Below are 108,042 nucleotides of genomic sequence, written 5' to 3'. Positions count from 1 at the left end.
CCTTAGCCGATCCTTCATAGAGCGTATTTGTGACTAAGAGACAGCCCTTAAAGGGGAGAGGGACGAGGGGCTTGTAACAAATAGCCACAATCTACAAAAGAACAAAAAACACTCAAAAGACTTGTTGATAGGTCTCTTAGCTCTATAATAAAGACCAGTTAAACAGTCTTAAGAGGTGACTCATGCCTAGCATCATTCTGAGCGACACTAGCGCCAGCGTTAGCGAACTGAAAAAAAATCCTATGGCGACGGTTAATGCCGGAGACGGCTTCCCGGTTGCAATACTGAACCGCAACCAGCCGGCGTTTTACTGCGTACCAGCCGCGCTGTATGAAAAAATGCTTGATGCGCTGGATGACCAGGAGTTGGTAAAGCTGGTCAATGAACGCAGCAACCAGCCACTGATTGAGATGGATTTGGACAGCTATTTATGAGCTATAAGGTGAAGTTCAGGGAAGATGCGCTGAAAGAATGGCACAAGCTCGATAAATCCATTCAACAGCAGTTCGCCAAAAAGCTTAAGAAATGCTGCGAGGAACCTCACATTCCATCAACGAAACTGCGTGGCATGAAGGATTGCTACAAAATCAAACTACGCTCCAGCGGATTCCGGCTGGTGTACCAAGTGATAGATGAGGTGTTAGTGATCGCCGTCGTTGCCGTGGGAAAACGCGAGAGAAGCCAGGTTTATAACCTGGCCAGTGAACGGATGAAGCCCGTCCGTTAATACTTAGCGCAGCCGCTCCGGGTGCGTATAAACCGTGGCACGGCCTGGCCGGTTAAAGCCCACCAGCGTCAGATTCGTACGCTGTGCAACTTCCACCGCCAGCGAAGTCGCGGCAGACACCGCAAACAGGATTTCAATGCCGCACATCGCGGCCTTCTGCACCATTTCGTAGCTCGCACGGCTGGAAACCAGCGCGGCGCCGCTGTGCCACGGGTTACGGCTGCGAACGCCGAGCATTTTATCCAGTGCCACATGACGGCCTATATCTTCCCGTCCGTCGAGGATCTGCCCGTCAGGATCAAGCCATAACGCCGCATGAGTGCAGCCGGTTAGCTCGCCGACGGGCTGGTAGCCGCGCATTTTTTTCAGCGGCTCGTCCAGATTTTCCAGGGCAAACGTCTGGGTAAACGGCAGCGGCGGCACGGGGCGGCCAATATCGTTTAACTGCTCGACGCCGCAAACGCCACAGCCGGTTCGTCCGGCCAGCGCCCGGCGACGCTCTTTCAGGCCCGCGAAGCGGCGGCTGGACAGCTCGACCTGCACTTCAATCCCGTTACAAGTTGGCAACACATCCATCCCGAAAATATCCGCCGGACTTTCAATAATGCCTTCAGACAGGGAAAACCCCAGCGCAAACGCTTCAAGGTCTTTGGGCGAAGCCATCATCACAACATGAGAAATGCCGTTGTAGACCAGCGCGACAGGGACTTCTTCCGCCAGCCAGTCGGTTTCAGCCACGGTGAGATTGCCCCGATGCCAAAGCTCGATCGTGCGTGCGCCGGTAACCTGTTCCATTATATTTTTTTCAGAGTGGTGAAGTTTGTTCACTTTGTTTTAACCATTCGAGAACACCCTCAGTACCATTGTGGTATTCTACTAAATACCCCTTCCGGATGAAGGGAAGTAAGCCATCAAAATCTATACTGGTTCTAATTGTGAACCTTTGCGGGTAACCCCGCAAAATAAATCCTAAGCAATGTGAAATGTCGAAATGTAAGGAGCGATCCATGCAGGTCAGCAGAAGGCAGTTCTTTAAGATCTGCGCTGGCGGTATGGCAGGCACCACGGCAGCAGCACTGGGTTTTGCCCCCGGCGTTGCGCTCGCGGAAACCCGGCAGTACAAGCTGCTACGCACCCGTGAAACCCGTAACACCTGCACATACTGCTCCGTCGGCTGTGGGCTATTGATGTATAGCCTCGGCGACGGCGCAAAAAACGCAAAAGCCTCAATTTTCCATATCGAAGGTGACCCGGACCACCCGGTAAACCGCGGCGCGCTGTGCCCGAAAGGGGCCGGTCTGGTGGACTTTATCCATTCCGAAAGCCGCTTGAAAACGCCTTCTTACCGCGCGCCAGGCTCCGATAAATGGCAGCAAATCAGCTGGGACGATGCCTTTGACCGCATCGCGAAGCTGATGAAAGAAGACCGCGACGCCAACTTTATCGAAAAGAACGAACAGGGCACCACGGTCAACCGCTGGCTCTCCACGGGGATGCTGTGCGCTTCCGCGTCGAGCAACGAAACCGGCTATTTAACCCAGAAATTTTCCCGCGCCCTCGGCATGCTTGCCGTGGATAACCAGGCGCGTGTCTGACACGGACCAACGGTAGCAAGTCTTGCTCCAACATTTGGTCGCGGTGCGATGACCAACCACTGGGTTGATATCAAAAACGCCAACCTCATCGTGGTGATGGGTGGGAACGCGGCAGAAGCGCATCCGGTGGGATTCCGCTGGGCGATGGAAGCCAAAATTCACAACGGCGCGAAGCTGATTGTGATCGATCCTCGCTTTACACGTACTGCTTCGGTGGCGGATTTCTACACGCCTATCCGATCCGGGACCGACATTGCATTCCTGTCGGGCGTCCTGCTGTACCTGATAAACAACAACAAATTCAACCGCGAGTACGTCGAGTCTTACACCAACGCCAACCTGATTGTGCGTGAGGACTTCGGCTTCGACGACGGCCTGTTCACCGGCTACGACGCGGCAAACCGCAAGTACGACAAAACCACCTGGAACTACGAGCTGGATGAAGAAGGCTTCGCCAAACGCGACCTGACGCTCCAGCACCCGCGCTGCGTGTGGAACCTGCTGAAAGAGCATATTTCCCGCTACACGCCGGACGTGGTGACCAGTATCTGCGGCACGCCGAAGGAAGACTTCCTGAAGGTGTGCGAGTACATCGCCGAAACCAGCGTGGCGGACAAAACCGCGTCGTTCCTGTACGCCCTGGGCTGGACACAGCACTCCATCGGCGCGCAGAACATTCGCACCATGGCGATGATCCAGCTGCTCCTCGGCAATATGGGGATGGCAGGCGGCGGCGTCAACGCCCTGCGAGGCCACTCCAACATTCAGGGCCTGACCGACCTCGGCCTGCTTTCCACCAGCCTGCCGGGTTACATGAACCTGCCGAGCGAAAAACAGGTGGATATCGACAGCTATCTGGCGGCCAACACGCCTAAACCACTGCTGAAAGGCCAGGTGAACTACTGGGGCAACTACCCAAAATTCTTCGTCTCGATGATGAAAGCCTTCTTTGGCGACAAAGCGACGAAGGAAAACAGCTGGGGCTATGACTGGCTGCCGAAGTGGGACAAAGGCTACGACGTGCTGCAGTACTTCGAGATGATGAGCCAGGGCAAGGTCAACGGCTATCTGTGCCAAGGCTTTAACCCGGTGGCCTCGTTCCCTAACAAGAACAAGGTCGTGGCCTCGCTCTCGAAGCTGAAGTTCCTGGTCACTATCGACCCGCTGAACACCGAAACGTCCAACTTCTGGCAAAACCACGGCGAGATGAACGACGTTGATCCGTCGAAAATCCAGACCGAGGTGTTCCGCCTGCCGTCCACCTGCTTCGCGGAAGAGAACGGATCCATCGTGAACTCCGGGCGCTGGCTGCAGTGGCACTGGAAAGGGGCGGATGCGCCAGGGGAAGCGCTGAACGACGGCGAAATCCTCTCCGGCATCTTCACCCGCCTGCGCCACATGTACGAGCGCGACGGCGGCAAAGTGCCTGAGCAGGTGCTGAACATGACCTGGAAGTACCTGACGCCGGACAACCCGGCGCCGGAAGAAGTGGCTATGGAAAGCAACGGCAAGGCGCTGGCAGACCTGATCGACCCGGCCACCGGCGCGGTGCTGGTGAAAAAAGGGCAGCAGCTTAGCTCCTTTGCTCAGCTGCGCGACGACGGTACAACGTCCAGCGGCTGCTGGATATTCGCCGGGAGCTGGACGCCGGATGGCAACCAGATGGCTCGCCGCGACAACGCCGACCCGTCAGGCCTGGGCAACACGCTCGGCTGGGCATGGGCGTGGCCGCTTAACCGCCGCATTCTGTATAACCGTGCCTCCGCCGATCCGTCGGGTAAACCGTGGGATGAAAAACGCCGCCTGATCTCCTGGGATGGCGCGAAATGGGGTGGTATCGACGTGCCGGACTACAGCACCGCCGCGCCGGACAGCGGCGTCGGGCCGTTTATCATGCAGCCGGAAGGCCTGGGTCGCCTGTTTGCCCTCGACAAGATGGCAGAGGGGCCGTTCCCGGAACACTACGAGCCGTTTGAAACGCCGCTGGGCACCAACCCGCTGCACCCGAACGTGGTTTCCAACCCGGCGGCACGCGTGTTTAAAGATGACCTGGAAGCAATGGGCACGCACGACAAGTTCCCGTATGTCGGCACCACCTATCGTCTGACGGAGCACTTCCACTACTGGACCAAACACGCGCTGCTGAACGCCATCGCGCAGCCGGAGCAGTTTGTCGAGATTGGCGAGAAGCTGGCCAACAAGCTCGGCATCGCCCACGGCGATACGGTGAAGGTCTCCTCCAACCGAGGCTACATCAAGGCCAAAGCGGTGGTGACCAAGCGTATCCGCACGCTGGACGTTCACGGCCAGAAGGTGGACACCATCGGGATCCCGATTCACTGGGGTTACGAAGGCGTGGCGAAAAAAGGCTTTATTGCCAACACCCTGACGCCGTTTGTCGGGGATGCCAACACGCAAACGCCGGAGTTCAAGGCGTTCCTGGTCAACGTGGAAAAGGTGTAACGGAGACGAATTATGGCTTATCAATCTCAGGACATTATCCGTCGTTCCGCTACTAACGGCTTCACGCCCGCGCCTCAGGCGCGGGATCATCAGCAAGAGGTCGCCAAGCTTATCGACGTCACCACATGCATCGGCTGTAAGGCCTGCCAGGTGGCGTGCTCGGAATGGAACGACATCCGCGATGAAGTGGGGCATAACGTCGGGGTGTACGACAACCCGGCGGACCTGACCGCCAAATCCTGGACGGTGATGCGCTTCTCGGAAGTGGAGCAGAACGACAAACTGGAATGGCTGATCCGCAAAGACGGCTGTATGCACTGTGCGGATCCGGGCTGCCTGAAGGCGTGCCCGTCGGAAGGGGCTATTATTCAGTATGCCAACGGCATCGTCGACTTCCAGTCTGAGCAGTGCATCGGCTGCGGCTACTGCATCGCCGGCTGCCCGTTCGACGTGCCGCGCCTGAACCCGGAAGACAACCGCGTCTACAAATGCACCCTGTGCGTAGACCGCGTCACCGTGGGCCAGGAGCCAGCATGCGTGAAGACCTGCCCGACCGGGGCGATTCATTTCGGCTCGAAAGAGGATATGAAGACCCTCGCCGGTGAGCGCGTGACGGAGCTGAAAACCCGTGGTTACGACAACGCAGGTTTGTACGATCCGGCCGGCGTTGGCGGGACGCACGTCATGTACGTGCTGCATCATGCGGACAAGCCGACGCTGTATCACGGCCTGCCGGAGAACCCGTCCATCAGCCCAACCGTGAAGTTCTGGAAAGGCGTCTGGAAACCGCTGGCCGCCATCGGCTTTGCGGCCACCTTCGCCGCCAGCGTCTTCCACTACGTTGGGGTCGGCCCGAACCGTGCCGATGAAGAGGACGATAATCTGCACCATGACGACGACGAGGTGCGTAAATGAAAAAGCAACCGACCATTCAGCGCTACAGCGCGCCTGAGCGCATCAACCACTGGATCACCGCCTTCTGCTTCGTGCTGGCGGCGGTGAGCGGACTGGGCTTTTTCTTCCCGTCCTTCAACTGGCTGATGGGCATTCTCGGCACGCCGCAGCTGGCGCGCATCCTCCACCCGTTCGTTGGGGTGGTGATGTTCGCCTCGTTTATCATCATGTTTTTCCGTTACTGGCACCACAACCTAATCAATCGGGATGATATCTTTTGGGCGAAGAATATTCGTAAGATCGTCGTCAACGAGGAAGTGGGAGACACCGGGCGTTATAACTTCGGCCAGAAATGCGTGTTCTGGGCGGCGATTATTTTCCTGGTGCTGTTGCTGGCGAGCGGCGTGATTATCTGGCGTCCTTACTTTGCGCCAGTCTTCCCTATCCCGGTTATTCGATTTGCGTTAATGCTGCATTCATTTGCTGCGGTAGCGTTAATTGTGGTTATCATGGTGCATATTTACGCCGCCCTTTGGGTAAAAGGCACCATCACCGCGATGGTGGAGGGCTGGGTTACCACGACGTGGGCAAAGAAACATCACCCGAAATGGTACCGCGAAGTCCGCCAGAAACAGGAAAAGTCATCTGAATGAGTATTCGCATAATCCCGCAAGATCAGCTGGAGAAGAGCGAGAAACGCACGGCGGAAGTGATTCCGCCGTTATTATTCCCCAGGCTCAAAAATCTCTACAACCGCCGCGCTGAACGCCTGCGCGAGCTGGCTGCCAGCAACCCGCTGGGCGACTATCTGCGCTTTGCCGCGCTGATTGCCCACGCCCAGGAAGTGGTGCTGTACGACCACCCGCTGGAGATGGATTTAACCGCCCTGATTGCCGAAGCCGCCAAAACCGGCAAGCCGCCGCTGGACATTCACGTTCTGCCGCGCGACCCGCACTGGCAGCGCCTGCTGCAGTCGCTGATTGCCGAGCTGAAGCCAGAAATGGACGGCCCGGCGTTAGCGGTGATTGAAAATCTTGAGAAAGCTTCTTCACAGGAGCTGGAAGAGATGGCCACCGCGCTGTTCAACGCCGACTTCGCGTTGGTCAGCAGCGACAAAGCGCCGTTTATCTGGGCCGCGCTGTCGCTCTACTGGGCGCAAATGGCGACGCTGATTCCCGGCAAAGCCAAAGCAGAGTACGGCGAGCAGCGCCAGTTCTGCCCGGTTTGCGGCTCGATCCCGGTCGCCAGCATGGTACACATCGGCACCACCAACGGCCTGCGTTATCTGCACTGCAACCTGTGCGAAACCGAGTGGCATGTGGTGCGCGTGAAGTGCAGCAACTGCGAACAGACTCGCGACTTAAACTACTGGTCGCTGGACAGCGAACAGGCGGCGATTAAAGCCGAAAGCTGCGGCGACTGCGGCACCTACCTGAAGATTCTCTATCAGGAGAAGGACCCGAAAGTTGAAGCCGTCGCCGACGACCTGGCCTCGCTGGTGCTTGACGCCCGCATGGAGCAGGAAGGCTTCGCCCGCAGCAGTATCAACCCGTTCTTATTCCCTGGCGAAGGCGAATAAAACGACCAACGGCATTCAAAATTGAATGCCGTTTTCTTTTAGTACCCCTTCGTATCAGGCAGCCGTCTGATCAAACTCCAGCCTTTCGCCATCTGGCCCGCGAATCAGTAAAAAACTCACCTTATTCATTGGCGACGATTCCGTTACCGGCCCTTCATCCAGCCTATAACCCAGCGTTTCCAGGCGCGCGGCCACGGCCTGAAGGTCACTCACCTCAAGCGCAATATGGTCAATACCGCAGCGTGGCACATCGAAGCCCTCGCTCTGTGGCAGCTGGTACAGCTCAAGTAACACGCCGCCAAGTTCAATAAAGGCCACTTCAATTTCGCCCATCGACGCGGTTTTGCTGTAGCGACTTTTCACCTCAAAACCCAGCGGCAGATAGAAGGCCAGCGAACGCTCAAGATTGCTTACCTGATAGCCGATATGGGCCAAATGTTTCACCAGTTCGCGCATGTTATACCCCCTTCCTTACGCACCAGAAGCCGTAGAAACCCACATACACAAAGCACAGCAGCGGCACCAGGAAGGCAATCTGCATGTTACCGTGGTTAATGTCCGAGATGACGCCCATCACCAGCGGGATCACCGCCCCACCGATAATCGACATCACCACAATTGAGCCCGCGGTCTGGGTGTCTTTCCCCATGCCTTTGATCACCAGGCCAAAGTTAGTTGGCCAGCACGGCGCCATACAGAAGCTCACCAGAATCAGCGCATAAACAGCCAACATGCTGTGGCTGGCCACGGCAATCAGCAGCAACAGCGTGGCGACAGAGGCAAACACGCCGAGCAGCAGCGCAGGGTTCAAACGATTCATCAGCCAGGTCGCAACGCCTTTACCCACCGCGTAAATTACCAGCGAGGCCAGTAACCAGTAAGTTGCCGAGTGTTCGCTGGTGCCATGCTGAACCAGCTGCACGAAACGAATGGTGAAGCTCCACACCCCAACCTGAGCACCCACATAAAGGAACTGTGACAACACGCCGAGGCGGAAACGAGGGATCGCGAATAAACGTCGCAGCGTGCTGCCCATCCCCTCGGAAGAAACCTGCTGCTTTGGCGCGTCGCCTTTGCAGGAAGGGAACTTCACGAAGACAAAGATCAGCGCCAGCACCACCAGCACAGAACCGATAATCAGGTATGGCCCGACGACCTGACCCACCATCTGGTGACGTGCCGCATCTGCCGCAGCGGCAGGCATTTTTAGCAGTTCTTCATGGCTCGGGTCATCTTTGCCAAACACCATGATCTGGCCGATTAACACCCCGGAAATGACCCCCAGCGAGTTAAAAATCTGCGAGAAGTTAATGCGCTGGGTGGACGTTTTAATCGGCCCCAGCAGGCTCGAGTAAGTATTAGCCGACGTTTCCAGGAAAGAGAGGCCGCAGGCGATGACGCCCAGGCAGGCAAGGAACGCACCGTAGGTCATGACCTCTGCGGCAGGGATAAACAGGAAGCAGCCCAGCGCGTAAAGGCAAAGCCCGGTAATAATCGCGGCTTTGTAGGAGTAGCGTTTTATCAGCGCGGCGGCCGGGAGCGCCACGAAGAAGTAGCCAAGGAAGAAGATAGATTGCACCAGCGCAGTTTGGGTATCCGACAGATCGAACCCCTTTTTAAACTGGGCAATCAGGATATCGTTCAGGTTTCCGGCCATCCCCCACAGCGCAAACAAGCAGCAAACCAGCAAAAACTGCAGCCAGGGCGTATGGGCGAGATAGGCGCTGGTGTCCAGTTTTTCAGTGTGAACGTTGTCGCTCACTTTATCGTTAATCAGAGTACTCATGTGAAGTCCCCGTAATCGGTTATTTTATCGGTAAGGTTTTTACGCTACCTCATGGTGCGGGGTAGCCAGGGCAAGACGTTCCAGCGCTTCCTGATACTCTGGTAAAGCAGAAGCGCCGTGTTTCTCAACGCTGACCGCGGCATAGGCAGCCGCGAATCTGGCGGCCTGAGGGAGAGACTCTCCGCAGGCCAGACGTGCGCAAAGCGCGCCGTTGAAGGCATCCCCGGCGCCGGTGGTATCGCGGGGGTGGGATGGGAAGCAAGGGATCACGTTTTGTTGTCCCCCCTCACTTAGCAGGGCGCCGACGGCACCCAGAGTGATAATGACTCTTGCCACGCCTTTGGCATGGAGTGCATCGGCGGCAAGCTTCGCGCTGTCTGCATCGGTGACCCGGCAGCCCGTTAACAGCCAGGCTTCGGTGGCGTTTGGCGTGAGCAGATCCACACTCGCCAGCAGCGCATCTTCTACGGGCTGATAAGGCGCGGGGTTCAGCACCACAAATGCGCCATGCTCGCGACCTGCGTTAATCACCTGCTGAATCGCTGAAAGGTTATTCTCCAACTGCACCAGCACCACATCGGCGCAGCTAATCGCCGGAATGCACTGGGTAATTTCTTCGTCTGTCACGGTCATGTTCGCGCCGGGATCGACGGCAATCATGTTTTCCGCTTCGTTGCCGGCGACATAGATCAAGGCGTTGCCGGTGGGCACTTCATCAGTGGTCAGCAGCGTGATGGCGTTAAAGCCGACGGTTTTCAGGTGACGGCGGGCGAACTGGCCGAAAGTGTCCTCCCCAATTTTGCCGATGTAATGCACGTTAGCCCCCGCCTTCAGCGCCGCCGTGGCCTGGTTGGCTCCCTTCCCGCCGGCGCTGGTCATGCTGCCGGTAGCAACCAGCGATTCTCCAGGTACAGGAAAACGATCCACCCTGGCGACCATGTCGAAATTGAACGAGCCAAATACACAAACTTTTCCTGTCATGACGTTTCTCCTCAGGCATGTGCCGGGCTGAGTGCAGCTTCAATATCGCGGGTCATGTTCTGCCAGGCCTGCTCCAGCGCCACATCCGGGCGGAACAGGCCGCTGCTGCCCAGGATCAGCACCTGAGCCCCGGCGGTCAGCAGTTGGCGGTAGGTATTGCGGTTGCAGGAGCCGTCCACCTCAATAAGAAAATCAAGCTGGCGCTGCTGTTTAAGGCGATGCAGCTGAGCAATTTTCTCCACCATCTCGGGGATAAACGGCTGCCCTGCGTAGCCAGGATCGACGGTCATCACGGTGACTTTGTCGAGCAAGTGGAGGTAATGGTTTAGCGCCTCAACGGGCGTGGCCGGGTTGAGCACGACCCCCACCTTTTTCCCGGCATCGCGGAGGGTATGAATGATTCGAAACGCTTCACGGCTGATGACTTCGGCATGCACGGAGAACGAGTCCGCCCCGGCTTCGATCAGCGGCCCAATAAAATCGGCCGGGTTTTCTACCATCAAATGGACGTCGACAGGCAACGTCGTGTAGGGGCGAATTTGGGCGACGAAGGCGGCGGAAAGCGCCAGGTTTTTAACATAGTGCCCGTCCATCACGTCCACATGCAGCATGTCAGCCTTTTGGTTCAGAACCTGCAGCTGCTCGGCCGTTTTCATAATGTCCATGCACATCAGTGACGGGGAAATGTAATACTTCATAGCGCTTCTCCTGGAAAAGAGTCGGATTTCAGGCAAAGTCAGGCCCCACCGAACGGGCGGTGTGAATGACAGTGCGGTTTTTATCCGTCACGACATGACGGGCACTCAGGCGATCTGCACCCCGACGTTATGCCAGGTCATCTCCTTTTCGAGCAGCGGATCGTTAAAGGGCTCGGTAATCAGCCAGTCCAGATCCCCCAGTCCTCCGACACGGGCCACGCCTAAACGTCCGAGCTTGCTGCCGTCCATCAGCGCGACCACCTTGCGAGCATGAATAATCATCTGCTTGAGCAGCGCTGCGTGCGCCTCGCTGCCGGCATACAGCCCACTGTCGCGCTCCAGCCCCTGGCACGAGAAAAACAGCGTCTCGATGGGATGCTCGAGCAGCATTCTGGCCGTTGTTTCGCCGAAAAAAGCCTCTTCGCTCGCCGACAGCTCCCCACCCAGCCCCACCACGCGCAGAGAGCGGCGGCTCATTAACGTCTGCACAATGCTCACTGACGGGGTAATGACGGTCAGCGCCATCTCCGGCAGCTGACGCGCAAGGAACCAACTGCTGCTGCTACCGTCGAGCAAAACGGTGTCTCCCGGTTGCAGTAGTCTCAGCGCCTTACGGGCAATGCGCATCTTGGCTTCGCTGTTCAGCAGCGTTCGCTGACGGAAGCTGCCCTGCGCATCCTGAACCGGCACGCCCTGCGGGGCCAGAATGCTTATCGGTAGGGCATTCTCGGCTACCAGTGCGCCGCCATGACTGCGGCTGAGCATCCCTCTGCGCTGCAGTTCGCTGAGGTCACGGCGCACCGTTTCACGGGAAACGCCGGATGCGGCAGCGATATCATTCACCCGCATCACGCCTTGCTGCCCGAGCAGTTGCAGGATTAAACGGTGACGTTCCAGCGGTAACATAGGTGCCTCCTGAAGTGCAAAATCAGATTACTGGTTTCCGGCATCGCCGATTGCGAGCCAGGCTCTGTCGGCTAATAGCGGCCTATTGCCTCGATGAAAATGTGCTCTGGCTCGCATTTTTAATGCCAGCCGACCCGGCTCTCCCTTCGCTCAATCACGCATTCGGTCAAAAACAAAAATAAACGGAAATGAATGCAACCAACCGTTTTTGCCCGTTTATGACCGTTTACGCCCGACGCACTTTATTCCGCGCTAACTGCCCGCCAATAATTAAAAACAAATGAAAATAAAATAATGTTCAATTGATCACATTATTTTCACTTAATAGCCTTTTTAATCTATTGAGCGCAATAAATCGTGAAATATGAAACCAATTGAAAGCAAAAACAGGATTAAGAGATGAATGAGACAACCCGCCGTTTTGCCCGCCTGATCGACCTGAGCGCCGTGCAGGCAACCAACACAGAAGCAGACGTTCGCGCCTGTGCGGAGCTGGCCAGCCGCTACAACATTATTTCGGTGCATGTTTTGCCGTGCTGGACGCGTTTTCTTAGCACCCTGCTGCCAGAGCAAGGACGCGGCGAAGTGATGATTGGCGGCCCCGTTGGCTTCCCCGGTGGCGGCCACGCGACCGACATCAAAGTGCAGGAAGTTCGCCAGCTGATTACCGACGGCGCGAGGGAAGTCGACATGGTGGTGAACATCGGCAAAGTGCTGTCCGGGGACTTCGATTATGTTCGCGAAGACCTGCGCCGCGTGGTGGAAGCCGCCGCCCCGATCCCGGCGAAAGTGATCCTTGAGACCCATTACCTGAACGAAGAGCAAATCCGCAAAGTGTGTGACATCGCGGTGGAAGTCGGCATGAAGTGGGTGAAAACCTCCACCGGCTGGGCCCCCACCGGCGCTACGCCTGAAAAAGTCAGCATCATTGCGGACCAGCTCAAAGGCCGCATTGAGATAAAAGGCGCAGGCGGCATACGCGACCTGGACACCGTCCGCGCGCTTTATCGCCTGGGCGTACGCCGCTTCGGCATGAGCCAGAGCGCGGTCAGCAAAGTCCTGGCCCAGCTTGAACAGGATCCAGGCCTGTTCCCGGAATTAAACGATAACTAAAAAATCGCGGGCGGGAAGCCCGCCTTCTCCCGTTCACGGAGCCCAACATGAAAGACAGAATACTGACGATTGACGTCGGCACAGGCAGCGCCAGGGCCGCCCTGCTGGCTCAGACCGGCGAGCTGATTGGCTTTGCTCAGCGTGAATATGACCAGACCACCCCGCAGGCTGGCTGGTCGGAACAGGCCCCGTCGCTGTGGTGGCGTTCAGCATGTGAATGCCTCCACGAAGTCCTGCACCGCTTCGCGGATCAGCGTTCACGCATCGCCGCCATCGGTGTCTGCGGCCAGATGCACGGCACGGTCTTACTGGATGCCGACGGCGAACTGGTCGCGGATAAAGCCCTGCTCTGGAACGACAAGCGCAGCCAGCCACAGGTTGACGCTTTTATCGCCCGTGATGGGGAAGAGAAATGGCTCACCCGGCTAAACAACCCGCCCACCGCGGCCTGGCCCGCTTTCAAACTAGCCTGGTGGCGGGAAAACTGCCCGGAAAGCTGGGCGCGGGTAGCCATGGTGCTGATGCCGAAAGATTACATCAACTTCATGCTGACCGGCGTTTATGCCACCGACTACAGCGAAGCCTCCTGCTACTACCTGATGGACAGCGCCACCCTCAGTTGGTCCTCGCAAGCGCTGGAACGCTTCGGGCTGAAGGCTGGCCAGCTGCCACCGCTTTACCTGTCCAGCGACGTGATTGGCGAGGTTAGCCCTCAGGCGGCGGCGCTTACCGGCTTACCTGCTGGCATACCTGTCGTTGCCGGTACCTCGGACATGGCCGCCACGCTGCTGGGCTCCGGTGTTTACCAGCCGGGAACAGCCTCGGATTCCACCGGCACCTCAACATTGTTAACGGTCGTTGCCAGACAGCCGCTGCTTCACACCCGCATCAATAATCTGCACCTGGCCAATCCGGCCTGGGGCGGTTTTACCATTCTGGATGCGGGCGGGGATGCCGTGCGGTGGGCCAGACAGGCGATCGCGCAGAACCAGCTTTCACACGCCGATCTGCTGGCCGAGGCGGCAACGGTTAAGCCCGGTGCCGAAGGCCTGTTGTTCCTGCCTTACCTGACGGGAGAACGCCTGGCCGACCACACCAACTCAAGGGCGCAATTCTTTGGCCTGCAGCGCAAGCACCACCGCGGCCACCTCTTCCGTGCGGTGCTGGAAGGGGTCGCCTTTGCCTCTACGCGTAATCTCAACCAGTTGCGCCAGTGCGGTCAGCACCCGGAACGGATGATTGCCTCCGGTGGCGGCGCGCGCAGCGAATTGTGGCTAAAAATTAAAGCCTCGGCCTATAACCTGCCTATTTTAAGTACACGTAACCAGGAGAATGGCATAACAGGATGCGGTATTATCGCGGGCACCGGCGTGGGTCTGTATACCGATTTTGCCGCCGGCGTGCGTCAGGCCGTTCATTTTGAAAAGGAAATTATCCCTGACTCACGGCTTCGGGACTACTATGCGGCGTGCTTTGAGGTGTTTGATACACTTTACCAACAGGCTGCGCCGCTGTATGACCGGCTGGATGGGCTCAGCGAAGGGCCAGCGCCCGATAGCGGGTCGCCGCAGCTTTAGGCCAGGGGAAAATAAGGCGTGATGCTCCGCAGAGAGCGGGAACAAGAGAGGTCGAATGTTTGCAGAAGAGCGTCAGGAAAAATTACTGAGTATCCTCAGGGAAAAACGGAAAGTTGCGGTGTCCGAGATGTGCGAGGTTTTCAACGTCTCCGGGGCAACGATCAGGGCCGACCTCCGCCAGCTGGAAGAAACGGGCATGTTGACCCGCACCCACGGCGGCGCCATGTTGCGCACCCGCGCCAGCTTTGAGCAGGCATCGGACGACCGTGAAGTCGTGAACCAGAGCGCAAAAGAGCGCATCGGCCAGCGCGCGGCGCAGCTGGTAGAAGATGGCGACATCATCGTGCTGGATACCGGTACCACCACGCTGCACATCGCCCGCCACATCCGCGACCGCAAGAACGTGACCGTGGTGACCAACGACTACCAGATTGCCCGCGAACTCGAAGCCAGCCCGTCTATCCAGACCATCCTGCTGGGCGGTATCGTGAAGAAAGGCTATCACTGCGTGGTGGCGATTAACGGCCGCTCGCTGCTGGATACCCTGAACGTGGATAAAGCGTTTATGGGGGTGAATTCGCTGTCGCTAAAACAGGGTGCCTGCGTGGCCGACGTGATGCTGGCCGAGACAAAGCGCGGCATGATAGAGCATGCCAGTCAGGTGATTGTCGTCTGTGACCACAGCAAGCTGGATAACACCTCGCTCGCGCAATTTACCCCTGCGGCACGCATTGATACGCTGGTGATTGACCGTCTGCCGGACAACGCCGAAGCCTGGTGTAACGCCGGGATCCACCTGATTGCGCTGGAAGAATAGCGACCCGGCTAAAAGTTAAAGCGCCGGTCGATCGGCGCTTTTCTATCTCGATCAGCCGCGCTTAATCATCTGCACCACCTGATCGTTTTGGATCTGATGCTCCACGCCCTGGGCGTCGTAATAGCGCGTCAGCCCCGTCTGCTTATCCAGCTCCGGCTTGCCTTTGGTTACGATCATTTCGCCCGTCTTAGTCGACATCACGTAGCTGCTGGAGCAAGCCACCGCCGACAGAGCAACAACGCCCACCCACATCATCCCGAACAGTTTTTTCACTTTTGCCAACCCTTTATTGTTTTAGACGCCGGATTGTAGCTGGATGAAATGCAACCGGGTGTTAATGTGTATTGCGAAGGGAGACTGGAGCTAAGTTTGGGCAAGCAGGGGATGAAGTGTTTCAGCCGCAGGCCGGGCCACCGCACAATCTGCCCCATCCTTTCATTAGACATTTTCCATCCGGCAAGAGATTCTGTCCTCGCACACAACAACCACACTTTGACAGCCCACCAGTTTCTCTTATCAGGATACTTTTATGTCAGTCACAGACCCCGTCATCCGCCAGTTCGAGGCTTACAACGCCCACGATCTAGAGGCTTTCGCCGCCTGCTTTAGCGAAGACTTCATCGCTTACCGCCCGCCAGCCGTAACGCCTTCCCTGGAAGGACGCGATGCCCTTTATACCTTCTATAAAGAGCACCGCTTCAACAACCCGGCCCTGCGAGCAGAAATCATTTCCCGCACCGCAATGGGTAACAAGGTTTTCGACCACGAGAAGATCCACGGCCTGAGCGATGAACCGATTGAAAGCATGGCGGTTTTCGAAGTAGAAAACGGGCTGATAAAAACCGCGTGGTTCTTTTTTGGCTGAATTGCCGTAGCCCGATCACGTACTTACCGGCGGATTTCTGATGCAGGTTGTGCAGAATGAAGCCCGGAAACCCTGCCGGGACGAGCAGCTTATGGGCCGTTAGATTGATTTGGTGAATAATTTCACTTTAGGCGCAGCATATATTCTTACTGACCCATTGGGTAGCAGCAGGAAACCCGGTATACTGCGCCCCGCCTCCATGTAGCAATGCAGGCGCGGAAGGTCGTCGTCTCCGGTGAGGCGGCTGGACTTCAACTCCAGTTGGTGCCGCCAGCGGCGCCGGGCAGGTTCGACTCCTGTGACTTTCCGCCAAGTTTTAAATTATTCCAATTCCCGGCTATACCCGCTTTTCTTTCACCTCCCTGTAGATCTGAGTCTGTTCGCGCCCAAGATTATTTTTCCTTTATCACGCATAGCATAATTAATTTTTTTTAATTGAATTATTCTAAAAACACATTTCATTTATGTATTACCCGAATAATTATCGAATTAAATTAAAAAACTTACTACATATCTAGCTGAGCATAAATAATTCATAGGTTATTTTTCACTTACTGTTGAATGAGATAACCCAGCTAAATTTATTTTAAATAAAATTAAAAGATTAAGTTCTGCTATATTGAATGCTAAGGAAGGCAAAGCTGTCGTGGGAAGCACACCTCTTACGGTTAATATTAAAAATATATTATCTCAGGCCAGAAGCTGTAATGCACACCATAAAAACGGACGCCGTAAACGTTGCGATGAGCATTAATTAAAAATGAACAAATAGCTACATCAGGTACAGTAACCACATTCAATCCTCACTCATATATTGTCTTAATAGCCTAATACGTGGCCCTTACCCTCTTAATTTCGTTTAATTAAAACACTTTGTATTGAATCATACTAGTGGGGATTCTACATTTCATCTCGTTCTGAGAAGAACTGTTTTACCATTAAATCCAATTTAATTAAAGGGAACTGAAGATGTTTAAATCCACAGCATTAGATGCAAAAGAAAGTTTAGCGGTTATTGGTGGCGCACTCTGGGATGATACTCACAAACAAGGTCCATACGGTTTGTGCCATCGTAAGGTCAGCGGCACTATCACCAATGGCAATTACGGCGATAATGTGACTTTTGGACCATGGAAACGCTATGATAAGAGAAAAGATGGTTCCTATAAGGACTGCAACGAGAAGTAATCCGTAGCATTATTTTTTAAACATTTAGATAAAGGCCAGACCCTGGCCTTTTATAACGGTTACTATTTTGAACGCAAAAACTCTTTTTTTGATATGTCTGATCGCTCTATCTGCTGTCTATACGGTAAATAGCCTATTTTTTTCAGCAGATAACGCGATTGAAACTGCGAAGAAAGAGCCCTATCGCGTTGCATATGCAGATATCGATCAGCTACTCACCACCACCGGCGTATTAAAACCCAAAGAGCAAGTCAGCGTTGGGGCGCAGGTTAATGGGCAGCTCAACAAGCTTCATGTCAAAGAAGGTGATTCGGTTAAAAAGGGACAGCTGCTGGCAGAAATAGACCCTACGCTGGCACAAAATGATGTCGATAACGCTAAAGCTGAACTGAATACTGCGCTGGTGCAAAAAAAGATAACGTCGTTATCACTTAAGCAGTCGCTGAGCGATTATAACCGCCAAAAGAAAATGTCGGCAGAGGATGCGACGACCTTAAGCGATCTTGAAACGGCCAGAACTAAATACGAAAGTGATAAACAGCAGCTTGAGGTCAACGACATTCAAATTGCACAGGCAAAAGTCAAATTAAACACCGCCGAGACCAACTTAGAGTACACAAGAATCTCCTCACCCATAGATGGTGTTGTCCTGGGCATACTGATCCGGGAAGGGCAGACCATTGTTTCATCTCAGAGCGCCCCCACGATTCTCGTTGTCGCCAATCTTGATACGATGAACGTTAATATCAAGATATCTGAAATGGATATTTTAAAAGCTCGCGTTGATATGCCTCTGTGGTTCACGGTCACCGCTGCACCTGGCACTCGCTATAAAGGGGTGCTCAAAAGCATACAGCAAATACCTGAAGAAATGCTTCAAACTATGCAGAGCAATTCTGTTGATCCCTCTGTAGGGAAAAACAGTGCGGTTTACTATAACGCCAGTTTTGATGTGAAAAATGAAAATCATTTTCTAAAATCAGCCATGTCAGTTCAGGTCTATTTGATCGTCAGTGAAAAGAAAAACGTCAAAGTTATCCCGACAGATTATCTCGGAGAAAAGATTAATAAGGATCACTATCTTATAAAGGTGCTTCACGATAATAAAGTCGAACAAAGAAAGGTGAAAGCCGGAATTAAAACCGCCACAACCACTGAAATTATAGAAGGCATCGAAGTCGGCGATGTCATTATCAGAGGTAATGGATAAATGCATAACGTTGATGAATATATCATCTTAACCGATGTGTATAAAAAGTATCAAAGTGGTGGAGAAGTCGTTTCTGCACTACAGGGGATCTCGCTAACGATAAAAAAAGGTGAGTTTGTCGCCATCGTTGGGCCTTCGGGATCCGGAAAAACTACGTTGATGAATACGATTGGCTGCCTGGATGATATCAGTTTAGGGCAGATGTTATTCTATGGTGTCGATGTTTCAACGTTAAATGAAGATGGCGTCGCTGAACTACGAAATAAACACATTGGCTTTGTTTTTCAGAAATACAACCTATTACCTTATTTAACCGCCAAAGAGAATGTCGCTTTACCCGCGCAGTACACCCAAAAAAACTATAAAGGGAGAAATGAGCGTGCAGAAAAGATACTGAGCGCCATAGGCTTGAGCGATCGCGTTAACTTCACCCCTAATCAACTCTCTGGCGGGCAACAACAGCGCGTCAGTATCGCCAGAGCGCTGATGAATGACGCCGACATAATTCTGGCCGATGAACCAACTGGCGCCCTGGATAGCGCGACGGGTCATCAGGTCATGGGCATATTCAAAGAGCTTAATAAACAGGGTAAAACCATTATTCTCGTGACGCATGATAAAGACATCGCCTCACAAGCCGACCGTATCATATCCATGAATGATGGCCGGATAGTTAAAGACAAAAAAAGTATCTCAATCAATGAATTCTCTGAGGTCAGCGCCAGGGCGTTTGAAACAGATCCATTGAGCATCGTGTTTGGTATCGTCGAAGCATTCAGAACAGCCTTCAGAGCATTAAATGGTCATAGAATACGCTCTTTCCTCTCCATGCTGGGCATTATTATTGGCGTATTCGCTGTTCTTATGTCAATTGCCATAAGCGAAGGTACCCACCATCGCATTATGAAGGAAATGAACTTATTAGATACAAACACCATTGAAATCAGGCCAGGAACCGGCTGGAAGTCAATGCCAGAGCCTGGGAGCAAAAATCTAAATAAAGATGATGTTGATACTCTCACTGAACTATTACCTACAAGCAATATTTCGCCGATCATGACATCAACATCGACAGTCAATGCTGTTGATAGTGATATTGATATTACCCTGTCAGGTATAAGCAGAGAGTATCTGGATAAAAAAATTATAATAGAGGGCCACCTGTTTGATAGCGATAACCTGATAAACAGTGATGCCGTTGTTGTGATCGAATCAAAGCTTGCAGAAACGATTTTCGGCTCATCAGTTGATGCCATCGGGAAATATTTGAACATTTCTGGTCGCCCATTTGAAATTCTGGGCGTGATTAAAGATACCGCCAGGGTGTCTGATATGGTGGCGCTAAAAGTCTGGATGCCCTGGACTTCATACATAAACAGAATCACGGGTCTGATGCCGTATGAAGCCATTCAGGTCCGGGCTAAAGATCAAGCTGAAGTCGAGGCAATAAAGGACAAAGTCGAAAAAGCTCTTGAATCCACGCGCGGTAAAAAGGACTTCTTTACCGTGACAAATGAATCCGTTGCCGAAATGATCGCCAACGTTTCTACTTCGATGAAACTGTTAACGACGGGGATTTCGGCAATCTCACTACTGGTCGGTGGCGTAGGTGTTATGAATATTATGTTCGTCTCCGTCACGGAACGCATTCATGAGATTGGCATTCGTCTTTCAGTCGGCGCAAGCCCTGCTGATATAAGAAGACAATTTCTGATTGAGTCCGTATTTATTTGTTTCTTGGGCGGCACTCTGGGTATTGTTTTGACTGGTTTAGTCAGCGTCATATTTCCTTATATGACTACCCAATTTGAAATGATTTTGACTACCACACCGATTGTCATTGCATGTGCATTTTCGTGTTTCATTGGCATCGTATTTGGTTACGTACCAGCGAAAAAAGCATCGTCCTATACGCCAGCTAAAGCATTAGGTTACAAATGAACTTTAAAAAACCTGCATTCTTATTGCTTTGTTTATTATGCGCTGGCTGCGGTAGCATGCTGAGAACAGAATATCATACACCAGTGATAAATTTTTCATCGTCAGAGGTTGGCAAAAAAACGGATACTGAAAGTGTTCCCGTTGAAGAAAAGTGGTGGGGAATATTTAATGACAAATTACTGTCCTCTATTATCTATACCACATTGCAAAATAATAATGATTTGCATGCGGCCGCCCTGAGGCTACAGCAAAGCAAACTGGATTCAGGGGAGATAAATACGAATCTTGTCCCCGACTTTAATATGTCTCTGGGTGCGAATAGTAGTCGCATGATATCTCAGAGTGCGCAGACCTCAGAAAGCTATAGCTCATCTTTGTCGATGAGTTATGAACTCGATCTGTGGGGAAAGCTTGCCAGGACGCGGGAGCGAGGTCAATGGAACGTTGAAGCCAGTGCAGAAGATTTACATAATACAGAACTGGTTATTATTGAATCTATTTCCAAAAGCTACTGGAGCATTGCTAAACTCAATGAGCAGATTGAATTTAACAAACAGCGGCTCGATATCGCGAAATCAACCTATGAAATAGTCAAAGCTAAATATAACAGTGGTGCAGGCACAAAGTCTGACGTTATATTAGCTGAAAAATCAATTTATTCCAGCGAGCTACAGCTCAGAAATATTCTCAGCCAAAGAGAAACTGAGCGAAACACAATGTTAACAATCTATAACAAGGACGGTGTTGATCTCCCTAAAGAAAAAACGAGGCTGGATGAGTTCCAGGATATTAAACTACCGCTTTATCAGTCGGTTGACATTATATCTTTGCGCCCTGATATCAGATCAGCAGAACTCAAAATAAAAATGGCTGTTGCAGGCTATGACTTGGCTAAAATCAATTTCTTTCCGTCAGTATCGCTGGGGGCAACAATCAGTGCAGGAAGCAGTATTTTCACACAATGGTTTAGCGATCAAACATTACTGCAATCAATATCAGCCACTTTCCCCCCGCTACAGTGGAGAAAGTTAAATTTTCAATTACAGAAAGAAAAAATCTCGGTTGATTTAGCGGTAAACGATTTCAGAAAGGCCGTTCTTAATGCTTTGACTGAGGTAAAAAATGCATTGGAGACAAGAAATAACTCTCAATATGCATTTGACGTACAAAAAAAGACACTCTCTATTTCTCAAGACTTAATGAGAATGAACACCGTTAAGTATAAATCAGGTTATATTTCTTTTCAGACTCTATTAGATTCTCAGGATGATGTTCTTAATCAAAAAAGTTCATATCTTGATTGTCAATATGATTACCTTGTATCTACGATGAAGTTTTTACTGTCCGTTGGCGGTGGCGAATTTAATAAAAAGGTAAATGATGAACATGGAACATAAACGCGTTGTTATTACAGGTTATGGGGCAATTACACCCTTAGGAAATTCTGCTGAAGAAAGCTGGCAATCTATTATGGATTATCAGACAGGCTATCGATATGTTGATAAAACAGATGCCGGTGTTAACGCAAAATTTTATGGTCTGATTGACAATGAGCCTAAGCTAAAAGGCGTTCCTGCATCTATTAGAAGGAAATTACCGCGTTTTGCTCGTCTTGGCCTCGCTGCGGCGCAGGAGGCCGTCACGATGGCGTTTAATCACTCGCAACCTAATGATCTATATGATCCACTGAGATGCGGAGTGATTTTGGGCACAGGGTGGGGAGGCCTGGATGATGCCAATCAAAACTATGATGATTACAAACAGGCCGGCGTTGGGTCTCCATTCAGCTGTTTTCATTGCATGCCGAGTATAGCCACCGCCGCTTGCAGCCTTCTGTGGGGATTAAGAGGTTATCAAAATACGCCAATAGCGGCCTGCGCCACTGGCAGTATTGCTATCGGTGATGCTTATGAATTAATTAAGAATGGGAAAATGTCCATGATGCTTGCCGGCGGGAGCGAATCGCTTCTCTCGGATGAGTCCGTCTGGATGATTGATGTCCTGCAGGCGTTATCGCATGAACAGCAGGATATTCATAAAGCCTCATGCCCTTTCAGCCTCGATCGCTCTGGTTTTGTTCTCTCCGAAGGTGCCGCAATTTTATGTCTGGAGGAACGAGAGTCCGCCCTTTCAAGGGGCGCAACCATCCTCGGTGAAATCAAGGGGTATGGCAGTTTCTCAGATGCTTTCGATTTCACGGCTCCAGCCCAGGATAAGCTTTCCCGCATTTCTACAATAAAAAAAGCAATCTCTGACTCAGGTTTAACGTTGTCTGAGATTGGCTATATAAATGCGCATGGCACGTCAACAATGCTCAACGACCTCAATGAAACTGAGTCTATTAAGAATGCTTTTGGACACCATGCCTATAAAGTTCCCATTTCGAGTACAAAATCATACAGTGGGCATTTGATCGCCGCTGCGGGTAGCTTTGAAAGTATTATCTGCCTTAAAGCCTTGGAAAATAATATTCTTCCGGCCACGCTCAATCTAAATAATCCAGATCCAGACTGCGACCTTGATTTTATCCCAAACCAACATCTCCATACTGTTGTGGATAATGTACTGAATCTAAGCTTTGGCTTCGGTGGCACTAACGCTGCGCTGATAATCGGTCGTTCTTTATGAAAAAAATGATATACGATTGCGGGCATGGGCAGCGTTGGGCTAATTTCTCTGGAGATTACAACCCAATACACTTTGACCTGACTGCTGCCGCGGAGTTGAACCAGGCAGCTTTAATTGCACACGGCATGCGTGTTATCGCGGATGTAAAAAACCATCTTTTCTTCCAGGAAGAAAAACCAAATCATCAATATGATGGAACGATACGGTTTTCAGCAAAATTTGAAAAGCCGGTATTATGTGGCACACAATACAAGCTGATAAATAATGCAGACAACACAAAAACAACGTTCAAATTAGTTGATTGTTCAACCGACATATCTCGTATTCGCGGGTCGGTTTCTCAGGCAACTCTTCCTGAGATAAGTGATTTAATTGCTGAAGAGATCGTAACCAGTGACTGCCAAAATGATGCTGCAGAGCGTTGGCCAGCAGAAATTGAACGGCGCTTTACTACATTTTTATCTTCTGTCATGTTCAGAGCTTTATTCAACACTCCGGATCTATTCCATGAACACATGCCTGTTCATTCATTATCGGAATTATTGTCAAAAGAAAAAGTCCTTCAGACACATTATGAACTGTATTGTAATGCTTTGCTGCTTCACAGAAAAGAACAAAGCATTGAAGGTTTAAGCATCTGTATTGGTAAACCATTCATTACCGGTGATGCCAATTATGGATGGGTAATTCAGGTTCAGGTTGCAGCAAAAGAAGACGAAACTACACTAATGCACATTTCGGTGACGCTTAAAGTTACCACTAACTAATAGGTGAAATAATTATGTACGCAAAACTTTATACTGCTATTGCAAATACTATTGCTGATGCAAAAGATCTTTCTTTAGAAGATGTTACTGAAGAAACCACGCTTTCCGAACTGGAATTAGACAGTCTTGACTATGTAGAGATTACTGTTTTGGTTAAGAGAGAATTTGGCATCACCATTAATTTTGCCAAATCAGTAAAATCAACAGATATAACTCTAAAAGAGTTTTGTTCATCTATCTTATCGGTTTAATCGTAGGAGGTAATAAATAATGAATGATTCATGGATTCTTGTTACCGGTGGGAATCGTGGTATTGGCTCTGCCATCGTAAAGGAGTTACGCATTGACCATAACGTAGTGTTCACCTCACGTACACCAAAAAGTAGCCATGACGAAAACCCTCAGTCTGGTGAAACTTTCGTAGAGCATATTGTTTGCGACAACTGTCAGGTAGAACAAGTGGAAACAGTCGCTAAAGATTTATTAGACCGCTATGGTCCGCCCAAAGCCGTTATACATAATGCCGGTGTGACGCTTGACGATCTTCATATTCGTCAATCCGTTGAGCAATGGCGGAATGTCATCGACACCAACCTGAATGCCATTTTCTACTGGAATAAATATTTACTCCCCGAAATGATGGCTAACGGTGAAGGAACTATTTTGCTTATCAGTTCAGTCACAGGTCTTAAAGGTAATATTGGTCAAACGGCTTATGGAGCGAGTAAAGCCGCACTTTTCGGGCTGGCCCGTTCGCTGGCTCTGGAGGTAGCCAGATTCGGCATCCGCATTAACTGCTTAGCCCCAGGCGTAATAGACAGCGATATGACTCAAAGCTTGTCGCCTGAGGCCCTAAAAAAACTGCGTTTACAAATCCCGCTGCGCCGGATTGGCACAGCAGAAGAGGTAGCAAAGGTTGCACGGTTTATGATTAGTGAGTCTTGTGAATATATGACAGGACAAACAATTGTGCTTGATGGTGGCATGACGGCCTAGTATTTAAACCGTTTTCACACAACCAACCAGTAGAGATTGTTATGTCAGGCTTAGAATTTTATATTTTATTATTATCAGGTCATTTTCGTAAGTTTTACAAAAAAAGAAGACTTATTAGGTCAGTAAAAGACAAAGCTCATTCTTTGCTCTTTAAATATATAGATTACAGATTATTAATTTACTTTGCTAAAAAGTACTCTTGGCTATTCAATAGAAGCTATGGCATGAATGATAGCTTCAGGCAGACGCATTATAATATCCTTGGATATGATAGCGACATAACACATCACGTTTGTGTTATTCAGCAACGGATTTTAAAAAATGCCTTAATTTACGAAAATAAACAACTGCTCAATCAGTTGGAAAACTGCGCAAAAGAAATAAGAAATTATATTTATGAGAATAAAATCTCTTCGCAAATAATATTTGCACCTTTGCATACTGTGTCTGACATTATACAAACTACCATTGCCGCTCTTGTCACAAAGAAACCTACCATTGTTGTTTCTGTATATGACTCAATGGCAGCTCTTGATGCAAAACAGAACAATAACTCTCAGGGTATATCTATTGAACAATTCAATCCAGAATCCATGACGGGAAATTCAGGCAGTGAATTTCATAATATAGTCAGCTCTCTCTTAGAGAATCAAAAAAATCTGGTTATATTCCCCGATGCAATACCGGAATGCACGACAAGATTTACAAATAAAAAGATGAAAACCTATTCCGTCAAGATGTTTGGGAATAGCTGTGAACTGCACACTGGCCTGCCAGTATTTAGTCGTTTGCTGAAACAAAAGGCTCTATTTTTTAGCATCAATTTTGATCAAAAAAACAATCTAAAAATGAATGTTATAGATTGTATGGGTCATAAAGAAATGGAGCAGAGAATGCCCCAACTGGTTGAAGATTGCATTCGAAAATACAACAACGAGTGGACCTTATGGCATTACACTTCGTTCTTTAGCTACAACTATTAGGTTCTATTTTACATGATAAATAAAAAATCTTTTTCTACACCAGAAATGGTTTATCAAGGAGAAGTTGCAGAATGCGGTCTGGCCTGCGCTTCTATGATGCTAAACACATTAGGCCAAAATGTCACATTGAGTGAACTGCGGGATAAATGGGGTGGCGGCTATGGCTCTTCTCTTAATCTCCTGGTTAGCTTGTTAAAATCCTACGGGCATGAAGCCCTACCTGTTAAATTCGATATCGCCAGTATTCAGTACTTACCGACGCCATGCATTTTGCATTATGGTGGCAATCATTATGTCTATGTTTATAGCCAGCATGGAGATTTCTTTCAGGTCTTAAACCCGGCTTCCGGCAGGCTAATGATATCTGCTGAAGAACTTGCGCAGTCGGCAACGGGGTACGCACTGATTCTCGATGAATCATTATATAAAGAGAAAAAAAACTCTGGGAAGGTCAAAAGCGACAGCGGCTGGTTGGATAAACTCACCTTCCCAGGATTAATGAAAAGATGCTTGCTGGCCATTTTTCTTTCGCTCTTCGCTTTAATTACACCGATGCTTTTCACATCCATATCCAGCGATCAGAACTTTTTCAAAAACGAACAAATTGACATTATGTTCGTAGGCATGTTATTGCTTTTTTCCTTCATTTCATTTTTGCAATATATTAGCAGTAAATATAGCCTGATGGCATCGATCAATGCTGTAACAAAATATAAGCCATCGCTCTTTAAAAAGCTATTAAAGAAAGATATCTCATATTTTGAAAGACGCACCACAGGTGATATTAACCAAAGGCTTAACTCCATTGAAGCGGCTATCCTTAACCGAGAATCAATACTCAATGGAAAATATATATCTCTGATTAGTACTGTGGTGACCCTGGGCATCATGTTCTGGTTGAACATTACTTTATCAATCCTTTCAGTCACAACAATGGCCATTTTTGGTTTCATTAGCTACTACTATGCTGGTATTAAAAAAACGTATTCAAAACGCGTAGAAGAAAGCGTATCAGACATGGAGACATTCAACCTTGAAACTATTAATGGTATTCAGACAGTAAGATCGGGTGAACTCACCACGAGCATCCTCGGGCAGTATAATAGACTGCTTGACAACTTCTTCACTCAATACAAAAAACTCGGCTTTACGGACATTAGACAAAGTACAATTTTTTCATTTTTAAGCAATATAGATTTAGTCCTATTTTTATGGATATCATTCTATAGCATAAGCGAATTAAAAATCTCTTACAGTACTATCATAGCGTTTTGGTTCTTTAGAAAAATAGCCCTTGATAGCATAAATCAGTATTACCAATGTTGTGTTACCATTAAACTTCAAAAGGTTTCAGAGGAGCGATTGAAGGATATGTTATCCTATAAAGAGGTTGACATCACCAGTGAACACTCCGAAATTAAAAATTCAGTCTGCCTCCAGAATATTGAGTTCGGATACGGGCCGGAAAGTACTATTTTTGATAATTTTTCAATTGATATACCATTGCGCACAAAGACGGCAATCATTGGCACATCGGGTGCAGGAAAAAGCACGTTATTAAAAATATTATCTGGGTTATACACACCAAGAAAATCAAATTTTATTCTAGACAATCAGAACGTAGAAAAAGAAAGCCTGCACTTATTGTTCTCTAATATGTACTATCTTCCGCAAGGTTCTATCGTCTTTAATGCAACGCTGTATGATAACATCGTCTTATATAGCGGTGGTGAAGCTAACGAGCACGACTGTCGTGAAATGTTGAAAAAATTTGACCTGCTTGATGTGATCAATTCTTTGCCCGCGGGATTAAATACAAAAATATCGCCGAGCAACCCCGTTCTCTCTTCCGGTCAGCTCCAGAGATTAATGCTTTGCAGGGCATTACTCTCATCGAAAGAGATTATTTTGCTTGATGAGCCCACCGCTAACCTTGATGATAAAAATGCCAGCCTGACGTTAAACGCTTTACTTGCCAGCGATAAGACGATTGTTTTATCCACACACGATGTTACCGCACTAGAGCAGTTTGATCAGGTTATTGATCTGGATAAAAACTAACTGCTGCGCATATTTGTCAAAAAGAAGCTGGTTAATAACCAGCTTCTTTTTGATAGCCTTAACCCCATTACATCGGCGGCGTCAGCCCGTTAACCCCGACGGAAATCCCGCGCGCGACGGCCTGGCCTTTGTCGTCTTTGGTGGCGAACAGCACCACTTTCGCGCCCGGCTTCAGCACGGATTTGTCGGCGGGGCTGATCAGCACCACCGGCACGTCGTCCGGCACCTGCACGGTTTTCTGTTGGCCGTGGAATTTCACCGTCATCGTTCGCCCGTGGCTGTTCACCAGGGTGCCGACGGTGCCGTTGGTCATGGTGTTCACCTGGCCGTTGGCGGATTCAAACGGATTAAACCCTTCCCCGGAACCGCGCAGGCTCGGGGCAAAAACGTGCACTTCCAGCGCCTTCAGCGTGCCGTCCGCCTGCGGCACGGCGGCGGTGCCGATGAAGCTGTCGGGCTTGATGTCGCTCATCTTCGCTTCGCTCACGCCGTTGATTCGGGTCTTGTCCGTCAGGCCAACGGAGAGCTTTTCGCCCTGCCGGGTGGTGATTTGCAGCGAGGAATCATTGACCGCGTCAATGGTGCCGCGCACCGGGGTAATGACATTGTCCGCCGCCGCGGCGCCAACGCTCAGCAGCAGCAGGCTTAAGGCCGGGATAAACAAACGAGGCTTGATCATGCTTTCTCCAGAATCAGGTCAGGGTAAGGACTGCTCTGGATCTAGCGTAACCGCCAAATGAATCCCGGGGGTGAAAGAGTGTGTTCAAACGTTTCCTGAACTACCCGAAACGTGCTCTTTTGCGAAGCGGATAAGGCGTTTAATCAGCGGTGTGCGCTCCCGCTTGCGGTACAACATCCATATTGCTGAGGGGATTTCTGCCCCGGCAATCGGGCGATAGACCACTTCCGGCACGCCGATGGTTTTCGCCATGATCTCCGGGATAACCGCGATGCCGTTGCCCAAGGCGATATGCGCCAACACTTCGGTCAGAGTGCTGGAGCGGATGGCATCGTTGAGCACAAACCCGCCGCGCCGCGCGACTTCGTGCGAGCCGGAAGTTTGCTCCGGCAAAATAAAGGCCTCCCCGGCCAGAACGGCAGGATCGATAGCTTCCTGGCTGGCGGCCAGGCGGTGGGAGGCAGGCAGCGCCAGGCAAAAACAGTCGCTCTGCACCAGCAGGTGTCCAACCTCTGACGACAGCGCCACCGGCGCCCGGACAAAACCAACGTCGATTTTGCCTTCCACCAGCGCCGCCGCCATGCTGTCCATCAGCACTTCTCGCGCGCCAAGCGAAACATCAGGATATCGCCCCCGAAACGCCCCCATCACCGAGCTAAGCGTGCCCGACCAAAGCGAAGACGCTACATAGCCGACGCGAATGTAGCCCTGTTCGCCGCGGGCGGCGCTCAGCACCCGCTCGCGCGTCAGTTCTGCCTGGCGTAGCGTGGCCTCCGCTTCTTCGCGGAAAATCTCCCCGGCCTGGGTCAGCTGCACGCGCCTTTTGGTACGCAAAAATAGCGGCGTGCCGAACTCACGCTCAAGCTGGCTTATCTGCACCGAGAGCGTCGGCGTGGAGATATTCAGCGTTTCCGCCGCCGCGCCAAAATGAAGCGTTCTGGCGACTTCAAGGAAATAACGCAGGTGGCGAAGCTCCATTTTTACTCCTGACTATTAGCTATTAACTAATAATAATGCCGAACGTGGAAATTGAATACCGCACCCCGGATCGCGAAGCTTAAGACGTGTTATTCCCGCGTTTTCGGAGCTTTTATGTCTACTGTGCTGGCCGCGCCCGTGGCCAAAAACGACACCACCGTGCTGCTGGTTGCCTCCATGGGCTGCGCGATGACGGTCATCGACACGAATATTGTTGGCGTCGTGCTGCCCACCATCGCCCGCGTGCTGGACGCCAGCTTCGCCGATATGGAGTGGGTGATTGGCGCGTACGTGCTTTGTTTTTCTTCCCTGCTGCTGCCTGCTGGTTCGCTGGCGGACCGCTTCGGCAGACGGCGCATCTTTTTATTCGGCATCGCCCTGTTTGCGCTGGCCTCTCTCGCCTGCGGGGCGGCAACCACCATTCTGATGCTGAACGTTGCCCGCGCGCTGCAGGGCGTCGGTTCGGCATTTTTGCTAGCTCCGGCGCTGGCGATCATCGGCCACACCTTCCGGGAACCGCAGGCCAGAGGCCGCGCCTGGGCCATCTGGGGCGGCATGATGGGCATTACCATGGTGCTCGCACCTTTAGCGGGCGGCATCATCAGCGCGTATCTCGGCTGGCGCTGGGCGTTCTACATCAACATCCCCATCTGCCTGCTGCTGGCGATGGCGGTGCTGCGCACCATTGAAGAATCCAGCAATCCTGCCGCCGGTAAGCCGGACGTGCACGGCATCTCGCTGTTTATCGCCGCTATGTTCTCCCTGACATGGGCGCTGATCCTCGCCCCGGAACACGGCTGGAGCAGCTTCGAAGTGATGAGCCGCTTTATTGCCGCCGCCTGGTTCTTTCTGTTTTTTGCGCTGGTCGAGCGTTACAAAACCCAGCCGATGCTCGATCTGCGTCTGTTCCGTTCGCTGCCGTTTATTGGCGCAGTGCTGGCGATGTTTACCTACGCGGCCACGGCGCAGGTAATGACTTCCCTGCTGCCGCTGATGCTGCAAAACGTCGAGGGGAAAACCGCGCTGGCGTCCGGGGTCGGCATGCTGCCGTTCGCGCTCGCCATGCTGCTGTTCCCGATGGTGGCACGCTGGATGGCTCACCGCATGGCTGCCCGCTGGATCCTCGCGGCAGGGTTGATGCTGGTTGGCGTCGGCAACCTGATTATCGCCTGCAGCGTGCTTGAACAGTGGCCAGGGCTGGTTATCGCCGGCATGGCCGTGCTGGGCAGCGGCGGCGGCATTCTTAACGGCGAAACGCAGAAGGCGATCATGGGCACAGTGTCTCATGAGCGGGCGGGCATGGCTTCAGGCATCAGCACCACGGCGCGCTTCTCCGGCATTCTGCAAGGTTTTGCGCTGCTGGGGGCCATTCTGGCCGGGCACACGCGCCATACGCTGACCTCCGCCATGCAGGCAAACAACCTGCCGGTACACGACGATTTTACTACTCAGGTTGTGGCCGGAGACGTGCAGCGCGCGCTTGCCCTGTGGCCGGAGCATCAGGCTCAAACGTTAAGCACGCTGATCCGCCACAGCTACGCCAGCGGCTTCTCGCTGATGCTGGTTTGCGCCGCGCTGTTCGCTTTCTTCGTTGCGTTGATCGTCGTTTTCACCCTGCGTGAACGCACCGGGAGTCAGCCCAAATGAACACTGCCCACATCGATTTCCGCTTTGCAATTTTCAGCGACGTTCACGCCAACTTACCGGCACTTGAGGCCGTTTTACGGGATATTGTTCGCCATAACATCAGCCAAATCTGGTGCCTGGGCGATCTGGTGGATTTTGCGCCGTGGCCGAATGAAGTGATAGACCTGATTCGCAGCCGCAATATCCCGGTGGTGATGGGCAACCACGATCGCCGCGTGGCAATGGACGAGCCGGTCACGCCGCTGGCTAAGCACTCCGCTCAGGAGCAGCACGCCCGTGCACAGGCCATTGCCTTAAGCAAACGTACGCTGACGGAGGAGAACCGCCGCTGGCTCGGCGCCCTGCCCAGGTCGATAGCGTTCAACGCCGGGCCGCTCAGAGTTTTGCTGGTTCACGCCAGCCCGGACTCGCTTTCCGAATATGTGCATTGCCAGTTTTCCTGCAGCCAGCTAATGAAGTGGCAAACCGAACATCAGTTCGACGTGATGGTTTCCGGGCATACGCACTACGCGGATATCCGCGAATTAGTGCGCAGCGATGGCCGCAGGTTGACCGTCGCCAATACCGGCGCGGTTGGGCGAATCAAAGCCGGTGAGCCGCAGGCCACCTGGCTGATGGGCCATTACCATCACGGGAAGCTAAAACTGGCCGTACAGACGGTAAATTACGATGTCGCCGCCGTGGCCCAGGCGATTAAAGACAGCCAGATTCCTGACTTTTACGCAGACGAGCTTTATCAGCATGGCATGTCCTGCTCGCAGGCGTTATCGGCATTCTGAGCGGCTCACTATTTCGTGATAAGCTGCGCAATATTGGCGACAGATAAAGCACATCACCAGGTTGATGCGCGATACTGCCTCACTTTTATTACTTGCCGCTTCAGGAAGAAAAATGGCCTATAAATATGCGCTTGTACTGCTGGCCCCGCTGCTGCTTGCGGCCTGCTCATCATCGGACAATTCAGGGATGGATCGCCAGGACAGGCAGCGGCTGGACGACAGTTTTATGCGCTCGCCGTGGCCCGACCCTTACTACAACAGCCGCTACCTCACCCCGGAACAGCGCCAGGACATCCGCGACAGGATCCGCGCCGACCAGTTGGAAGCCAGAGGCCGCCGGGATAACAGCACCGACAGCGGCGACGGCTTTGGTCAGCCGGTGCATTTCTAAACGGTTGGCACCGTCCCGCCGTCAATAATGTACTCCGTGCCGGTGATCGCGGCGGCACGCTCTGAGGCCAGGAAGGCTATCAGATTAGCCACTTCTTCAGGCTTTGCCGGGCGGCCAAGCGGAATTCCGCCCAGCGAATCCATAATGATCTGCTTCCCACCTTCATAATCCGTGCCCGCCTGCAGCGCCAGCCGCTCCGCCAGGCGAACAGAAGCCTCGGTTTCAATCCAGCCCGGTGCCACGCGCAGCACCCGCACGCCCTGCGGGGACACCTCTTTCGACAGGCTTTTGCTGTAGGCGGAAAGCGCCGCTTTGGCCGCCGCATAGGCCGTGGTAGCCTCCGGCAGCGGTAAAATCCGCTGAATGGAAGATACGTGGATAATCACGCCTGATCCCTGCGCCGTCATGCCCGGCAGCAGCGCCCTGTCCAGCCGCACCGCCGGGAAAAGGTTAAGCGCCAGCTCGCGCTGCCACTGTTCTTCGTCCAGCGCCGCGTAACCTCCGGCCGGGGAGGATGAGCCGCCGAGCATATGCACGATGATATCCACGCCGCCGAGCCGCGCCTGCACGGCTTTTACCAGCTGCTCGCAGCCCTCACGCGTGGCGAGATCCGCCGCCACAAACTCTTCATCACGAACATTTTCAGGCGCATGGCGAGCCACGGTCATCACCTGTGCGCCCAGCTCGCGGAACAGCGCTACGGTCGCCGCGCCAGCGCCCTTCGTGCCGGACGTCACCAGCGCTCTCTTGCCCTTCAGCGTCAAAAAGTCAGTCATTTTACGTTCTCCAGAAAGTCGATTTACCTGCCGTATCACTACTCTAAGAACGCGGTATAATTTAAACAATTGGGACAAACCGGGATGAAATGATGAAGGAATCGGGACAATGTCGCGCATAGCCCTCGGCGATATCGAAGCCGTGCAGGCCATCGCTCGCCGGGGATCTTTCCGTGCGGCAGCTATCGATCTGGGCGTTTCAACCACGGCGCTCAGCCATACGCTGGCAAAATTTGAGGCCGAGCTTGGCGTGCGCCTGTTCAACCGCACCACCCGCAGCGTGTCGCTGACGGAGGCCGGCAGGCTCTTTATCGAGAGAGTCAGCCCGTCTCTTCAGGGGCTGAACGACGCCCTGGAGAGCGTGCGGGCGCACCGAGATACTCCGTCCGGCGTGCTGCGCATCAACGCGCCGCCGTTTGCCGCTCGCCAGGTGCTTTCGTCGCTGGTTTTTGAGTTTTTACGCCGCTATCCGGAGATGCAGGTCGACCTTGTGACCGAAGGAAAACTGGTTGATATCGTTGCGGAAGGGTTCGATCTTGGCGTGCGCGTCGCCGGGCTGGTGCCTGCCGATATGATTGCACTTTCGCTTGGACAGCCGCAGCGCTTCGCCGTCGTTGCCTCCCCGGCTTATCTGGCGGAGCACGGCGCACCACTAACGCCGGGCGACCTGCTGAATCACGCCTGTATTCGCGTCCGGCTGCCGGACGGTTCCCTCTACCGCTGGCATCTGGAAAAACAGGGTGAAGTCGCGCCCATTGATGTGCGCGGCCCGCTGACGCTGGACGAAGCCTCGCTGGCGCGGGAGGCGGTGCTGGAAGGCATCGGGATTGGCTTTTTCATGGAGCAAAACGTCGCCGACGAAATCCGCGCCGGCAAGCTGGTTCGCCTGCTGGAAGCCTGGACGCCGCCCTTCCCGGGGCTTTGCCTTTACTATTCCGGCAGGCGGCATCCTTCCGCCGGGCTGGCCGCCTTCCTGGCGCTGGCGCGGGAAAGAAGTCAGGGAGGTCATTGACCTCCCCGTAACGCTTAGAAGCTGTAGTTTGCCGTCAGCGAGAAGCTGCGCGGCGCGCCGTAAACCACATAATCGGACAGCCAGGATTCATATTCTTTGTCGAACAGGTTGTTGATGTTGCCCTGTACGGCGAAGTTTTTCGTCACCTGGTAGCGGGTGAAGAGATCCACCAGCGCGTAGCTGCCCTGCTTAATACGCGTATTGCCGTTCGGGCCGTAGGCATCCTGCCAGGTTTTACCCTGCCAGTTCACGCCGCCGCCCACGGTCACTTCCGGCAGCATCGGCAGCTGGTAGCGGGTAAACAGCTTCATAGTAGTGCGCGGCTGGTCCGGGTTCACCGCCTCGCCATTATTGTCATCCGCCACGTAGCGAGAAGCCCCGAAGGTGAGCTGCCAGTTATCGGTCAGCGCGCCGTTCAGCTCGAACTCCACGCCGCGGCTCACGGTGCCGTCCACGGATTTATACGCCGTTTCGCCAGGGTTGCCGTTAACCGGCGTGCCGAGCGACTGGGCCACTTTATCCTGTTCGATGCGGAATACCGCCAATGAGGTGGTAAGGCGGGTGTTAAACCAGTCCGCCTTCACGCCCGCTTCATAGCTCTTCCCGGTGGTCGGGTCGAGATAATCGCCGTTAACGTCGCGCTTGTCGGTCGGCTGGAAGATGGAGGTGTAGCTGGTGTAGGCCGACCAGGTATCGTTGATGTCGTAAACCAGGCCCGCGTAAGGCGTCACGTCATGCTTTTTGCTGCTCAGACTGGTTTGCGGCGCGGTGGACGGATTGTAGTCCGCGTCCCATTCGGTATAGCGGGCCCCCACAATCAGGTGCAGCGGGTCAGCCAGCGAGAAACGTGCCGCGGTATAGGCGGATTGCTGGCGCACCACGTCTTTGCTGTAGAGCGAGAAGGCAGACCAGCTCGGGTCCGCGACGTTGCTGTAGAAGCTGTCCATCGCGATGCCGCCGTAAGGCAAGCCGGTGTTCGGCATGGCGTTGTCGTAGTGGTTACGCTGGCGGCTATAGCTGCCGCCGAACATCAGCTCGTGCTGGCGGCCAAACAGCTCAAAACCGCCGCGCACAAACGCATCCACCGAATCCTGTTTACGCTCGCCCCGGTTCCAGCCGCCATAGGCGCTGGTGCCCGCCCCGGTCACTTTATCCGGGAAGCCGGTGACGTACATCAACTTAGAGTCGAAGTTGGTTTCGGCGTGCAGCGTGTTAATGCGCGCTTCCCAGCCGTTATCAAAGCGCTGGACCAGGTTAGCGAACACTTTGGTGGCGTCTTTGTTGGAGTAAGCCCAGTCAGGCGCGGTGGTGGCGCTGCGGCTAAAGTGCGTCCGGCTGCCGTCGGCATACCAGGTGGGCAGGCCGCCCCAGGTCGGGCTGTCGTCATTGCTTTCCTGGTAGTCGTAGCCGACAGAAAGCGTGGTGGAGTCGGTCAAATCGGCGTCCACTACGCCATAGATGAATTTCTTGCGGTAGTGGCTTTTGTCCAGCCAGGTGTCGTTGTCCTGGTAGCCGGTGACCACGCGGCCCCGCACGTTGCCGGACTCGCTCAGCGGCGCGGAGAGATCGGCCACATAGCGCTGCTTGTCCCAACTGCCGTAGCTGGCGGAAACGTTGCCTTTAAACTCACGGCTGTCGGCATGCTTGCGAACCATATTGATGTACGCCGATGGGTTGCCGCTGCCGCTCATCAATCCTGCCGCGCCGCGTACCACTTCGATATTTTCGTACACGGCGGTATCCGAGCCGGTATCGCCGAAGTCCCAGACGTCGCTAACCTGCGTGGGCATGTCGTCGTAGGCATAGTTGCTGATGAAGAAGCCACGCGCGAAGTAGGTGGCGCGGCTGCTGTCTACCAGCTTGGTGCTGATGCCGGTGGTGTTATCCAGCACGTCGCCGATGGTTTGCAGGTTTTGATCCTGCATGCGCTGCTGGCTGATGACGCTGACGGACTGGGGAATATCGCGCGGGACCAGCAGCAGTTTGGTGCCGGTGGTGGTGGTTTTGACGCTGTAATCCTGCGCCTGCCCAGCCAGCGGATCCTCCGCCTGAGTATTCACCGTGATGGTGTCTTCTGCCCGCGCAGAAGGGAGCAGCGCCAGCGCAACGGCCGCCGCCAGCAATGATGGGCCGCCTGCCCGTAACGTGAACCGTTCCCTGGAGAAGTTAACCAATGCCATGTTAAACCCTCATTTTGAATTTTTATGGTGCGGCGGCGTTTTCCGTGGCCGGCACTTTTTTGATTTTTATAAAAACGCGCACGATTAAATGCGGATGAGAAATATACGCATTTGTATTTAACCTGTAAACAAATGTAATTCCCTGAGGGTTAACGAAGATTGCACCGTTGCGGGGCAAAAAAGGGCGTTTGGTGGCAATAAAAATTGCCGCTTTCGCTTTACAAACCAACACGTAAATCTGTTGTTAAAACAGCCTCATCATCTGGCTTATTGCCTAGGTTGTGATAGATTCCTCTCGCTTTCAAAACATACACAGCAAAATACGCTGCGAAGCATTTCTCTCTTTACAGGTAAACGATCGGACGCCATGAGAAAGTTAGCCAATATCCACCTGCTGATGATGTTGATTCTGCTGGTTGCTGTCGGGCAGATGACCCAGACGATTTATATTCCTTCGATTCCCGATATGGCTCATGAAATGGGCGTGCGCAGCGGCGCAATCCAGCGCGTGATGGCGGCCTATTTGTTTACCTACGGCGTGTCGCAGCTGTTTTATGGCCCACTTTCCGACCGCATTGGCCGCCGCCCGGTGATCCTCGCCGGCATGGTGATTTTCATGCTGGCCACGCTCGGCGCGTTGTTTACCACTAATTTGTATATTCTGGTGCTGGCGAGCGCCCTGCAGGGCATGGGCACCGGCGTGGTCGGGGTGATGGCGAGAACCATGCCGCGCGACCTCTACGAAGGCGGCGATTTACGCCAGGCCAACAGCCTGCTGAACATGGGTATTCTGGTCAGCCCGCTGCTGGCGCCGGTTATCGGCGGGATGCTGGACAGCGTCTGGGGCTGGCGCGCCTGCTACGGCTTCCTGCTGCTGCTGTGCGCCATTGTGGCGTTTTCTATGTGGCGCTGGCTGCCGGAAACCCGCCCGGCGGACGCCGCGCCGCCGCGCCTGATGCGCAGCTACAAAATGCTGCTCGGCAATATCTCCTTCAACTGCTATCTGCTGATGCTGGTCGGTGGGCTGGCGGGCGTGGCGGTGTTTGAAGCCTGCTCCGGCGTGCTGATGGGCGGTGTACTGGGCCTGAACGGCGTGGTGGTCAGCATTCTGTTTATTCTGCCTATTCCGGCGGCGTTTTTTGGCTCCTGGTATGCGGGCCGCCAGAACGTGCGCTTCTCCAGCCTGATGTGGCAGGCCGTATTGAGCTGCCTGTTCGCCGGTATTTTGATGTGGATCCCCGGCTGGTTCGGCATCATGAATATCTGGACGCTGCTGGTACCTGCGGCGCTGTTCTTCTTCGGCGCAGGCATGCTGTTCCCGCTGGCGACCAGCGGCGCGATGGAGCCGTTCCCGTTCCTCGCCGGTACCGCAGGCGCGCTGGTTGGCGGCCTGCAAAACATCGGCTCCGGCGTGATGGCCTGGTTCTCCGCGCTGATGCCGCAAACCGGGCAATACAGCATCGGGATGCTAATGACGGCAATGGGCGTGCTGATCCTGTGCTGCTGGCTGCCGCTGGCGCAGCGATTCCAGCATCACGGCGAGGCGGTGTAAGTTATTTTGCCTCTTCGGCCAGGGCTTTAAGCCAGCTGATAAAAGCGTCAATCTTCGGCCATTGTCGGTCAGCAAGGGTCGAAATGTAGTAATGCTGATGGCATTTCAACGTGTTATCCCCAAAAGGGGCGATGAGTTCGCCCCGCTCCAGCCGCTTCTGTACCAGCCTTTTTCGTCCCATCGCCACGCCAACGTGGTTCATCGCGGCAATCACCGCCAGGTCAGAGCGATCGAAGCCTATGCCCGTCGAAGCGGGCAGCTCAATGCCAAACTGCTGCGCCCAGCTGTACCACTCGTCGGTGCCGGAATCATTGCTCCACGCCTGCCGATCGTGCAGCAAAGTGCAGTGGCGCAGCTGAGAAGGCCGCGAATGAAGCTCAAAGCGGCGGGCATATTCCGGGCTGCAAACCGGCAAAATCGCCTCATCCATCAGGAAATGGTGGCTCAGCTGTGAGGAAGGCGCATCGTCAAAATAGAGCGCCAGATCGATGCCTGCACGCTGTAAATTCAGGTTGTCGTTCCCGGTCAGAATGGTTAACGAAATAGAAGGGTAGCGCTGGGTAAAATCCTCCAGCGCAGGCACCAGCCAGCACTGGGCAATTGACGGCCTTGAGTACACGGTCAGCGTGCCAGAGAGTTCCTGATTTTTGATATCCAGAATCTCCTGGTTCAGCGTATCCAGAGACGATTTCAGCGCCCAGAACACCCGCTTGCCTTCATGCGTCAGCTCCACTTTACGGTGCGAGCGAACAAAAAGCTGGATCCCCAGCTCCTCTTCCAGCTGGTTTATCCGGTGGCTAACGGCGCTGGGACTCAGCGACAGTTCATCCGCCGCCAGCGCAAAAGATTGATGGCGCGCCGCCACCTCAAAGGTGTACAGCTTCGACAGCTGCCAGCCGTTTAATAACCGATTGCGCCCTTCGCGTGACGTTTCCATCGTGACCTCCTTCTCAATTCCAGCAGCCAAGTTTAAAAAATCCACGGCTAACCAGCAGCATTTAGTTGAAGAAAACCGAACCTGAAACACACTTCATCGCCTTATCTCGACGTAAATCACTCTGTTGGTTCAATTTAGCTCATGCGAAAGGCCAGTTTTATCGTTTGTCAGCCCAGGCGCATTTTTATCCAATACCCCGCAATGATGCACAGGAGGATAACTAATGGGATCGCAAATCTGGGTGGTGGGTACGCTGCTTGCCAGCATAATTTTAATCGTGCTGACCATCGTAAAACTGAAGCTTCATCCTTTCCTCGCGCTGCTGCTGGCGAGCTTTTTCGTCGGCGTGATGATGGGCATGGGCCCGCTGGAGATGGTTAACGCGGTGGAAAGCGGCATCGGCGGCACGCTGGGCTTTTTAGCCGCGGTCATCGGACTGGGCACCATTCTGGGAAAAATGATGGAAGTCTCCGGTGCCGCCGAGCGTATTGGCCTGGCGCTGCAGCGCTGCCGCTGGCTCTCCGCCGACGTGATTATGGTACTGGTCGGGCTGATTTGCGGCATTACGCTGTTCGTTGAGGTTGGCGTGGTACTGCTGATCCCGCTGGCCTTTTCCATCGCCAAAAAGACCCACATTTCTTTGCTGAAACTGGCGATCCCGCTGTGTACCGCGCTGATGGCGGTTCACTGCGTGGTGCCCCCCCACCCGGCGGCGCTGTTCGTGACCAACAAACTCGGCGCTGACGTAGGCACCGTGATTGTGTATGGCCTGGCGGTTGGCCTGCTGGCGTCTCTGGTAGGTGGCCCGCTCTTCCTGAAGTGCCTGGGCAATCGCCTGCCGTTTAAATCCGTTCCCGCTGAATTTTCGGATCTGCAAACGCGAGACGCGGCTTCTCTGCCGTCCCTGAGCGCCACGCTGTTTACCGTGCTGCTGCCTATTTTCCTGATGCTGGCGAAAACGCTCGCGGAACTAAACATGACGCCGGGCAGCACGACGTATACCGCGCTGGAGTTTATCGGCAACCCGATTACCGCCATGTTTATCGCCGTTTTCGTGGCCTATTATCTGCTGGGCCTGCGCCAGCACATGAGTATCGCGACGCTGCTGAGCCACACCGAAAATGGCTTTGGCTCCATTGCGAATATCCTGATGATTATCGGCGCCGGCGGCGCGTTTAACGCCATTCTCAAGGCCAGCGGCATGGCCGACAGCCTCGCGCTGAGCCTTTCCAGCCTGCATCTACACCCGATCCTGCTCGCCTGGCTGGTTGCGCTTATTCTTCACGCCGCCGTCGGCTCCGCCACCGTGGCGATGATGGGCGCCACGGCTATCGTTGCCCCGCTGCTGCCGCTCTATCCCAACGTCAGCCCCGAGATTGTGACGCTCGCCATCGGCTCCGGCGCTATCGGCTGCACCATTGTGACCGACTCGCTGTTCTGGCTGGTGAAGCAATACTGCGGCGCCACGCTCCATGAAACCTTTAAGTACTACACCACGGCGACATTCATCGCTTCTTTAGTTGCACTGGCTGGCACATTCCTGCTTTCCTTTATCATCTGAGCGCCAAGAGGCTTGTTATGAAATCGACAGAAATAAACGCATTAACCGAAAAATTCCCGCTGCTCAGCGAGCTTACCGCCCTGAACGAAACGACCTGGTTTAACCCAGGAACGACCTCTCTTGCCGAAGGTTTACCGCATGTTGGCCTGACAGAGCAGGACGTGAAAGAAGCGCACGCCCGGCTGGCTCGCTTTGCGCCTTATCTGGCGAAAGCCTTCCCGGAAACCGCAGCAACCGGCGGTATTATCGAGTCAGAGCTGGCTGCCATTCCGGCGATGCAAAAGCGGCTGGAAAAAGAAAATGGGCAGAAACTCTGCGGCAATCTGTGGCTGAAAAAAGACAGTCACCTGCCTATTTCCGGCTCGATTAAGGCTCGCGGGGGCATTTATGAAGTCCTGACTCACGCGGAAAAGCTGGCTATCGAGGCCGGGCTACTTAACCTCGAAGATGATTACAGCAAGCTGCTGTCTCCTGAATTACGTGAGTTTTTCAGCCGCTACAGTATTGCCGTTGGCTCTACCGGCAACCTGGGTCTGTCGATTGGTATCATCAGCGCCCGAATTGGCTTCCTCGTCACGGTGCATATGTCCGCCGACGCCCGCGAATGGAAAAAAGCCAAACTGCGCAGCCACGGCGTTGAGGTGGTTGAATACGCCGAAGATTACGGCGTCGCCGTTGAGCAGGGGCGAAAAGCCGCCGAGGCGGACGCCAACTGTTTCTTTATCGATGATGAAAACTCCCGCACGCTGTTCCTGGGTTACGCCGTCGCCGGTCAACGGCTGAAAGACCAATTCTCACGGCAGGCGATTACCGTTGATGAACAGCATCCTTTGTTCGTCTATCTGCCCTGCGGCGTCGGCGGCGGCCCCGGTGGTGTAGCATTTGGGCTGAAGCTGGCCTTCGGCGATCACGTTCACTGTATTTTTGCCGAGCCCACTCACTCCCCCTGCATGCTGTTAGGCGTTTACACCGGCCTGCATGATGCGCTTTCCGTGCAGGATATCGGCATCGATAACCTGACCGCCGCCGACGGCCTGGCCGTGGGACGAGCTTCCGGCTTTGTCGGCAGAGCAATGCAAAGGCTGCTGGACGGCTTCTATACCGTGGACGATCAAACGCTGTACAACATGCTCGGCTGGCTGGCGGAAGAAGAAAATATTCGCCTGGAGCCTTCGGCCCTGGCAGGCATGGCCGGGCCGCAGCGGGTTTGTGCCACGGCCTCTTACCACGAGATGCAGGGCTTTAGCGCCCAACAGATTAATAACGCGACGCATCTGGTCTGGGCCACCGGGGGCGGTATGGTGCCTGAGGCTGAGATGGCACAGTATTTAGCGAAGGCTCGCTGATATCTCCCCTCCCCCCGGCCCTCTCCCCAAAGGGGCGAGGGAGAAAACTCACGCCTTGCCCTGGCCGCCGTTCTGTCCCCTCTCCCTTCCAGGGAGAGGGTTAGGGTGAGGGTCATTCCTTTCGTCATATTTCTGTCATTTAGTTACCTTACTCTCACTTTCGGTTTAATAAGTTGATCAATCTACGCGCGTAGATACACTGCGGGAAATGATTAAAAAATGGCATCATCGCCGACAGATAACGTTCGATCTCTGTGAGAATTCTAATGACGACAAGCACTTTCTCTCCCCCTCCGGCCGACGAACAGCACGCTGCTGAGGAACGCCTGGCCACGCCGGAAGGTAAACGCGATTTTGTTCGCGCGACTTTCTCCTGCTGGCTTGGTACCACCATGGAATACGCCGACTTCGCGCTTTATGGCCTGGCGGCCGGGATCATTTTTGGTGACGTCTTCTTCCCGGATGCCACGCCGGTCATGGCGCTGCTTTCAAGCTTTGCCGCTTACTCCGTCGGGTTCGTTGCCCGGCCAATTGGCGCCCTGCTGTTTGGCAGGCTGGGCGACCGCTACGGCAGAAAGATGGTGATGATCATTACTATTGCGCTGATGGGCTGCTCCACCACGCTTATTGGCCTGATCCCGAGCTACGCGCAAATTGGCGTCTGGGCGCCAACCTGCCTGGTTATTCTGCGTTTTGCTCAAGGGCTGGGCGCAGGCGCTGAGCTGTCCGGCGGCACCGTGATGCTGGGTGAATATGCCCCGGTGAAACGTCGCGGTCTGGTCTCTTCTATCATCGGGCTCGGCTCCAACAGCGGCACGCTGCTGGCCTCTCTGACCTGGCTGCTGGTGCTGCAGATGGATAAAGAAACGCTGCTCTCCTGGGGCTGGCGTATTCCTTTCCTGTGCAGCATGCTGATTGCCGTTGTTGCCCTGATCATCCGTCAGCATCTGCGTGAAACGCCGGTCTTTGAGCGTCAGAAAGCGCTGCTGGAAGCCGAGCGCAAACAGAGCCTGGAAAAAGGGCTGGCCCAGCAGCAGAAAGACCCGCGCAGCTTCTGGCGACGCACTCGTGCTTTCTGGACGATGGTCGGACTACGCATTGGCGAAAACGGTCCGTCTTATCTCGCTCAGGGGTTTATCATCGGCTACGTCGCCAAAGTGCTGGCGGTAGATAAATCCGTCCCCACGCTGGCGGTGCTGATCGCCTCGGTGCTGGGCTTCGCGATTATTCCTTTTGCCGGTTGGCTTTCCGATCGCTTTGGCCGCCGTATCGTTTACCGCTGGTTCTGCCTGCTGCTGATCATCTACGCCTTCCCGGCCTTTATGCTGCTGGACTCCCGTGAGCCGATGATTGTTATACCGACCATCGTCGTCGGGATGGGGCTGGCTTCGCTGGGGATTTTCGGCGTGCAGGCGGCCTGGGGCGTAGAGCTGTTCGGGGTCACCAACCGCTACACCAAAATGGCGTTTGCGAAGGAGCTTGGGTCGATACTTTCCGGCGGAACCGCACCGCTGGTTGCCGCCGCGCTGTTGTCCTGGACCGGGCACTGGTGGCCGATTGCACTCTACTTCGCGGTGATGGCGGGGATTGGCCTGGTGACAACCTTCTTTGCCCCGGAAACCCGAGGTCGCGACCTCAATCTGCCGGAAGACGCTATTTGATTTGTCACAGAGTTGACGGCGATTTTTACGGAGCAAAGCTTTATGCTGTGGCTCCGTATATCGCCCGCCAAATAAAGCAGGTATTCAGTGACTAAGCCTCATGTGCACCGCGTTACCCGCGCTGAAGTCGCCAAAGAAGCAGGCACTTCCGTTGCGGTCGTCAGCTACGTGATTAACAACGGCCCGCGCCCGGTTGCGCAGGCCACACGCGAGCGCGTGCTCGCCGCTATCAAGAAAACCGGCTATCGCCCGAACGGCATTGCCAGGGCTTTAGCCAGCGGCACCACGCGCACCTACGGCTTAGTCGTGCCCAATATCGCCAACCCGTTTATCTCGTCCATGGCGCACGCGCTCCAGCAGGAGGCCTTTGCCGATGGCCGGGTGCTGCTGCTGGGCGATTCCGGTGATGACCGCGCCCGCGAGCTGGAGCTTATCAACAACCTGCTGCATCGCCAGGTTGACGGGCTGATTTATACCAGCGTCGACAGGCATCCTTATATCGATCTTATCCAGGCCAGCGGCACGCCTTGCGTCATGCTGGACAGGGTCGAACCGGAGCTGAACGTCTGCTCAATTCAGGTTAACGAGCAGTACGCCGCCCGACGAGCAACCCGCCATTTGATTGAGCATGGCTATCGCGATATCGCCATTATTTGCGGGCCGCAGGAGATGCTGAACACTCAGGATCGTATCAGCGGCTGGCGGCTGGCGCTGGAAGAAGCGGGCCTTGCCGTTCGCCCGGAATGGATTTTTTCAACGGATTACACCCGCCAGGGCGGCTACGATGCAACACAGCAAATGCTGGCGGGCGAACTGCCTCGCGCGCTGTTTGCCACCAATGAACAACAGGCCTTTGGCTGCCTGAGAGCGCTGTCGGAACACGGGCTTTCCGCGCCGAAAGATCTGGCGCTGGTGTGCTTTAACGGCACCCTGGAGTCAGCCTTTAACGTCCCGTCGTTGACCACCGTCCGCCAGCCGGTCACGCAGATGGCGAAGAAAGCCATCGAGATGCTGAAAAAGTGGGACGGGCAGCCGCATAAATATGAATTCGATTTTGAGCTGGAGATTGGCGAGTCCTGCGGCTGCCGCTCCCTCACTACAAGCAGGAAGTCACAGGTAACATGAAGCGTTTAATTATCGATTGCGATCCGGGTAACGGCGTTGCCGGGGCTAACGTAGACGATGGTCTGGCCCTCGCTCTGGCGCTGGCGGCACCGGAGATTTCTCTGGAGCTTATCACCACCGTGTCCGGCAATACGCCAAGCGAAGTGGGCTATGCCGTGGCGTCTGATTTAGTCGCCCGACTCGGCGTGCCCGTTGAGGTTGCCAGGGGCGCCTCGCGCGCGTTGATTGAGCCGTCGGCACCGTGGCGCGAACACCTGGATCATAAGGTCGATAAAGTGGGCCTGCGCCATCTCTGGAAGGACGTAATTGCCCCGAAAATGCTGGCCGAAGTGGCCCCACTGGCGGTGCATAAGATGGGCGAGCTTATCTGCGCCAACCCCGGTGAAATTTCGCTGATTGCCATTGGGCCGTTGACCAACGTGGCGCTGGCTTTGCAGCTGTATCCGCAGATGGCGAATGCGGTAAAAGAGATTGTGATCATGGGCGGCGTGTTTAACGTTGACGGCTACCTGAAGGACACCAATTTTGGCGTTGACCCGGAGGCCGCGCACGCCGTGCTGATCAGCGGCGCAAACATCGTTCTGGTGCCGATGGATGTCACCACCCAAACCATGATGACGCACGAGGATTTGGCTGCGCTGGCCACCTGCGATAACCGCCTGAGCCGTTTTCTCGTCGAAACCATTCGTCCGTGGATGGATTTTTCCATGCAGACACGCCAGCTACCGGGCTGTTGGATCCACGATGTGCTGACCGTCGCCTGGCTGCTTGAGCCGGAGCTGGTGAGCTGGACGGAGGATTATGTGGATGTGTCCCTGAGCGGGCTGAGCCGGGGCAGAACGTTGCGCTATGGCCCGGAACATTTGCGGCTGGCGGTGAACGTTGACGCTCCGCAGGGCAAGCCGGTCACGCTGCTACAAACCGTGGATAACCAGAAGCTGCTGGCGCTTATCGACCGGCATATCCGCCAGTTTGTATAAATAAAAAAGGCGCTTTCGCGCCTTTTTTCACAGTACCTTGCTGAGGAAGGCCTGAGTTCGCGGGTTTTGCGGCGCGCTAAAGAGCTGCGCTGGCACACCCTGTTCCTGAATCACGCCCTGGTCGATAAAGATAACCCGGTCCGCCACTTCGCGGGCAAAGCCCATTTCGTGGGTCACGATGATCATCGTCATCCCTTCCTGCGCGAGCTGTTTCATGACCGCCAGCACTTCGCCGACCAGTTCAGGATCCAGCGCCGAAGTCGGCTCATCGAACAGGATAATCGACGGTTCCATCGCCAGCGCACGGGCAATCGCCACGCGCTGCTGCTGGCCGCCGGACAGGCTTGAAGGCCAGGCGTCGATTTTGTCCAACAGCCCCACCTTTTGCAGCAGCTTCTCGGCCTGGTTTACCGCTTCCGCTTTTGACAGCCCTTTCAGCGACATCGGCGCCATAATCAGGTTTTCCAGCACCGTCATGTGCGGGAACAGGTTAAAGCGCTGGAACACCATGCCCACACCTTCACGCAGCGTGTTGAGGTTGGTTTTTGGGTCATGTACCGCGAAACCATTCACCACCACTTCGCCGCCGTCCGGTTTTTCCAGCGCGTTCAGGCAGCGCAGAAACGTACTTTTGCCGGAGCCCGAAGGGCCAATCACGCAAACCACTTCCTGAGGCGCGATATCGCAGGAGATGCCGCGCAGCACGTGAGTTTTGCCAAATTGTTTCTGTAAATCCTTAACGTGAATCACTTTTGCCAAGCCTCTTTTCCATATGTTGCACCAGCAGCGATAGCAGGAACGTCAGAACCCAGTACACCACGGAGATGGTCAGGTACGGTTCCCAGTAAGTCGCGTAAGCGCCGGAAACGGTACGCGCCGCGTAGGCCAGGTCGGCAAGGCCGATGGCGGAAGCCAGCGACGAGTCTTTCACAATAGCAATTGCGTTGTTGCCCAGCGGCGGCAGGATGCGGCGGAAAGCCTGCGGCAGGATAACCTTGCGCATCGTTTTGCCCCAGCCCATGCCGAGGGCACGCGAAGCTTCCATCTGCCCTTTATCGATGGACTGAATACCGGCGCGGAAAATCTCTGACACATAGGCCCCGGCGTTCAGGGTGATCGCCACCACGCAGGAGAGAAATGCGCCGTACTCGGAGCGAAGGTCACGGGCAAAGTCCACGGACATCATCCCGCTGGTGATCATGATCCCGTCGCGCGGGTTAATAAACAGCGGTACCAGCGCAAAGTGAACCACCATGATCTGCACGAACAAAGGCGTGCCGCGAAACGCACTGACGTAAACGCGCACCGGCCACTGCACGGCATAACGCAGCACGTGCTTCCACGGGCCGTCATCAGCGTGAGCCATACGGCCAAGCCCCAGCAGCAGCCCCCAGGTTGTGCCTAAAATCACGCAGATAATGGTGCACTTGATGGTCATCAGCGCGCCCTGCATAAATAACGGCGCGTATTCTGAGATTATCTCCCAGCGAAATCCGGTCATACCTGTCCTTGTTGGGGCCGGAGCGGCCCCGATTGAAAATTACTCTGCCGGGAGGGTTGGAACGTTGTTGTCGAACCAGGTGGCGTAAATTTTAGCGTAGGTGCCGTCGGCGATGATTTTCTTCAGGCCAGCGTCGATTTTACCCTTCAGCTCGGCGTTGCCTTTAGCGACCGCGATGCCGAAGTACTGGCGTTCAAACTTGCTGTCCGGCACCAGCTTCAGCGGTTTCTCCGGGTGGGATTTGATGTAGTACTTCACCACGCCGACGTCGCCAACTGCGGCGTCAATGCCGTCTTCGGTCAGCTCCTGCAGCATCAGCGGCGTGTTATCAAAACGCTTGATATCAGTGCTGTTTTTACCCAGGACGTCGGACACAACGATGTCGCCGGTGCTGGAGTTAACCACGCCCACTTTTTTGCCTTTCAGGGCGGTAACGGAGTCTACTTTAGAGTCGGTCGGGACCACGATAGACTGCTCGGCCGGGAAGTACGGCGTGGAGAAATCGACCATCGCTTTACGCTTGTCGGTAATGGTGATGCCGGAAATGATGATGTCGCGGTCGCCGGAGTTCAGCGTGGCGAAAATGCCTTCCCACGGGGTGTTAACCAGCTTGATATCAAACCCTTCCGCCTTAGCGACGGCTTTGATGATGTCGATATCGAAACCTTCCAGCTGTTTCTGGCTGTTTTCGTATTCAAACGGACGGTAGGTGCCGCCGGAACCCACCACGTAGGTTTGCGCCAGCGCCTGAGCAGAACTGAACAATGCCGCGAGCAAACACCCGCCAGCCACTACTGATTTTATCGCTTTAGTTAACATAGAAGCCCTGGATATATGATGTTTTTATGCAGTTAATGTGCATAAAAATACATAATTACCCGGAAAGCAGCAACAGATAATTCACGATGAGCGACAATTACTGGCACTGAGGCTTCAGAATGGCGTCCAGCACCGGCGCCATATCAGGCCGCCAGGCGCCCTCTTCTCCATCGTAGAATTTTTCATCCCCGTTGATTGCATACGGAATCTGCGCTTTTTGCAATTCACAGGCGACAAACGTCGCCATCGCAACCTGCTGATCGAGCGGTAATTTGCTGCCTGGCGACCAGTTACCCACCCAGGAAAGGTGGCCGGTTTTCTGCTGCCAGCGCACGGCCGTTTCTATGCGGGCATGAATCACGGCTTTTTCAGCCTCCGTGCCGGTGGTCCACTGATTTTTTCCATTCCAGGTTTTGCCATTCCAGTTTTTTGGGCCGCCCGGCATCAGATGCCAGTCAGCCATCACCAGTCCGTGGCGGGATTCTGGAATTTTAAGCGTAGCCAATGCTTCCGGAGAGGCATGATTGCGGGGTGCAACAAAGATATGGCGCTGAGGGCTGATTTTATGAATCGCCTTCACGGTTTTGTCGTAAATCTGGTTAAGCAGTTGAGGATTGGCGCTGAGTTTTTCCTCCGGCTGCCCGATAATATCGAACACCAGCGAGTCGTCATTTTTGGCGAAGAACCGCGCCACGGTCGCCCACCACTCAACGATATCTTCTGCATTTTCAGCAGTCGGCTTCGCTTTCAGCTCCGCCGCCCGGTAGCTTATCACCGGCACGATATGGTACTGCTCGCAGGCATCAACAATGCGCCGTAAATGCACCAGTTTCTGATGGGTTATCGGCCCCGCAACGCGAATACGGACATGGCCAAAGCCTCGCTGCTGGAAGTCACGTACCGTCAGAGGGTCAAATTCGCGGATCCCTCGCTCCGTTACCGCCCAGTCAACGTTCATCCCCACCCCAAGCTGGCTAGTCCAGGTAGGCGGCAGGGCTTCCTGTTGCGCAGCAAACGAACTGGCACAGAATGAGAGGGCAACCAGAATAAGAGTCGGCTTTAACATCGGCGGCACGTTACTTAGCGAAGGAAAACTAATATTTAGCATGCTTTTACCGTTTGCGGGGAGTGAGGATTGCAATAAAAAATGAATGGTGATGCAGAGTGTGAAGGATTGCCCAAGAGAACGACTCGTCGCTAAGCACAATGCCGGGCCTGTCAGCCATAAAAAAGCGCGACGTCTCCGCCGCGCTCCGTAATGTCTCAAGGAAACTTATTTCAGTTCAGGCCAGTAGTCTTTGTTCGCCTCAACCAGGTCGTCCAGGATAGCTTTGGCGACGGACGCGCTCGGCACGGTTTTCGACAGGGTGATCGCCTGCCACAGTTTCTGGTAAGAGCGGTGCTCCCAGGCATCCACCACCAGTTTTTCCACCGCAACCTGCTGACTCATCAACCCTTTCTGGAACTGAGGGATGTTTCCCACCACCAGCGGTTCCGGCCCGTCTTTGCCGACCAGGCAAGGAATTTCAACCATCGCTTCCGGGTCAAAGTTATTGATGGCCCCGTTGTTCGGCACAATCAGCAGCATCCGCGCCTGCGTGTTAAAGGCAATCGCCGTCGCCAGGTCAACGATGTAGGAGGCGTGTTCATCAATTTCCAGCTCGCCTGCAGAGGATTTCCCCGCGCTGATAATGGCGTTGCAGGAGCCAAATACGTGCTTCTCACGGTGATCCATCACCTCATTCGCCCGGGTACGCTGCGGGTTGGAGTGCTGCACCACGTAGTCAGGATAGAGATAGTATTTCAGGTAGGTGTTCGGCAGCGTATCGGGGTCAAGCGCCCAGACATCCTTCGCTTTGGCAAAGGTGTCGTTCCAGCTTGCTTCTGTGCCATGCTCGTCCGTTGGCGGCACATAACCATGTTTAGCAACATGTTCGCGAATTTTCGGCATCAAATCGTTGCCGTCTTTATCTTCAACGTGGGTCCACCAGCCAAAGTGGTTCAGGCCGTAGTAACGCACCTTCATCTCTTTGCGGTCCTTCAGGCCCACAATCTGCGCCATGCGGCTTTCAATGCCGATAGGCATATCGCAGATATTGAGGATTTTTGAATTCGGCCGCAGGCGACGCGTCGCTTCCGCCACGATAGCCGCCGGGTTGGAGTAGTTGAGCATCCAGGCGTTTGGCGAATATTTTTCCATGTAATCCACCAGCTCCAGCACGCCGCCGATTGAGCGCATGCCGTAGGCTATCCCGCCAGGGCCGCAGGTTTCCTGCCCAAGAACGCCGTGGCGCAGAGGAATTTTCTCGTCTTTTTCACGCATCGGATATTTGCCCACGCGGATGTGCGCCATCACAAAATCCACGTCACTGAACGCTTCCTGCGGGTCGGTGGTATAGCTGAAATCGATATCCGGTGCCTGCTCTTTCAGGATGATTTTGCAGGCTTCGGCGATGGTTTCCTGACGCGACCCGTCGTTATCGTAGAACTTCAGCGCACGCAGCGGGAAGCGGTTCTGGTTAGCCAACAGCATCAGCACGATGCCTGGAGTAAAAGTACTGCCGCCGCCTGCTACAACTACCGAGAATTTTTTCATGATACTGCCTCCGTCATGGATGGATGTTCGTCTGAGACTTGCTGCTTAATAAGGGTTTCAATCTGGTCGCGAATTTGCGGGACATGCAGCCCGACTATCACCTGAATGCCGTTGCCGCTGCGCACCACGCCGTGGGCGCCAAGGGCTTTAAACACTTCGTCGGCTTCGGTCAGCGCCATATCGGCGAGCGTGATACGCAGGCGAGTGGCGCAGTTGTTAAGGCTGGCGATGTTCGCCGCGCCGCCAAGCGCCTGCAGGAAGCCATAGGCCTGGCCGTGTTTTGCGTCCTGGCTCACCGCCGCACTGGTTTGCTGGCGAGCGGCCTGGTAATCAGCCTTGCTGTAGAGTTTGATTTCGCTGTCTTCCCGGCCCGGTGTTTTCAGGTTGAAGCGCAGGATTAAGGCGCGGAAAACCACGAAGTAGACGCCGGTAAAGGCGATGCCGATGCCTATCTGGGTAAAGACCATCGACGCGTGGTTATGGAACATGGGGATCCAGTTTTGCGGCAGGAACTGGTCAAGCAGGCCGCCGCCCATGTTGCCCACCACGCCCGCCATGTACATCACCGTTGCCATCGAGGCCGCCAGGAAGGCATGCACCGCGAACAGCAGCGGGGAGATAAACAGGAAGGTGAATTCCAACGGTTCGGTAATACCGACCAGCATGGCGGTTAGCGTCGCGGGGATCAGCAGCCCGGCAACCTTCACGCGGTTCTGCGGCGAGGCGGTGTAATAGAGCGCCAGCGCGATACCCACGGAACCAAAGACTTTCGAGTTACCGTGCAGGGCAAAACCACCTTCCGGGAACAGGGATTTCAGCGAAGCGGTGCTCTGGCTGAACTCCTGCAGATGCTGCGCCCAGTACACCTGAATGCCACCTTCAACCGCCGCCGGGCCGAAGATGAACGGGCCGTAGACAAAGTGGTGCAGTCCGGTTGGGATCAGGATGCGCTCAAGGAAGGTGTATACCCAGACGCCAAGCGCCCCGGCACCGCGTAAAAATGCCTGCAGCGATTCGATGCCGAGCTGCACTTTTGGCCAGCCGAGCAGCGTCAACCAGGCGCAGGGGATCATCACCAGGAAAGCCACAATCACCACGAACGAGCTGCCCTGGAAAATCCCCAGGAACACCGGAAGCTGTTTGTCGAAGTAGCGGTTGTGAATGGCGGTGACGATACCGGAGATAACAATCGCCCCGATGATGCTGGTGTCGAGCGTTTTAATCCCGGCCATCATCGTCAGGCCGCTGCCTGCCGTAGGCTCGAGGCTAAAGTCGACGCCGAAGTAATGCCCCCACGTCATCCCCATCGCGTTGATGAAATAGTTCCAGGTCAGGAAACTGACCAGCACCGCCAGGCAGGCGCGTCCCTGGGCCTGTTTCGCCAGGCCAATGGGCAAACCCACGGCGAAAATCAGCGGCATATTGCGGAACACCGTCCAGCCGCCTTCTTCGATGATATGAACAATTTGAGCAAACAGGGTGTCAGGTGCGGTGAGCGCTTCGCCGACAAATAGCGGGTTGCGCAGCATGATGGCGAGCCCGACCACGATCCCGGCAAAGGGGAACAGCAGAACCGGGGTAAACATTGCACCACCAAAGCGTTGTATTTGACTGAGCATTTTTAAATCCTCATGTAACAACTTCGTAGAGTAAGAGGCGGCCTTATTTTTTTAGTCTGGCCTGAAGCTGAGAATATGAGGGCGGGCTGTTTCTCGCCGCGTCAGGCGCAGCGATTCGTGATCGTATTCATGGTTTTTATTTGGTCAAAGTTGTCTACTTTTAATCTTAAAACTAGACAATTCATCGAAATACAACGGCGAGATAAAGCCTGGAGATGTCCAGAGATGATCTACAAATCCATTGCCGACCGACTGCGGCTGAGGCTTAACTCCGCCGACTACACCATCGGCAGCCCGCTGCCCGGTGAGAAAAAACTCGCCGAGGAGTTTGGCGTCTCAAGAATGACCATCCGCAAAGCGGTGGCGTTGCTTATCGGCTGGGGGCTGGTCACGCGTCGCCAGGGCAGCGGCACGTGGGTGACGAAAAAAGACGTTCACCACGAAACGACCAACCTGACGGGGTTTGTGGAAGTGATGCGCAGCCAGGGCAAAGAGGTGCTGAGCGAGGTGCTGGAGTTTAACGTGATGCCTGCGCCACCGGCGATTGCCAGCCTGCTGCGCATTAAAATAGACGAGAAAATTTACTACTCCCGCCGCGTGCGTGCCGTCGGCGGTAAGCCGCTGATGGTGGAAGACAGCTACATGCCGGTTAAACTCTTCCGTAACCTGTCGTTGGCCCACCTTGAAGGGTCAAAATTCAGCTATATCGAAGACGAATGCCAGATAATCATCAGCGGCAACTACGAAACGCTGACGCCGGTGCTCGCCGACGCCAAAACGGCCAGGTTGTTGAACATCGCCGAGGTGACGCCGATTCTGCGCATCACGTCGCTCTCTTACAGCGATAAAGGCGAGTTTCTTAACTATTCGGTGATGTTCAGAAATGCCAGCGAATACCAGGTGGATTACCACCTGCGCAGGGATCATTCGAGGATGCCGCCCGAACAGCCGGGCGGCGATGAGCTATAGCCCCCAGAACAGCAGCGCCAGCAGTTGGGGAGTAATAATGCGCAGGAACATCACCAGCGGGTAAACCGTGGCATAAGAAAGCGCGGCCGCACCGCTGGTCGCATGCAGCCCGTTGGCAAAGGCCAGCGCAGGCGGGTCGGTCATCGAGCCCGCCAGCATGCCGCACAGCGTCAGGTAGTTCATCTTCGCCAGCAGGCGAGCAAGCAGGCCGACGGTAATCAGCGGAATCGCCGTGATCAGAATGCCATAGCCAATCCAGCTTACGCCGTCGCCCACCAGCAGCGTGTCGATAAAATCCCCACCGGACTTGAGCCCGACCACAGCCAGGAAGAGCACGATGCCCAGCTCGCGCAGCGCCAGGTTAGCGCTCGGCGGCATAAACCAGTACAGCTTGCCGATACTGCCAATGCGACCAAGGATCAATGCCATAATGAGCGGCCCGCCCGCCAGCCCAAGGCGCAACGCGGCCGGGAAACCGGGGATAAACAGCGGAATGGAGCCCAGCAGTACGCCAAGCCCGATGCCGATAAACACCGGCAGCATTTGTACCTGCTGCAGCTTGTGCTGCGCGTTACCGACTTCTGCCGCCACCGCGTCTATCGATTGAGGGCGGCCCACGAGGTTGAGGATGTCGCCAAACTGCAGGCTGGCGTTGCTGCTGGCTACCAGCTCAACTCCAGCGCGGTTAAGCCGTGAGATCACCACGTCATATTTCTGTTTTAAGTGCAGATCGCGGATCTTCTTGCCTAAAACCTTCTCGTTGGTCACCACTACGCGCTCAACGCGCAGATCCGTGCCTCGCGTTGAAAGCGAGGTATCCACCTCGGTGCCGATCACCAGCAGCGCTTTGTGCAAATCCTTTTCCGCCCCGACCAGGTGCAGCAGGTCGCCGGTCTGAACCAGAGTGCCTGGGGAAGGCACCATCAGCAATTCATCACGCTTAAGGCGGGAGCAAATTATCTCGTCACTGTTAAGAATAGGGATGTCCTGAATCGCCAGGCCATTCAGGTTGGGGTTGGCAACGCAGATATTGATGGTCTGCAGCTGAGCGTGATTTTGGCCGCTGCTGGCCTCAAACTGCTGCGCTTCTTTGTCGACGCTGACGCGAAATGCTATGCGCAGCAGCCACATGGTCATCAGGATGCCGCAAATCCCAAACGGGTACGCCATCGCGTAGCTCATCCCCATTTGGTCAACCAATTGTGCAGGCGTACCGAGATCGGTAAGGATCTGCTGCCCCGCCCCCAGCGCGGGAGTATTGGTGACCGCACCGGAGAAGATCCCCAGCACCACCGGCAGCGGTACATCAAACAGCTTGTAGACCACGGCGGTGACCAGCGCGCCGAGCACGACGATCAGAATAGCGAACAGGTTAAGCCGCAGGCCGGACACGCGAAGCGAAGAGAAGAAGCCAGGCCCCACCTGAATACCGATGGTATAGACAAACAGGATCAGCCCAAACTCCTGGATAAAGTGCAGCATGTCGCCGTTCAGGCCAATCCCGGCCTGATTAACGAAGTGGCCGACAATAATGCCGCCAAACAGCACGCCTCCGATCCCGAATCCTACGCCACGGATCTTGATGTTGCCGATCCACAGACCTACCACGGCGACCAGCGCCAGCATGCTGACGGTTAACGCTATTCCACTCATATATCATCCCTGTGAATAACATTATTGTTATTATGGATTCTGGCAGAGCTACGGGCAGGATAATGGGGCGCGGAGCACAAAAAAGGCCCCATTTTCAGGGGCCTTAATGCTTAATAAGAGAAACTTAATTAACTGTTAAGCGCGGGGCGTTCGCTAATGGCGATCCGCTGTGGCGCAATCTCTTCTGGGATTTCACGCACCAGGTCAATGTGCAGCAGGCCGTTAGTGAACGTTGCCCCTGAAACCTGCATATGCTCGGCCAGGGTGAAGCTCAGGCTGAACGGCTGAGTCACCAGCCCCTGATGCAGCCAGTTGACCTCTTTTTCCGGTTTAACCGGCGTGCCCTTCACGCTCAGACGGGTGCCTTCCAGCTCGATATCAAGATCTTCCTGGCGGAAACCGGCCAAAGCCAGCGTGATGCGGTAATGGTTATCGTCGCTCTTCTCGATGTTGTAAGGCGGGAAGCTCTGGCTTTCACTGCTGGACTGCAGCGCGTTAGCCAGTTTATCGAAGCCGATCCATTGACGCAGAAGTGGGGATAAATCGTAGTTACGCATAGTGTTTTCTCCTTCTTTGAAGCAAGAAATAACCTGCCCGCATGCGAACGGGCATTGGCTCCCTGACGGCAAGCCAGCTTGATGACGGGCCGCGCGAGGCGCGACCCCACGAATTAGTTGATTTCGATGCGGCGAGGCTTCATCGACTCTGGAATTTCGCGCTCCAGGCTGATGTACAGCAGGCCGTTGACCAGGTTCGCACCGCGAACGTGGATGTTTTCCGCCAGCTGGAATTTGCGCTCGAAATTGCGTTCGGCAATGCCCTGGTAGAGGTAAGTACGCTCTTGCTGCTCGTCCGCGTGCGCGCCTTTAACAATCAGCAGATTGTCCTGGGCGGTGATCTCAAGTTCGCTTTCGGCGAAACCGGCGACGGCAATAGCAATGCGATAGTGGTTTTCATCCACTAATTCAACGTTGTACGGAGGGTAGCCGCCGTTGCTTTGGCTCTGGTTGTTTTCCAGCAGATTAAACAGACGGTCAAAACCGATGGCGGACCGATACAGCGGAGAAAGATCGAAGTTACGCATAATAAAAAGCTCATGAAATCAGCGAGTAAGATGTAAAAGCCTTCCCTTTGGACAGGCCATGAACCTGAGCACCCAATCGGCGTACTCGTTTTGGTTACTCTACTAAAATGTGGCTCGCTTAAAATTTTTCAAGGCGCCTGAACGCAAATTTTTTGCGTGAATGGCTTTCCTTACTTAGACTGGCAAACAGCATAAAAGGTTAAAAATATGCGATAGCCGCCACAGAGCGGAACAACGGGCATTTTTATACCACGGGCGGATGCTATAACTCCGCAGGTGCTGGTACTTCGCCAGCCATTAAAGATGACAGCAAGATGATGATGAGAAACTGGTTTCCAACTCTGGTGATTAGCAGCGGGCTGTTATTACTGACCGGCTGCTCCAGCATGATGTCACACAGCGGCGGCAAAGAAGGTTTGTACCCGGGCACACGAGCCAGCACAGCGACGCTTGGCGACGACGAAACAAGCTGGGCGATAAAACCACTGGTTGCGCTGGATCTGCCGTTTACCGCCGTGCTGGATACGGTGCTTTTACCGTGGGATATGTTCCGTAAGGACAACTCAGTGAGATCGCGCGTGGAGGCCAGCGAGAAACAGAATCTGGCCACCAACGCCGTTATCCCACCGGCAGAACTTCCTCATTAAGCGGCTTAAAGCCCGGTTTCCGCGCTCCACAGCTGGCGGAAACCGTCGATGTCCTGCATCCAGGCGACTTGCTTGCCGTCCGGTGAAAAGACGATAGCGTCACCGGAAGGCGCTTCCCCTTCCGCTGCGCCTAATGGCGTAACTTCCCCACTTTGCGCGTCACACAGCACCACACGTCCCTGCTGCACAAACCCAAGAGCTTTGCCTGAAGGATGCCAGTTGAAGGCCGACTGAATGTCATGTTCGCCGTGGGTGACCTGCCGTGGCTCACCGCCGTTCGGGGAAAGCATCCAAAGCTGCACCACGCCGCTGTCATCCCGCATCAGGAAGGCAAGCTGGCTGCCGTCCGGGCTGCTGCGGATCCAATGCCGAGGCTGATTCACCAGGCCCGGATGACGGCGTTCGTGGGTAAAGGTCAGCCTGCGCTGCATCACGCCTTTTGGCGGCGCGGGCAGCGAGGTTTCGGTGCCGCACAGCGGTTCGCCTCCGGCCTGCTGATAAGCCTGTGCTTCGTCAGGCAAATCCACGATAAACAGCTCAGGCACTTTTTCGCCGCTTGTTGAGAGCGTATCGCCGATAAACGCCAGCGCCCAGCGCTGGAGGCTGCCGTCTGGCTTGCGGTAACCTTGCTCACCTATCCAGCCTTCTTCGTAGGCGCGGTTAATCTCATCGCTGCCGGGCTGTGGCTCTGCCGTTGTCCGACTCACCAGCACACAATAATGGCTGCCGTCATATTCGCGAGGATGCTGTCTGGTTGGCGTTACGGGGCCAAAAGGCAGCGCGACGCCGACGTTGCGCAGATCTAAGCGCTCATCAAGCTCGTGCATCACATGGTCGTTGTAGGTGAAGCTCAGACGGCTGCCGTCCGGGCTCCAGACGTGAACGTGGCTGCCGCCGCGCAGCGCGCCAGGGGTATAAGGCGAGGTAATGTCCATCGCATCAAGATTGCTGGCTTCGCCCTGGTCCACAACCACGCCACGGCGGTGGTGGAAGTCATAATGCCAGTCGGCGTCCGGGTTTTCCGGGCCGTGGATGAAAACGTAACGCTCCGGCAGCTGTGGATTCACGGTCACCACGCCAACGTGGGCACCTTCAGGCGCGCGATACACCACTTCAATATCGCCGTTCAGAATATTGACTCGCTCAATGGTTGCGCCGGTAAAAGAGGCACCCGATGGCCGCACGTCGAAGGCCAGCCACTGGCTGTCCGGCGTCCAGGTGTTAACATTGGTAAGCTGATGATGACGCGGTGCGAAGGTGAGTTGTTTAATCACGGTTTTGCCCTGAAGCGCTGAGTACGCTTCAGGGTAAAAGAATTAGTCCGGCCTTTCCACTTTGCCCCGCAGCCAAGTACAAAACTGGCGGGTTAGCGGGTCATTTTCGCTTTCACGATGGATAAGCCACGCCCAGTCTGCGCCGCGCACGGTTTGCTCCGCCAGCGGGATGAGCTGCTCGCTTGCTCTTTTTCTTCCAGCCAGCAGCTGGCTAACAAGCGCGATACCCAGCCCGTCTGTGGCCGCATCCAGTAATAATCCTGGGTCAGAGAAGTTCAGGCCCTGACTTTGCTGGCCGACGTCCGCGCCTCCGGCCACGCTCCAATGCTCCCAGCTCATTTCGCGCTCGCCATGCAGCGTGATGCGCAGCTCTTTGGGCGTCGCCAGCACATTGGGGTGGCAGGCCGGATAAAGTCTATCCTTGTACAACACCTCGAAAATGCATTCCGCCTGCTGGCTGACGTCGTCCCGAATAGCCACGTCGATGGTTTCGCCGGCCATATCCGGCGGGTCAAAGCTGGTAAACAGCCACAAATCCGTTTCCGGGTGCTGGCGGTTAAAGTCCGCCAGGTTGGGCAGCAGCCAGTGCCTGGCGAAGGCTGGCGTGGTGTTCACGATAAGCTGGTTCGGCTTGCGGTACTGATCGAGGCGGCGGATGCCCACGGCCAGCTGTTGCAGCATAACCTGCGCGGTGCTGTAGAGATCCTGTCCGGCGTCCGTCAGGCTGACGCTGCGCCCGCTGCGAAAGAACAGCGGTTGCTCCAGATAAGCCTCCAGGCTGCGGATCTGCTGGCTGATGGCCGACTGGGTGAGATGCAGTTCAGACGCAGCCTGGTGAAAGCTTCCCAGGCGCGCGGCGGCTTCAAACCCGCGCAGGGCATTTAACGGTGGCCAGTGTTTTAACATTTCGATAAGTCAGGCTAATCAGACGTGCACTAAATATATCGTTGGAAGCCGAATTCAGCCAGTGGTGAAATATCCATCTGCCACACTGAGCAGAATTTCTTAAGTGAAAACAGCTATACGGGAGTCCGATATGTCAACACGTCGTGAATTTATTAAATGTGCTTCGGTGCTGGCCGGGATGGGCATGGCGGGCTCTCTGGGGCTACCGTTATCAGCCCTCGCGGCGGCGAGCGCAGACTGGTGCATGCCGGACGAAGGAGAACAGCAGCAGCGGGCGTTTATCGCGTTTGGCGCCCAGCGAGCCATCTGGAAAGATTTTACCCCTGGCGTGCAGGATGCTCTGGGCCGCATCGCGCACGCTATCGCCGGCTACCAGCCGCTGACGGTCTTTTGCCGCGAACACGAACGCGAGCTGGCGGAGGAAAAATGTGGCAGCCACAACGTGACCTACGTGGTGACCGAGCTGGACGACATCTGGATGCGGGATACCGGGGCATGCTTTGTCACTTCGCCGGAAGGAAAGCTCGGCGCGGTGGGCTTCAACTTCAACGGCTGGGGCAATAAACAGCGGCACAGCAAGGACACTTTGCTGGCGGCGTTTATGGCAGAAAAATACGGCGCGACGCCGTTTATCCGCAGCGCCCTGGTGGGCGAAGGCGGCGGGATTGAGGTGGACGGACACGGAACCGGCATCATGACCGAAAGCAGCTGGGTCAACGGCAACCGCAATCCGGGCTGGAGCCGCGACAGAGTCGAACAGGAGCTGAAAACACAGCTTGGCCTGAGAAAAATCATCTGGCTGCCGGGCATAAAAGGGAAAGATATCACCGACGCCCACGTCGATTTTTACGCCCGTTTTGTTGAGCCAGGGGTGGTGATCGCCAACCTCGATCCCGACCCGGATTCCTGGGACCACAAGGTGACCCAGGCGCATCTGGCGATCCTCAGGCAGGCAACCGACGCCGATGGCCGCAGGCTACAGGTGCATAGCGTCACGCCGCCACAGGAACCGCGCGAGAGCCGCTTTAGCGAAGAGAACCCGGATTTTGCCGCCGGGTACATCAACTACTTCGTGATCAACGGCGCGATTATCGCCCCGGAATTTGGCGATGAAGAAACGGATGAGGCGGCGTTTCGCCTGCTGTCGACGCTTTACCCAGACCGTGAGGTCGTGCAGCTGAACATCGACGCGATTGCCGCCGGAGGCGGGGGTATTCACTGCGTTACCAATCAGTTACCCGCAGTGAAATAACAAAAGGGAGCGCACCCGGCGCTCCCCTTTCTCTCATTAACCGACCCTTTCCACTTTCCCCACCAGCAGGATATAAGAAAGCGCACCCAGCAGCGCTACCACGGAGATATAAACCAGCGCCGGAGCGAAGCCGTAGCTTTGTGCGAGATAGCCAATCACCAGCGGCACGGTGATCCCGCCGAGGCCGCCGACAAAGTTAAACACGCCGCCCGTGAGACCAATCAGGCGCATTGGCGCCAGGGAAGACACCAGCGACCAGGTGATGGACGCAAAGCCGTTGCCGAAGAAGGCAATCGCCATCAGCGTCATGATCCACACCGGATCGTTGGTGTAGTTGGCGCCCATAATGCAGGTGGAAATCAGCAGCCCGCAGATGATGGGCGCTTTACGCGCGATGCCCAACGAGTAACCTTTGCGCACCAGGCGATCCGCTACCCAGCCGGAGAGCAACACCCCGAAGAACGCCGCCAGGAACGGCACCGTGGTCATAAATCCGGCCTTCAGCGCGGTAATGCCTTTTTCCTGCGTCAGGTAGTTCGGGAACCAGGTCAGGAAGAACCACAGGGTGGACGTGACGGCAAATTGCCCGAGGTAAACGCCTACTAGCTTACGGTGGAACACCAGTTTCCAGTCGGCGGCGCTGAGCGGCTTACGCGTTTTCTTTTCGGCCGGTGCGTCGCCGTCCACCAGGCCGCCGCCTTCACGAATGTAGTCCAGCTCGGCGGTGTTGATGCCTTTGCTTTTACGCGGCGGCTGATAAACCTTGAACCAAATCAGCGACCAAATAATGCCGATCCCGCCGGTCACGATAAATACCCAATGCCAGCTTAAAAGCTCCTGAATCCAGATCAGCAGCGGCGTTAAAAACGCCAGGCCCACAAACTGCCCGGAGGTGTAAAACCCTACCGCAGAAGCACGCTCATGTTCCGGGAACCAGCTCGTCACCATACGGTTATTGGTCGGGAACGCCGGTGCCTCAAAGATACCGGTGATAGCGCGCAGGCCAATCAACGACATCAACCCGGTGGCGAATCCCTGAAACAGCGTAGCGACGGACCAGCCGAAAATAGCAATAAAGTAGGTCAGACGGGAGCCCACGCGGTCGAGGAACCAGCCGCCCGGGATCTGGCACAGGGTATAAAGCCAGGCAAAGGCCGAGAAGATATAGCCCATTTCCGTTTTGGTGATGCCAAATTCTGCCTGAATATGGGCCGACGCGACCGCGAGGTTGGCGCGGTCCACGTAGCAAATCACCACCGTAATAAAGATCATCACCAGCGTTAAATAACGGCGGCGCGTAGGTTTCACCGCAGTTGCAGAAATATCCATGATATTTCGTCTCCAAAAAATGGCATGGCGAAGCTGCTCACCATGCCCTGTTATACAGAGGGTGTTTATAATGTTTTATTTTTTACTGCTGATTTCAGGCGTTATTTATTTACCATTCGGCCACGGAACCGTCGGCGTGACGCCATAAAGGGTTTCGCCAGTCGGTGACATTTTTACTGCGGGCAATCACCTGTTCTTCGTCAATTTCAACCCCAAGACCCGGCTTCATTAGCGGCAGGAAATAGCCTCCGTCCATTTTGAAGTCATCTTTATTCTTAACAAAGTCGAGCAGCTCGGCACCTTTGTTATAGTGAATGCCCATGCTTTGCTCCTGGAATACCGCATTGCGGGAAACAAAGTCGATGTGCAGGCAGGCCGCGAGCGCAATTGGCCCCAGCGGGCAGTGCGGTGCCAGAGAAACATCATAAGCTTCTGCCATTCCTGCAATTTTATAGCATTCGGTGATACCGCCTGCGTGAGAGAGATCGGGCTGCAGAATGGCAATCCCGCCCGCTTCCAGCACGCGTTTAAATTCGAAGCGAGAGAACATGCGTTCCCCGGCCGCAATAGGAATATGCGTTTGTGCCGCCAGACGCGGATAATATTCAGCCTGCTCTGCCAGAACCGGCTCTTCAATAAACAGAGGGCGATACGGCTCAAGCTCTTTAATTAATACTTTTGCCATCGGGGCGCTCACTCGCCCGTGGAAATCGAGGCCAAACTCAATTTCATTGCCGAAGGTTTCGCGAATTTGAGCCACGGTATTTACGGCGGCATCCACGGCACGGGAATTATCAATAATGCCCATTTCCTCGCAGCCGTTTAATTTAAAAGTATCAAAACCAATTTTGCGTAAAGATTTAATCCCGTCTATCACTTCCGCCGGACGGTCGCCGCCTACCCAGCTGTAGGCTTTAATTTTATCCCGCACCAGGCCGCCCATCAGCTGCCACACCGGCGCGTTGAGCACCTTACCTTTAATATCCCACAGCGCCTGATCGATCCCGGCAATCGCGCTCATCAGAATCGGGCCGCCGCGATAAAACCCACCGCGATACATCACCTGCCACAGGTCGTTAATGCGGGCCGGATCCTGGCCAATCAGGTATTCACTTAGCTCATGAACCGCCGCCTCAACGCTACGGGCGCGGCCTTCTATAACCGGCTCACCCCAGCCCACTACGCCTTCGTCAGTCTCAATTTTCAGGAACATCCAGCGCGGCGGTAAACGGTACGTTGTCAGTTTAGTAATTTTCATTGCATGGCCTCTTGATACGCTTTAACAAATGCTTTTGCCCTTTCGCTGGTGCGGCTCACCGGCTGCCCGGCGCGGTATAAATCGCTGCCCAGTCCTGCTCCGGCACAGCCTGCCTGCAGCCAGATATGCAGGTTTTCCGGCGTAACGCCGCCGACAGCAAATACCGGCACCTCCGGCGGAAGCACGGCTTTCAGCGCCTTAATGTAATCAGGCCCGAAGGCGGAGGAAGGGAAAATTTTTAGCGTCTGGGCGCCCGCATCCAGCGCGGAGAAAGCCTCGGAGGCCGTCGCGCAGCCCGCGCAAACCGTCATACCGTTTGCTACGGCGCGGCGGATCACCTCGGGCTGGGTATTCGGCGTGACCATCAGTTTGCTGCCCATTGCCGCCAGCTCGTCCACCTGCTCCGTCTTGAGCACCGTGCCCGCCCCGATTAGCGCTTTATCGCCAAACTCCGCGACCATAGAGGCGATGCTTTGCTGCCACTGCGGGGAGTTGAGGGGGATTTCCACCGCGTCAAAACCGGCGGCCAGCAACGCGATCACGTGCGCCTGAACCTCCTGCGGGGTGATGCCGCGTAAAATCGCGATCAGCGGAAGCTTAGTTTGCCACTGCATTTGCAATACTCCTTATTCCAGCCTGGAAAGCACTGTCGCCATCCACTACCTGGCTGCTAAAGCCGAGCAGGGATAAGGCCGCCTGGTAGCGGGCGCTGAGTGCAGGGTTGGCGACAATAGTGACGGGCTGCCCGGTTGAACAGGCGAAGCGGCGCGTCATCGTTGCGGCTTCGCTGCCAATCAGCAGCCCGGAAAGGAAATCGCTAACCTGCTCTCGCGGTAGCTTGCCCAGCACGTGCGCGGCGCGCACTTCAAACAGCTGCGGCAGCAGGTCGCCTCCGTGGATCCCGTGCTCAAGCCCGGCGTTGAACGCCTCGGGGCTGGCATGTTGCTCTGGCAGGCCGGTGCCAATCAGGGAGTGCTGAAGCAGCAGGTGGTGCAATTCGCCGGTCAATACGGTGCGGAAATCGAGCACCGCCTGTTCATCGGTCTGCACCCATTTGCAGTGGGTGCCGGGCATAATATAAAGCGGAGCTGGATGCAGTGAACGGGCGCCCAGCAGCTGGGTTTCTTCGCCGCGCATCACGTTTTGATTATCTTCGCGCTGCACGCACAGGCCAGGAATGATCCACGCCTGTTCGGCTACCGCCGTCATCTGTTCACTGAAAGTGGCAAAACGAGCAGGGCACGGCAGGTACGGGGCAATTTTCCAGCCCGCGTTGCTGCCCACCATCCCTGCCATCAGCACCGGCGTGGGCGTCTCTCGCCAGCCTGCAACAACCTCGCTAAACACCGCCTCCGGGGACCTGCCGCCCAGGCGCGTGACGCCTGAAGTACTTTTGCGGCTGTCGATACGCGCTCCGTCCTGGTAGAGCCAGGCGCGAAGGTTGGTCGATCCCCAGTCAATGGCGATGTAGCGAGATGTCATGTAATGTCCTTCAGTCGTTTGGTGGAGCTGGCGATCATGGTGAGCGCCGCCTGCTCCGCTGCCGCGCTGTCCTGATGACGGATAGCGTCATACAGCGCTTTATGCTCCTGGAGGGTTCTCGGCATGTTGGCCTCATCGCCCATCCAGGTGCGTTCAAAAACGGCCCGCTGCAGGGAGCTGATTGCAATGCTCAGCTGCTGCAGCACCGGGTTATGCACGGACTCCAGCACCGCTTCGTGGTAGCGGATATCCGCCTCGTTAAACGCATCACGGTGCTGGTTATTCGCCACCATGTCGTTCAGGGCGCTTTCTATCCGGGCCAGGTCATTCGACGTGGCGCGCTCCGCCGCCCAGCGGGCAATGGCGGGCTCCACCAGATTTCGTACTTCGCTCATCGCGGCTATCAGGCGCGGGTCGTAATCGTTGGCAAGCACCCACTGCAGCACCTCGGTATCGAGGTAGTTCCACTGGTTCCGGGGCTGCACGAACGCGCCACGGTAGCGCTTCATTTCAATCAGCCGCTTCGCCATCAGTGAGCGAAACACTTCCCGAATGATGTTGCGCGAAGTTTCAAACTCTTCGCACAGCTCGGCTTCTGCCGGTAATGCCGCGCCCGGCGCGTATTTACCACTAACGATTTGCTGCCCCAGCGTGACGATGATGCGGTCGGTTTTATTGAGGGTCATAACGGGTTCCTTGTGAACAAAGTCTTACCCGCTACTTTACCGCTCCCGCTGAATTTCACCGCATTTTTGAAGTACAAATGTGAGGGCAAATGCCGTTTCAATGCGCTCAATGTAGTACAATATATTGATGTTGTACTACAATATGGATCACATAATAGGCAATTGATGAGTGAAAGGATAAAAAAAGCCCCGGCAGAGCCAGGGCAGCAGGAGAGAGAAGAAGGGGTTAATTCAGCACAAACTTCTCGATAGCGTAGGCAACGCCGTCCTCCAGGTTGGATTTGGTCACGAAGTTGCTGACGGCTTTTACTTTGTCGATAGCGTTGTCCATCGCCACGCCCATGCCCGCATATTCCAGCATCGCGATGTCGTTTTCCTGATCGCCGATGGTCATCACTTCTTCAGGCTTAATGCCCAGTTTCTCCGCCAGTGACTTCACGCCGGTGCCTTTGTTGACGCGCTTGTCGAGAATTTCCAGGAAGTAAGGCGAGCTTTTCAGCAGCGTGTAGCGTTCAAAAACTTCGGCAGGAATTTTGGCGATGGCCTTGTCGAGGATGGCCGGTTCGTCAATCATCATGACCTTCAGGAACTCGCCGTTTTTATCCATGTTTTCCGCTTCGCAGAACATCAGAGGAATACTGGCGATAAAGGATTCATGCACCGTGTAATAGCTAATATCGCGGTTTGCGGTATACAGCGTGTGACGGTCAAGCGCGTGGAAGTGTGAGCCCACTTCGCGGGACAGGTTTTCCAGGTAGCGATAGTCGTCATAGTTCAGCGCCGTCTGGGCCACCGTGCTGCCATCGCTCGCCTTCTGCACCAGCGCACCGTTGTAGGTAATGCAGTAGTCGCCGGGCTTATCCATATGCAGCTCGCGCAGATAGCTTTCAACGCCAGCAAACGGACGACCAGTACAGATTACGACGTTCACGCCGCGCTCACGCGCCGCCGCAACGGCCTGTTTTACCGCCGGGGAGATGGTGTGGTCTGGCAGCAGCAGCGTGCCATCCATATCAATTGCAATCAGTTTTATGGCCATGGGATCTTCAGAGGTAATGGATTTACCTCATGCTAACGCGATTCCGCTCAAAAAACAGCAGCAAACACCGGGGAAAAGGAGGATGAAAGGCGGCGGGCAAACTCCTCTTTTAAAAGCCCCGGACATAGAGCCGGGGCCAACAAAAAGGTCAGCTGAACAACTTACCTTTCAACAGGTTAACGCCCGCGCTGAGCAGGTCATTATGGGCCTCCGGCGTGACTTCGCCATTTGGCGACAGCGCGTCGATCACCTTCGGCAGGTATTCGGCCAGCAAAGCGGAAGCCGAGCCGGTATCCACACCCAGTTTTTCCCCCAGCGCCGCAACGGACGGCGAACCAAGCGCCTGGGTTACCTGGTCGCCGCTCAGCGACTGATTTGTACTGTTACTGCTGAGCCACGAGGAGACGATTTCGCTTAAACCTCCCTGGCGCAGCTTGTCCAACAGCGCCTGAATACCGCCCTGCTGTTCTACCCAGCTTAGAATGGCCTGATATTTACCGGCGTCGCCGTTCAACAGCGAGCCCGCAACCTGATCAAAAAGCCCCATGATGTTTCCCTCTGTGATGTAGAAATTCGACAACGCAAAGTATAGCGCCCATAAAAAAAGCCGTGCTAAAAGCACGGCCTTCTTAATCGCGAGCGTTCAATATTAGATATCGATATTCGCCGCTTTCAGGGCGTTCTCTTCGATAAACGCACGGCGTGGTTCTACCGCGTCGCCCATCAGGGTGGTGAACAGCTGGTCTGCTGCAATCGCGTCTTTAACGGTAACGCGCAGCATGCGGCGGCTGTCCGGATCCATGGTGGTTTCCCACAGCTGTTCCGGGTTCATTTCGCCCAGACCTTTATAACGCTGGATAGCCAGACCACGGCGGGACTCTTTCTGCAGCCATTCCAGCGCCTGCTCGAAGCTGGTTACCGGCTGACGACGTTCGCCACGTTCGATAAACGCATCTTCTTCAATCAGGCCACGCAGCTTCTCACCGAGTGTGCAAAGACGGCCATATTCGCCCCCTTCGACAAACTCTTTTTCCAGCACGTAGTCGGTGTCCACGCCGTGAGTACGCACGCGTACAATCGGCTCAAACACGTTCAGCTCGCTGTTGTGGTGGATAGCGTATTTCCAGGTGCTGCCGTGCTGCTCTTTCTCGTTCAGCGTTACGGTCAGCGCAGAAATCCACTGCGTCACTTTCGCTTCATCAGTCAGGTCTGCAGCCTGCAGCGTCGGATGATAAACTAGGTTATTCAGCAGGTTGCGCGGGTAACGACGCTCCATGCGGCCAATCATTTTCTGCGCGGTGTTGTACTCGGCCACCAGCTTCTCAAGCGGCTCACCGGCCAGAGCAGGTGCGCTTGCGTTGGTGTGCAGGGTTGCGCCGTCAAGCGCGATGGAGATCTGATACTGGTCCATCGCCTCATCGTCTTTGATGTACTGTTCCTGCTTGCCTTTCTTCACTTTGTACAGCGGCGGCTGCGCGATGTAGACGTGACCACGCTCAACGATTTCCGGCATCTGACGGTAGAAGAAGGTCAGCAGCAGCGTACGGATGTGCGAACCATCCACGTCGGCATCGGTCATGATGATGATGTGGTGATAGCGCAGCTTGTCCGGGTTGTATTCGTCACGGCCGATACCGCAGCCCAGGGCTGTGATAAGCGTCGCCACTTCCTGAGAGGAGAGCATCTTGTCGAAGCGCGCCTTCTCAACGTTCAGGATTTTCCCTTTCAGCGGCAGGATCGCCTGGTTCTTACGGTTACGCCCCTGTTTTGCAGAGCCGCCCGCAGAGTCCCCTTCCACAAGGTACAGTTCAGACAGCGCCGGGTCGCGTTCCTGGCAGTCCGCCAGCTTGCCCGGCAGGCCTGCAAGATCAAGCGCGCCTTTACGACGGGTCATTTCACGTGCGCGACGTGCGGCTTCACGGGCACGCGCAGCATCGATAATTTTGCCGACAACGATTTTCGCGTCGCCAGGATGTTCAAGCAGGTATTCGGCCAGCAGTTCGTTCATCTGCTGCTCAACCGCAGATTTCACTTCCGAAGAAACCAGTTTGTCTTTGGTCTGGGAAGAGAATTTAGGATCCGGTACCTTCACGGAAACCACGGCAATCAGGCCTTCACGCGCATCGTCACCGGTAGCGCTGACTTTGGCTTTTTTGCTGTAGCCTTCTTTGTCCATGTAGGCATTCAGGGTACGGGTCATCGCCGCACGGAAGCCCGCAAGGTGAGTCCCGCCGTCGCGCTGAGGAATGTTGTTGGTGAAGCAGTAAATGTTTTCCTGGAAACCGTCGTTCCACTGCAGCGCCACTTCCACGCCGATACCGTCTTTTTCAGTGCTGAAATAGAACACGTTCGGGTGAATAGGCGTTTTGTTCTTGTTGAGGTACTCAACAAACGCCTTGATGCCGCCTTCGTAGTGGAAGTGATCCTGCTTGCCGTCGCGCTTGTCGTTCAGGCGAATAGACACGCCGGAGTTCAGGAACGAAAGCTCACGCAGGCGCTTAGCCAGGATGTCGTACTCAAATTCCACCACGTTGGTGAAAGTTTCATGGCTCGGCCAGAAACGCACCTGGGTGCCGGTCAGTTCGGTTTCGCCAGTGACCGCCAGCGGAGCCTGCGGCACGCCGTGCACGTAGGTTTGCTGATGGGTTTTGCCTTCGCGGCGGATCAACAGTTCCAGCTTCTGGGACAGGGCGTTAACAACAGAAACGCCTACGCCGTGCAGGCCGCCAGAAACTTTATAGGAGTTATCGTCAAATTTACCGCCGGCGTGCAGTACGGTCATGATAACTTCCGCAGCCGAGACGCCCTCTTCCGGGTGAATACCGGTTGGAATACCACGGCCGTCATCGGTTACCGAAACGGAGTTATCCGCGTGGATAGTGACCACGATGTCTTTACAGTGGCCCGCGAGCGCTTCGTCGATAGCGTTATCCACGACCTCAAATACCATGTGGTGCAGACCGGTGCCGTCATCCGTATCGCCGATATACATGCCCGGGCGTTTACGTACCGCATCCAGCCCCTTAAGGACTTTGATACTGGAGGAGTCATAAGAATTCGACATCAACGTTTCTCGCTCATTTAATCTTGGGTTAATCCGCTATTTTACCCTGATCCACGGCGAACATCTTTGAATTTTTGTCCGCCATATCCATCACATGTTCGGCGCTGATCGCGCTAACAAAAACCTGTGATTCCGTGGCCTTTAACCGGCTGGCCAACAGGCCACGCCTGGCATCATCCAGTTCAGAGGCAAAATCATCTATCAGATACAGGCAACGCCGCCCGTTCTGCCGGGTGAGAAACTCACCCTGCGCCAGTCGTAAGGCGCACATCAGTAATTTAAGCTGCCCGCGCGAGAGCGTGTCTTCTACCGGCGCCCCGTCGGCACGGATACGAAAATCCGCTTTATGCGGGCCGTGTGCGGTATAGGTCAGCATCCGGTCGCGTTCGAAATTACGCTCCAGCACTTCGCTGTAGTCGCTCTCTTTCTCCCAGCCGCGCTGGAAGGAAAAGCTCAGTGCGAATTCCGGCAGAAATTGCGCACAGGTATCGGCCATATCTTCCGCAATGGCGGCGCTATAATCGGCGCGCCAGCGGCTGATCTGCTCGGCCAGCGGAATCAGTTCCTGATCCCAAGGGCGCAGCTGTGCGTAGCGTGTCACCTGGCGCAACGCGGCGTTGCGTTGCTTCAGCAGGCGTTTGAGGTTACTCCAGGCCACAAAAAAGCCGGGTTCATTGTGAAAACAGCCCCAATCAAGGAAAGCTCTACGGTATTTGGGGCCGCCGCCCAGCAAAGTAAACCCCTCTGGGGTAATCAGCTGCATCGGCATCATCATCGCCAGTTCGGCGATTTTGTGGCCGTCGCTGCCGTCAATGCGCACTTTGCTGTCGCCGGTGCGGTCTTTGGTCAGGCCGATTGAGGTTTCCCTTTCACCGTCCTGCAGCCGCCCGTGCAAAACAAAAGCGTTCTGCTCATGGCGGATCACGCGTTCAATTTTCAGGCTGCGAAAAGCGCGGCCGTGCCCGAGGGTATAAATTGCCTCAAGCACGCTGGTTTTGCCGCTGCCGTTAGCACCGACCAGAAAATTAAAGCCAGGAGAAAGAGCGAGATCCGCGTTTTCGATGTTGCGAAAGTCTTTAATCAGCAAACGCGTAAGTGACATCTACAGTCTCATTGGCATAACAACATAGGCCGCCGCCTGGCTGGCCGCGTCTTCAATCTGCACGCTGGAAACGGAGTCGGTCAGCAGGATGCGGACGTTCTCGCACTTCAGGGCGTTCAGCACGTCCAGCACATAGCTGACGTTGAAGCCGATTTCCATCTCGGTACCGTCGTAGGAAACGTCCAGAATTTCTTCTGCTTCTTCCTGCTCCGGGTTGTTTGCCGTGATTTTCAGCTGGTTTGCGCTGACGAACAGGCGCACGCCGCGGAATTTCTCGTTCGACAAGATAGCCGCCCGGGCAAACGCCTGTTTCAGCAGGTCACAGCCTGCATCGAGGTGTTTATCCGGGTTCTTCGGCAGCACGCGGCGATAGTCCGGGAAGCGGCCGTCCACCAGTTTAGAGGTGAAGATGAAGTCACCGACGTGAGCGCGAATGTTATTGCTGCCGATCTGCACGCGCAGCGGGGTTTCGCCGCCGTCAAGCATGCGCATCAGCTCAATCACGCCTTTACGCGGCACGATGACGGAATGATTTGGCAAAGGCTGCCCAACCGGCATCGAACAGACCGCCAGGCGGTGGCCGTCCGTTGCGACGGTACGCAGGTCTTCACCTTCGGTTTCGAACAGCATGCCGTTCAGGTAATAGCGAACGTCCTGATGCGCCATCGAGAACTGTGTGGCTTCTATCAGGCGCTTCATGGTCGCCTGCGGCAGGGTAAATTCTACCTCGCTCTGCCAGTCGTCCAGGTTAGGGAAGTCCGCCGCCGGCAGCGTGGAAAGCGAAAAGCGGCTACGCCCGGAGCGCACCAGCATGCGGTCACCCTCCAGCTGTACCGCAATTTCAGCCCCTTCCGGCAGGCCACGGCAGATATCGAAGAATTTACGTGCCGGTACGGTCGTGGCCCCAGGTTCATGAGGCTGTACCAGCGCCACGCGCGCCACCATCTCCATTTCCAGATCGGTACCGGTTAAAGAGAGTGCACCTTCAGCCACCTGCAGCAGCAGGTTGCCCAGGATAGGCAGGGTCGGGCGGCCTCCGAGGGGGCCACTTACCTGCTGCAGCGGTTTTAATAAATGTTCACGTTCAACGGTAAATTTCATAGCGTCACGAAGATAATGTTCTGATTAAATTGGAGAAATCTTCTTTGATATCGTGGCTTTCTTCACGCAACTGCTCAATCTTACGGCAGGCATGCAAAACCGTGGTGTGGTCGCGTCCACCAAAAGCATCGCCAATTTCCGGCAGGCTATGGTTGGTCAGCTCTTTTGCCAGCGCCATCGCCATCTGGCGCGGGCGGGCAACGGAACGAGAGCGACGCTTGGACAGCAGGTCAGCGACCTTAATTTTATAATACTCGGCCACCGTTTTCTGAATATTATCGATGGTGACCAGCTTCTCCTGAAGCGCCAGCAGATCGCGCAGCGCTTCACGAACGAAGTCGATAGTGATCGCCCGGCCGGTAAAGTTGGCGTTGGCAATCACGCGGTTCAGCGCCCCTTCCAGCTCGCGGACGTTAGAGCGCAGTCGCTTGGCAATAAAGAAGGCCACTTCGCCCGGCAGACGGATATCGTTCTCGTCGGCCTTTTTCATCAGGATCGCCACACGCGTTTCAAGTTCAGGTGGTTCGATCGCCACCGTCAGCCCCCAGCCGAAACGGGATTTCAAACGATCCTCAACGCCGTTGATCTCTTTTGGATAGCGATCCGACGTCAGAATGATCTGTTGATTACCTTCCAGCAGGGCATTAAAGGTGTGGAAAAACTCTTCCTGAGAACGTTCTTTATTGGCAAAAAACTGAATGTCATCGATAAGCAGCGCATCCACCGAGCGGTAGTAGCGTTTGAACTCTTCGATGGCGTTGTTCTGCAACGCTTTAACCATGTCCTGAACAAAGCGCTCAGAGTGCATGTACACCACTTTGGCATTCGGCTTGCGCGCCATGATGCCGTTACCCACCGCATGTAAAAGGTGCGTTTTACCTAAACCGGTGCCGCCATAAAGGAAGAGTGGATTATACGCGCCGCCTGGGTTATCGGCCACCTGGCGTGCCGCTGCGCGGGCCAGCTGGTTCGATTTACCTTCAACGAAGTTATCAAAGGTGTGTTTCTGGTTAACGTTAGAACGGTAGGACGGCTCAGCGGGCGCAGGCATGTTATCCCAGCTTGGGCGCATCGGCGCCGCAGCGCGCGCAACCTGAGCAGGTGCCGCCGTAGTTGCCAGTTCGGCAACGGGCTGAGTCACGGGCTTACTGCCGACTTCGAAGCGCAGCAAAGGCGCGTCGGTGCCGCAGAAGTCATTGAGCAGTCCATTGATATTATTAAGGTACTTATCACGCACCCAGTCGAGCACAAAACGATTAGGCGCGTACAAAGCCAGCGTGTTATCGCTCAGTTCCGCCTGTAGGGGGCGTATCCACATACTGAATTCTGTGGCTGGTAACTCATCCTGCAATCGGGCAAGACACTGCTGCCAAAGCGAAAGTGACACGGCGGACTCCACTCGAACAAAGTCGATAAAAAGACGAAGACTGAAAGTTATACATTCATGATTGTTGACACGCGCTCTCAGGCTGTGGGAGGCGCGCGAACCGCTATTTGCGGTTTCCCCGGTGAAGGCTGGATCACGATCGGGACCGCGGATCATAGCCTAAAGCGCGGCAGAGATCTTCTGTTTCTCACAGATTCTTCACGAATTATCCACAGGGAAGTTTTGAGCGGGTTAAGTGTAATCGATCCTGGCACACGTGCAGTGTATAACCGTCTCATATTGGAAAATTTAATGACTAGCGCACAAATATCGCTAAAGGGATCTGATGAAGATCCGTGCGGATCCTTGCGCTTTCGCCGCAAGCCCGTATAATTCTCCACCCGTCGCGTAATGCCGCTGTACTTCAGCGGAGATCCGGGCCTCTTTTCGGGGTCAAAAAGGGCGCAGCAGTAAGGGAATTGAATTGACTCCGGAGTGTACAATTATTACAATCCGGCCTCTTTAATCAGCCACACTGAAGCGTAAGTCGTTCGCAGACCCTGTAGGGCATTACGCAAATCCAGTGAAATTTAATAGTTTAGGTAGAAATCGCCATGAAACGCACTTTTCAACCGTCCGTACTGAAGCGCAACCGTTCTCACGGCTTCCGTGCTCGTATGGCTACTAAAAATGGTCGTCAGGTTCTGGCACGTCGTCGTGCTAAAGGCCGCTCCCGTCTGACCGTTTCTAAGTAATAAAAGCTAACCCCTGCGTGGTTAAGCTAGCTTTTCCCAGGGAGTTACGTTTGTTAACTCCCCATCATTTCACATTCGTCTTCCAGCAGCCTCAACGGGCTGGCACGCCGCAAATCACCATCCTCGGCCGCCTGAATACGCTGGGGCATCCCCGCATCGGTCTCACCGTCGCTAAGAAAAACGTTAAACGCGCCCATGAACGCAATCGGATTAAACGTCTGACGCGTGAAAGCTTCCGTCTACGTCAACACGAACTGCCATCAATGGATTTCGTGGTAGTAGCGAAAAAAGGGGTTGCCGACCTGGATAACCGGGCTTTATCGGAAGCATTGGAAAAGTTATGGCGCCGCCATTGTCGCCAGGCTCACGGGTCCTGATAGCCCTCATCAGGGTCTATCAACGCCTGATTAGTCCGCTTCTCGGGCCGCATTGTCGTTTCACCCCAACCTGTTCTCACTACGGAATTGAGGCCTTGCGCAGGTTTGGAGTGTTAAAAGGCAGTTGGTTAACGATGAAACGCGTACTAAAATGCCACCCTTTGAACCCTGGTGGAGACGATCCCGTTCCGCCCGGACCTTTTGATACCAGAGAACACTAACGATGGATTCGCAACGCAATCTTTTTCTCATCGCTTTGTTGTTCGTGTCTTTCATGATCTGGCAAGCCTGGGAGCAGGACCACGCTCCTCAACCTCAGGTGCAGCAGACCACGCAGACCACGAACAGCCAGGGTAACGCCGCTAACCAAGGTGTGCCGGCCAGTGGCCAGGGAAAACTCATTACGGTTAAAACTGACGTTCTTGAACTGACCATCAACACCCGCGGTGGTGATGTAGAACAAGCGCTGTTGCCAACCTACCCGAAAGAGTTGAAATCCGCAGAGCCTTTCCAGCTGCTGGAAACCACGCCTGAATTTATCTACCAGGCGCAGAGCGGCCTGACCGGTCGTGATGGCCCGGATAACCCGGCGAACGGCGATCGTCCACTGTATAACGTCACTGCCGATACCTTCGCGCTGGCGGAAGGCCAGAACGAGCTGGTTGTTCCGCTGACCTTTACCGATGCGGCAGGCAACACCTTCACCAAGACCTTCACCCTGAAACGCGGTGAGTTCTCCGTGGGTGTCGACTACAACGTGAAGAACGTGGGCGAGAAACCGCTGGAGCTGGCAACCTTTGGTCAGCTGAAGCAGTCCATCAATCTGCCTTCTCATCGCGATACCGGCAGCAGCAACTTTGCACTGCACACCTTCCGTGGTGCGGCGTACTCCACTCCGGACGCGAAATACGAAAAAGTTAAGTTCGACAACATCGCTGACGGTGAAAACCTGAACGTCAACGCTAACAGCGGTTGGGTGGCGATGCTGCAGCAATACTTTGCTACCGCATGGGTGCCACATACTCAGGGCGCGAACAACTTCTATACCACCAAGCTGAACAACAACGTGGCGGCGATTGGCTACAAATCTGCTTCTCAGATCGTGCAGCCAGGCCAGACGGCTCAGATGGGCAGCACCCTGTGGGTCGGCCCAGAGATTCAGGACAAAATGGCGGCCGTTGCGCCACACCTTGACCTGACCGTGGATTACGGCTGGCTGTGGTTCATCTCTCAGCCGCTGTTTAAGCTGCTGAAATTTATCCACAGCTTCATCGGTAACTGGGGCTTCTCCATTATCGTTATCACCTTTATCGTTCGTGGCATCATGTACCCGCTGACCAAAGCGCAGTACACCTCGATGGCCAAAATGCGTATGCTGCAGCCAAAACTGGCGGCCATGCGTGAGCGTATCGGTGACGACAAGCAGCGTATGAGCCAGGAAATGATGGCGCTGTACAAAGCTGAGAAGGTTAACCCGCTGGGCGGCTGCTTCCCGCTGATCATCCAGATGCCAATCTTCCTGGCGCTGTACTACATGCTGATGGGCTCCGTTGAACTGCGCCACGCGCCGTTTGCACTGTGGATCCACGACTTGTCTGCACAGGACCCGTACTACATCCTGCCGATTCTGATGGGCGCCACGATGTTCTTCATCCAGAAGATGTCGCCGACCACCGTAACCGACCCGATGCAGCAGAAGATCATGACCTTTATGCCGGTCATCTTCACCGTGTTCTTCCTGTGGTTCCCGTCAGGTCTGGTGCTGTACTATATCGTCAGCAACCTGGTGACCATCCTTCAGCAGCAGCTGATTTATCGCGGTCTGGAAAAGCGTGGCCTGCATAGCCGCGACAAAAAAAAGACCTGATAACATCTGGCGTTAAGCTTACGAAAGGCGGTCTATTGACCGCCTTTTTCTTTTTGATTCAAGGTCTGAGATAAACGATGAGCAATCATGACACTATCATTGCCCAGGCTACTCCGCCGGGGCGTGGCGGCGTAGGTATCCTGCGTATTTCCGGCCGTCAGGCGCGCGAGGTCGCAGAAGCGGTTCTCGGTAAGCTGCCGAAACCGCGCTACGCGGATTACCTTCCCTTCCGCGATGCCGACGGCAGCGCGCTGGATCAGGGCATTGCGCTGTGGTTTCCTGGCCCGAACTCCTTCACCGGTGAAGATGTTCTCGAGCTACAGGGGCACGGCGGCCCAGTCATCCTCGACCTGCTGTTAAAACGCATCCTGACGCTGCCTGGCCTGCGTATTGCCAACCCCGGTGAGTTTTCTGAACGCGCTTTCCTGAACGATAAGCTCGACCTGGCGCAGGCAGAAGCCATTGCTGACCTGATCGACGCCAGCTCCGAACAGGCCGCTCGCTCGGCGCTCAACTCGCTTCAGGGCGCTTTCTCTTCGCGTATTAACCATCTGGTAGAAGCGCTGACTCACCTGCGTATTTACGTGGAAGCGGCTATCGACTTCCCGGACGAAGAGATCGACTTCCTCTCTGACGGTAAAATCGAAGCCCAGCTGCATCGGGTCATTGGCGACCTCGATGCGGTGCGCGCCGAAGCTCGTCAGGGCAGCCTGCTGCGCGAAGGCATGAAGGTGGTTATCGCCGGGCGTCCTAATGCCGGTAAATCCAGCCTGCTGAACGCGCTGGCCGGGCGCGAGGCCGCTATCGTCACCGACATCGCTGGCACCACGCGTGACGTCCTGCGCGAACATATCCACATCGACGGCATGCCGCTGCATATCATCGATACCGCAGGCCTGCGTGAAGCCAGCGATGAAGTCGAACGCATCGGGATTGAACGCGCCTGGCAAGAGATTGAGCAGGCCGATCGCGTGCTGTTCATGGTGGATGGCACCACCACCGATGCCGTTGACCCGGCCGCCATCTGGCCAGATTTTATCGCTCGTCTGCCGGAGCGTTTGCCGATTACCGTGGTGCGCAATAAAGCTGACGTGACCGGCGAGACGCTTGGCCTGAGCGAAGTAAATGGTCACTCACTTGTTCGCCTTTCCGCACGTACCGGGGAAGGTGTCGACGTGCTGCGCGCGCATCTGAAAGAGAGCATGGGCTTTGAAACCAACATGGAAGGTGGCTTCCTCGCCCGTCGCCGTCACCTGCAGGCGCTTGAGCAATCCGCTGAACACCTGCAACAGGGCAAAGCCCAGCTGCTGGGTGCCTGGGCCGGAGAATTGCTGGCAGAAGAGCTGCGCCTGGCGCAGCAGAACTTAAGTGAAATCACCGGCGAATTCAGCTCTGACGATCTGTTAGGGCGCATCTTCTCGAGCTTCTGTATCGGGAAATAAACCCTTACCACCGCCCCGTGTCACACTTCCGGAAACGGGGCGTTTCCTTATTTTTAAAATACTTCATCATTTCAATACGATGTCTTCAGATAGACATTTTTAAGTGCTCTACTGACGCAAACCACTAAGAATTTTCCCAGGATTGAATATATAATATATTGCTCAAAAAATAGGTCACTGTATTGAAGAGCATCAATGACAACGCATTGAGCCAGGGACTACTATTCGATCCCTGACAAGATTCAGGATCGGAAGCGGAGCGCTGTTTCAGCCACCCGAAACAGCATGACATCGACTGACCATTATCAAGGAGCGACAAATGGCGACGCATTTTGCAAGATGGGCTCTGAACCCTCCCAACCTCACCTCACCCCGACTGAACGACGAAGTCCTTAACGCCGCCAGCCTGATGCCGGAACATCGCCGCACGCGCTATCTCGCGTCCCGGACGCTGGTCGCCGAGATGATGTTTATGCTGTACGGCACCCAACGCCTGCCGCAAATCATCACCTCTACCGCCGGGCGCCCGCGCTTTGCCGACGCGGAACTGCCGGACTTCAGCCTCGCCTATGCCGGTAACATGGTGGGCGTGCTGCTGGCCACCGAAGGGCGCTGCGGTCTGGACATGGAGCTTCGCCGCAGTTTCCAGGCACCGTCCCCGGTTGTGCCGCCTTCTCAGTCCAGCAGCAGCGAAATCACCTGGATCAACAACCAAAACGATCCCAACGAAGCCCGCACCCAGCTGCATACCCTGCGCCGCAGCGTACTGAAACTAACGGACAATCCCCAGACCAGCCTGAGCACGCTACAATTGTTGCCGGGTTCTGGTCGTCTGCGCGTCATAAACGAGCCGCATATTGAAGCTATCAGCGATGCGGAAGATATCCTTATCTGGGGTTGTGCCGTTGCGCCAGGCGTGGAGCGCCTGAAGCTGTGGGAATTCGATGGCCAACAGGGCTGGAACGCCCTGCCAGATGCCGAAGCCCGCAGCCGAAGCGCTCAGGCGCGCATCATTCGCCTGACGGGTATATCATCAGAGATCGCTACGCCGCATAACACATTTTCCCGAACGTCCTGACACATAAAGGAGTACCAATGTCTGATTCGTTGAAGATAGTGACTTTACTGGGGAGCCTGCGTAAGGGTTCATTTAACGCGATGGTCGCCCGCACGCTGCCGAACATCGCCCCGGCAGGCATGCAGATAGATGCCCTGCCTTCCATCGGCGACATCCCGCTGTACGATGCCGATATCCAACAAGAAGAAGGTTTCCCGCAGAGCGTAGAAGCCATTGCCGAGCAGATTCGCCAGGCGGACGGCGTGGTGATTGTCACGCCGGAATACAACTATTCCGTGCCGGGCGGCCTGAAGAACACCATTGACTGGCTCTCCCGCCTGCCTGAGCAGCCGCTGGCCGGCAAGCCTGTGCTGATTCAAACCAGCTCCATGGGCGCCATCGGCGGCGCGCGCTGCCAGTATCATCTGCGCCAAATCCTCGTATTCCTCGACGCGATGGTCATGAACAAACCAGAGTTTATGGGCGGCGTTATCCAGAACAAAGTTGACCCGCAGAGCGGCGAAGTGGTCGATCAAAGCACCCTCGACCATCTGACCGGGCAGCTCACCGCCTTTGGCGACTATATCAAGCGCGTGAAAGCCTGATTCCGGGCCAAAAAAAACGCCAGTCGCATGACTGGCGTTTTTATTTCTGCTGTCGCTTTAGTCAACAAACACGATTTTCAGCACAAACAGCAGCGCGACGATGATCACGCACGGGCTCAGCTCGCGCCAGCGGCCGGTGCCCAACTTCATGACACAGTAGGAAATAAAGCCGAGCGCGATGCCTTCGGTTATGGAGAAGCTGAACGGCATCATCACGGCGGTAACAAACGCCGGCACCGCTTCGGTCAGATCATCCCACTTCACCCTAGCCAGGCTTGAGGTCATCAGGACGCCAACATAAATCAGCGCACCAGCGGCCGCGTATGCCGGCACCATGCCCGCCAGCGGTGACAGGAAGATAACCAGCAGGAACAGCAGGCCAACCACGATAGCAGTCAGGCCGGTGCGGCCCCCAACGGAAACGCCGGAAGAGCTTTCGATGTAGGCGGTAACGGAAGAGGTGCCGAAGAACGAGCCGGTCACGGAAGAAATGCTGTCCACGAACAGCGCCTGCTTCATACGCGGGAATTTGCCCTTTTCGTCGGTTAATCCGGCTTTATCCGTCACGCCAATCAGGGTACCAGAGGAGTCAAACAGGTTGACCAGCATAAAGGAGAAGATCACGCCCGCCAGGCCCAAATTCAGGGAGCCCGCCAGATCAACCTGCCCGACAACGCTGCTCACGCTTGGTGGCGCGGACACGATGCCGTGGTACTGCACGTCGCCCAGCAGCCAGCCCAGCAGCGTGGTCACCACGATAGAGACCAGCACGGCCGCGTGGATGTTACGGGAAGCAAGAACCGCGATGATAAAGAAGCCCAACGCGCCGAGCAGCACGCTGTGGGAAGTCAGGTTCCCGATGCTGACCAGCGTTTCTTTATTGGCCACGATGATTCCGGCGTTTTTCAGCCCCATCATGCCGATAAACAGGCCGATGCCGCTGGTGATGCCTACGCGCAGGCCAAGCGGGATATTCGCTATCATCCAGTAGCGGACGCGGAAAATGGTCAGCAGCAGCAGGCCAACGGCGCCCCAGAAGATAGCGCCCATACCGACTTGCCAGGACAGGCCCATCGCACCAACAACCACGAAGGCGAAGAAGGCGTTCAGGCCCATCGCCGGTGCCAGCGCAACCGGCAGGTTAGCGAAAATGCCCATCAGGATGCTGCCAAAGGCCGCAATCAGGCAGGTGGTGACGAATACCGCCTGAGTATCCATCCCGGCCGCGCCGAGGATCTGTGGGTTAACAAAAACGATATACACCATCGTCAGGAAGGTGGTGAACCCGGCGATCACCTCGGTGCGGGCGTTAGTACCGTGTTCGCGTAATTTGAACGCGCGTTCGAGCAGCCCCGGGGTTGTTTCCGGAGTGGACTGTGGTTGGCTCATTATCGGTTTCCGAACTAAAAGAGGAAAAAATACGCCGCTATCCTATACCAAAATTGGCGGGGGATAACGCAAATCATCCACTTTTTTCGCTGAAATTACCGCAACGGGATCGATTGCGTTGCGCAAAAAGCATAGAGTAAACGTTAAACCAGAGAGAAAGGAAATGGCATGTCCCGGATAGAAGCGGTGTTTTTTGACTGCGATGGAACGCTGGTCGACAGCGAAGTCATCTGCTCCAAAGCCTACGTGCACATGTTTGCGCAACACGGCATTCAGCTTGCGCTCGAAGATGTCTTCAAGACCTTCAAAGGCGTCAAACTCTACGAAATTATCGACACAATCAACGCCGAGTACGGCACCAGCCTGCCGAAGCCAGAGCTTGAGGCGATTTACCGAACCGAAGTTGCCCGCCTGTTCGACAGCGAGCTTCAGGCAATCGCCGGGGCGAACACCCTGCTGGCGCAAATCAAAAAGCCGATGTGCGTGGTGTCCAACGGCCCGGTCAGCAAGATGCAGCATTCTCTCGGCAAAACCGGGATGCTCGACTATTTCCCGGAGACGCTTTACAGCGGCTACGATATTCAGCGCTGGAAGCCGGACCCGGCGCTGATGTTCCACGCGGCAGAACAGATGAAGGTGGGCGTGGAGCACTGCATTCTGGTGGATGATTCTATGGCGGGTGCGCAATCGGGCATTGCGGCGGGCATGGAGGTGTTTTATTTCTGTGCCGATCCACATAACAAACCGATCGATCATCCAAAGGTAACGACGTTTACCGATTTGGCGGAACTGCCTGCGCTGTGGAAAGCACGCGGCTGGGAAATTACGGCGTAGGTTTTTTAATCCCCTCTCCCTTTTAGGGAGAGGGTTAGGGTGAGGGTCACCAGCCGAGAGCGGTCAAAAAACTAAAGGAACATCCCGCCGGACACTTCAATCCGCTGCGCATTCATCCAGCCGGTCTCATCGCTGAGGATCGCCGCAATCGCATCGCCGATATCATCCGGCCGCCCTACTCGCCCCAGCGCGGTTTGCGCGGCGATAGCTTTCGACACATGCTCGCTATCCCGCACGATACCGCCGCTGAAATCAGTAGCAATAGCACCTGGCGCAATAATATTCACCGCAATCCCGCGTGAGCCCAGCTCTTTGGCCTGATACTTGGTCAGCACTTCCATCGCCCCTTTCATCGTGGCGTAGGCGGCTTTACCCGGCAGCGAGAAACGGGTCAGTCCGGTAGACACATTCAGAATACGGCCGCCGTCTTTAATCAGCTGCAGAAGGCGCTGGGTCAGGAAAAAAGGCCCTTTCAAATGGATGTTCATTATTTCATCGAACTGCGCTTCGGTGGTCTCGGCAAACGACGCTTCAAGACCGACCCCTGCGTTGTTCAATAAATAATCAAACGTATCTCGCTGCCAGACGTTACTCAGCGTCTCTTTCACCTGCTCAACGAATCCTGCAAAGGTGGATGAATCACCGACGTTGAGCTGAATTGCTGCGGCTTTCACGCCCTTTTGCTCAATTTCGCGCACAACATCTTCCGCTTCCTGACGCTGGCTATTATAGGTCAGCAGAATACCGATTCCGCGTGCGGCCAGCTTCAGCGCTGCGTTTTTGCCTAAACCACGGCTGCCGCCGGTCACTAAAGCGATACGTTGACTCATGATAAACCCCTTATTTGGCTGTCAGGTAATTGAGATACAGCTTATTAGCTGATACAAAATCAATAAATACGGCCAGATACGTCTCACTGTTTCATTTCAAACAACAATTCGGTGATGAGATGGATAAAATACACGCAATGCAGCTTTTCGTGCGGGTCGCCGAGCTGGAGAGTTTTACCCGCGCCGCAGACACCCTTGGGCTGCCGAAGGGCAGCGTTTCGCGCCAGGTTCAGGCGCTGGAAACCTCACTCGGCACACGCCTGCTGCACCGCACCACGCGCCGAGTTCAGCTCACCCAGGATGGCATGGTTTATTACGAACGCTGCCGCGACCTGTTAACTAACCTCGATGAACTAGACGGTCTGTTCCAGACCGATCCCGCCAGCGTCAGCGGGCGCATCAGAATCGATATGCCAGTTACGCTGGCGCGCGGCTTGATCATTCCGAAGCTGCCGGGATTTCTGCAGCAGTATCCAGGCATAGAGCTAGAGCTTAGCAGCAGCGACAGAATGGTGGATGTCGTCCGGGAAGGGTTTGACTGCGTAGTGCGCGTAGGTCACCTCAAAGACTCAGGTCTGGTGGCCAGGCCGCTGGGAAAATTCACCATGATCAACTGCGCCAGTCCGGATTACCTCAGCCGCTTCGGCTACCCTGAGAACCTGGACGACCTGGCTTCACACGCGCTGGTGCATTACGCCCAAAACCTCGGCACTCGCCCGCAGGGCTTTGAAGTCTGGCTGGATAAAACAACGCAGTGGGTGAAAACCGGTGGCCTGATTACCGTTAACAGCACGGAAACCTACCAGGCCGCCTGCGTTGCCGGACTGGGTATTATCCAGGTTCCGCGCGTGGGCGTGAAAGCCCAGCTCAAAGAAGGCAGTCTCGTCGAAATTTTGCCTCAGTATCGCGCTGAGCCAATGCCAATTTCGCTGCTTTATCCGCATCGCCGCAACCTCTCCCGGCGAGTGCATTTGTTTATGGAATGGCTAACCGGCGTACTCAAAGCCTATGTAGATTAGCGTTATGGCTATAATTTCCTTAAGATCCTGCCACAGCAAAAGGAAAATTGACCCGATGACGACGCCGGATAACCGTGAAAAACGCCCAACCCACGAGCTCGAATACGAGCCTGTTGTACCTATCGAAACTCAGCAGGATGAAGCGCAAAGCGAACCTGCAGAGAATGAACCGCTGGTGAAGCTTAAAACCAGCAACGCCGCAGTGAACAGCACCATATCCGCGGTCAACAAAACGGTCAGGCAGCCGATGGTTGCCCATCTGCTCCGCGCCGCAGAACGCTTTAATGACCGGCTTGGGAACCAGTTTGGCGCCGCCATTACCTACTTCTCGTTTCTGTCGCTGATCCCCATCATGATGGTGGCCTTCGCGGCGGGCGGCTACGTGCTTGCCTCGCACCCCACGCTGCTCGAAGACATTTTTGCCAAAATCCTTGAGAACGTCAGCGACCCGACGCTTGCCGCCACGCTAAAAAACACCATCAACACTGCGGTTCAGCAGCGCACCACCGTTGGGCTGGTCGGGCTGCTCATTGCCCTCTATTCCGGCATTAACTGGATGGGCAACCTGCGTGAAGCGGTGCGCGCCCAGTCGCGGGATAAGTGGGAACGCAGCCCGCAGGATCAGGAAAAATTCTGGGTAAAATACCTGCGTGATTTTATCTCATTGATTGGCTTACTGATTGCACTGATCGTGACGCTGTCGATAACTTCGATTTCCGGGTCGGCCCAGACGCTGCTGATTGGCCTGCTGCACCTGGGCGATATCGAATGGCTAAAACCGGTCTGGCATCTGGTCGGTCTGGCGATTTCAATTTTTGCTAACTACCTGCTGTTCTTCTGGATCTTCTGGCGGCTGCCGCGCCATCGTCCGCGCCGCAAGGCACTTATTCGCGGTACGCTGATTGCGGCCATCGGCTTTGAGGTGATTAAAATCATCATGACCTACAGCCTGCCGAAGCTCGTCAGTTCTCCTTCCGGGGCCGCTTTTGGTTCGGTGCTGGGGCTGATGGCCTTCTTCTACTTCTTCGCTCGCCTGACGCTGTTTTGCGCGGCCTGGATTGCCACCGCGGAATACAAAGACGACCCGAGGATGCCCGGCAAAACACATAAATAATCCTGTCATGATTTCCGGTCAGGATAGGTGGCCTGCCGACCTTCAGGTTAGCAGGCCCACTTGTCTAAACCTCCGACCAGAGAACATGCCATGACAACTGCCTCCGTTCCCAAACTTCAGAAAACCGTTATTGACCCCAGCGTTCGCCTGCGGGAAACACACGTCGGCGACCAGTGCGAAATACTCGCCCACAGCGTGCTGGAATACAGCATCCTCGGAGACTTCTCCTACCTCGGCGAACACTGCTGCGTGGCGGATAGCGTTATCGGCAAATTCACCGCTATTGCCAACCACGTCCGGCTTGGCGCCCCCAATCACCCGATGGACCGCCCGTCACAGCACCGCTTTACCTACTGCCCGGAGTACTACGCGCCCGACGTTGGCCGCGACACTTCATTCTTTGCCCATCGCCGTGAGGATCGGGTGGTAATTGGCAACGACGTGTGGATTGGTCACGGGGTGATTGTGCTGCCCGGCGTAACGGTTGGCGACGGCGCAGTGCTTGCCGCCGGGGCGGTGGTCAGCAAAGACGTGCCGCCGTACACCATCGTCGGTGGCGTGCCGGCCAAACCCATTCGTAGCCGCTTCCCTCAGGAGATAGCGGAAAGCCTGCAGCGCATCGCCTGGTGGGACTGGCCGCTGGAGAAATTAATGGCGCACCTGCCGGAATTTCAGTCAGGGGAGACAGCAAGTTTTTGCGCTCGCTGGGACAAGTCGGCCAACTTAGCAGATAAATCTAACTGGTAACTTTTATTTAACCTGAAACCAGTTTTATTCACTGTTTTGAAATTTTTGTGAAGCATTTCATGGAAGCTTACGCGCAGGCTTAAAAATTATTCACTTAATGCCTGTTTTTTGAGCTAAACCGCCCGCCGTAGCGCGTTGAAATGCTTCTTTTGCTATGCGTAAATGGACTTTCGTTCGCCATAAATAAGAAAAAACTATGCAAGCATCCGTTGCCACAACTCTCGATACCGGGGCTGACGCCACGCCCGTAAACTCACGCGGAAAAGTCGTTGTCGCTTCGCTGGTCGGCACGGCCATCGAATTCTTCGACTTCTATATCTATGCCACCGCGGCGGTAATCGTTTTCCCACACATCTTCTTCCCGCAGGGTGACCCGACGGCTGCCACGCTACAGTCTCTCGCCACGTTCGCTATCGCTTTTGTTGCCCGCCCGATTGGTTCGGCGCTGTTCGGCCACTTCGGCGATCGCGTCGGCCGTAAAGTCACGCTGGTTGCTTCTCTGCTAACGATGGGGATTTCAACCGTCGTCATCGGCCTGCTGCCGGGTTATGCCTCCATCGGCATTTTTGCTCCGATGCTGCTGGCGCTGGCCCGTTTTGGTCAGGGCGGTGAATGGGGTGGCGCGGCGCTGCTGGCTACGGAAAACGCCCCGCCGCGCAAGCGCGCGCTGTATGGCTCGTTCCCGCAGCTGGGTGCCCCAATCGGCTTCTTCTTCGCCAACGGCACCTTCCTGCTGCTCTCCTGGCTGCTGACCGACGAACAGTTCATGTCCTGGGGCTGGCGTGTGCCGTTTATTCTTTCGGCGGTTCTGGTCATTATCGGGCTTTATGTCCGCGTTTCGCTGCATGAAACGCCGGTATTCGCGAAGATTGCTAAAGCCGGGAAGCAAGTTAAAGTGCCACTGGGTACGCTGCTGACCAAACACCTGAAGGCGACCATCCTCGGCACCTTCATCATGCTGGCAACCTATACGCTGTTCTACATCATGACGGTCTATTCCATGACCTTCAGTACCGCGCCGGTTCCGGCAGGCCTCGGCTTCTCGCGCAATGACGTGCTGTGGATGCTGATGATGGCGGTGATTGGCTTTGGCGTGATGGTGCCGATTGCGGGCTACCTGGCGGATGCCTTTGGCCGCCGTAAGAGCATGATTGTAATCACCAGCCTGATGATTCTGTTTGCGCTGTTCGTCTTCCCGCCGCTGCTGGGTTCAGGCAGCCAGGCGCTGGTGATGGCTTACCTGCTGATCGGCCTGAGCCTGATGGGGCTGACCTTTGGCCCGATGGGCGCTCTGCTGCCGGAGATGTTCCCGACGGAAGTGCGCTATACCGGCGCTTCTTTCTCCTACAACGTCGCGTCTATACTTGGCGCTTCCGTCGCACCTTATATCGCGACCTGGCTGCAGGCTAACTATGGTCTGTTCTACGTCGGCGTGTATCTGGCCGCGATGTCCGCGCTGACGCTGATTGCGCTGCTGCTGAGTAAAGAGACCCGCCACCAGTCGCTGTAAATTTTACCCTCACCCTGACCCTCTCCCTAAAAGGGAGAGGGGAAACGTTCACTCACTTCTTCATCTGCCCCAAAATCGTCCGGCACTGATTATCGCTGCCTTCAGAAGTCGAGATCAGCGCAGCCAGCGCCGCGGCCGGCGTGACCAGCGTCGCAAGCGCAGCGGCCACCGCGCCACGAACGATCAGCGGCCCCGGCTTCACGCCCGCATCCGGATTTTTGAACGTACCGCGTACGTAAAGCGGTGAACGCAGGGTAATAATACGAATCCCTTTACTCTCAGGATCGATGGTCAAATCCAGACGCTCGCTGGCAAAGTTGGTGCTGCCGGTCACGTTGATCAGGGCATTTTCGGTATCAAAGGCAAAAATCCTCGGCGTCGCGATGCCGTTACGCAAATCCAGGTTCGCCGCGGCGCAGTTTATCCGCACTTCATCGTCGCCAAAAATCTTCCCGACAATGTAGTTCCCAACGTTCAGGCCTACTATTTCCATCAGGTTGCGGCTGATAAGCCCGTCGTTCATCAGCAGCTTCAGGCTGCCGTTGCTGGTACCCAATAATGCGGCAACGGAGTTACCACGCCCGCTCAGGTTAGCGTCACCGTTCAGCTCGCCGAGCGTTTTCTGCATCGACTCCACTTTGGGCATAAGCTGCTTCAGCTGCAGTCGGCGAGCCTGAATATCCGCTGTCCCCTGCATCGGCTTTTTATCGCCTTCAAGGTGGATATTGGCATTGATAGAACCTCCCGCCATGCCGAATTTCAGCGGCTGCAGGCGCAGGTCGGCGTTATTCAGAATCACGTGGGTGGTCAGGTCGCTAAGCGGCAGCGTACCGCTATGCTCAATGCGCTGTCCTTTAAAGCGCACATCGGCGTCCATCACGTTCCATTTGTCCGTTTCAAATCGATCGTAAGGCAGCACTTTGTCGGCGGGCTGTGCCGTACTTTCGCCGCGCTGCTGTTTAGCTTTTTTCGTCTTCTCTGCGCCATTCCCTGAGTCGACGCCAATCAGCGGCCCTAAATCGGCCAGCCGCAGCTGTTTAGAGGCCAAATCACCTTCAAGCTTAGGCCATGGTTTACCCTGGCTGTAGGTCAGGGAGCCGTGAATATCGCTGTCGCCAATACGCCCGTTAAAATCCTGGTAACGGAAGACCGAGCCTTTATCCGTGTCGATTTTCGCCAACAGATGGCCGTCCGTTTCAAACGGTGGAGTATCCGGCAGCAGCACGCCGGTCAGCGCATAAAGATTGCCGAGAGAATCACCGGAGAATTTAAGCCTGAGGTCAACCCCGCCCATTTTCATTGGGTCGTTGACGGTGCCCACGAAGGCCACACGAGAGGTGCCAGAGCGCACATCGGCCTGCACCGGGAACGCGCTATCGCTTTCACTGCGCAGCGCCAGCATGCCGCCGATTTTACCGCTGCCTTCCACCGGCTGGCCGTTGTAGCGGCCACTCACTTTCAGGCCGAAAACGTAATCTGCCGCCTTCGCCGCGTCTTTGCCCTGTGGCTTTTGGCCGGACACTTCGCTGAACGGCAGCGGTTTACCCAGCGGATCGACGAGGAGAGTCAGCTCGGCCTTCGTCACCTTGTCATCCACCGCAATCCGGCCTTTATCGAACAAAATGTTGTCCAGTCGGAAAGACCAGCCGGACGGTTTTTGATTGGGATCGCTGTCGCCTGAGCTGGCAAGGTTAAAGGTCCAGTTATTACTTTTTTCCGACAGCCTGATAATTCGGGCATCGGGCTCAACCAGCTTTATCCAGGGGATGTAGACCGTTTTGGTGAGCAGCGAGAGCGGCGCAAGCGTCGCATCCACCCTTGGCAGATGAACCATGGTCACTTCGGGGATTTCAGGTGGGTTACCAAGGAGAATATCTTCGGCATGAACGTGTGGCCACGGCACCCAACTGCGCCAGCCGGACTCGTCTTTATTGCGCTCCCAAACCACCCCTAAATCACCGCGAATGGCAAAGGGGCGGTTCAGCTCTGCCGAGACTTTTTGGTTGATGGTTGGTTTTAGTCGGTTCCAGTCAAATGTGGCAATTACGACGATCGCCACCACAACCAACAACAAGAAAATCCCGGCGATTACACTGCTAATTTTACCTGTTTTTGTCATCCTTATTACCTCTCCTGATGCCGGCCTGCCTGACTAAAAGATAGTCCAGCATGACCGAAACGGCATCAGGGGAGGTGAATCAGCACATGTTCAAGGTTTTCGAAAGGAACCGGACGGGAAAGAAAATAGCCCTGCGCTGCATAGGCAGGCGAAGACTGAACGTCTCTCCATTCTTCAACCGTTTCAATACCTTCCACAATCACGCCCTTGCAGTAACGGTTCATTAATTGCAGCAGCATGGTGAACAAATTACGCCCTTCATCGCTTTTTCGCAGCATGATGAAAAGTTCACGCGCCACTTTGATGTAGTCATAACGAACTTCGCTCAGCGCGGAGAAGTTAGCCAGGCCGGTGCCAAAATCATCAAGCCAAAGCGGGCCAAACTCGTGCATACCCGCCAGAGTCGCCGCCTGCGGCAAGTTGATATGTTCCACCAGTTCAAAACGTACCCACGGCAGTTTGGCGATAAGGTCGAGAATCGGCTGATGCTGCTTCATGGCAATCAAAGTTGGGCCATCAACGTTGACCGACGCCAGGATGCCGTGGCCAATAAAGGTCTGCTCCCAGGCTTCCAGCAGGCGCAGTTGCTCTTCCACCACCGAAAGTCGCTGGCGGCTGGGGATCGAAGAAAAATAGCGGTCGGGAGGGATGCGCACATCTGCCTCCACTGGATGCGTGACCACCGTGAGCAGCTCAACTGCCATCAATTTTCCGTCTGTTCTGTAAATCGGCTGAAAGGTGTAGCGGCGCTGGCATTGCAGCCAAAATCGTCGCTCCTGCAAACTTTCAACGCTCGCCTCAAGCGTATGCAGCCGGTGAGTGATCTGCTTCAACTTCATCTGTACATCCTGTTTGCCCTGATGACTCTACATGGCTCGTCGAAAGGTTATCGGCGTCGGAATAGAGAACTTTATGCTCGCTTTCGCAGCAAAATCGGCGATGGCGATTTTTGTCACAATCACAATAACCTGGCGCACCTCAAAAGTTTTCGAAACGGCGTTTTAAAATGTTTGACTCACTTTTCACCCAGACGGAGAATGCAAAAAAACAGCATTTTTGTTCATTTCATCATCAGGTTTCTTATGCTCACTCAGAAAATTGCCGTGATCGGCGAATGCATGATCGAACTGTCTCAGAATGGCGCTCAGGTACAGCGCGGCTTTGGGGGCGATACCCTAAATACCTCGGTTTATCTCGCCCGCCAGGTCAGCGAAAGCGCGCTGGAAGTGCATTATGTCACCGCCCTGGGCGAGGACAGCTTTAGCCAGCAAATGCTGGACAGCTGGCGCCAGGAGCGCCTGCACACGGCATTGATTCAGCGCCTGGAGCATCGCCTTCCGGGGCTGTATTACATCGAGACGGATAGCCACGGCGAGCGCACCTTCTACTACTGGCGCAACGAAGCGGCGGCGCGGTTCTGGCTGGAGAGCGAGCGTTCAGAGGAAATTTGCGCCGAACTGGCACAGTTCGATTATCTCTACCTGAGCGGTATTAGCCTGGCTATTCTCAACGAAACCAGCCGCGAGAAGCTGCTGGCAATGCTAAAGCAGGCGAGAGCCAACGGCTGCAAGGTGATCTTCGACAACAATTATCGCCCACGCCTCTGGGCCAGCCCCGAAGAGACACAGCGCGTTTACCAGCAGATGCTGGCCTGCACGGATATCGCCTTCCTGACGCTGGATGATGAAGACTTGCTGTGGGGCACCGTCCCGGCAGGCGAGGTGATTCGCCGGACGCACGCTGCAGGCGTAGGAGAAGTGGTGATCAAGCGGGGCGCAGAGTCTTGCCTGGTGTCGGTCATAGGTGAAAGCACTCTCGAGGTTCCCGCCCTTCGCCTGCCAAAAGAAAAAGTCGTGGATACCACCGCGGCTGGGGATTCGTTTAGCGCAGGCTATCTGGCGGTACGTTTAACCGGAGGAACGGCGGAAGCGGCCGCGAAGCGCGGCCATCTGACGGCAGGGACAGTGATTCAGTATCGCGGGGCGATTATTCCGTTGGATGCAATGCCCAAATAAGTTGACCCTCACCCTAACCCTCTCCCTGAAAGGGAGAGGGGACGCAAAGAAAACTTTTACACTAATTCCCCCTCTCCCCTATGGGGAGAGGCTCGGGGTGAGGGGCTTTTCAGGCACTATGACGCCGGAGGAATATCCGAAACATCCTGCTTAGGATCGTCGGTCACAGGCGGCACAGCGGCCGGCACCATCACCTTATCCCACGTCTCTTTCAGCTCTTTCATGTTGTACTCAGGCTCGCCTTTAGGCTGCAACAACACCATAGACATATCCTGAGACAGCTGCTGACGCAGGTCCTGGTTGAGCATTGAGACGGTCAGGCTGTCGAGGAAGTCCTGACGCAGCTTCTGGTACTGCTCCGGCGCAATATCAACCACCTGGTTTTGCAGCGAACGCAAACGCTGGCTTATCAGCACGTCGGTGTTGGTGCGTGCGTAGGTGGCAAACAGCTTCGTCAGTTCATTCTTTTTCTGCGCAATCAGCGCATCGAATTCTTCCTGAGACAGCCCTTTATCGCGCACTCGCAGCAGTTCACGCCCGACGCTGGTGAGACTGACGTTCAGCTTATCGTTCGGGGATTCAATATTGATCCCGCACTGGGCACGCAGATAAAGCACGCGGCAGTCAAAGCTCAGATTAAGATCTTTAACGCCGTTTTTGCTCAGGCTTTGCTGCACATTCCAGAACAGCGCTTCACGGGCCAGATCGGCACGCCAGTAGCGCAGCAGCGCCGCGGATTCACGAATCGGCTGCCAGGTGTTATCCCACATCAGAGACAGCCTGTCCTGACGCACGCTGTCGGTCATCAGGCTAACCGGCTCAGGGTTAAGCGGGGAAAGCGTCGGCACCGGTGCAGGGGTATCGCGCTTACCTTTTAGCTCGCCGAAGGTTTTGTTGATTTGCTCCGCCACGCTGCGGCTGTCCACGTTGCCGACCACAATAAGGGTCATCGCATCCGGGGTGTACCACTTGTCGTAAAACGCTTTCAACTGCACGGCATCTACCGGACGCTTGAGATTATCAGCCGGATCGTGGCCAAGCAGCGTGGAACCTTTCAGACGGTAGCGCCACCAGCTGTCTTTGGTATTCATCGGCCAGGTCGCAACCATATCCGGCACATGTAAGGCCGCAGTTACGGTTGCCGGCGTCACGGCCAGCGACCCGATATTGGTCGACATAAATGCCAGCGCTTCTTTCAGCAAATCATTGCGGTTGTTAGGCAAGCTTAAGTTAAAAAGCGTGAAGTCATAGGAGACGATAGCCGGAGGAAGTGGACGCTCCGGATCGCTGCTTTGGTGCCATAACGAACGTGCCTGGCTCGTCGGCAGACCGCCAGTCTGCGTCAGCAGCATGCGCGGTAGAAAGTGGCTGTAACCGCTTTGCTGGGCGGTTTCGGTGAGCGAACCGTTATTCACCATCAGGCGAATTTCAACGCGATCGCTTGGGCGCTGGGGGGTGGCCAAAACCTGCCACTGGAAGCCGTTAGAGAGCGTTCCCTGTTGCCAGGCCGGGTCCGGCTGGAGCGCTTCTGCCTGCACGTTGCCGGCCGTTGCGGCTAATAGCAACCCGCCAGCTAAAAGTCGAATCTTGGTGCCCTGCATGTGAACCCCTAAAAACAATCCTGGTTAAAAGTAGCACATCGGCGCGGCATTCGACGTCCGCAGACCGACATAGGTGACGTTTCACCAATCCGTTTGACCGCATTTCTACGAAAACGTCACGTAAGAAAGTGAAAAATAGAGAATAAAGACCCTAAATAATTCGAGCTGCAGGCAGGCGACAATTAGCGCATCTGCAGTCTGAAGTATGACGGGTATTAGGGGGATTATGCAGAGTCGCCCACAGCGAGGGCAAGTCGCTGTGGGCAATTGGTCGGATTAGTGGGAGACTTCGGTCACTTTTTTGTCAGATTGTGGGTTATCCAACTGCTGATGAAGTTGCTTTTCATCCAGCTGTTTTACCCACTTCGCGACAACAACGGTCGCCACGCCGTTACCGACCAGGTTAGTCAGCGCACGCGCTTCGGACATAAAGCGGTCGATACCCAGAATCAGCGCCAGGCCTGCGACCGGCAGATGGCCTACCGCAGAAATGGTGGCCGCCAGCACGATAAAGCCGCTTCCCGTCACGCCTGCCGCCCCTTTAGAGGAGAGCAGTAGCACCACCAGCAGCGTGATCTGGTGGAAGATATCCATATGGCTGTTGGTCGCCTGGGCGATAAACACCGCCGCCATCGTCAGGTAAATCGAGGTGCCGTCCAGGTTGAAGGAGTAGCCGGTTGGAATGACCAGACCGACAACGGATTTACGGCAGCCCAGCTTCTCCATCTTATCTAGCATACGCGGCAGCACGGACTCGGAAGAGGACGTTCCCAGCACGATCAGCAGCTCTTCCTTGATGTAGCGAATGAACTTGAAAATGCTGAAGCCGGTGACGCGCGCAATAGAGCCCAGCACCAGAATCACAAACAGCAGGCAGGTAATGTAGAAGCAGATAATCAGCTGGCCCAGCTGAACCAGAGAGCCGACGCCGTATTTACCGATGGTGAACGCCATCGCACCAAACGCCCCGATAGGCGCCAGACGCATGATCATGTTAATGATGCCGAAAATCACCTGAGAGAAGCTTTCGATGACGTTAAAGATCATCTGACCTTTGTGGCCCAGGCGATGCAGCGCGAAGCCAAACAGGACGGCAAAGAGCAGCACCTGCAGGATGTTACCGCTGGCAAACGCACCAATCACGCTGCCTGGGATCACATCCAGCAAGAAGGCAATCACGCCCTGCTGCTGAGCTTGTTCAGCGTAAACCGCTACCGCTTTGGCATCCAGCGTCGCCGGGTCCACGTTCATCCCGGCACCAGGCTGCAGCACGTTGACCACGATAAGCCCGATAATCAGCGCGATGGTACTGACAATCTCGAAATAGAGTAACGCTACCGCGCCGGTACGGCCCACGGCTTTCATGCTTTCCATGCCGGCGATCCCGGTCACCACGGTACAGAAGATGACGGGCGCAATAATCATTTTAATCAGTTTAACGAACGCGTCGCCAAACGGTTTCATTTGGGCACCCAATTCCGGGTAAAAGTGACCCAGCAAAATGCCGATGGCAATTGCGGTCAGCACCTGAAAATACAGACTTTTGAAGAGTGAGGTTTTCATTAGAGTATCCTTGGACGGAGAGTAACCGCAGCCCCGGCTCAGGAACCGGTATGACTGCGGCACTCAACATAGCACCCTAAAAAAAACGCAGAAGTGGCGTGGATCGATTTTGTTAACGGGATTGTTAAAAACTTGAACTGAACCGATCCAGCTCGTAACATTTGTAACTATTGTTTTTCATTTATGCAGTAAGAAATTCACGTTCAAACTGCTCAAGAGTGCGTGCTTTGGCATACAGGAAGCCCTGGGCGTAGATAACGCCCTGCTGCACTAGCCACTCGCGCTGGGCTTCTTGCTCCACGCCCTCCGCCACCACTTTCAGATCCAGGGCTTTGGCCATCGCGATAATCACGCTAACCATCGCGTTGTCTTCCGGTAGCCCTTCGATAAAACTTTTGTCTATCTTCAACACGTCAATCGGCAGCGCTTTCATATGATGCAGGTGATGAAGGCTGGCGTAGCCCATGCCAAAATCATCCAGGGCAATGCGCACTCCGGCCTGACGAAGCGGCCGCAGAATATTGACCGCCGCCTGCGGATCTTCAATGCGGCGACTTTCGGTCACTTCAAGAATCAGCGTGCCGGGCTGGATTCTGTAACGCCCGAGTAGCTCTAGCAGTGAAGGCACCATTGCTTCGTGCAGCAATTGGAGCGCGGAGAGATTGACGCACAGCGGCAGCGTAATGCCCCGGCTTTGCCAGGCTGACAGGGTGCGGCAGGACTCTTCAAGGATCCAATTGCCAACGGTAATCATCAACCCGCAGGCCTCGATACGCTCAATCAACCCTTCCGGCAGACTCCAGCTACCGTCCTGCTGGCGCTGGCGCAGCAGGACTTCGGCACTGACTACGCTTCCATCTCGCATATCCACCTGAGGCTGCAGCCAGACGGCAAAATGATGCTTCTCAAGCGCGTTCAAAATATCGTGCTCTTCGGTCAGGCGGCGCTGGGCTTTTTCCATTTGATCGGGGTCGAAGAACTGAATTTGATTTTTCCCGCAGCGGCGAGCCGAAAGCGTTGCCGAAGCCGCGCGGCGATAAAGCTGTTCTGCGCTGAGCTCCCCCTTGAACATCGCAATGCCGATGCTGGCGGTCGGTTTCAGCTGCAATGCCTGAACCGGCAAACGGGCATTGAGCGTTTCCATGATTTTCTGCGCCAGCGTCATGGCATACCACGGGTCGCTGACGCCATAGAGCAGCAGCCCAAAATCATTCTGGCTAAGCTGGGCCAGCACCGCATTGGTCGGCAACACGGGCTTAACTTTCTCGACCAGCGTCAGCAGCAGCATCTCACGCTGTTCGTCATTGAGCACCCCGGCCGCATCCTGCAGCGTTTCGCTGCCGATCAGCATTAACGCACCGTGCTTATCGTTCGCCACCATCTGTTCAATCAGCGCCATCAGCAGCGCCTTGTTCGGCAGCTCCGAGACCGGGTTGTGGGTGCTCAACGAATTCATTTGCTGCTGCAGACGCTGGGTAATCTGCTGATTGCGGTTATAGCTACGCACCAGCATGCCAATCTCATCGTCATGATGCAGCGGTGGCAGCGTAAGCTGATGCTCGCCCGCTTGCTGAGGATTAAGGCCATCCAGCTCGCGGCTAATCTTACGGATCGGATGCACCACCAGCCGGTTAATACACCAGCTGATCGCCACGGTCAGAATCAACGCCAGCAGCAAATAGGTGGTCAGCAGGGTAGAAATCGTGCTGACGATAATGCGGTACATGCGCCAGGAATCAGCCTGTAACACCAGATAAGCCAGCGGCTGCGGGTTTGCCGGACGCTCCAGAGAGTAAAGCGGCAGGGAAATTTGCACCGGCAGCTCAAACACGCGGGTGATGAGCATCGGGATTTGGTGCTCCGGCATAAAGCTAATGCGAAGCGCCTGGAACTGGTTTGGCAGCACGACATCAGCGCGGCTGATGATGCCCGAGGGTTGGATCTGGTGAAGAATGGCCTCAGCCTGCGGAATGTCGGCACGCAAAATGGCCTCAGACAGCGGAAGACGCACGGAGTGGGCGATTTTCTCCATTTGTGTGGCGGTGTCGTAGCGATTTTGCTGCACAAAATGGAACAGCTGAATGACGATAAAAATAAAAATAAACACCAGGGCCACGGCTGACACCATAGCCATCTGTTTTATCGTTAGGGAACGACTGACTCGCAAACTGACTCTCCGCTTTTGCTTAACCTGCGCCACGCCCGGCATCAGGATATTCTTACGCCCGCAGAGTATACTGCATTGCCACCCTTTTTAATCCTTACCCCAGGAGAATCGGGTAATTCTGCTTATATGGGCAAATTTGCGCCGAATTCTGAGCGAAAAGACGCAAACGGCGGGCTAACCCGCCGTCTTACATCACAGCCGATCAGAAGTCAGCATAAGGCACCAGCGGCTGAGGCGGCATGTCCATATCACCCTGCCAGCCCGCCATAGAGTAGCGCACGAAAATCAGCGCATGGCTTGGGGTGTAGTCCTTGGCCTGCTGAATATCAATTCCGGCGCCGATTGACCAGTGCGAACTGATCCGGCGCTCTACCAGCGCTCTGGCCGTATAACCGAAGCCGTTACTGCTGCTGGCCGAGGTAGGATCGTTGCGGTCCGGATAACCCCCCGGATCGTCCGGGTAATCATTCAGGTTATTTGGCACGAGGTTACGCAGCGGATAGCGCTGGCCCGCATTGCTGTGGGAGTAGGACCAGGAGCCAGAAGCGCCCAATTCCCAGGACCAGTTCTCCGTACGTTTACGCCAGATGACCGGCACGGCAAACGACACATATTTTTGCGGACTGTAATAGCCGCCCTGGCCAAGGAAGTAATCGCTGAGGTCTTTTTCGTAGTGCCAGACCATGTTGGTAAGGCCCACGGTTAACCGCTGGTTATTCTCGTTAATCAGCTTGTAGTAATAGCCCGTCATCCAGCGCACGCGCCAGTTATCGGCCACGTTTTTACCGGTCAGCGTGTCTGCGCTCAGGCTGGACCAGACGCCGTTAGCTTCACCCTTGTCGTAGCTCAGGCTAACGCCACCGCCGGTTGCGCGAACGCCGCCCCACACGGTATTGGTATTAGGATCCCGCTGCCCGCCGAAGGAAAGCAGGGAGCTGGAGATTGGGCGTCGATGTGCATTGACGGTGTAGCCAATTGGCCCGAGATCGTTGCTGTAGCTAACGCCGCCCACGACATCAACCACGTCAAAGCCCAGCGGCGTCGTGCCGATATCCGTCTGCCACGTATCATTTTTCCAGCCAACGGCCAGGCTTGCGCCATTGCCACGCTGTTTTGTGCTGCCGAAACAGTTGTGCTCCGCACAGGTGCCCCAGCGCTCGTTGTAGCCCGCCCCGCTATCTTTGAACGAGCCCGCATCCATATTCACCATATCGGTCCGGAACCACATACGCCCGTCGCTGAGCGGAGCGTCCACTTGCAGCATCGTGGTATGCGCTTTCAGATCGGAGTAACCCGGCGTGCCGCTTGAGCCCCAGTATTCGTGGTCGAGCGTCACGTTCACATCCTGCTGGCGGTATAGATCGGCGGCATCGCTGCGCACGCCGCGCTTCAGCCAGTCGTCTTTCTCATCGTTGCGGGTCAGGCGAGTGAAGGTGTCGTTATCCTGCGGGCGCTGCTGGGTAACGCCCGAGGAGACCATAGCGTCTTTGTAAGTCTCCAGCGCCTGCTGTGGCTGGCCGCTTGCGGCCTGGAAACGCGCGGCATCACGCATCACCAGCGCGCTTTCCATCGACGGCGGCTGGCTTTTCGCCGCGACCAGAATCGGCGCGTAGGTTTGCGCGGCTTTCTCGTTATCGCCCAGGGCGGCCCAGGCGTTCGCGACGCGGCGTTGAGTATTGATGGACGGTGTTTCACCCGCTGGCGCTGTCTGCAGCTTAGCCAGCAGATCGCGAGCCTGAGGTTTGTCCCCCTCGGCAATCAACACCTTGGTTAATCCTAACAGCGCATCTTCGTTACCCGGTGAGCGCTGCAGGACTTTCTGGTATTGCGATTTCGCCATGCTGCGGTCACCGCGTTCGGCGGCCCAGTCGGCCAGCGTTAAGTCTACGCGATCGGACGGCGTCTGCTGCTGAAGCAGCGCAATGGCGTCTTTTTCTTTGCCGCCGTCCCGCAGTCGGTTAGCCGTTTGCATCACTTCGTTAAACTGCAGCCGGTCTGCAAGTTCATGAATATTGTCGGTCCACTGCGCTTTTGGCAGCGTATTGAGGTGGCTTAGCGCCGCCGCATCATGGTTATTGCCTGAGAGATAAAGACCGTAAGCGAAGACCTGCTCCGGATCGCCCGGCTTGCGCTGGGCAAGACCGCGCATCAGGCTGTCCGCCTCACCGTGTTTTCCGGCGGCATACAGATCGTTAGACAGACGGTAGGTTATCCACACGCTGTCGGGATCAAGCTTAAGACGCTGGCGCTGAATCTCTGCCGCTTTTGCCCACTGGCCCTGGCTTTCCAGCGCGGTAGCCTGCTGCTCCAGACGCTCACCGGCCAGGCTACGTTCGATATCATCAATACTTTTGCGTTGGCTGACAGAAAGGCTCTGAATGTAGGCCGTTGCACGCTCTGGCGACTGGCGGCGATAGACGTTCGCCAGCCCACGAATCGCATTGCTGTTGCCACGATCCATGCGCAGCGCTTGCTGATAATAACGTTCCGCGCTGACATCATCTTTTTTGGCAACGGCAACATCGCCAAAGCCCAGCACCGCGTAGCTATCGGTATTATCAATTCTCTGCGCCTGCTGGTACTTCTGCAGCGCGGCATCCGGATTATTGGCTTTGAGCTGAGCATCACCTTGTTCAATCAGCAGCCAGTAGCGGTTGGTTTTTAATAAACTGTCCCACTTGCCCCGGTTATCGCTTTGCGGGTCCATCTGAATGGCTTTCTCGAACTGCTGTACCGCGAGGGCGCGTTTCCCTTGCTGAGAATAAGCCTGCCCCAGCGCACCGACCACTTCGCTGTCGTTTTGCTTCGAGCTTAACGCTTCTTTCAGCTGCGGAATGGCCTGGTTCCCACGCCCACCGCCCACGTCTTCCAGACCTTTAGCCCGGGCGAGGAAAGCCGGGTCAGACAACTGTTTTTGCTGCTGCGCAAGCCTGTCACGCGCGGTGGCTACCGTATCGCCTTCGGTGAAGACATTAAGAAAACGCTGCAGGGCCGCGACGCTTTGTGGTCCTGTCGGTAAGTTGCTGATTTGGCCATACCATAAAGCCGCCGCGTCTTCCCGGCTGCCGTTGGATTTCGCCATTTGCTCAAGCACCTGATATGCCTCCGCGCTGCGGCCGTTGGCAAACATCAGCCGCGCCAGATTGCCACGCAGTTCACCGTTCCCCGGCGCAGCGGCATCCAGCGCTTTCAGTTTATCGATCGCTTGGTTCGTGGTTGCCGGGCGCTTCGCCATCAGCATCCAGTATTCCATCGCTAAGTCCCCTTCAGGCGGATTGCCGTCAAACAACTTTTCATAGGCGGCAATAGCCTGCTCGGTGTGCCCGCTGGCCGCGAATAAACGGGCCTGCTGCAGCTGTTGGCGGCCGTCCGCACCGGTCAGCATTAACGTGGCCTGAGACTGTTTATACTCGGCGGAGCCGGGGGCCAGTTTTGCCAGCCGTTCAAGCTGTGCTTTCGCCCCGGCGTTATCACCCTGTCGCAGCAGGTAGCGCATTCGGGCCGCAATCACGTCCGGATCGTCCGGGGCCATCAGCTCCAGCCTGGACAACGACTGCCGCACGATATCTTCGCGCTTGCTGGCCTCACCCATCCTCACCTGCTCCAGCAGCTGCTGCTGAGGCGTCAATGCGGCCTGAGCCATCGGCATCAGCGCCATGCCCAATGAGAGAGTGACTAAACTTAATGAGAACTTGCGCATACCTGACCCCAGCTCGGGATTAATTCACCCAGAGAATTGAAGCGAAAACGATTTTGATCCCATCCCTGACCAAAGAGCGTTAAAACATAGCTGTAATAGGCGTCTGCCTGGGGGAAATTATCTTTAACCCGCTGACGCTGCACGTCCCGTGCTTCGCTATCCTGTAAAAAGGGCAGCATGGCGGCGGAGAATCCCACCGGCCCCGTGCCCTGAACGCTGCCGGTTTGCACATCAACTTTTTCCGGCGGCAAACCTTGTTTGATGGTGATGTCCGCCATTGGCTGGAAGGCTTTTAGCAGCGCGGCTTTGTGTGGCGAGTCGTCGGCCATCATGCCAATCCACATGTAGACACGTATCGAGTCATAGCTGCCGTTGCGGGCATCGTCGGTCTGAAACTGCCAGCCCTTGCCTTCACGCCAGTCAGCCCAGTTTGGTGAAAACCCTTTGGGCGCGGTTTCAAGCAGTAATCTTTGGTTTGCCACCTGCATGGCCGACCAGGGGCCGCGGTAACGCACCATTCGCTGCAGTACCTGCGGGGGGAGGTAGCTTGGATTCAGGCGCCAGTCAGGGGAATGATTAAAGCCCACTCGTCCCGGCAACAGCGAAAAGCCCAGTCCGGGGATTTTAATCACTTCCTCTTTCGCTACGCGCTTTAACAACTGTTCGCCGAGGCGCTTATAGGCAGGCTCATGCCACAGACGGCCCGCTTCAAGCAGGCTCCAGACTATCCACATATCGGCATCGGAAGCGGAGTTGCTGTCTAAAATCGTCCACTCGTCTTTGTCGTTTTTGCCCCACAGCCAGGCGGGAAGGTGATCTTTGAGCGCCCCCTGAGCGAGGTTGTTTTCCGTCCAGCCCAGCAGCTTGTCGAACATCGCCCGATCGTTGTCTACCAGGGCAAAGAAAAGCGCATAACTCTGCCCTTCCGAGGTGGTGATTTTTCGCTCATCGCTGGGATCGATCACCCGCCCCTGGTCGCTGATATAGCTTGCTTTAAACTGCTCCCAGGCAGGCCAGCTACAGGCGGCCTGCCCGGAAACGGTTGTCAGCATCAGCCCGACCATCAGCAGTACGGTGCCGACCTTCATCACAATTACTCGTCTTCCGGATCGATACGGCGGCGGCTAATAATGCGCAGGATACGCCATAGCACCCAGGCCAGCAGCACAACGCTTATCGCGGCGAAGATAGCCAGCAGAACCGGATGATTCGACAGCGCGTACCAAATCCGCTCGAACCACGGCAGATGACCAACATAGTAAATATCACCGACGCGCAGGCTATCGACACCAGATTCACGAATCACCGCTACCGAGCCAGAGATCGCCGCCCGTTTGCCGCTGTCGTTGAGCGCATTGTTTAACAGCTCGTAACCTCGCGGGCTGTCGGCCAGTAAAGCAAGGATGCTACGCTGGTCGTTATACGGCGACTGGAAGCCCACAATGGCGGCCATCGCACCCTGGGAAGTGATCGCCGTTTGCGTATCCGCCGCGCGATCTTTTGGATCGGAAACGCTGTTCAGCAGCGGGGTCTGGCGAACCGGGGTTTTCACCCAGCTTTGGGCCGCATCAACCAGGAGATCGATGCGTTTGTCATCTTTCATCGTTGGCGGAATAGTGCCGATGATCATGATGTCCGCATCTTTGCCCTGAATGGTGCTGCCATCATCCGTTAAATTAACGCTCAACGCCGGGAAGCCGGTTTGCGAGCCAATGGTGCCCAGCGCATCCAGCAGCGCGGTTACCTGAGCGGGTTTAGGTTCCTTGCTGACCACCACAATAGTTTGTGAAAGGTCGGCCATGCGGCTGAACGGGAAGCCCGCATTCGCGAAGGTACGCAAATCCGGCATGGCAATAAAGTGGTGATAGTTTGAGAAGTCGATGGTGGACTCGTCTTCCACCACAACGTGGTTTTGAATTGGCTGGTAGGTAATACAGTTCTCAAGCGAACCGCCAGGCATCGGGTTCATATATGAGAAGTCAAAACGCAGCTGGTTGGCCGCGCCCAGACGCAGCGCAGGGATCGCCACATCCGTTTTGCCGTCCAGCAGGCCTTGCAGCACCGGCAGGCGCAGCAGCAGCTTATTATTCTCTTCGCTCGGCGTCAGGTTGAACGACTGCAGGAACTGGTTGTTCAGGCTAATGTCCATACGCGAGCTGTCTTTCATCGCCGGCGCGGTGTAACGATACTTCAGATTGAGATCGATGCCGTTACTGCGCAGCAGATAGAGGTCAGGCGGCAGATTCATCGTCACGCTGATGGCACTCGGCTCCTGGCCACTGGACTGCAGCTGCTCCTGGTAAGTTTTCATCTCGCCCAGGGTTACCGGTCGGTCTGTTCTCACCCAGTTTGGCGCATCGTAAGGTTCGCGCGGCAGCAGGGGCTTCACGTCATCCACGGTAACGCTGCTGCCGCGGAACAGGATATTGCCCTGGGCGATGCCTTTTGCAGCCTGCACAAGGTCTTTATCATCACGGCCCATCACCACCAGCAGTTTGACGTACGGATTATCCGGGTGGCTCATCATCTCAACGGTTGGCGCCTGCACGGCCGGATGGTCCCGAAGAAAATCCGGACGCTTATCGTTTGTCGCAAACACAATCCCGTTGCTGGTCGGCAACTGGTTAAAGAGTACCGGGAAGTTCTGCCCGCGCCATGCGGTACGGGAACCAAACCATGAAGCGACAATCCCTGCGGCACGCTGCTGTTCAATATCCGGGCTGGCAGCAAAAACGACAGGCAGCGTCAGCGGGCGATTGTCACGCGAATCGAAGAAAGGCACCGGGAAATGCGACAGATCGTTTTGAACCGGCAGACGCTGGTAGGTCAGCGCCAGCGAGCTGCTACGCCCGACGTCCATCCACAGCGTGGTGCTGGCCGGGTTTTCACAGATGTCGCGGTAATGGCCGACGAATTCCAGCCGCACGCGGTTAAAGTCGGTGATATAGAGCGGGTCAACCGGCACCTGTGCAAAGGTTTTTTTACCCAGTTGCTCTTTGGTCACCGGCAGAACGCCCATCAGCTCGTCGTTGAGATAGACTTTTAGCTGCGACTGCACCGGCAGCAGCGAAGGCGAAGGGGTATATTCAAGGTTCAGCAGCGCTTTCGAGACGATTTCATCCCGGCGCATACCAAACTCCACCCCGCCATTCGGGTTCACGCCGGTCAGCACCATGCTCCCCGGCGGGGGCGCAATTTGCGCGAAATTCAGCTTAACATCGCGAGAAGGCACATTTTCGGCGACGATAGGCGCATTTGCACCTTGAACGCCCGGTAAAACTTGCCCAACCGTAGGCGCATTGTCCGCAGGCGCGGCGGGTACCACCGCCTCCGCTGCACCCGGCGCAGGCGTAATCACTGCCTGATTTGCCGTAGCCACGGCAGGAACCGTCGGAGCCGGCGTTGTATCAGCCGAATTTGCCACCGTAACAGGCAGGGCGCTGATACCTACCGCCGCTGCATAAAACCAGGATATTTTTCTTTTCATCGCGTTTTCATCAAATTAATCAGGCTGTTGATAAACCTCAGGCGAAGGAAGAAACACCAGAGAACATCAATTCGTGATTTCAGTTGCCGACTACAAAGAGGGAAAAACCACGCTTCTTCCCTTTTCATAAGCAATCTCGTTAAGCCAATGCAGACAAGGTCCGCCGTTTTGCTGATTCGGTCGTCGGGCTGTGCGGAATAAACGACACAATCCAGTCCACCAGCACGGTGATCGCGTGGAAAACAAACTTCAATGACGGTGGAGCGAACTCCGCAAGGTGCCGGTAGCCCCGGAATCCAAGCTTGAGAATATCCACCAGACTTTCCAGCGGCTTATCCTCAGGGAAACTGTCTTGCCACAGCGCCCAGGTGTCGGCGCGGGCAAAAGTACATTGAATAAAGTCGATGTGTTGCTTGGTGGTCATCTGAGCCAGCTGTAGGCCAACTTCGTCGCCAAAGACCCTCACGACCTGTGCCGGGAAGTAGAACTCTTGCGCCCCGCGCTTCAGCAACAGATTCACTTTCTGCCCTTCCAGCACTTGAGTTGGGCCATGAATCTTGATCCCTACCCCGCCATCGGAGTAATCATGTACGGTGCATGGGAAGAGGTGACCATCTTCACGCGCCAGCGCTGCCGGCATGGCGATTTCAACGCGATGCGCGCGCCGGACCTGCTTACTCTCAACGGAAACGGCCACTGCACCGCCCAGTATTATCAAGTTGTAGAACACCCACAGCAGGCTCACTACCACCGTTAGCGCTTCGTTTTCCGGGCCATAGAAGAAGCGCCATGCCCCGAAGGCAACGCCCAGAAGGTTAATCAGCACTAAAATCAGGTACGGACGCGTGATGACCCAATCCACATACTCGTTTTCAACCAGCCCGCCTTTCGCGGTCACGTTGAATTTCCCTTTGTGCGGATTAAACAATGCCACCAGCGTCGGCTGGGCGATGTACCAGGCCAGCACCGTTTCGTAAATTTCGCTCCAGAACGAGTGGCGATATTTGCCCTGAATTTTGGAGTTAGTCAGGCTGGCATGAATCATATGCGGCAAAACAAACAGCGCAATCATGATGGCCGGGGCGTAAATGATATAGGCATGGAACAGCAAGAACGCCAGCGGTGCCGTCAGGAAGATAAGCCGCGGTATCCCCGACAGGAAGTGGAACATGGCGTTGGCATAACAGAGCCGCTGGGCAAACTTCAGCCCTTTGCCGAAGAACGGGTTGTCGAGACGGAATATCTGCGTCATCCCCCGCGCCCAGCGAATACGCTGCCCGATATGTGCCGAAAGGCTTTCCGTTGCCAGCCCGGCAGCCTGCGGAATACGCAGGTACGCTGAGGTATAACCTCTCCGGTGCAGACGCAGCGAAGTGTGCGCATCTTCGGTCACCGTTTCAACGGCAATACCGCCGATTTCATCCAGCGGACCGCGGCGAATCACCGCACAAGAGCCGCAGAAGAACGTGGCATCCCACATATCATTCCCGTCCTGTACCAGCCCGTAAAACAGCGTGCCTTCGTTAGGCGTTTTACGAAAACGGCCAAGGTTGCGCTCGAACGGATCGGGTGAGAAGAAATGGTGCGGGGTCTGCATCATGGCCAGCGACTTCTCTTTGAAGAACCAGCCCATGGTCAACTGCAGGAAGGATCGCGTGGGCACGTGGTCGCAGTCGAAGATGGCGACGAAGTCACCTTTGGCATGCTTCAGCGCGTTATTGATGTTCCCCGCTTTGGCGTGCTCATGCGTTGGGCGAGCGATGTAATTCACTCCGACCATATTGGCAAACTGCTTAAATTCGTCACGCCCGCCGTCATCAAGAATCCAGATATTCAGCTTGTCCTTCGGCCAGTCTATGCCCAATGAGGCGTAGATTGTCCCTTTCACGACGTGAAGTTCTTCGTTGTAGGTCGGTACAAAAATATCGACCACCGGCCAGGTATCCATGTCTTTTGGCATAGGCACCGGCTGGCGGTTAAGCGGCCACACCACCTGGAAATACCCCATCACCAGCACCAGCCAGGCATACGTCTCAGCAAACAGCAGCCCCAGGCCGAAGGCAAGACTGAGCGGGTCGTTCCAGTTCAGGGTTGAGGTGTAGCGCCACCAGATGTAGCGGCAAGACACGGTGAGCGACAGCACAATCAGCATCAGTGCGGCAAAACGCCCAGGCAACCGGCGAACCAACAGCGCCACGCCCCATAGAAGCATCAGGAAGATGAACTGCGATAATGGGTTAAACGGCTGAGTAATACACAGCAGTGCCAGAATGGCCGAAAAGACAACAATCACGCCCAGAAGGATCCGCCGGGCGGTATGGCTAATATGACCCAGCTCTTTCTTCTGGTCTAAATGCTGCGTCCGATGGCTAAAGTTTTCCGGCAGCTTATCCAGCCAGCCATGCCAGCTCTCGCGCCAGGCCTGTATCTGGCCAAAGGAGCGCATACGCGGCCGCCCGGCTTGCCCGCCTGCGCGAAGCAATAACCACAGGCTTTGGATACCGTAACGGACAACATCCAGCGGGCGCGGCCTGTCCGGATTAATGTGCGGATAAAATCGATCGTGTCCGTCACGTATACGCTGCCAGCGGGGGCCTTCAAGCGGCAGAAAAATCCAGGCCAGAATAAAGGTGATGCAGCCCAGCATCGCGCTGAATATCGGCGCGCCGTTACGGCGGAAAGTATGATAACGCTCTCCCAACCGCTGGCTGGCAGCAGGGAGTAACAGCCAGGAGGCCAGATGACTCATGCCTTTTTCCCTGAAAGGTTCAACAGGATCCAATTGGCGAGCGTCATGATTTCCTCAGCAATCAGCGAATCCGGACGGTACTCACCAAGTGGCTGTTTTACCGCAGCACTTTCGGCCATCGCCTCATCGCGGTGGAGAACAATCGGGATCATCGTGCGCTGGCTCTGAAGCCAAACCTGGTAGATATCATCCTGCAGCTGGCTCGCCACCAGCAGATAGTTCACCAGGATATACGCCCCTTGTGGCAAGGCCTGCTGATGCAAACGGATGTGGCAGTTGGTGTCCGGTTTAACCACCGTCACCACGCTGTCGGTTTGCGCCAGAATCTGACGGGTCAGGGCGTTAAAGCCGTGGGGGAGATCCAGCAAAATCCACTGATACTGCTGGCTTGCTTTCAAGTCGGCAAGAAAATGACTGAACTGCCCAAGGGCCTTTTCCACCGTATCGAACGTTTCATGCTCGGCCGGGCTAAGCTGACCAAACGGCAACACGTCAAGGTGGCTGGTATAGCGCCAAGCGCTTTTACGCCAGTCTTCGTTATCCAGCATGGCGCGCGCCCAGCCCTTGGGCTCTGCAAAATCAATGTTATAAAAAAGGCGCAGCAGATTATCTGGTGAAATATCTATCACCAGTACCGATTCCCCAAGTTGCTGCAACGACCAACCAAGCGCCGCGGTGATAGATGTCGTCCCTACGCCACCACGCAGCCCCTGCAACCCAATGACAGCCATCAGGCCTACTCCCTATTGTTGCGTTAATTCAGCCAGCAGCGGCCAACGTTTAATTGCCGCCGCCAGTTGTTCTCGCTGCGATATATCGGTGTAATCTATTTCCGGCAGTGAAAATGCTTTACTTAGCGCCAGAAAATCATTTTGGAAGGCATAAACAAGCTTGTTTTCCTGAGCATTGCCAGTCTCTTCATCTTGCATTTTGGTTATCATCCCTCGGTCAGGTTTCGTCACCAGTGATAACGGCAAATGTCCGGAAAACGAAAAATGTTTTACAATGCTAAAACTGATGCTGTTTATTTTCAATGGTAGGTTTCTTTCTGAGCTTACGCTAGTAAACTGACATACATACTAATTTATCTCCAGGGGACGCCATGGAACCCATATTTTCGCTTGGCATCCGTTCGTTGTGGAACGAATTGAACCATATGCCCACAGGTGGCGTCTGGTGGCTAAACGTAGAAAGTCAGGGTGATGCAATAAATCTGGTTAATCAAACAGTTGCCGCCCAACAGCCGGAGGCAAAAGTTGCCGTCGTTTCAATGTCGGCAAAGCTTAAACAGGCGATAAAGCTCGATTCGGCTGAAGGGCCGGAAAAAATACGTCTTTTTACTATGCCTTCGTCCATCAATGGGCTCAATGCGCTGCGCCGGGATTTGATGTGCAGCATTAATCCCGAACACTACTTTTTTATACTCTTAAGCTCAGATAACGTCTGGGAGAATATCCCCCCGGCAGATTTACGTCATTGGCTCACCGCAATGGGAAAATGGACCGAACGCAATAAGTGCAGCCTGCTTTTTGTCAATGTCGGAAATAATAATGACAAACAATTCTCATTATTAGTCAGTGAGCACCGAAGCCTGTCCGGGCTTGCCAGTCTGCGAGCGCAAAGCGATATTCATCGTTATGACATCGCCTTTTGGTGTAACGAGAAAGGCGTCACGGCCGATCAGCAGCTTAACGTCCACTGGCAAAACGGGAAATGGCAAATTGTAGAAGATGCCGAAAGCTCACCGCAGCCGCGTAGCGATGAAAAGCGCGTCCTCAGCCACATTGCCGTTCTGGAAGGTGCCCCTGCCCTTTCGGAAAACTGGCAGCTCTTCGAAAACAATGAGCAACTGTTGATGCCGCGCGAACCGCGCAGGCCGCGACGATCATTTTCTCGCTAGCCCAGAATAGCCAAATTAACAGTATCGCTCGCCAGATTCATTCGCTTCGCCGCCAGCGCGGCAGTGCACTGAAACTGATTGTGCGAGAAAACCAGGCCAGCCTGCGAGCCACCGATGAACGACTTTTGCTGGGCTGCGGCGCAACGCTAATTATTCCGTGGAATGCCCCGCTTTCGCGCTGCCTGACCATGATAGAAAGCGTGCAGGGCGTGAAGTTTACCCGCCACGTTCCGGAAGATATTACCGTGCTGATCGACCAGATGCAGCCGCTGAAGCTGCGCGGCTACCAGAAGTGGGACGTCTTCTGCAGCGGCATCAGCACGCTGATGAACAATGCACTGCTGCCGGCAGACGGCAAAGGCGTTATGGTCGCGCTGCGCCCTGTGCCGGGGCTGCGAGTTGAGCAAGCGCTTACGCTGTGCCGGCCGAACCGCATGGGTGATATCGTGACTATCGGAGAAAACCGGCTGATGCTGTTCCTCTCGTTCTGCCGCATTAACGATCTCGATACCGCGCTGAACCACATTTTCCCGCTGCCGGTGAACGACATCTTCACCAACCGCATGGTGTGGTTTGAAGACAGCCAAATCGCCGCCGAAATACTCCAAATGCAGGCCCTGAGCCCGGAAAAATGGGTGAAACCGCTGGCCGCCACGCTCGACCTGAATAGCGTTCGCCATGTAAGCCGCGAAGGGCATAGCTGGCGCCGACAGCCAACGCCTGTCACGCTGCTTGATGATACTCCGAGGGAGCAGACACAATGATGAACCTCACCGACATCATTCAGCTCGTCGTGCTTTGCGCGATCGTTTTTATTCCGCTGGGCTACACCGCTCACCGCTGGCTTCCCCGCCTTACCGCCTCGGTACGGCTGATGTTTTTAAAACCACGCTATGTAAAATCGGCCGGCACGCTGCGCCGAACTTCCGCCAGGGCAGACCATCAACATGACTAATCACTCTCAAACGGCAAAGTCGCCAGCTTATTTCCTGCAATACTGGCGTGGTCTGGGTGGCTGGAACTACTACTTCCTGTTGAAGTTCGGGCTGCTGTGGACCGGCTATCTAAA

The 108,042-nt window shown here is 55.1% G+C and carries 94 protein-coding genes, 1 tRNA gene and 2 pseudogenes (1 of these 97 cut by a window edge); 50 read left to right on the top strand and 47 right to left on the bottom strand.

Going from position 1 to position 108,042, the window contains the following annotated elements:
• Positions 1–182 precede the first annotated feature (182 nt).
• A complete protein-coding gene (locus CNE01S_RS03480) occupies positions 183–434 on the top strand; it encodes a type II toxin-antitoxin system Phd/YefM family antitoxin (protein ID WP_061273472.1) in 252 nt (83 codons plus the stop codon).
• Positions 431–727 carry a type II toxin-antitoxin system RelE family toxin gene (locus CNE01S_RS03475; protein WP_061273470.1) on the top strand — a complete coding sequence of 99 codons (297 nt, stop codon included), beginning with the start codon at positions 431–433 and terminating at the stop codon, positions 725–727. Before CNE01S_RS03480 ends, CNE01S_RS03475 begins: the two co-directional genes overlap by 4 nt.
• Positions 728–730: 3 nt before the next feature.
• On the opposite strand, the gene fdhD is transcribed toward CNE01S_RS03475, so the two are convergent.
• Positions 731–1,522 (bottom strand): formate dehydrogenase accessory sulfurtransferase FdhD, encoded by a 792-nt coding sequence (gene fdhD, locus CNE01S_RS03470; protein WP_061273468.1) that lies wholly within the window; start codon positions 1,520–1,522, stop codon positions 731–733.
• A gap of 212 nt (positions 1,523–1,734) precedes the next feature.
• Here fdhD and fdnG point away from each other — a divergent pair, with 212 nt between their 5' ends.
• From fdnG to fdhE, 4 genes are read left to right on the top strand one after another with little or no spacing between them, the layout of a single operon-like run.
• The gene (gene fdnG / locus CNE01S_RS03460; protein WP_096753937.1) at positions 1,735–4,785 is read left to right on the top strand and encodes a formate dehydrogenase-N subunit alpha; all 3,051 of its coding nucleotides are present in this window, start codon (positions 1,735–1,737) and stop codon (positions 4,783–4,785) included.
• Positions 4,786–4,797: 12 nt separating this feature from the next.
• Positions 4,798–5,700 carry a formate dehydrogenase subunit beta gene (gene fdxH / locus CNE01S_RS03455; protein ID WP_038477700.1) on the top strand — a complete coding sequence of 301 codons (903 nt, stop codon included), beginning with the start codon at positions 4,798–4,800 and terminating at the stop codon, positions 5,698–5,700.
• Positions 5,697–6,332 carry a formate dehydrogenase cytochrome b556 subunit gene (fdoI, locus tag CNE01S_RS03450; RefSeq protein WP_038477697.1) on the top strand — a complete coding sequence of 212 codons (636 nt, stop codon included), beginning with the start codon at positions 5,697–5,699 and terminating at the stop codon, positions 6,330–6,332. Before fdxH ends, fdoI begins: the two co-directional genes overlap by 4 nt.
• Positions 6,329–7,258: a formate dehydrogenase accessory protein FdhE gene (gene fdhE, locus CNE01S_RS03445; RefSeq protein WP_061273462.1), complete on the top strand. Its 930-nt coding sequence runs from the start codon at positions 6,329–6,331 to the stop codon at positions 7,256–7,258. Before fdoI ends, fdhE begins: the two co-directional genes overlap by 4 nt.
• A gap of 54 nt (positions 7,259–7,312) precedes the next feature.
• Here the strand turns inward: fdhE and CNE01S_RS03440 are convergent, their stop codons facing one another.
• The 5 genes from CNE01S_RS03440 to CNE01S_RS03420 form a co-directional block, all read right to left on the bottom strand.
• Positions 7,313–7,714: a VOC family protein gene (locus CNE01S_RS03440; protein WP_061273460.1), complete on the bottom strand. Its 402-nt coding sequence runs from the start codon at positions 7,712–7,714 to the stop codon at positions 7,313–7,315.
• A gap of 1 nt (position 7,715) precedes the next feature.
• Positions 7,716–9,044, bottom strand: a complete 1,329-nt coding sequence (gene fucP, locus CNE01S_RS03435; protein ID WP_061273458.1) for an L-fucose:H+ symporter permease — start codon at positions 9,042–9,044, stop codon at positions 7,716–7,718.
• A 39-nt stretch (positions 9,045–9,083) separates the two neighbouring features.
• The gene (locus tag CNE01S_RS03430) at positions 9,084–10,025 is read right to left on the bottom strand and encodes a ribokinase (RefSeq protein ID WP_061273456.1); all 942 of its coding nucleotides are present in this window, start codon (positions 10,023–10,025) and stop codon (positions 9,084–9,086) included.
• A gap of 11 nt (positions 10,026–10,036) precedes the next feature.
• Entirely contained in the window at positions 10,037–10,723 is a 687-nt protein-coding gene (gene alsE / locus CNE01S_RS03425; protein WP_061273454.1) for a D-allulose 6-phosphate 3-epimerase, read from the bottom strand.
• Positions 10,724–10,828: 105 nt separating this feature from the next.
• On the bottom strand, positions 10,829–11,629 hold the full coding sequence (locus tag CNE01S_RS03420) for a DeoR/GlpR family DNA-binding transcription regulator (RefSeq protein ID WP_061273452.1): 801 nt from the start codon (positions 11,627–11,629) through the stop codon (positions 10,829–10,831).
• A 399-nt stretch (positions 11,630–12,028) separates the two neighbouring features.
• Here CNE01S_RS03420 and deoC point away from each other — a divergent pair, with 399 nt between their 5' ends.
• From deoC to CNE01S_RS03405, 3 genes are read left to right on the top strand one after another with little or no spacing between them, the layout of a single operon-like run.
• Positions 12,029–12,742, top strand: a complete 714-nt coding sequence (deoC, locus tag CNE01S_RS03415; protein ID WP_045784319.1) for a deoxyribose-phosphate aldolase — start codon at positions 12,029–12,031, stop codon at positions 12,740–12,742.
• Between the two features lie 47 nt (positions 12,743–12,789).
• Entirely contained in the window at positions 12,790–14,319 is a 1,530-nt protein-coding gene (locus CNE01S_RS03410) for a xylulokinase (protein WP_061273450.1), read from the top strand.
• Positions 14,320–14,374: 55 nt separating this feature from the next.
• Positions 14,375–15,136 carry a DeoR/GlpR family DNA-binding transcription regulator gene (locus CNE01S_RS03405; RefSeq protein WP_061273448.1) on the top strand — a complete coding sequence of 254 codons (762 nt, stop codon included), beginning with the start codon at positions 14,375–14,377 and terminating at the stop codon, positions 15,134–15,136.
• A 51-nt stretch (positions 15,137–15,187) separates the two neighbouring features.
• Here the strand turns inward: CNE01S_RS03405 and CNE01S_RS03400 are convergent, their stop codons facing one another.
• Entirely contained in the window at positions 15,188–15,409 is a 222-nt protein-coding gene (locus tag CNE01S_RS03400) for a YgdI/YgdR family lipoprotein (RefSeq protein ID WP_425430195.1), read from the bottom strand.
• Between the two features lie 256 nt (positions 15,410–15,665).
• Here CNE01S_RS03400 and CNE01S_RS03395 point away from each other — a divergent pair, with 256 nt between their 5' ends.
• From CNE01S_RS03395 to CNE01S_RS03345, 12 genes are all read left to right on the top strand, one after another.
• A complete protein-coding gene (locus CNE01S_RS03395) occupies positions 15,666–16,001 on the top strand; it encodes a nuclear transport factor 2 family protein (protein WP_061273446.1) in 336 nt (111 codons plus the stop codon).
• A gap of 217 nt (positions 16,002–16,218) precedes the next feature.
• Positions 16,219–16,313, top strand: a tRNA-Sec gene (locus CNE01S_RS25160).
• Positions 16,314–16,970: 657 nt separating this feature from the next.
• Positions 16,971–17,189: a hypothetical protein gene (locus CNE01S_RS03390; RefSeq protein WP_061273444.1), complete on the top strand. Its 219-nt coding sequence runs from the start codon at positions 16,971–16,973 to the stop codon at positions 17,187–17,189.
• 67 nt (positions 17,190–17,256) lie between these two features.
• Positions 17,257–18,399: an efflux RND transporter periplasmic adaptor subunit gene (locus CNE01S_RS03385; protein WP_169799394.1), complete on the top strand. Its 1,143-nt coding sequence runs from the start codon at positions 17,257–17,259 to the stop codon at positions 18,397–18,399.
• Complete coding sequence (locus CNE01S_RS03380; RefSeq protein ID WP_061273440.1) at positions 18,400–20,340, top strand: ATP-binding cassette domain-containing protein; 1,941 nt, start codon at positions 18,400–18,402, stop codon at positions 20,338–20,340. It begins immediately after the preceding gene.
• Positions 20,337–21,737: a TolC family protein gene (locus CNE01S_RS03375; protein ID WP_072279091.1), complete on the top strand. Its 1,401-nt coding sequence runs from the start codon at positions 20,337–20,339 to the stop codon at positions 21,735–21,737. Before CNE01S_RS03380 ends, CNE01S_RS03375 begins: the two co-directional genes overlap by 4 nt.
• Entirely contained in the window at positions 21,727–22,968 is a 1,242-nt protein-coding gene (locus CNE01S_RS03370; protein WP_096754168.1) for a beta-ketoacyl-[acyl-carrier-protein] synthase family protein, read from the top strand. The genes CNE01S_RS03375 and CNE01S_RS03370 overlap by 11 nt, the downstream gene beginning before the upstream one ends.
• Positions 22,965–23,735: a MaoC/PaaZ C-terminal domain-containing protein gene (locus tag CNE01S_RS03365; RefSeq protein ID WP_061273434.1), complete on the top strand. Its 771-nt coding sequence runs from the start codon at positions 22,965–22,967 to the stop codon at positions 23,733–23,735. Before CNE01S_RS03370 ends, CNE01S_RS03365 begins: the two co-directional genes overlap by 4 nt.
• A 14-nt stretch (positions 23,736–23,749) precedes the next feature.
• Entirely contained in the window at positions 23,750–23,986 is a 237-nt protein-coding gene (locus CNE01S_RS03360) for an acyl carrier protein (protein WP_061273432.1), read from the top strand.
• Positions 23,987–24,005: 19 nt separating this feature from the next.
• Positions 24,006–24,731: an SDR family NAD(P)-dependent oxidoreductase gene (locus CNE01S_RS03355; RefSeq protein WP_061273430.1), complete on the top strand. Its 726-nt coding sequence runs from the start codon at positions 24,006–24,008 to the stop codon at positions 24,729–24,731.
• A gap of 41 nt (positions 24,732–24,772) precedes the next feature.
• Positions 24,773–25,714, top strand: coding sequence for a hypothetical protein (locus tag CNE01S_RS03350; RefSeq protein ID WP_138089232.1), 942 nt, complete (start codon positions 24,773–24,775; stop codon positions 25,712–25,714).
• A 12-nt stretch (positions 25,715–25,726) separates the two neighbouring features.
• Positions 25,727–27,775, top strand: coding sequence for a peptidase domain-containing ABC transporter (locus tag CNE01S_RS03345; protein ID WP_082763180.1), 2,049 nt, complete (start codon positions 25,727–25,729; stop codon positions 27,773–27,775).
• A 67-nt stretch (positions 27,776–27,842) separates the two neighbouring features.
• On the opposite strand, the gene CNE01S_RS03340 is transcribed toward CNE01S_RS03345, so the two are convergent.
• Both CNE01S_RS03340 and CNE01S_RS03335 read right to left on the bottom strand, forming a co-directional pair.
• The gene (locus CNE01S_RS03340; protein ID WP_061273425.1) at positions 27,843–28,454 is read right to left on the bottom strand and encodes a hypothetical protein; all 612 of its coding nucleotides are present in this window, start codon (positions 28,452–28,454) and stop codon (positions 27,843–27,845) included.
• Positions 28,455–28,538: 84 nt separating this feature from the next.
• Positions 28,539–29,432 (bottom strand): LysR family transcriptional regulator, encoded by an 894-nt coding sequence (locus tag CNE01S_RS03335; RefSeq protein ID WP_061273423.1) that lies wholly within the window; start codon positions 29,430–29,432, stop codon positions 28,539–28,541.
• A gap of 114 nt (positions 29,433–29,546) precedes the next feature.
• Between CNE01S_RS03335 and CNE01S_RS03330 the strand changes: the two genes are divergently transcribed.
• The 3 genes from CNE01S_RS03330 to CNE01S_RS03320 all read left to right on the top strand — a co-directional run bounded on the left by CNE01S_RS03330 (position 29,547) and on the right by CNE01S_RS03320 (position 32,249).
• Complete coding sequence (locus CNE01S_RS03330) at positions 29,547–31,079, top strand: MFS transporter (protein WP_061273421.1); 1,533 nt, start codon at positions 29,547–29,549, stop codon at positions 31,077–31,079.
• Positions 31,076–31,858 (top strand): metallophosphoesterase family protein, encoded by a 783-nt coding sequence (locus CNE01S_RS03325; protein ID WP_061273419.1) that lies wholly within the window; start codon positions 31,076–31,078, stop codon positions 31,856–31,858. The genes CNE01S_RS03330 and CNE01S_RS03325 overlap by 4 nt, the downstream gene beginning before the upstream one ends.
• 112 nt (positions 31,859–31,970) lie before the next feature.
• On the top strand, positions 31,971–32,249 hold the full coding sequence (locus CNE01S_RS03320; RefSeq protein WP_038477676.1) for a hypothetical protein: 279 nt from the start codon (positions 31,971–31,973) through the stop codon (positions 32,247–32,249).
• Here CNE01S_RS03320 and CNE01S_RS03315 read toward each other — a convergent pair.
• Positions 32,246–33,025 (bottom strand): SDR family oxidoreductase, encoded by a 780-nt coding sequence (locus CNE01S_RS03315; RefSeq protein WP_061273418.1) that lies wholly within the window; start codon positions 33,023–33,025, stop codon positions 32,246–32,248. The genes CNE01S_RS03320 and CNE01S_RS03315 overlap by 4 nt on opposite strands.
• A gap of 109 nt (positions 33,026–33,134) precedes the next feature.
• Here CNE01S_RS03315 and CNE01S_RS03310 point away from each other — a divergent pair, with 109 nt between their 5' ends.
• Positions 33,135–34,037, top strand: coding sequence for a LysR family transcriptional regulator (locus tag CNE01S_RS03310; protein ID WP_061273416.1), 903 nt, complete (start codon positions 33,135–33,137; stop codon positions 34,035–34,037).
• Between the two features lie 14 nt (positions 34,038–34,051).
• Here CNE01S_RS03310 and fhuE read toward each other — a convergent pair whose 3' ends face one another.
• Positions 34,052–36,217, bottom strand: a complete 2,166-nt coding sequence (gene fhuE, locus CNE01S_RS03305) for a ferric-rhodotorulic acid/ferric-coprogen receptor FhuE (RefSeq protein ID WP_061273414.1) — start codon at positions 36,215–36,217, stop codon at positions 34,052–34,054.
• 367 nt (positions 36,218–36,584) lie between these two features.
• Between fhuE and emrD the strand changes: the two genes are divergently transcribed.
• On the top strand, positions 36,585–37,769 hold the full coding sequence (gene emrD, locus CNE01S_RS03300) for a multidrug efflux MFS transporter EmrD (RefSeq protein ID WP_061273412.1): 1,185 nt from the start codon (positions 36,585–36,587) through the stop codon (positions 37,767–37,769).
• A 1-nt stretch (position 37,770) separates the two neighbouring features.
• On the opposite strand, the gene dsdC is transcribed toward emrD, so the two are convergent.
• Positions 37,771–38,706, bottom strand: a complete 936-nt coding sequence (dsdC, locus tag CNE01S_RS03295) for a DNA-binding transcriptional regulator DsdC (RefSeq protein WP_061273411.1) — start codon at positions 38,704–38,706, stop codon at positions 37,771–37,773.
• A gap of 223 nt (positions 38,707–38,929) precedes the next feature.
• Between dsdC and dsdX the strand changes: the two genes are divergently transcribed.
• The 5 genes from dsdX to CNE01S_RS03270 all read left to right on the top strand — a co-directional run bounded on the left by dsdX (position 38,930) and on the right by CNE01S_RS03270 (position 45,379).
• Positions 38,930–40,267 (top strand): D-serine transporter DsdX, encoded by a 1,338-nt coding sequence (gene dsdX, locus CNE01S_RS03290; RefSeq protein WP_045784339.1) that lies wholly within the window; start codon positions 38,930–38,932, stop codon positions 40,265–40,267.
• Between the two features lie 17 nt (positions 40,268–40,284).
• Positions 40,285–41,613, top strand: a complete 1,329-nt coding sequence (dsdA, locus tag CNE01S_RS03285; protein WP_061273409.1) for a D-serine ammonia-lyase — start codon at positions 40,285–40,287, stop codon at positions 41,611–41,613.
• A 266-nt stretch (positions 41,614–41,879) separates the two neighbouring features.
• Entirely contained in the window at positions 41,880–43,274 is a 1,395-nt protein-coding gene (locus CNE01S_RS03280) for an MFS transporter (protein WP_061273408.1), read from the top strand.
• A gap of 87 nt (positions 43,275–43,361) precedes the next feature.
• Positions 43,362–44,399 (top strand): LacI family DNA-binding transcriptional regulator, encoded by a 1,038-nt coding sequence (locus CNE01S_RS03275; protein ID WP_061273406.1) that lies wholly within the window; start codon positions 43,362–43,364, stop codon positions 44,397–44,399.
• Positions 44,396–45,379 (top strand): nucleoside hydrolase, encoded by a 984-nt coding sequence (locus CNE01S_RS03270; RefSeq protein WP_061273404.1) that lies wholly within the window; start codon positions 44,396–44,398, stop codon positions 45,377–45,379. The genes CNE01S_RS03275 and CNE01S_RS03270 overlap by 4 nt, the downstream gene beginning before the upstream one ends.
• A 27-nt stretch (positions 45,380–45,406) precedes the next feature.
• Here CNE01S_RS03270 and CNE01S_RS03265 read toward each other — a convergent pair whose 3' ends face one another.
• The 6 genes from CNE01S_RS03265 to CNE01S_RS03240 form a co-directional block, all read right to left on the bottom strand.
• Entirely contained in the window at positions 45,407–46,129 is a 723-nt protein-coding gene (locus CNE01S_RS03265) for an amino acid ABC transporter ATP-binding protein (protein ID WP_061273489.1), read from the bottom strand.
• Complete coding sequence (locus tag CNE01S_RS03260; protein ID WP_061273402.1) at positions 46,116–46,880, bottom strand: amino acid ABC transporter permease; 765 nt, start codon at positions 46,878–46,880, stop codon at positions 46,116–46,118. The genes CNE01S_RS03265 and CNE01S_RS03260 overlap by 14 nt, the downstream gene beginning before the upstream one ends.
• A gap of 39 nt (positions 46,881–46,919) precedes the next feature.
• The gene (locus CNE01S_RS03255) at positions 46,920–47,699 is read right to left on the bottom strand and encodes a basic amino acid ABC transporter substrate-binding protein (RefSeq protein ID WP_061273400.1); all 780 of its coding nucleotides are present in this window, start codon (positions 47,697–47,699) and stop codon (positions 46,920–46,922) included.
• A 97-nt stretch (positions 47,700–47,796) separates the two neighbouring features.
• Positions 47,797–48,765, bottom strand: a complete 969-nt coding sequence (locus CNE01S_RS03250; protein ID WP_061273487.1) for a cellulase family glycosylhydrolase — start codon at positions 48,763–48,765, stop codon at positions 47,797–47,799.
• A 207-nt stretch (positions 48,766–48,972) separates the two neighbouring features.
• Entirely contained in the window at positions 48,973–50,295 is a 1,323-nt protein-coding gene (locus CNE01S_RS03245; RefSeq protein WP_061273398.1) for a 6-phospho-alpha-glucosidase, read from the bottom strand.
• Positions 50,292–51,914 (bottom strand): alpha-glucoside-specific PTS transporter subunit IIBC, encoded by a 1,623-nt coding sequence (locus tag CNE01S_RS03240; RefSeq protein WP_061273396.1) that lies wholly within the window; start codon positions 51,912–51,914, stop codon positions 50,292–50,294. The genes CNE01S_RS03245 and CNE01S_RS03240 overlap by 4 nt, the downstream gene beginning before the upstream one ends.
• 225 nt (positions 51,915–52,139) lie before the next feature.
• On the opposite strand from CNE01S_RS03240, the gene CNE01S_RS03235 reads away from it, so the two are divergent.
• Positions 52,140–52,883 carry a GntR family transcriptional regulator gene (locus CNE01S_RS03235; RefSeq protein WP_061273394.1) on the top strand — a complete coding sequence of 248 codons (744 nt, stop codon included), beginning with the start codon at positions 52,140–52,142 and terminating at the stop codon, positions 52,881–52,883.
• On the opposite strand, the gene CNE01S_RS03230 is transcribed toward CNE01S_RS03235, so the two are convergent.
• The 3 genes from CNE01S_RS03230 to ibpA all read right to left on the bottom strand — a co-directional run bounded on the left by CNE01S_RS03230 (position 52,878) and on the right by ibpA (position 55,620).
• On the bottom strand, positions 52,878–54,536 hold the full coding sequence (locus CNE01S_RS03230; RefSeq protein WP_061273392.1) for a putative transporter: 1,659 nt from the start codon (positions 54,534–54,536) through the stop codon (positions 52,878–52,880). The genes CNE01S_RS03235 and CNE01S_RS03230 overlap by 6 nt on opposite strands.
• A 128-nt stretch (positions 54,537–54,664) precedes the next feature.
• Positions 54,665–55,093, bottom strand: a complete 429-nt coding sequence (gene ibpB / locus CNE01S_RS03225; protein WP_038477623.1) for a small heat shock chaperone IbpB — start codon at positions 55,091–55,093, stop codon at positions 54,665–54,667.
• 113 nt (positions 55,094–55,206) lie between these two features.
• Complete coding sequence (gene ibpA, locus CNE01S_RS03220) at positions 55,207–55,620, bottom strand: small heat shock chaperone IbpA (RefSeq protein ID WP_061273390.1); 414 nt, start codon at positions 55,618–55,620, stop codon at positions 55,207–55,209.
• 317 nt (positions 55,621–55,937) lie between these two features.
• On the opposite strand from ibpA, the gene CNE01S_RS03215 reads away from it, so the two are divergent.
• Positions 55,938–56,267 carry a YceK/YidQ family lipoprotein gene (locus tag CNE01S_RS03215; RefSeq protein WP_169799395.1) on the top strand — a complete coding sequence of 110 codons (330 nt, stop codon included), beginning with the start codon at positions 55,938–55,940 and terminating at the stop codon, positions 56,265–56,267.
• 5 nt (positions 56,268–56,272) lie between these two features.
• Here CNE01S_RS03215 and CNE01S_RS03210 read toward each other — a convergent pair whose 3' ends face one another.
• Together CNE01S_RS03210 and CNE01S_RS03205 are read right to left on the bottom strand one after the other, a co-directional pair.
• Complete coding sequence (locus CNE01S_RS03210) at positions 56,273–57,538, bottom strand: YidR family protein (protein ID WP_061273485.1); 1,266 nt, start codon at positions 57,536–57,538, stop codon at positions 56,273–56,275.
• A 45-nt stretch (positions 57,539–57,583) separates the two neighbouring features.
• Positions 57,584–58,447, bottom strand: a complete 864-nt coding sequence (locus CNE01S_RS03205; protein ID WP_061273386.1) for a LysR substrate-binding domain-containing protein — start codon at positions 58,445–58,447, stop codon at positions 57,584–57,586.
• A gap of 130 nt (positions 58,448–58,577) precedes the next feature.
• On the opposite strand from CNE01S_RS03205, the gene CNE01S_RS03200 reads away from it, so the two are divergent.
• A complete protein-coding gene (locus CNE01S_RS03200; RefSeq protein ID WP_061273384.1) occupies positions 58,578–59,699 on the top strand; it encodes an agmatine deiminase family protein in 1,122 nt (373 codons plus the stop codon).
• Between the two features lie 36 nt (positions 59,700–59,735).
• Here CNE01S_RS03200 and CNE01S_RS03195 read toward each other — a convergent pair.
• The 11 genes and pseudogenes from CNE01S_RS03195 to dnaA all read right to left on the bottom strand — a co-directional run bounded on the left by CNE01S_RS03195 (position 59,736) and on the right by dnaA (position 72,147).
• Positions 59,736–61,072, bottom strand: a pseudogene (locus tag CNE01S_RS03195) (MFS transporter).
• 65 nt (positions 61,073–61,137) lie between these two features.
• Complete coding sequence (gene dgoD, locus CNE01S_RS03190) at positions 61,138–62,286, bottom strand: galactonate dehydratase (protein ID WP_038477606.1); 1,149 nt, start codon at positions 62,284–62,286, stop codon at positions 61,138–61,140.
• On the bottom strand, positions 62,283–62,900 hold the full coding sequence (locus CNE01S_RS03185) for a 2-dehydro-3-deoxy-6-phosphogalactonate aldolase (protein ID WP_061273382.1): 618 nt from the start codon (positions 62,898–62,900) through the stop codon (positions 62,283–62,285). Before CNE01S_RS03185 ends, dgoD begins: the two co-directional genes overlap by 4 nt.
• Positions 62,884–63,768 (bottom strand): 2-dehydro-3-deoxygalactonokinase, encoded by an 885-nt coding sequence (locus tag CNE01S_RS03180; protein ID WP_061273380.1) that lies wholly within the window; start codon positions 63,766–63,768, stop codon positions 62,884–62,886. Before CNE01S_RS03180 ends, CNE01S_RS03185 begins: the two co-directional genes overlap by 17 nt.
• Positions 63,765–64,454, bottom strand: a complete 690-nt coding sequence (gene dgoR, locus CNE01S_RS03175) for a D-galactonate utilization transcriptional regulator DgoR (protein ID WP_061273379.1) — start codon at positions 64,452–64,454, stop codon at positions 63,765–63,767. The genes CNE01S_RS03180 and dgoR overlap by 4 nt, the downstream gene beginning before the upstream one ends.
• A gap of 226 nt (positions 64,455–64,680) precedes the next feature.
• Positions 64,681–65,493 carry a sugar-phosphatase gene (yidA, locus tag CNE01S_RS03170; protein WP_061273377.1) on the bottom strand — a complete coding sequence of 271 codons (813 nt, stop codon included), beginning with the start codon at positions 65,491–65,493 and terminating at the stop codon, positions 64,681–64,683.
• A 148-nt stretch (positions 65,494–65,641) separates the two neighbouring features.
• Positions 65,642–66,040: a YidB family protein gene (locus CNE01S_RS03165; RefSeq protein WP_061273375.1), complete on the bottom strand. Its 399-nt coding sequence runs from the start codon at positions 66,038–66,040 to the stop codon at positions 65,642–65,644.
• A 102-nt stretch (positions 66,041–66,142) separates the two neighbouring features.
• On the bottom strand, positions 66,143–68,557 hold the full coding sequence (gene gyrB / locus CNE01S_RS03160) for a DNA topoisomerase (ATP-hydrolyzing) subunit B (protein WP_061273373.1): 2,415 nt from the start codon (positions 68,555–68,557) through the stop codon (positions 66,143–66,145).
• Positions 68,558–68,585: 28 nt separating this feature from the next.
• Complete coding sequence (gene recF, locus CNE01S_RS03155) at positions 68,586–69,659, bottom strand: DNA replication/repair protein RecF (protein ID WP_061273371.1); 1,074 nt, start codon at positions 69,657–69,659, stop codon at positions 68,586–68,588.
• Positions 69,660–70,760, bottom strand: a complete 1,101-nt coding sequence (dnaN, locus tag CNE01S_RS03150; protein ID WP_038477583.1) for a DNA polymerase III subunit beta — start codon at positions 70,758–70,760, stop codon at positions 69,660–69,662.
• A gap of 4 nt (positions 70,761–70,764) precedes the next feature.
• Positions 70,765–72,147: a chromosomal replication initiator protein DnaA gene (gene dnaA, locus CNE01S_RS03145; protein WP_061273484.1), complete on the bottom strand. Its 1,383-nt coding sequence runs from the start codon at positions 72,145–72,147 to the stop codon at positions 70,765–70,767.
• Between the two features lie 593 nt (positions 72,148–72,740).
• Between dnaA and rpmH the strand changes: the two genes are divergently transcribed.
• The 7 genes from rpmH (at position 72,741) to CNE01S_RS03120 (ending at position 78,229) form a co-directional block, all read left to right on the top strand.
• Positions 72,741–72,881, top strand: coding sequence for a 50S ribosomal protein L34 (gene rpmH / locus CNE01S_RS24265; protein ID WP_003849659.1), 141 nt, complete (start codon positions 72,741–72,743; stop codon positions 72,879–72,881).
• A 17-nt stretch (positions 72,882–72,898) separates the two neighbouring features.
• Positions 72,899–73,258, top strand: a complete 360-nt coding sequence (gene rnpA, locus CNE01S_RS03140) for a ribonuclease P protein component (protein WP_061273369.1) — start codon at positions 72,899–72,901, stop codon at positions 73,256–73,258.
• A complete protein-coding gene (gene yidD, locus CNE01S_RS24260) occupies positions 73,222–73,479 on the top strand; it encodes a membrane protein insertion efficiency factor YidD (RefSeq protein WP_071530513.1) in 258 nt (85 codons plus the stop codon). The genes rnpA and yidD overlap by 37 nt, the downstream gene beginning before the upstream one ends.
• Before the next feature lie 2 nt (positions 73,480–73,481).
• Positions 73,482–75,125: a membrane protein insertase YidC gene (gene yidC / locus CNE01S_RS03135; protein WP_061273368.1), complete on the top strand. Its 1,644-nt coding sequence runs from the start codon at positions 73,482–73,484 to the stop codon at positions 75,123–75,125.
• A 77-nt stretch (positions 75,126–75,202) separates the two neighbouring features.
• On the top strand, positions 75,203–76,567 hold the full coding sequence (gene mnmE / locus CNE01S_RS03130) for a tRNA uridine-5-carboxymethylaminomethyl(34) synthesis GTPase MnmE (RefSeq protein WP_061273366.1): 1,365 nt from the start codon (positions 75,203–75,205) through the stop codon (positions 76,565–76,567).
• A gap of 319 nt (positions 76,568–76,886) precedes the next feature.
• Positions 76,887–77,645, top strand: coding sequence for a 4'-phosphopantetheinyl transferase family protein (locus CNE01S_RS03125; protein ID WP_061273364.1), 759 nt, complete (start codon positions 76,887–76,889; stop codon positions 77,643–77,645).
• A gap of 17 nt (positions 77,646–77,662) precedes the next feature.
• Positions 77,663–78,229, top strand: a complete 567-nt coding sequence (locus CNE01S_RS03120; protein ID WP_061273362.1) for an NADPH-dependent FMN reductase — start codon at positions 77,663–77,665, stop codon at positions 78,227–78,229.
• A gap of 57 nt (positions 78,230–78,286) precedes the next feature.
• On the opposite strand, the gene CNE01S_RS03115 is transcribed toward CNE01S_RS03120, so the two are convergent.
• Complete coding sequence (locus CNE01S_RS03115; RefSeq protein WP_061273360.1) at positions 78,287–79,618, bottom strand: NCS2 family permease; 1,332 nt, start codon at positions 79,616–79,618, stop codon at positions 78,287–78,289.
• A gap of 168 nt (positions 79,619–79,786) precedes the next feature.
• On the opposite strand from CNE01S_RS03115, the gene yieH reads away from it, so the two are divergent.
• Positions 79,787–80,452, top strand: coding sequence for a 6-phosphogluconate phosphatase (gene yieH / locus CNE01S_RS03110; RefSeq protein ID WP_061273358.1), 666 nt, complete (start codon positions 79,787–79,789; stop codon positions 80,450–80,452).
• A 71-nt stretch (positions 80,453–80,523) separates the two neighbouring features.
• Here yieH and CNE01S_RS03105 read toward each other — a convergent pair whose 3' ends face one another.
• Positions 80,524–81,282, bottom strand: coding sequence for an SDR family NAD(P)-dependent oxidoreductase (locus CNE01S_RS03105; protein ID WP_061273356.1), 759 nt, complete (start codon positions 81,280–81,282; stop codon positions 80,524–80,526).
• A gap of 119 nt (positions 81,283–81,401) precedes the next feature.
• On the opposite strand from CNE01S_RS03105, the gene CNE01S_RS03100 reads away from it, so the two are divergent.
• From CNE01S_RS03100 to CNE01S_RS03085, 4 genes are all read left to right on the top strand, one after another.
• The gene (locus CNE01S_RS03100) at positions 81,402–82,301 is read left to right on the top strand and encodes a LysR family transcriptional regulator (protein WP_061273354.1); all 900 of its coding nucleotides are present in this window, start codon (positions 81,402–81,404) and stop codon (positions 82,299–82,301) included.
• Between the two features lie 55 nt (positions 82,302–82,356).
• A complete protein-coding gene (gene yhjD / locus CNE01S_RS03095; protein WP_061273352.1) occupies positions 82,357–83,415 on the top strand; it encodes an inner membrane protein YhjD in 1,059 nt (352 codons plus the stop codon).
• A gap of 90 nt (positions 83,416–83,505) precedes the next feature.
• On the top strand, positions 83,506–84,162 hold the full coding sequence (locus CNE01S_RS03090) for a DapH/DapD/GlmU-related protein (protein WP_061273349.1): 657 nt from the start codon (positions 83,506–83,508) through the stop codon (positions 84,160–84,162).
• A 196-nt stretch (positions 84,163–84,358) separates the two neighbouring features.
• Positions 84,359–85,672 carry an MFS transporter gene (locus CNE01S_RS03085; RefSeq protein ID WP_061273347.1) on the top strand — a complete coding sequence of 438 codons (1,314 nt, stop codon included), beginning with the start codon at positions 84,359–84,361 and terminating at the stop codon, positions 85,670–85,672.
• A 52-nt stretch (positions 85,673–85,724) separates the two neighbouring features.
• Here CNE01S_RS03085 and CNE01S_RS03080 read toward each other — a convergent pair whose 3' ends face one another.
• Complete coding sequence (locus CNE01S_RS03080) at positions 85,725–87,791, bottom strand: AsmA family protein (protein WP_061273345.1); 2,067 nt, start codon at positions 87,789–87,791, stop codon at positions 85,725–85,727.
• Between the two features lie 65 nt (positions 87,792–87,856).
• Positions 87,857–88,630 (bottom strand): cyclic-guanylate-specific phosphodiesterase, encoded by a 774-nt coding sequence (pdeH, locus tag CNE01S_RS03075; RefSeq protein ID WP_061273343.1) that lies wholly within the window; start codon positions 88,628–88,630, stop codon positions 87,857–87,859.
• Positions 88,631–88,873: 243 nt separating this feature from the next.
• On the opposite strand from pdeH, the gene kdgK reads away from it, so the two are divergent.
• Positions 88,874–89,806: a 2-dehydro-3-deoxygluconokinase gene (kdgK, locus tag CNE01S_RS03070; RefSeq protein ID WP_061273482.1), complete on the top strand. Its 933-nt coding sequence runs from the start codon at positions 88,874–88,876 to the stop codon at positions 89,804–89,806.
• Between the two features lie 116 nt (positions 89,807–89,922).
• Here the strand turns inward: kdgK and CNE01S_RS03065 are convergent, their stop codons facing one another.
• The 9 genes from CNE01S_RS03065 to bcsR form a co-directional block, all read right to left on the bottom strand.
• Complete coding sequence (locus CNE01S_RS03065; RefSeq protein WP_061273341.1) at positions 89,923–91,407, bottom strand: M16 family metallopeptidase; 1,485 nt, start codon at positions 91,405–91,407, stop codon at positions 89,923–89,925.
• A gap of 276 nt (positions 91,408–91,683) precedes the next feature.
• Positions 91,684–92,970, bottom strand: a complete 1,287-nt coding sequence (locus CNE01S_RS03060; RefSeq protein WP_061273339.1) for a dicarboxylate/amino acid:cation symporter — start codon at positions 92,968–92,970, stop codon at positions 91,684–91,686.
• A 181-nt stretch (positions 92,971–93,151) separates the two neighbouring features.
• Positions 93,152–95,137, bottom strand: coding sequence for a biofilm formation regulator HmsP (gene hmsP, locus CNE01S_RS03055; RefSeq protein WP_061273479.1), 1,986 nt, complete (start codon positions 95,135–95,137; stop codon positions 93,152–93,154).
• A 202-nt stretch (positions 95,138–95,339) separates the two neighbouring features.
• Positions 95,340–98,837 (bottom strand): cellulose synthase complex outer membrane protein BcsC, encoded by a 3,498-nt coding sequence (gene bcsC / locus CNE01S_RS03050; protein WP_061273337.1) that lies wholly within the window; start codon positions 98,835–98,837, stop codon positions 95,340–95,342.
• Positions 98,819–99,925 carry a cellulose synthase complex periplasmic endoglucanase BcsZ gene (gene bcsZ, locus CNE01S_RS03045; protein WP_082763183.1) on the bottom strand — a complete coding sequence of 369 codons (1,107 nt, stop codon included), beginning with the start codon at positions 99,923–99,925 and terminating at the stop codon, positions 98,819–98,821. Before bcsZ ends, bcsC begins: the two co-directional genes overlap by 19 nt.
• 5 nt (positions 99,926–99,930) lie before the next feature.
• Positions 99,931–102,324, bottom strand: a complete 2,394-nt coding sequence (gene bcsB, locus CNE01S_RS03040) for a cellulose biosynthesis cyclic di-GMP-binding regulatory protein BcsB (RefSeq protein WP_061273335.1) — start codon at positions 102,322–102,324, stop codon at positions 99,931–99,933.
• A gap of 139 nt (positions 102,325–102,463) precedes the next feature.
• Positions 102,464–105,073, bottom strand: a complete 2,610-nt coding sequence (bcsA, locus tag CNE01S_RS03035) for a UDP-forming cellulose synthase catalytic subunit (protein WP_061273333.1) — start codon at positions 105,071–105,073, stop codon at positions 102,464–102,466.
• Positions 105,070–105,804, bottom strand: a complete 735-nt coding sequence (gene bcsQ, locus CNE01S_RS03030; protein ID WP_061273331.1) for a cellulose biosynthesis protein BcsQ — start codon at positions 105,802–105,804, stop codon at positions 105,070–105,072. Before bcsQ ends, bcsA begins: the two co-directional genes overlap by 4 nt.
• A gap of 12 nt (positions 105,805–105,816) precedes the next feature.
• Positions 105,817–106,002, bottom strand: coding sequence for a cellulose biosynthesis protein BcsR (gene bcsR, locus CNE01S_RS03025; protein ID WP_045784760.1), 186 nt, complete (start codon positions 106,000–106,002; stop codon positions 105,817–105,819).
• A 173-nt stretch (positions 106,003–106,175) separates the two neighbouring features.
• Here bcsR and bcsE point away from each other — a divergent pair.
• The 3 genes and pseudogenes from bcsE to bcsG all read left to right on the top strand — a co-directional run.
• Positions 106,176–107,737 (top strand): annotated as a pseudogene (bcsE, locus tag CNE01S_RS03020) (cellulose biosynthesis protein BcsE).
• Positions 107,734–107,928: a cellulose biosynthesis protein BcsF gene (bcsF, locus tag CNE01S_RS03015; protein ID WP_061273329.1), complete on the top strand. Its 195-nt coding sequence runs from the start codon at positions 107,734–107,736 to the stop codon at positions 107,926–107,928. Before bcsE ends, bcsF begins: the two are co-directional and overlap by 4 nt.
• A protein-coding gene (gene bcsG / locus CNE01S_RS03010; RefSeq protein WP_061273327.1) for a cellulose biosynthesis protein BcsG crosses the window boundary here: on the top strand, positions 107,921–108,042 show its 5' portion. It continues 1,561 nt past the right edge of the window; only the first 122 of its 1,683 coding nucleotides appear in the window; the start codon lies at positions 107,921–107,923; its stop codon lies off the right edge, out of view. Before bcsF ends, bcsG begins: the two co-directional genes overlap by 8 nt.

Origin of the sequence: Cedecea neteri NBRC 105707 = ATCC 33855 (genome assembly GCF_001571265.1) — a bacterium.
Classification (GTDB): domain Bacteria; phylum Pseudomonadota; class Gammaproteobacteria; order Enterobacterales; family Enterobacteriaceae; genus Cedecea; species Cedecea neteri.
The sequence above is the reverse complement of the archived record's forward strand: the minus strand, read 5'-3'. Positions and strand labels throughout refer to the sequence as shown.

Coding starts and splice junctions, on each gene's coding strand:
- CNE01S_RS03480 (WP_061273472.1), top strand. CDS start 183: ATGCCTAGCATCATTCTGAGCGACACTAGCGCCAGCGTTAGCGAACTG.
- CNE01S_RS03475 (WP_061273470.1), top strand. CDS start 431: ATGAGCTATAAGGTGAAGTTCAGGGAAGATGCGCTGAAAGAATGGCAC.
- fdhD (WP_061273468.1), bottom strand. CDS start 1,522: ATGGAACAGGTTACCGGCGCACGCACGATCGAGCTTTGGCATCGGGGC.
- fdxH (WP_038477700.1), top strand. CDS start 4,798: ATGGCTTATCAATCTCAGGACATTATCCGTCGTTCCGCTACTAACGGC.
- fdoI (WP_038477697.1), top strand. CDS start 5,697: ATGAAAAAGCAACCGACCATTCAGCGCTACAGCGCGCCTGAGCGCATC.
- fdhE (WP_061273462.1), top strand. CDS start 6,329: ATGAGTATTCGCATAATCCCGCAAGATCAGCTGGAGAAGAGCGAGAAA.
- CNE01S_RS03440 (WP_061273460.1), bottom strand. CDS start 7,714: ATGCGCGAACTGGTGAAACATTTGGCCCATATCGGCTATCAGGTAAGC.
- fucP (WP_061273458.1), bottom strand. CDS start 9,044: ATGAGTACTCTGATTAACGATAAAGTGAGCGACAACGTTCACACTGAA.
- CNE01S_RS03430 (WP_061273456.1), bottom strand. CDS start 10,025: ATGACAGGAAAAGTTTGTGTATTTGGCTCGTTCAATTTCGACATGGTC.
- alsE (WP_061273454.1), bottom strand. CDS start 10,723: ATGAAGTATTACATTTCCCCGTCACTGATGTGCATGGACATTATGAAA.
- CNE01S_RS03420 (WP_061273452.1), bottom strand. CDS start 11,629: ATGTTACCGCTGGAACGTCACCGTTTAATCCTGCAACTGCTCGGGCAG.
- deoC (WP_045784319.1), top strand. CDS start 12,029: ATGAATGAGACAACCCGCCGTTTTGCCCGCCTGATCGACCTGAGCGCC.
- CNE01S_RS03410 (WP_061273450.1), top strand. CDS start 12,790: ATGAAAGACAGAATACTGACGATTGACGTCGGCACAGGCAGCGCCAGG.
- CNE01S_RS03405 (WP_061273448.1), top strand. CDS start 14,375: ATGTTTGCAGAAGAGCGTCAGGAAAAATTACTGAGTATCCTCAGGGAA.
- CNE01S_RS03395 (WP_061273446.1), top strand. CDS start 15,666: ATGTCAGTCACAGACCCCGTCATCCGCCAGTTCGAGGCTTACAACGCC.
- CNE01S_RS03390 (WP_061273444.1), top strand. CDS start 16,971: ATGTTTAAATCCACAGCATTAGATGCAAAAGAAAGTTTAGCGGTTATT.
- CNE01S_RS03380 (WP_061273440.1), top strand. CDS start 18,400: ATGCATAACGTTGATGAATATATCATCTTAACCGATGTGTATAAAAAG.
- CNE01S_RS03375 (WP_072279091.1), top strand. CDS start 20,337: ATGAACTTTAAAAAACCTGCATTCTTATTGCTTTGTTTATTATGCGCT.
- CNE01S_RS03370 (WP_096754168.1), top strand. CDS start 21,727: ATGGAACATAAACGCGTTGTTATTACAGGTTATGGGGCAATTACACCC.
- CNE01S_RS03365 (WP_061273434.1), top strand. CDS start 22,965: ATGAAAAAAATGATATACGATTGCGGGCATGGGCAGCGTTGGGCTAAT.
- CNE01S_RS03360 (WP_061273432.1), top strand. CDS start 23,750: ATGTACGCAAAACTTTATACTGCTATTGCAAATACTATTGCTGATGCA.
- CNE01S_RS03355 (WP_061273430.1), top strand. CDS start 24,006: ATGAATGATTCATGGATTCTTGTTACCGGTGGGAATCGTGGTATTGGC.
- CNE01S_RS03350 (WP_138089232.1), top strand. CDS start 24,773: ATGTCAGGCTTAGAATTTTATATTTTATTATTATCAGGTCATTTTCGT.
- CNE01S_RS03345 (WP_082763180.1), top strand. CDS start 25,727: ATGATAAATAAAAAATCTTTTTCTACACCAGAAATGGTTTATCAAGGA.
- CNE01S_RS03340 (WP_061273425.1), bottom strand. CDS start 28,454: ATGATCAAGCCTCGTTTGTTTATCCCGGCCTTAAGCCTGCTGCTGCTG.
- CNE01S_RS03335 (WP_061273423.1), bottom strand. CDS start 29,432: ATGGAGCTTCGCCACCTGCGTTATTTCCTTGAAGTCGCCAGAACGCTT.
- CNE01S_RS03330 (WP_061273421.1), top strand. CDS start 29,547: ATGTCTACTGTGCTGGCCGCGCCCGTGGCCAAAAACGACACCACCGTG.
- CNE01S_RS03325 (WP_061273419.1), top strand. CDS start 31,076: ATGAACACTGCCCACATCGATTTCCGCTTTGCAATTTTCAGCGACGTT.
- CNE01S_RS03320 (WP_038477676.1), top strand. CDS start 31,971: ATGGCCTATAAATATGCGCTTGTACTGCTGGCCCCGCTGCTGCTTGCG.
- CNE01S_RS03315 (WP_061273418.1), bottom strand. CDS start 33,025: ATGACTGACTTTTTGACGCTGAAGGGCAAGAGAGCGCTGGTGACGTCC.
- CNE01S_RS03310 (WP_061273416.1), top strand. CDS start 33,135: ATGTCGCGCATAGCCCTCGGCGATATCGAAGCCGTGCAGGCCATCGCT.
- fhuE (WP_061273414.1), bottom strand. CDS start 36,217: ATGGCATTGGTTAACTTCTCCAGGGAACGGTTCACGTTACGGGCAGGC.
- emrD (WP_061273412.1), top strand. CDS start 36,585: ATGAGAAAGTTAGCCAATATCCACCTGCTGATGATGTTGATTCTGCTG.
- dsdC (WP_061273411.1), bottom strand. CDS start 38,706: ATGGAAACGTCACGCGAAGGGCGCAATCGGTTATTAAACGGCTGGCAG.
- dsdX (WP_045784339.1), top strand. CDS start 38,930: ATGGGATCGCAAATCTGGGTGGTGGGTACGCTGCTTGCCAGCATAATT.
- dsdA (WP_061273409.1), top strand. CDS start 40,285: ATGAAATCGACAGAAATAAACGCATTAACCGAAAAATTCCCGCTGCTC.
- CNE01S_RS03280 (WP_061273408.1), top strand. CDS start 41,880: ATGACGACAAGCACTTTCTCTCCCCCTCCGGCCGACGAACAGCACGCT.
- CNE01S_RS03270 (WP_061273404.1), top strand. CDS start 44,396: ATGAAGCGTTTAATTATCGATTGCGATCCGGGTAACGGCGTTGCCGGG.
- CNE01S_RS03260 (WP_061273402.1), bottom strand. CDS start 46,880: ATGACCGGATTTCGCTGGGAGATAATCTCAGAATACGCGCCGTTATTT.
- CNE01S_RS03255 (WP_061273400.1), bottom strand. CDS start 47,699: ATGTTAACTAAAGCGATAAAATCAGTAGTGGCTGGCGGGTGTTTGCTC.
- CNE01S_RS03250 (WP_061273487.1), bottom strand. CDS start 48,765: ATGTTAAAGCCGACTCTTATTCTGGTTGCCCTCTCATTCTGTGCCAGT.
- CNE01S_RS03245 (WP_061273398.1), bottom strand. CDS start 50,295: ATGAAAAAATTCTCGGTAGTTGTAGCAGGCGGCGGCAGTACTTTTACT.
- CNE01S_RS03240 (WP_061273396.1), bottom strand. CDS start 51,914: ATGCTCAGTCAAATACAACGCTTTGGTGGTGCAATGTTTACCCCGGTT.
- CNE01S_RS03235 (WP_061273394.1), top strand. CDS start 52,140: ATGATCTACAAATCCATTGCCGACCGACTGCGGCTGAGGCTTAACTCC.
- CNE01S_RS03230 (WP_061273392.1), bottom strand. CDS start 54,536: ATGAGTGGAATAGCGTTAACCGTCAGCATGCTGGCGCTGGTCGCCGTG.
- ibpB (WP_038477623.1), bottom strand. CDS start 55,093: ATGCGTAACTACGATTTATCCCCACTTCTGCGTCAATGGATCGGCTTC.
- ibpA (WP_061273390.1), bottom strand. CDS start 55,620: ATGCGTAACTTCGATCTTTCTCCGCTGTATCGGTCCGCCATCGGTTTT.
- CNE01S_RS03215 (WP_169799395.1), top strand. CDS start 55,938: ATGATGAGAAACTGGTTTCCAACTCTGGTGATTAGCAGCGGGCTGTTA.
- CNE01S_RS03205 (WP_061273386.1), bottom strand. CDS start 58,447: ATGTTAAAACACTGGCCACCGTTAAATGCCCTGCGCGGGTTTGAAGCC.
- CNE01S_RS03200 (WP_061273384.1), top strand. CDS start 58,578: ATGTCAACACGTCGTGAATTTATTAAATGTGCTTCGGTGCTGGCCGGG.
- dgoD (WP_038477606.1), bottom strand. CDS start 62,286: ATGAAAATTACTAAACTGACAACGTACCGTTTACCGCCGCGCTGGATG.
- CNE01S_RS03185 (WP_061273382.1), bottom strand. CDS start 62,900: ATGCAGTGGCAAACTAAGCTTCCGCTGATCGCGATTTTACGCGGCATC.
- CNE01S_RS03180 (WP_061273380.1), bottom strand. CDS start 63,768: ATGACATCTCGCTACATCGCCATTGACTGGGGATCGACCAACCTTCGC.
- dgoR (WP_061273379.1), bottom strand. CDS start 64,454: ATGACCCTCAATAAAACCGACCGCATCATCGTCACGCTGGGGCAGCAA.
- yidA (WP_061273377.1), bottom strand. CDS start 65,493: ATGGCCATAAAACTGATTGCAATTGATATGGATGGCACGCTGCTGCTG.
- CNE01S_RS03165 (WP_061273375.1), bottom strand. CDS start 66,040: ATGGGGCTTTTTGATCAGGTTGCGGGCTCGCTGTTGAACGGCGACGCC.
- gyrB (WP_061273373.1), bottom strand. CDS start 68,557: ATGTCGAATTCTTATGACTCCTCCAGTATCAAAGTCCTTAAGGGGCTG.
- recF (WP_061273371.1), bottom strand. CDS start 69,659: ATGTCACTTACGCGTTTGCTGATTAAAGACTTTCGCAACATCGAAAAC.
- dnaN (WP_038477583.1), bottom strand. CDS start 70,760: ATGAAATTTACCGTTGAACGTGAACATTTATTAAAACCGCTGCAGCAG.
- rpmH (WP_003849659.1), top strand. CDS start 72,741: ATGAAACGCACTTTTCAACCGTCCGTACTGAAGCGCAACCGTTCTCAC.
- yidD (WP_071530513.1), top strand. CDS start 73,222: ATGGCGCCGCCATTGTCGCCAGGCTCACGGGTCCTGATAGCCCTCATC.
- yidC (WP_061273368.1), top strand. CDS start 73,482: ATGGATTCGCAACGCAATCTTTTTCTCATCGCTTTGTTGTTCGTGTCT.
- mnmE (WP_061273366.1), top strand. CDS start 75,203: ATGAGCAATCATGACACTATCATTGCCCAGGCTACTCCGCCGGGGCGT.
- CNE01S_RS03125 (WP_061273364.1), top strand. CDS start 76,887: ATGGCGACGCATTTTGCAAGATGGGCTCTGAACCCTCCCAACCTCACC.
- CNE01S_RS03120 (WP_061273362.1), top strand. CDS start 77,663: ATGTCTGATTCGTTGAAGATAGTGACTTTACTGGGGAGCCTGCGTAAG.
- CNE01S_RS03115 (WP_061273360.1), bottom strand. CDS start 79,618: ATGAGCCAACCACAGTCCACTCCGGAAACAACCCCGGGGCTGCTCGAA.
- yieH (WP_061273358.1), top strand. CDS start 79,787: ATGTCCCGGATAGAAGCGGTGTTTTTTGACTGCGATGGAACGCTGGTC.
- CNE01S_RS03105 (WP_061273356.1), bottom strand. CDS start 81,282: ATGAGTCAACGTATCGCTTTAGTGACCGGCGGCAGCCGTGGTTTAGGC.
- CNE01S_RS03100 (WP_061273354.1), top strand. CDS start 81,402: ATGGATAAAATACACGCAATGCAGCTTTTCGTGCGGGTCGCCGAGCTG.
- yhjD (WP_061273352.1), top strand. CDS start 82,357: ATGACGACGCCGGATAACCGTGAAAAACGCCCAACCCACGAGCTCGAA.
- CNE01S_RS03090 (WP_061273349.1), top strand. CDS start 83,506: ATGACAACTGCCTCCGTTCCCAAACTTCAGAAAACCGTTATTGACCCC.
- CNE01S_RS03085 (WP_061273347.1), top strand. CDS start 84,359: ATGCAAGCATCCGTTGCCACAACTCTCGATACCGGGGCTGACGCCACG.
- CNE01S_RS03080 (WP_061273345.1), bottom strand. CDS start 87,791: ATGACAAAAACAGGTAAAATTAGCAGTGTAATCGCCGGGATTTTCTTG.
- pdeH (WP_061273343.1), bottom strand. CDS start 88,630: ATGAAGTTGAAGCAGATCACTCACCGGCTGCATACGCTTGAGGCGAGC.
- kdgK (WP_061273482.1), top strand. CDS start 88,874: ATGCTCACTCAGAAAATTGCCGTGATCGGCGAATGCATGATCGAACTG.
- CNE01S_RS03065 (WP_061273341.1), bottom strand. CDS start 91,407: ATGCAGGGCACCAAGATTCGACTTTTAGCTGGCGGGTTGCTATTAGCC.
- CNE01S_RS03060 (WP_061273339.1), bottom strand. CDS start 92,970: ATGAAAACCTCACTCTTCAAAAGTCTGTATTTTCAGGTGCTGACCGCA.
- bcsC (WP_061273337.1), bottom strand. CDS start 98,837: ATGCGCAAGTTCTCATTAAGTTTAGTCACTCTCTCATTGGGCATGGCG.
- bcsZ (WP_082763183.1), bottom strand. CDS start 99,925: ATGAAGGTCGGCACCGTACTGCTGATGGTCGGGCTGATGCTGACAACC.
- bcsB (WP_061273335.1), bottom strand. CDS start 102,324: ATGAAAAGAAAAATATCCTGGTTTTATGCAGCGGCGGTAGGTATCAGC.
- bcsA (WP_061273333.1), bottom strand. CDS start 105,073: ATGAGTCATCTGGCCTCCTGGCTGTTACTCCCTGCTGCCAGCCAGCGG.
- bcsQ (WP_061273331.1), bottom strand. CDS start 105,804: ATGGCTGTCATTGGGTTGCAGGGGCTGCGTGGTGGCGTAGGGACGACA.
- bcsR (WP_045784760.1), bottom strand. CDS start 106,002: ATGCAAGATGAAGAGACTGGCAATGCTCAGGAAAACAAGCTTGTTTAT.
- bcsF (WP_061273329.1), top strand. CDS start 107,734: ATGATGAACCTCACCGACATCATTCAGCTCGTCGTGCTTTGCGCGATC.